This is a genomic window from Cupriavidus sp. FW305-F7, from assembly GCF_058782875.1.
In genome coordinates this window covers 1-104842 of sequence record NZ_JBYSYC010000031.1, presented here as the reverse complement: position 1 = coordinate 104842, position 104842 = coordinate 1, and the positions used below count along the sequence as shown (strand labels likewise).

102 protein-coding genes, 2 tRNA genes and 2 pseudogenes are annotated in these 104842 nt (G+C 65.4%); 77 read left to right on the top strand and 29 right to left on the bottom strand.

Annotated features, from left to right (window positions below; genetic code table 11):
• Positions 1-125: 125 nt before the first annotated feature.
• The 3 genes from AC3WL8_RS26055 to AC3WL8_RS26045 form a co-directional block, all read right to left on the bottom strand.
• Entirely contained in the window at positions 126-638 is a 513-nt protein-coding gene (locus AC3WL8_RS26055; protein WP_249221343.1) for an autotransporter outer membrane beta-barrel domain-containing protein, read from the bottom strand.
• Positions 639-1467: 829 nt separating this feature from the next.
• Entirely contained in the window at positions 1468-1776 is a 309-nt protein-coding gene (locus AC3WL8_RS26050) for a hypothetical protein (protein ID WP_492379081.1), read from the bottom strand.
• Positions 1777-1966: 190 nt separating this feature from the next.
• Positions 1967-2830, bottom strand: coding sequence for a sterol desaturase family protein (locus AC3WL8_RS26045; protein ID WP_211979858.1), 864 nt, complete (start codon positions 2828-2830; stop codon positions 1967-1969).
• Positions 2831-3069: 239 nt separating this feature from the next.
• Here AC3WL8_RS26045 and AC3WL8_RS26040 point away from each other — a divergent pair.
• The 3 genes and pseudogenes from AC3WL8_RS26040 (at position 3070) to AC3WL8_RS26030 (ending at position 6508) form a co-directional block, all read left to right on the top strand.
• Positions 3070-4636, top strand: a pseudogene (locus AC3WL8_RS26040) (methyl-accepting chemotaxis protein).
• 93 nt (positions 4637-4729) lie between these two features.
• Positions 4730-5818 (top strand): enoyl-CoA hydratase/isomerase family protein, encoded by a 1089-nt coding sequence (locus tag AC3WL8_RS26035; RefSeq protein WP_211979856.1) that lies wholly within the window; start codon positions 4730-4732, stop codon positions 5816-5818.
• A 129-nt stretch (positions 5819-5947) separates the two neighbouring features.
• Positions 5948-6508, top strand: a complete 561-nt coding sequence (locus AC3WL8_RS26030) for an NADPH-dependent FMN reductase (RefSeq protein ID WP_013957150.1) — start codon at positions 5948-5950, stop codon at positions 6506-6508.
• A 1349-nt stretch (positions 6509-7857) separates the two neighbouring features.
• Here the strand turns inward: AC3WL8_RS26030 and AC3WL8_RS26025 are convergent.
• Positions 7858-8160, bottom strand: a complete 303-nt coding sequence (locus AC3WL8_RS26025) for a hypothetical protein (RefSeq protein WP_211979855.1) — start codon at positions 8158-8160, stop codon at positions 7858-7860.
• A gap of 349 nt (positions 8161-8509) precedes the next feature.
• Positions 8510-8734 carry a hypothetical protein gene (locus AC3WL8_RS26020; protein ID WP_492379082.1) on the bottom strand — a complete coding sequence of 75 codons (225 nt, stop codon included), beginning with the start codon at positions 8732-8734 and terminating at the stop codon, positions 8510-8512.
• An 87-nt stretch (positions 8735-8821) separates the two neighbouring features.
• On the opposite strand from AC3WL8_RS26020, the gene dusA reads away from it, so the two are divergent.
• The 4 genes from dusA (at position 8822) to AC3WL8_RS26000 (ending at position 11794) form a co-directional block, all read left to right on the top strand.
• Positions 8822-9886: a tRNA dihydrouridine(20/20a) synthase DusA gene (dusA, locus tag AC3WL8_RS26015; RefSeq protein WP_211982279.1), complete on the top strand. Its 1065-nt coding sequence runs from the start codon at positions 8822-8824 to the stop codon at positions 9884-9886.
• Positions 9887-10867: 981 nt separating this feature from the next.
• Positions 10868-11176, top strand: coding sequence for a hypothetical protein (locus tag AC3WL8_RS26010; RefSeq protein ID WP_153953610.1), 309 nt, complete (start codon positions 10868-10870; stop codon positions 11174-11176).
• A 106-nt stretch (positions 11177-11282) separates the two neighbouring features.
• A tRNA-His gene (locus tag AC3WL8_RS26005) sits at positions 11283-11358 on the top strand.
• Positions 11359-11416: 58 nt separating this feature from the next.
• On the top strand, positions 11417-11794 hold the full coding sequence (locus tag AC3WL8_RS26000; RefSeq protein WP_211979853.1) for a hypothetical protein: 378 nt from the start codon (positions 11417-11419) through the stop codon (positions 11792-11794).
• Between the two features lie 39 nt (positions 11795-11833).
• Here the strand turns inward: AC3WL8_RS26000 and AC3WL8_RS25995 are convergent, their stop codons facing one another.
• Together AC3WL8_RS25995 and lexA are read right to left on the bottom strand one after the other, a co-directional pair.
• On the bottom strand, positions 11834-12004 hold the full coding sequence (locus tag AC3WL8_RS25995) for a hypothetical protein (RefSeq protein WP_010809510.1): 171 nt from the start codon (positions 12002-12004) through the stop codon (positions 11834-11836).
• A 110-nt stretch (positions 12005-12114) separates the two neighbouring features.
• Complete coding sequence (lexA, locus tag AC3WL8_RS25990; RefSeq protein WP_013957143.1) at positions 12115-12768, bottom strand: transcriptional repressor LexA; 654 nt, start codon at positions 12766-12768, stop codon at positions 12115-12117.
• Between the two features lie 258 nt (positions 12769-13026).
• Here lexA and AC3WL8_RS25985 point away from each other — a divergent pair, with 258 nt between their 5' ends.
• The 8 genes from AC3WL8_RS25985 (at position 13027) to AC3WL8_RS25950 (ending at position 19055) form a co-directional block, all read left to right on the top strand.
• The gene (locus tag AC3WL8_RS25985; RefSeq protein ID WP_013957141.1) at positions 13027-14019 is read left to right on the top strand and encodes an asparaginase; all 993 of its coding nucleotides are present in this window, start codon (positions 13027-13029) and stop codon (positions 14017-14019) included.
• Positions 14020-14137: 118 nt separating this feature from the next.
• Positions 14138-14512, top strand: coding sequence for a 30S ribosomal protein S6 (rpsF, locus tag AC3WL8_RS25980; RefSeq protein WP_010809513.1), 375 nt, complete (start codon positions 14138-14140; stop codon positions 14510-14512).
• Positions 14513-14589: 77 nt separating this feature from the next.
• On the top strand, positions 14590-14889 hold the full coding sequence (gene priB / locus AC3WL8_RS25975; protein ID WP_013957140.1) for a primosomal replication protein N: 300 nt from the start codon (positions 14590-14592) through the stop codon (positions 14887-14889).
• 3 nt (positions 14890-14892) lie between these two features.
• The gene (gene rpsR / locus AC3WL8_RS25970) at positions 14893-15171 is read left to right on the top strand and encodes a 30S ribosomal protein S18 (protein ID WP_006163606.1); all 279 of its coding nucleotides are present in this window, start codon (positions 14893-14895) and stop codon (positions 15169-15171) included.
• A gap of 32 nt (positions 15172-15203) precedes the next feature.
• Positions 15204-15656 (top strand): 50S ribosomal protein L9, encoded by a 453-nt coding sequence (gene rplI / locus AC3WL8_RS25965; RefSeq protein ID WP_013957139.1) that lies wholly within the window; start codon positions 15204-15206, stop codon positions 15654-15656.
• 168 nt (positions 15657-15824) lie between these two features.
• Positions 15825-17216 carry a replicative DNA helicase gene (locus AC3WL8_RS25960; protein ID WP_013957138.1) on the top strand — a complete coding sequence of 464 codons (1392 nt, stop codon included), beginning with the start codon at positions 15825-15827 and terminating at the stop codon, positions 17214-17216.
• Positions 17217-17407: 191 nt separating this feature from the next.
• Positions 17408-18034 (top strand): DUF47 domain-containing protein, encoded by a 627-nt coding sequence (locus tag AC3WL8_RS25955; RefSeq protein ID WP_010809517.1) that lies wholly within the window; start codon positions 17408-17410, stop codon positions 18032-18034.
• 13 nt (positions 18035-18047) lie between these two features.
• On the top strand, positions 18048-19055 hold the full coding sequence (locus AC3WL8_RS25950) for an inorganic phosphate transporter (RefSeq protein WP_013957137.1): 1008 nt from the start codon (positions 18048-18050) through the stop codon (positions 19053-19055).
• Between the two features lie 60 nt (positions 19056-19115).
• On the opposite strand, the gene AC3WL8_RS25945 is transcribed toward AC3WL8_RS25950, so the two are convergent.
• From AC3WL8_RS25945 to AC3WL8_RS25925, 5 genes are all read right to left on the bottom strand, one after another.
• Positions 19116-19793 carry a C40 family peptidase gene (locus tag AC3WL8_RS25945; RefSeq protein WP_211979852.1) on the bottom strand — a complete coding sequence of 226 codons (678 nt, stop codon included), beginning with the start codon at positions 19791-19793 and terminating at the stop codon, positions 19116-19118.
• A gap of 47 nt (positions 19794-19840) precedes the next feature.
• A complete protein-coding gene (locus AC3WL8_RS25940) occupies positions 19841-20302 on the bottom strand; it encodes a hypothetical protein (RefSeq protein ID WP_013957135.1) in 462 nt (153 codons plus the stop codon).
• Positions 20303-20437: 135 nt separating this feature from the next.
• Positions 20438-22141 carry a PhoH family protein gene (locus tag AC3WL8_RS25935; RefSeq protein WP_211979851.1) on the bottom strand — a complete coding sequence of 568 codons (1704 nt, stop codon included), beginning with the start codon at positions 22139-22141 and terminating at the stop codon, positions 20438-20440.
• 428 nt (positions 22142-22569) lie between these two features.
• The gene (locus AC3WL8_RS25930) at positions 22570-23034 is read right to left on the bottom strand and encodes a peroxiredoxin (protein WP_013957133.1); all 465 of its coding nucleotides are present in this window, start codon (positions 23032-23034) and stop codon (positions 22570-22572) included.
• A gap of 127 nt (positions 23035-23161) precedes the next feature.
• Entirely contained in the window at positions 23162-23545 is a 384-nt protein-coding gene (locus tag AC3WL8_RS25925) for an Mth938-like domain-containing protein (protein WP_211979850.1), read from the bottom strand.
• 344 nt (positions 23546-23889) lie between these two features.
• Between AC3WL8_RS25925 and AC3WL8_RS25920 the strand changes: the two genes are divergently transcribed.
• From AC3WL8_RS25920 to crcB, 7 genes are all read left to right on the top strand, one after another.
• On the top strand, positions 23890-25125 hold the full coding sequence (locus tag AC3WL8_RS25920) for a pyridoxal phosphate-dependent aminotransferase (protein WP_211979849.1): 1236 nt from the start codon (positions 23890-23892) through the stop codon (positions 25123-25125).
• Between the two features lie 50 nt (positions 25126-25175).
• A complete protein-coding gene (locus AC3WL8_RS25915) occupies positions 25176-26486 on the top strand; it encodes a homoserine dehydrogenase (RefSeq protein ID WP_013957130.1) in 1311 nt (436 codons plus the stop codon).
• Between the two features lie 21 nt (positions 26487-26507).
• The gene (gene thrC, locus AC3WL8_RS25910; protein ID WP_013957129.1) at positions 26508-27953 is read left to right on the top strand and encodes a threonine synthase; all 1446 of its coding nucleotides are present in this window, start codon (positions 26508-26510) and stop codon (positions 27951-27953) included.
• A gap of 173 nt (positions 27954-28126) precedes the next feature.
• Positions 28127-29365 (top strand): molybdopterin molybdotransferase MoeA, encoded by a 1239-nt coding sequence (locus AC3WL8_RS25905; protein WP_211979848.1) that lies wholly within the window; start codon positions 28127-28129, stop codon positions 29363-29365.
• Between the two features lie 30 nt (positions 29366-29395).
• Positions 29396-29653, top strand: coding sequence for a molybdopterin converting factor subunit 1 (gene moaD / locus AC3WL8_RS25900; RefSeq protein ID WP_013957127.1), 258 nt, complete (start codon positions 29396-29398; stop codon positions 29651-29653).
• Between the two features lies 1 nt (position 29654).
• The gene (locus AC3WL8_RS25895; RefSeq protein ID WP_011615581.1) at positions 29655-30173 is read left to right on the top strand and encodes a molybdenum cofactor biosynthesis protein MoaE; all 519 of its coding nucleotides are present in this window, start codon (positions 29655-29657) and stop codon (positions 30171-30173) included.
• Positions 30173-30553, top strand: coding sequence for a fluoride efflux transporter CrcB (gene crcB, locus AC3WL8_RS25890; RefSeq protein WP_013957125.1), 381 nt, complete (start codon positions 30173-30175; stop codon positions 30551-30553). Before AC3WL8_RS25895 ends, crcB begins: the two co-directional genes overlap by 1 nt.
• On the opposite strand, the gene AC3WL8_RS25885 is transcribed toward crcB, so the two are convergent.
• Positions 30503-31411 carry an alpha/beta fold hydrolase gene (locus AC3WL8_RS25885; protein WP_013957124.1) on the bottom strand — a complete coding sequence of 303 codons (909 nt, stop codon included), beginning with the start codon at positions 31409-31411 and terminating at the stop codon, positions 30503-30505. The two genes, crcB and AC3WL8_RS25885, sit on opposite strands and share 51 nt — an antisense overlap.
• Before the next feature lie 241 nt (positions 31412-31652).
• Between AC3WL8_RS25885 and AC3WL8_RS25880 the strand changes: the two genes are divergently transcribed.
• From AC3WL8_RS25880 to loiP, 35 genes are all read left to right on the top strand, one after another.
• A complete protein-coding gene (locus AC3WL8_RS25880) occupies positions 31653-32306 on the top strand; it encodes a TetR/AcrR family transcriptional regulator (protein WP_114134230.1) in 654 nt (217 codons plus the stop codon).
• Positions 32303-33085 carry an enoyl-CoA hydratase/isomerase family protein gene (locus AC3WL8_RS25875; protein ID WP_211979847.1) on the top strand — a complete coding sequence of 261 codons (783 nt, stop codon included), beginning with the start codon at positions 32303-32305 and terminating at the stop codon, positions 33083-33085. The genes AC3WL8_RS25880 and AC3WL8_RS25875 overlap by 4 nt, the downstream gene beginning before the upstream one ends.
• Positions 33086-33162: 77 nt before the next feature.
• Entirely contained in the window at positions 33163-34350 is a 1188-nt protein-coding gene (locus tag AC3WL8_RS25870) for a substrate-binding domain-containing protein (RefSeq protein WP_013957121.1), read from the top strand.
• Positions 34351-34442: 92 nt separating this feature from the next.
• A complete protein-coding gene (locus tag AC3WL8_RS25865; protein WP_041227982.1) occupies positions 34443-35204 on the top strand; it encodes an ABC transporter ATP-binding protein in 762 nt (253 codons plus the stop codon).
• Positions 35197-35937, top strand: coding sequence for an ABC transporter ATP-binding protein (locus AC3WL8_RS25860; RefSeq protein ID WP_211979845.1), 741 nt, complete (start codon positions 35197-35199; stop codon positions 35935-35937). Before AC3WL8_RS25865 ends, AC3WL8_RS25860 begins: the two co-directional genes overlap by 8 nt.
• A 15-nt stretch (positions 35938-35952) precedes the next feature.
• Complete coding sequence (locus AC3WL8_RS25855) at positions 35953-36978, top strand: branched-chain amino acid ABC transporter permease (RefSeq protein ID WP_013957118.1); 1026 nt, start codon at positions 35953-35955, stop codon at positions 36976-36978.
• An 11-nt stretch (positions 36979-36989) separates the two neighbouring features.
• Positions 36990-38066: a branched-chain amino acid ABC transporter permease gene (locus AC3WL8_RS25850; RefSeq protein WP_013957117.1), complete on the top strand. Its 1077-nt coding sequence runs from the start codon at positions 36990-36992 to the stop codon at positions 38064-38066.
• Positions 38067-38080: 14 nt separating this feature from the next.
• On the top strand, positions 38081-39625 hold the full coding sequence (locus tag AC3WL8_RS25845; protein ID WP_013957116.1) for an acyl-CoA synthetase: 1545 nt from the start codon (positions 38081-38083) through the stop codon (positions 39623-39625).
• Positions 39626-39747: 122 nt separating this feature from the next.
• Positions 39748-41904, top strand: coding sequence for a D-(-)-3-hydroxybutyrate oligomer hydrolase (phaZ2, locus tag AC3WL8_RS25840; protein WP_211979844.1), 2157 nt, complete (start codon positions 39748-39750; stop codon positions 41902-41904).
• On the top strand, positions 41904-42785 hold the full coding sequence (locus tag AC3WL8_RS25835; protein WP_013957114.1) for a MaoC/PaaZ C-terminal domain-containing protein: 882 nt from the start codon (positions 41904-41906) through the stop codon (positions 42783-42785). The genes phaZ2 and AC3WL8_RS25835 overlap by 1 nt, the downstream gene beginning before the upstream one ends.
• A 223-nt stretch (positions 42786-43008) precedes the next feature.
• Entirely contained in the window at positions 43009-45597 is a 2589-nt protein-coding gene (gene clpB, locus AC3WL8_RS25830; RefSeq protein ID WP_211979843.1) for an ATP-dependent chaperone ClpB, read from the top strand.
• A 279-nt stretch (positions 45598-45876) separates the two neighbouring features.
• Positions 45877-46419, top strand: a complete 543-nt coding sequence (locus AC3WL8_RS25825; RefSeq protein WP_013957112.1) for a ferritin-like domain-containing protein — start codon at positions 45877-45879, stop codon at positions 46417-46419.
• A 399-nt stretch (positions 46420-46818) separates the two neighbouring features.
• Complete coding sequence (locus tag AC3WL8_RS25820; RefSeq protein ID WP_013957111.1) at positions 46819-47823, top strand: sulfate ABC transporter substrate-binding protein; 1005 nt, start codon at positions 46819-46821, stop codon at positions 47821-47823.
• 73 nt (positions 47824-47896) lie between these two features.
• Positions 47897-48520 carry an NADPH-dependent FMN reductase gene (gene ssuE / locus AC3WL8_RS25815; RefSeq protein ID WP_211979842.1) on the top strand — a complete coding sequence of 208 codons (624 nt, stop codon included), beginning with the start codon at positions 47897-47899 and terminating at the stop codon, positions 48518-48520.
• 158 nt (positions 48521-48678) lie between these two features.
• Positions 48679-49707: a sulfonate ABC transporter substrate-binding protein gene (locus AC3WL8_RS25810; RefSeq protein WP_211979841.1), complete on the top strand. Its 1029-nt coding sequence runs from the start codon at positions 48679-48681 to the stop codon at positions 49705-49707.
• A gap of 35 nt (positions 49708-49742) precedes the next feature.
• Positions 49743-50906: an FMNH2-dependent alkanesulfonate monooxygenase gene (gene ssuD, locus AC3WL8_RS25805; protein WP_011615572.1), complete on the top strand. Its 1164-nt coding sequence runs from the start codon at positions 49743-49745 to the stop codon at positions 50904-50906.
• 13 nt (positions 50907-50919) lie between these two features.
• Entirely contained in the window at positions 50920-51723 is an 804-nt protein-coding gene (gene ssuC / locus AC3WL8_RS25800; RefSeq protein WP_153953598.1) for an aliphatic sulfonate ABC transporter permease SsuC, read from the top strand.
• A gap of 35 nt (positions 51724-51758) precedes the next feature.
• Positions 51759-52676, top strand: a complete 918-nt coding sequence (locus AC3WL8_RS25795) for an ATP-binding cassette domain-containing protein (protein WP_211979840.1) — start codon at positions 51759-51761, stop codon at positions 52674-52676.
• Positions 52677-52863: 187 nt separating this feature from the next.
• Positions 52864-53715 (top strand): EAL domain-containing protein, encoded by an 852-nt coding sequence (locus AC3WL8_RS25790; protein ID WP_013957106.1) that lies wholly within the window; start codon positions 52864-52866, stop codon positions 53713-53715.
• A complete protein-coding gene (locus tag AC3WL8_RS25785; protein ID WP_211979839.1) occupies positions 53712-54383 on the top strand; it encodes an RBBP9/YdeN family alpha/beta hydrolase in 672 nt (223 codons plus the stop codon). Before AC3WL8_RS25790 ends, AC3WL8_RS25785 begins: the two co-directional genes overlap by 4 nt.
• Before the next feature lie 158 nt (positions 54384-54541).
• Positions 54542-55504 carry a sulfate ABC transporter permease subunit CysT gene (cysT, locus tag AC3WL8_RS25780; protein WP_211979838.1) on the top strand — a complete coding sequence of 321 codons (963 nt, stop codon included), beginning with the start codon at positions 54542-54544 and terminating at the stop codon, positions 55502-55504.
• 1 nt (position 55505) lies between these two features.
• Complete coding sequence (cysW, locus tag AC3WL8_RS25775; RefSeq protein WP_013957103.1) at positions 55506-56435, top strand: sulfate ABC transporter permease subunit CysW; 930 nt, start codon at positions 55506-55508, stop codon at positions 56433-56435.
• Positions 56432-57541: a sulfate/molybdate ABC transporter ATP-binding protein gene (locus AC3WL8_RS25770; protein ID WP_013957102.1), complete on the top strand. Its 1110-nt coding sequence runs from the start codon at positions 56432-56434 to the stop codon at positions 57539-57541. Before cysW ends, AC3WL8_RS25770 begins: the two co-directional genes overlap by 4 nt.
• Positions 57538-58482 carry a CysB family HTH-type transcriptional regulator gene (locus AC3WL8_RS25765; protein ID WP_013957101.1) on the top strand — a complete coding sequence of 315 codons (945 nt, stop codon included), beginning with the start codon at positions 57538-57540 and terminating at the stop codon, positions 58480-58482. The genes AC3WL8_RS25770 and AC3WL8_RS25765 overlap by 4 nt, the downstream gene beginning before the upstream one ends.
• Before the next feature lie 267 nt (positions 58483-58749).
• Entirely contained in the window at positions 58750-59118 is a 369-nt protein-coding gene (locus AC3WL8_RS25760) for a DUF962 domain-containing protein (protein WP_153953593.1), read from the top strand.
• Between the two features lie 62 nt (positions 59119-59180).
• A complete protein-coding gene (locus tag AC3WL8_RS25755) occupies positions 59181-60356 on the top strand; it encodes a sensor histidine kinase (protein ID WP_492379080.1) in 1176 nt (391 codons plus the stop codon).
• A gap of 99 nt (positions 60357-60455) precedes the next feature.
• Positions 60456-61280: a LytR/AlgR family response regulator transcription factor gene (locus tag AC3WL8_RS25750; RefSeq protein WP_013957098.1), complete on the top strand. Its 825-nt coding sequence runs from the start codon at positions 60456-60458 to the stop codon at positions 61278-61280.
• Between the two features lie 133 nt (positions 61281-61413).
• Complete coding sequence (locus tag AC3WL8_RS25745) at positions 61414-62673, top strand: MFS transporter (RefSeq protein ID WP_041227981.1); 1260 nt, start codon at positions 61414-61416, stop codon at positions 62671-62673.
• A 52-nt stretch (positions 62674-62725) separates the two neighbouring features.
• Positions 62726-64465: a thiamine pyrophosphate-binding protein gene (locus AC3WL8_RS25740; protein WP_013957096.1), complete on the top strand. Its 1740-nt coding sequence runs from the start codon at positions 62726-62728 to the stop codon at positions 64463-64465.
• A 48-nt stretch (positions 64466-64513) separates the two neighbouring features.
• Entirely contained in the window at positions 64514-65011 is a 498-nt protein-coding gene (gene rraA, locus AC3WL8_RS25735; RefSeq protein WP_211979837.1) for a ribonuclease E activity regulator RraA, read from the top strand.
• 2 nt (positions 65012-65013) lie between these two features.
• Entirely contained in the window at positions 65014-65430 is a 417-nt protein-coding gene (locus AC3WL8_RS25730; protein ID WP_013957094.1) for a gamma-glutamylcyclotransferase family protein, read from the top strand.
• 97 nt (positions 65431-65527) lie between these two features.
• Positions 65528-66481 (top strand): alpha/beta fold hydrolase, encoded by a 954-nt coding sequence (locus AC3WL8_RS25725; protein WP_228772356.1) that lies wholly within the window; start codon positions 65528-65530, stop codon positions 66479-66481.
• Between the two features lie 335 nt (positions 66482-66816).
• The gene (aceA, locus tag AC3WL8_RS25720) at positions 66817-68112 is read left to right on the top strand and encodes an isocitrate lyase (RefSeq protein WP_211979836.1); all 1296 of its coding nucleotides are present in this window, start codon (positions 66817-66819) and stop codon (positions 68110-68112) included.
• Between the two features lie 273 nt (positions 68113-68385).
• Positions 68386-68461 (top strand) — tRNA-Met (locus AC3WL8_RS25715).
• Between the two features lie 245 nt (positions 68462-68706).
• Positions 68707-69468, top strand: coding sequence for a metalloprotease LoiP (gene loiP / locus AC3WL8_RS25710; protein ID WP_114134201.1), 762 nt, complete (start codon positions 68707-68709; stop codon positions 69466-69468).
• A gap of 82 nt (positions 69469-69550) precedes the next feature.
• Here loiP and AC3WL8_RS25705 read toward each other — a convergent pair whose 3' ends face one another.
• Both AC3WL8_RS25705 and AC3WL8_RS25700 read right to left on the bottom strand, forming a co-directional pair.
• Complete coding sequence (locus AC3WL8_RS25705; RefSeq protein WP_013957090.1) at positions 69551-69985, bottom strand: universal stress protein; 435 nt, start codon at positions 69983-69985, stop codon at positions 69551-69553.
• Between the two features lie 171 nt (positions 69986-70156).
• Positions 70157-71107, bottom strand: coding sequence for a substrate binding domain-containing protein (locus AC3WL8_RS25700; protein ID WP_492379079.1), 951 nt, complete (start codon positions 71105-71107; stop codon positions 70157-70159).
• Between the two features lie 272 nt (positions 71108-71379).
• Here AC3WL8_RS25700 and AC3WL8_RS25695 point away from each other — a divergent pair, with 272 nt between their 5' ends.
• From AC3WL8_RS25695 to AC3WL8_RS25680, 4 genes are all read left to right on the top strand, one after another.
• On the top strand, positions 71380-72081 hold the full coding sequence (locus tag AC3WL8_RS25695) for a haloacid dehalogenase type II (protein WP_013957088.1): 702 nt from the start codon (positions 71380-71382) through the stop codon (positions 72079-72081).
• A 50-nt stretch (positions 72082-72131) separates the two neighbouring features.
• Positions 72132-73718: a malate synthase A gene (gene aceB / locus AC3WL8_RS25690; RefSeq protein ID WP_013957087.1), complete on the top strand. Its 1587-nt coding sequence runs from the start codon at positions 72132-72134 to the stop codon at positions 73716-73718.
• A 270-nt stretch (positions 73719-73988) separates the two neighbouring features.
• Entirely contained in the window at positions 73989-74981 is a 993-nt protein-coding gene (locus tag AC3WL8_RS25685) for a Bug family tripartite tricarboxylate transporter substrate binding protein (protein ID WP_211979834.1), read from the top strand.
• Positions 74982-74985: 4 nt separating this feature from the next.
• Positions 74986-76488, top strand: coding sequence for a M20/M25/M40 family metallo-hydrolase (locus tag AC3WL8_RS25680; protein ID WP_211979833.1), 1503 nt, complete (start codon positions 74986-74988; stop codon positions 76486-76488).
• Here the strand turns inward: AC3WL8_RS25680 and AC3WL8_RS25675 are convergent.
• Entirely contained in the window at positions 76485-77435 is a 951-nt protein-coding gene (locus AC3WL8_RS25675; protein WP_211979832.1) for a LysR family transcriptional regulator, read from the bottom strand. The genes AC3WL8_RS25680 and AC3WL8_RS25675 overlap by 4 nt on opposite strands.
• 454 nt (positions 77436-77889) lie before the next feature.
• Here AC3WL8_RS25675 and AC3WL8_RS25670 point away from each other — a divergent pair, with 454 nt between their 5' ends.
• Complete coding sequence (locus AC3WL8_RS25670; protein WP_013957083.1) at positions 77890-78135, top strand: DUF1484 family protein; 246 nt, start codon at positions 77890-77892, stop codon at positions 78133-78135.
• Between the two features lie 333 nt (positions 78136-78468).
• Here the strand turns inward: AC3WL8_RS25670 and AC3WL8_RS25665 are convergent, their stop codons facing one another.
• From AC3WL8_RS25665 to AC3WL8_RS25655, 3 genes and pseudogenes are all read right to left on the bottom strand, one after another.
• Entirely contained in the window at positions 78469-79164 is a 696-nt protein-coding gene (locus AC3WL8_RS25665) for a dienelactone hydrolase family protein (RefSeq protein ID WP_211982277.1), read from the bottom strand.
• A gap of 64 nt (positions 79165-79228) precedes the next feature.
• Positions 79229-79669 (bottom strand): annotated as a pseudogene (locus AC3WL8_RS25660) (cysteine hydrolase family protein).
• A gap of 231 nt (positions 79670-79900) precedes the next feature.
• Positions 79901-80722, bottom strand: a complete 822-nt coding sequence (locus AC3WL8_RS25655; RefSeq protein ID WP_211979831.1) for an alpha/beta fold hydrolase — start codon at positions 80720-80722, stop codon at positions 79901-79903.
• 261 nt (positions 80723-80983) lie between these two features.
• Between AC3WL8_RS25655 and AC3WL8_RS25650 the strand changes: the two genes are divergently transcribed.
• A complete protein-coding gene (locus AC3WL8_RS25650; RefSeq protein ID WP_211979830.1) occupies positions 80984-81940 on the top strand; it encodes a helix-turn-helix domain-containing protein in 957 nt (318 codons plus the stop codon).
• 393 nt (positions 81941-82333) lie between these two features.
• Complete coding sequence (locus AC3WL8_RS25645) at positions 82334-83914, top strand: isocitrate lyase (protein WP_211979829.1); 1581 nt, start codon at positions 82334-82336, stop codon at positions 83912-83914.
• 174 nt (positions 83915-84088) lie between these two features.
• Here AC3WL8_RS25645 and AC3WL8_RS25640 read toward each other — a convergent pair whose 3' ends face one another.
• A complete protein-coding gene (locus AC3WL8_RS25640; RefSeq protein WP_211979828.1) occupies positions 84089-84526 on the bottom strand; it encodes a universal stress protein in 438 nt (145 codons plus the stop codon).
• Between the two features lie 330 nt (positions 84527-84856).
• Here AC3WL8_RS25640 and AC3WL8_RS25635 point away from each other — a divergent pair, with 330 nt between their 5' ends.
• The 3 genes from AC3WL8_RS25635 (at position 84857) to AC3WL8_RS25625 (ending at position 86733) form a co-directional block, all read left to right on the top strand.
• On the top strand, positions 84857-85435 hold the full coding sequence (locus tag AC3WL8_RS25635) for an elongation factor P (RefSeq protein ID WP_013957074.1): 579 nt from the start codon (positions 84857-84859) through the stop codon (positions 85433-85435).
• Positions 85436-85762: 327 nt separating this feature from the next.
• Complete coding sequence (locus AC3WL8_RS25630; protein ID WP_153953580.1) at positions 85763-86095, top strand: glycine zipper domain-containing protein; 333 nt, start codon at positions 85763-85765, stop codon at positions 86093-86095.
• Positions 86096-86331: 236 nt separating this feature from the next.
• Entirely contained in the window at positions 86332-86733 is a 402-nt protein-coding gene (locus tag AC3WL8_RS25625; RefSeq protein WP_211979827.1) for a TraR/DksA family transcriptional regulator, read from the top strand.
• Between the two features lies 1 nt (position 86734).
• Here AC3WL8_RS25625 and AC3WL8_RS25620 read toward each other — a convergent pair whose 3' ends face one another.
• Entirely contained in the window at positions 86735-87013 is a 279-nt protein-coding gene (locus AC3WL8_RS25620) for a hypothetical protein (RefSeq protein WP_238552994.1), read from the bottom strand.
• 272 nt (positions 87014-87285) lie between these two features.
• Here AC3WL8_RS25620 and AC3WL8_RS25615 point away from each other — a divergent pair, with 272 nt between their 5' ends.
• The gene (locus tag AC3WL8_RS25615) at positions 87286-87612 is read left to right on the top strand and encodes a hypothetical protein (protein WP_010810552.1); all 327 of its coding nucleotides are present in this window, start codon (positions 87286-87288) and stop codon (positions 87610-87612) included.
• Between the two features lie 73 nt (positions 87613-87685).
• On the opposite strand, the gene AC3WL8_RS25610 is transcribed toward AC3WL8_RS25615, so the two are convergent.
• A complete protein-coding gene (locus tag AC3WL8_RS25610) occupies positions 87686-88273 on the bottom strand; it encodes an isochorismatase family protein (protein WP_013957070.1) in 588 nt (195 codons plus the stop codon).
• Between the two features lie 41 nt (positions 88274-88314).
• Positions 88315-89385, bottom strand: a complete 1071-nt coding sequence (locus tag AC3WL8_RS25605; protein WP_153954647.1) for an alkene reductase — start codon at positions 89383-89385, stop codon at positions 88315-88317.
• 127 nt (positions 89386-89512) lie between these two features.
• Between AC3WL8_RS25605 and AC3WL8_RS25600 the strand changes: the two genes are divergently transcribed.
• Positions 89513-90391: a LysR family transcriptional regulator gene (locus AC3WL8_RS25600; RefSeq protein WP_211979826.1), complete on the top strand. Its 879-nt coding sequence runs from the start codon at positions 89513-89515 to the stop codon at positions 90389-90391.
• A 78-nt stretch (positions 90392-90469) separates the two neighbouring features.
• Here the strand turns inward: AC3WL8_RS25600 and AC3WL8_RS25595 are convergent, their stop codons facing one another.
• The 5 genes from AC3WL8_RS25595 to AC3WL8_RS25575 form a co-directional block, all read right to left on the bottom strand.
• Positions 90470-90808, bottom strand: coding sequence for a copper-binding protein (locus AC3WL8_RS25595; protein ID WP_013957068.1), 339 nt, complete (start codon positions 90806-90808; stop codon positions 90470-90472).
• On the bottom strand, positions 90805-93975 hold the full coding sequence (locus tag AC3WL8_RS25590; RefSeq protein WP_211979825.1) for an efflux RND transporter permease subunit: 3171 nt from the start codon (positions 93973-93975) through the stop codon (positions 90805-90807). Before AC3WL8_RS25590 ends, AC3WL8_RS25595 begins: the two co-directional genes overlap by 4 nt.
• Entirely contained in the window at positions 93972-95516 is a 1545-nt protein-coding gene (locus AC3WL8_RS25585; protein WP_211979824.1) for an efflux RND transporter periplasmic adaptor subunit, read from the bottom strand. The genes AC3WL8_RS25590 and AC3WL8_RS25585 overlap by 4 nt, the downstream gene beginning before the upstream one ends.
• Complete coding sequence (locus tag AC3WL8_RS25580; protein WP_211979823.1) at positions 95513-96814, bottom strand: TolC family protein; 1302 nt, start codon at positions 96812-96814, stop codon at positions 95513-95515. Before AC3WL8_RS25580 ends, AC3WL8_RS25585 begins: the two co-directional genes overlap by 4 nt.
• 66 nt (positions 96815-96880) lie before the next feature.
• Positions 96881-97279, bottom strand: a complete 399-nt coding sequence (locus AC3WL8_RS25575; RefSeq protein ID WP_211982275.1) for a hypothetical protein — start codon at positions 97277-97279, stop codon at positions 96881-96883.
• Positions 97280-97521: 242 nt separating this feature from the next.
• Here AC3WL8_RS25575 and AC3WL8_RS25570 point away from each other — a divergent pair, with 242 nt between their 5' ends.
• The 7 genes from AC3WL8_RS25570 (at position 97522) to arsB (ending at position 103713) form a co-directional block, all read left to right on the top strand.
• On the top strand, positions 97522-98973 hold the full coding sequence (locus AC3WL8_RS25570; RefSeq protein WP_211979822.1) for an alkaline phosphatase: 1452 nt from the start codon (positions 97522-97524) through the stop codon (positions 98971-98973).
• A 26-nt stretch (positions 98974-98999) separates the two neighbouring features.
• Positions 99000-100385, top strand: a complete 1386-nt coding sequence (locus tag AC3WL8_RS25565; protein ID WP_013957062.1) for an alkaline phosphatase — start codon at positions 99000-99002, stop codon at positions 100383-100385.
• Positions 100386-100486: 101 nt separating this feature from the next.
• Positions 100487-101182: a hypothetical protein gene (locus tag AC3WL8_RS25560; protein WP_211979821.1), complete on the top strand. Its 696-nt coding sequence runs from the start codon at positions 100487-100489 to the stop codon at positions 101180-101182.
• Between the two features lie 118 nt (positions 101183-101300).
• Positions 101301-101615 carry an ArsR/SmtB family transcription factor gene (locus AC3WL8_RS25555; RefSeq protein WP_013957060.1) on the top strand — a complete coding sequence of 105 codons (315 nt, stop codon included), beginning with the start codon at positions 101301-101303 and terminating at the stop codon, positions 101613-101615.
• A 13-nt stretch (positions 101616-101628) separates the two neighbouring features.
• Entirely contained in the window at positions 101629-102111 is a 483-nt protein-coding gene (locus tag AC3WL8_RS25550; RefSeq protein ID WP_211979820.1) for an ArsI/CadI family heavy metal resistance metalloenzyme, read from the top strand.
• Between the two features lie 14 nt (positions 102112-102125).
• Positions 102126-102620, top strand: a complete 495-nt coding sequence (locus AC3WL8_RS25545; RefSeq protein WP_013957058.1) for an arsenate reductase ArsC — start codon at positions 102126-102128, stop codon at positions 102618-102620.
• Between the two features lie 16 nt (positions 102621-102636).
• A complete protein-coding gene (gene arsB / locus AC3WL8_RS25540) occupies positions 102637-103713 on the top strand; it encodes an ACR3 family arsenite efflux transporter (protein ID WP_211979819.1) in 1077 nt (358 codons plus the stop codon).
• A 40-nt stretch (positions 103714-103753) separates the two neighbouring features.
• On the opposite strand, the gene AC3WL8_RS25535 is transcribed toward arsB, so the two are convergent.
• Positions 103754-104119 (bottom strand): ArsR/SmtB family transcription factor, encoded by a 366-nt coding sequence (locus AC3WL8_RS25535; protein ID WP_013957056.1) that lies wholly within the window; start codon positions 104117-104119, stop codon positions 103754-103756.
• 152 nt (positions 104120-104271) lie between these two features.
• Between AC3WL8_RS25535 and AC3WL8_RS25530 the strand changes: the two genes are divergently transcribed.
• Positions 104272-104709 carry a YciI family protein gene (locus AC3WL8_RS25530; RefSeq protein WP_211979818.1) on the top strand — a complete coding sequence of 146 codons (438 nt, stop codon included), beginning with the start codon at positions 104272-104274 and terminating at the stop codon, positions 104707-104709.
• Positions 104710-104842: the final 133 nt, after the last annotated feature.

Genomic DNA, 104842 nt, shown 5'->3' with positions numbered 1-104842 from the left:
GGCAAGTTAACAGCTCGACACCTTGTTTACAACCCCTGCAAAGAAAAATGCCGTTCAGACTTAACTGAACGGCATTAGCCCGTGAGCGCGGTTTTTTGTTGGCGGTGGGGTAATGAGGCACCTGCTTACCATGCGTACTTCACCCCGGCACGCAGCGCGTATTGATAGAAACTTTGTGCCCCCCACGCGCCGGCCACATTGGCCCAGCCGCTCCAGCGCTTGCCGATGTCGGCGTTGATGCCGAGCTTGAGCTCAAAGCGGTTGGACGTGTACAGGCTGCCGAGCGGCAAGCGGTTGAACGAGATATTGCTGTCGATGCCGGCGTGCCACCAGTTCAGCGTCGCGTATGGCTGTATCTTGCGGCCGTCGACACGCAGGAAAGTGCGGTGCAGGGGCGCACCCACGCGCGTGACCGCGCCGCTGGAGTCGGCGCCGGTGATGCGCGTGCCGTTGGGCTCGCTGACGTCATCGGCGCCGTACTTCACGTAGACGAGCTGGGCCTGCGGCTCCGCCACCCATCCACCACGCAACGGGAACGCATAACCGGTCTCGCCGGAGATGGCCCAGCCGTTGGCGCCATAGCCGACCGTCGGCAGGCCGTCGCCTTCCACCTTGTTGTCGAACCAGCCGTACTGCAGCCACGTGTCGACATAAGCGCCGAGCTTGTGCTCGTCGTTCTGGTACCAGGTGCCTTAGGCGCCGATGCTCCAGCCCTGCACGCTGCCCTTGGCGCGCTTGCACCGCATTGGGCGCGCCCTCGATGGTGGCGTGGCTGTCGATGATGGCGCCGCCGGCGGCCTGCACGCCGCTGCCGCGCTGCGCCACGATCTGGCCGCCCAGGTGTTCCTGCGTGCCGCCGTTGGCCAGCGCTATGCCGGCAGTGGTGCCGCCACGCACGATGCCGCGGTTGATGACCGTGCCGCCGCTTTCCAGCCGGATGCCGTCTTTCAGGCCGTCGATGGTGCCACGGTTGTCGACCGTGCCGGACGCGCCGGCTATCATGACGCCTGCATTGCCGTTACCCCTTATCGTGCTGCCTGCATAGTTGACCACGTTGCCGCCGCTGCCGCCGATCCACAGCCCGTACGTGCCGCCGGAGATCTCCGCACCGGTGGCGACGGTGGCGCCGCCGTCCGTCGAGCCATTGGCCACGTTGCCGCCGCTGTCCAGCAGAACGCCGATCAGCCCCCCCGAGATCGCACCCGCATTGGCGACGCTGCCGCCATCGTTCACGACGCTGATGCCGTGCCCGCTGCTGGCGCCAATCACCGAGCCGGCCAGGTTCGTCACCGTGCCGCCGCGCTCCAGCAGCACGCCGGTGGTGCCGCCGTGGATGGCGCCGCCCTGGTTTCGCACTACTCCCGCCATGCCGCGGATACGGATGCCATCGCCAGTGCTGTCGCTTTCGACCAGGCCGGTATTGACCACCGTGCTGCCCGCGTCGGCGGAGCCGAGCAAGACCCCCGCTCACTTGGTGCCACTGGTGCGGATCGTGCCGCGATTACGGAACACATAGGACCTGGCGGAACCGCCGTCGGTGACCGCATCGGTATCCGCAACGAAGGCGCTGCCGATAAATGCCACGTCCGTGGAGGCCGGGTCTCCGGTGACGGTATAGGTGCTGAACGACGCAGGCTGCCGCAGGTCGATCTGTGCGATGCCATCGCCTGAGATGGCCTTCTGCGCATAGGCAGGGCAGGGCAGGGCAGCAAATGAGCGGCGGCGGCCACCGCGAGCGGGTCCGTCGTTACGGCGGTGAATCTCGACCATGCGCACGCCATTGCCGCGATCTCCACATCGCGTGCTTTGCCTGCCCCTGTCGAGGATCGCTACGATGCGCAGCAACGCGCTGCATCGGCACGGGCACCGGATGGAAGTAAATGCCGGTGCCGGCGGCGGGTCAATTTCGTATTTTCTGCGCAGAAATCAACAGTCTGGTTCCTTCGGAAACTTGTGAAGGCGATGGCTATTGCGCGCCAGGCACGACTTCGAGCGCCGGTGCGCGCGGGCTGCGCCACTCGGGCGGCTTCCACAGGTAGCGCGGGTCGCGGTCGCGCCAGGCATCGGTGAACATGTCGCGCCATTCGTGGAAAGTCAGCGTCAGCGGGTTATGGGTGCGCACCTGGCGCGTGATGCCGTACACCGGTGCCTCATGCTCGGGGACGAAGGTGCCGAACAGGCGGTCCCAGATCGTCAGCACACCGGCGTAGTTGCGGTCGATGTACTGCGGGTTCTTCGCATGGTGGACGCGATGAACCGATGGCGTATTCAGCAGCGACTCGATCAGCGGCCTGCGTTGCCCCAGCCGCGTATGCACGAAGAACTGGAAGGTCAGGTTCAGGCCTACTGCCAGGATCACCCAGTCCGGCGTGAAGCCGATCCACGCCAGCGGAATCCAGAACAGCCACATGCCTGAGAGCGGATACGTCAGGCTCTGCCGGAACGCTGTCGAGAAATTCATGCCTTCCGACGAATGGTGCGTCACGTGCGAAGCCCACAGCCAGCGCACGCGATGGCTGGCGCGGTGGAACCAGTAATAGAGAAAGTCCTGCAGCAGCAACAACAGCGCGAATGACCACATGGTCTCCGGCATGGCGTGCAGCCCGTGCTGGTAGCACCACGTGTAGACCGTGCGGATCATCAGCCAGAGGAAGAACGCATCCGACGCCTGGTGCATCAGCGCCAGTGCCGCGTTGGATACGGTGTCGCGCAGGCTGTAGGCGGTCGGGTCGCGGCGGGCCCAGTACCGGGCCTCGGCGCCAATGGTCAGCAGGAACACTGGCGCAAAGGCCAGCAGCACGAGTCCGGGATCGAGCGATTCAGTGTTCATCTCGCCAGTTTGCATATTCCGCATGGAATTGCTACGAGGGGTTCCTCCAAACGGCGCCGCGCGGGGGTTTCGCGGCGCATCCGCCACATGGTGGATTGCCGTACTGCCACGCAATTCTGTCACGCGTGTGAAGGCGGTGAATACCGGTAAAGGACGCAGCCAGCGCGCCGTAGTTGAACAGGGCGGCAGCGCGGCGCGCGCTCCCGATTTCCCCGATTCCCCTTTCCCCCGGAGCCTTCATGTTCAAGAACACTACCATCGGAGCCAGATTGTGGTTCCTCACTATCGTCACGAACTTGTTGTTGTTGATTGTCGGCGCAGTGGGCTGGTTCGGCATGTCGCGCAGCAACGAGGCGACGCACCAGATCTATGGGCAGCACCTGTCGGCCGCGGTCAACCTGGCCGAAGCGCGTTCGAACCAGTTGCTGGTGCGCGTACTGCTGGACCAGGCGACCTTCGCCACGGACCCCACCGATGCCAAGGCGCGCACCGCGACCGCGGAAGGCTTTGCGCGCGATTCCGAGAGAGCCTGGCAGGCCTATCTCGCCTTGCCGCGCTCAGCTGACGAAGCCAGGGCGGTGGAGGATGTCACCGCCAAGCGCGATGCGCTCTTCAAGCAGGGCGTCACGCCCATGATCGCCGCGCTGCACGCCGGCGACCGCGATGGCATGATGAAGGCCGTGCTCGAAACCATCCCGCGGCTCGACATCGCCTTCACCGCCGTCAATACCGAACTGAACAAGCTGCAGGTCGCCAGCGCGAAGCAGGTCTACGAGGCGTCGCAGCAACGCTACCGCAACCTGTTCACGCTGTCGGCATGTGTGCTGGCCGTGGGCCTGGCCTTCAGCACCGTGGTGGCATGGCGCCTGCGCGGTTCGATCGTCCAGCCCCTGGATACGGCGATCGGGCGTTTCGAGAAGATCGCGGGTGGCGACCTGAGCGTCGCAGCCTCCGGCGGCGAGGTGCTGGCCGACGAGTCAGCGCGCAACGAGACCGCGCGCATGCTCGGCATGCTGGGCCGGATGCAGGCCAGCCATGGTGGCCATGGTGGGCGACGTGCGCGGCGGCGCGGACGCGATCGCCTCGGCCAGCAAGCAGATCGCCAGCGGCAACGCCGACTTGTCGCAGCGCACCGAGCAGCAGGCGGCTTCGCTGGAAGAGACCGCCTCGAGCATGGAGGAACTGACCAGTACCGTGCGCCAGAATGCCGACAGCGCGCGCGAGGCCCGCGGGCTGGCAACGGATGCCGCGACCCTGGCCGAGCGCGGCAGCGAGGCCGTGTTGCGCGTGGTCAACACCATGCAATCGATCGATGCCAGCTCGGGCAAGATCGTCGACATCATCGACGTGATCGAGAAGGTTGCGTTCCAGACCAATATCCTGGCGCTGAATGCGGCAGTGGAAGCCGCGCGTGCCGGCGAGCACGGCCGCGGGTTTGCCGTGGTGGCCGGCGATGTGCGCGACCTGGCGCAGCGCTGCGCCGGCGCATCGAAGGAGATCCGCGCGCTGATCGGCGCCTCGGTGGCCAATGTGCGTGAAGGCTCGGGGCTGGTCGATGACGCCGGCCGGGCGATGCAGGACATCGTCGATGCGGTGCAGCGCGTCAGCGCCATCATCGGCGATATCAGCGCTGCCTCGGACGAGCAGTCCAATGGCATCGAGCAGGTCAACGTTGCAGTGTCGCAGATGGACAGCATGACGCAGCAGAATGCGGCGCTGGTGGAGCAGGCGGCAGCGGCGGCGGCGGCGCTCGAAGACCAGGCGCAGCGCCTGACCTCGCTGGTGGCGACGTTCCGGCTGGCCTGATGGTGCAGGGCGCATGCGCCGCAAGCTGCCCGCAGGGGTGCGCTTGCCAATGCGACTGGCGTAAAATCGCGAGTTGCATTGGAGGAGTACGACATGACTGAATTCGTCACGACAGAGGTACGCGGTGGCATCGGATACCTGACGCTGAACCGCCCGCAGGCGCTCAACGCCCTGTCGCTCGACATGATCCGCGCCATCACCCAGGCGCTGCAGACCTGGGCCGCCGCGCCCGAGGTGGTGGCAGTGGTGGTCGCCGGTGCCGGCGGCAAGGCCTTCTGCGCCGGTGGCGATATCCGCTATTTCCACAAGGCTGTGCACGAAGGCGATCCGCTGCTCGATCAGTTCTTTGTCGAGGAATACGCGCTGAACTTTCTGATCCACCGCTACGCCAAGCCCTATATCGCACTGATGGACGGCGTGGTGATGGGCGGCGGCATGGGTATCTCGCAAGGGGCGCGGCTGCGCCTGGTCACCGATCGCACCAAGATGGCGATGCCGGAAACCAATATCGGACTGTTCCCGGATGTGGGCGGCGGCTGGTTCCTGGCGCGCACGCCGGGCCGCATCGGCGAGTACCTGGGGCTGACCGGCACCGTGATCCATGCCGCCGACGCGCTCTACGCCGGGCTGGCCGACGCCTATCTGCCGGGCAACCGGCTGGCCGAACTGGTCGATTCGCTGCGCACACAGCAGTTTGCCAGCGGCGACGCCGTGCTGGCGCACATCGAAGGCTTTACCGCTGCGCACCGCGATGACTGCGTGCCGGCGCAAAGCACGCTGGGCGGGTTGTCGGCGCAGATCGACAGCCTGTTCGCGGGCAACACCATGCCGGACATCCTTGCCGCCGTCAGCGACGCCGCGGGTGACTGGGCCGCGCAAACCGCCGCCATGCTGCGCAGCCGCTCGCCGCTGATGCTGTGCGTGACGCTGGAGCAGATCCGCCGTGCGCGCAGCATGTCGCTCGAAGACGAGCTGCGCATGGAACTGGACATGATGTACTACGTGTTCCGTAAGGGCGATGGTGTCGAGGGTATCCGCGCGCTCGCCGTCGACAAGGATCACAAGCCGCACTGGCAACACGCCCGGCTTGATGATGTCGGCCGAGAGAAGGTGCTGTCGTTCTTCGAAAGCCCGTGGCGCGCCGGGGAGCATCCGCTGGCGTCGCTGGGCATCGCTGCCTGACGATTCCTGCGCAGGACACGCCGGCGCCGACTCGGGTAGAGTTGCGGCTGGACCGGCGCACAGGGCCAGGCCAACCCTGGTCGCGTGCGCCGTCCGCGTCATTCCGTTCGCACAGTCAAAGGAGTCGCAATGAGCAATCCTCGTGATGTCGTTGTACTGGTGGGAAGCCTGCGCAAGGAGTCATACAACCGTAAGCTGGCCAAGGCGCTGATCGCGCTGGCGCCGCCGCAGCTCAGGCTGGAGATTGTCGAGATCGGCGAGCTGCAGTTGTACAACCAGGACCTGGACGACAAACCTACCCAGGCCTGGACCACGTTCCGCGACCGCGTCCGCCGCGCCGACGCCGTGTTGTTCGTGACCCCGGAATACAACCGCTCCGTGCCCGCGCCGCTGAAGAACGCCATCGACGTGGGCTCGCGGCCCTACGGCAGCAGCGTTTGGGACGGCAAGCCTGGCGCCGTCATCAGCGCTTCGCCCGGCGCTATCGGTGGCTTCGGTGCCAACCAGCACCTGCGCCAGTCGATGGTGTTCCTCAATGTCCCGATGCTGCAGCAGCCTGAGGCGTATATCAGCGGCGTCGACAAGCTGCTTGACGAGCAGGGCGCGATCGCCAATGAATCGACCAAGGGCTTTCTCGGCAAATTTCTGACGACGTTTGCAGGCTGGATCGAGCGGACTGCGCCGCGCTGATACTGCCGGGGCGGGGCGCTGCGAACCTCGACGCGGTAGCCTGTAACTCCCGTGGGCGTGCCAGGTTACGAAGGCGTGCGCATCCGCCCCGGTTCCGTGCATTTGTGGTACTGCTGCTAGTCATTGTTTGCCCGACCAAATTATTCGAAGAGTCGTAGGCAAAGATGCCAACGTTGACCGGGCCGCTTGAATCTCTCCGGCGGCACCGCCCCCCCCGTCGCCTAATCTCCAGGTGGGATGCGGCCAGTCTCCGCGCGGCGAACGGGGGCGGGTATCAGGTGCCGTTCGACCAAAGAAAAGCCCTCGGCCAGGGTTGGCGAGGGCGGAAAGTGGAAGCGCGTGAGTCGCATCCGCGCGCTTCCGTCAGCATGACGCTATCCCTCATTCTGGACATCCCTCTAATTAGGGGGGCGCTGCCCCCCGGCTGCGCCGGTTGGTTCTGTTGTCTTGCGAACAGTTCTACCCTCCAAAGGGATGTTTCTCAATTGAAACTTAAGTCGACACTACTGCGACTACGAGGACACGGTCATGCGCCCATATGCCTCAGGATTGACCACTTATGTCTTGCTGTCCCTAATGCTGACCCCTGAACTATGGGTCCCATGGCTGCTGCGGGTGCCATTATTTAGGGAGTTGATCGCCTTTGGGGTACTGGCCAAGTGCATGCCGGCGGTCTTCGCATTTTTTGCGCTGGCCACCCGAGTAGGGCGATGAGGCATGCATTCCATAATGCGCGCCCTAGCCGAAAATCGGTTGCAACACGCTGGGCCGGCATTCAGGCGGGTTGGGCAATCGACCAAGGTTAGGCTGTGAGTACAACCGAAGCCGTACCTTGCTTGCTATGCACCGCGTTGGCGCGACGCTGGCTCGACCGACAAGATCCCCTGCATGGCAGCCGCATTTACCGTTGCGCTGCCTGTGGCGGGCGATTCGCAGTCGCTGGCGATGCGCTGGGCGCCATCGAACAGGGGCGTTGGGATGTTGCTGAGCTGAAAGCCGCGGTTAGGCAGAGCATTGCTTCGGGCATCCTTCCACGCATCGACGACACTAAAGGACGCCCGAGCGTGATCGCGGTCGGCCGTCAGGCATCCTGAGCTCTGTCGGATGAACGAGTAAGCCTGATGGGCTGAGCCCAACTAACTCTTTGGCATGCTGCACATAGTGCCGCTACCGGGCCGGCAGCCAGCTTCACACGCTGCTACTCCATTTGAGTCAAATCCGGCGGCACCACCGGAAGTTGTGGAGCACTGGACAACGCCCCTCGCATCAACAATGCACTGGCCGAGTACGCCACCGCTACCCGGATTGCGGAAGCGTGCTTGCGAGCGGGTTTCCCGGGGGTAGTTGGCCTAGCCGTGCTGTTGCTCTTCAGCTGGCTCAGCCCGATAGGCCGACCAGTAGTAGTGGCTGTGTCGGTTGTGGCGGGCCAGCTCCTTCTCGATGAAAAGCCGGACGGTGCCGAGGTGCCCAGCCTCGACCAGGACCTCATGGTGGCTGGGCCCGTCGTGCGTGGCACGAGGCAGCGTCTGCAGGCCAGCGGCAATGTAGTGCCCCTGAACTCGACCGAGGATGCCGTTTGCGCCGGGAGCGGGGAACGGCTTGGGGGGTGTGGCCGGAAGATGGCAGCCTGCCGCGCGTTTGCTGTTGCCCATGCTCAGCTCCGACCGGCGACGACGCGCACGCCGTCCCGAGAAACCTCGATCTGCGGCTGGTGGCCATAAGCCCGCAACAGCCGGACATTTTCCCGGGTGGAACTCGGAATGTCCTTCCTACGGACTAGTGCGCTGTTGGTGATGAGAAAGGCGCCACAGCTCGGGCAATGGTAGAGGTAGCCATGAGATGGGGCGCGAGTGCGCTCAGCGGCAGCGCCGCAGATGGGGCAGTTTGCAGGTTCGGGCGACATGGCGGGGGCATGGATGAGTACTGTATGGATATACAGTATAGCGCGCTGACCGGAATCGCCATCGGTCATTTTCTTCAGGGTGGCTATCCCTGCGTGGCTTATTGTCGTTTCGACCGACTGATGCCTCCAAGCTTGCCGAGCACCTTGCATGCATCCGCCATGGCTTGCTCGTTGAGCGGGTACCCCCATGCCGGCTGGGCGATAGAGAAGACCGGGCTCAGGTGCGCCATGTTGAACACGACGGCGCTGCCTTGGCTCAGGCGAACCTGCGCGGTGTACCCTATACTTCCGTCCTTTCGCACGCGCTGCGTGATCGTCCCCATATTCTCGGCGCTACAAAAGTTGAGATGGTGCTAAATCGTAGCGCTTGGGACGGAAAAATTGGACGAAATAGGCGGAATCGGCAGGAAATGGAACGCACTCACGGCACCCCGGAAACTGAGGCTACAGGCGGGAAACAAGGAAATATAAGGGCTCGCAGAATATCTGTAGCCCCGATGATGGACTGGACCGACCGCCACTGCCGCATGTTCCACCGCCAGCTCAGCCGCCACACCTGGCTGTACACCGAGATGGTGACCACCGGCGCGCTGCTGCATGGCGACGTCCCGCGCCATCTGGATTTCGATGCGGCCGAACACCCGGTCGCGCTGCAGTTGGGCGGCAGCGAGCCGGCCGATCTTGCCATGGCGGCCAAGCTGGGCCAGCAATGGGGCTATGCGGAAGTCAACCTGAACTGCGGCTGCCCATCCGAGCGCGTGCAGCGCGGGGCCTTCGGCGCCTGCCTGATGGCAGAGCCGCAACTGGTGGCCGACTGCGTCAAGGCGATGCGCGAAGCGGTGGACATCCCGGTCACCGTCAAGCATCGCATCGGCATCGACAAGATCGAGCACTACGATTTCGTTCGTGATTTCGTCGGCCGGGTGGCCGAGGCGGGTTGCGGCACGTTTATCGTCCACGCGCGCAATGCGATCCTGAAGGGCCTGAGCCCGAAAGAAAACCGTGAGATTCCGCCGCTGCGCTATGAGGTGGCGTACCAGCTGAAGCAGGAGTTTCCGGGCCTTGAGATCCTGATCAACGGCGGCATCGTCAGCTATGACGAGATGGCGGCCCACCTCGAGCACGTCGATGGCGTGATGATCGGTCGCGAGGCATACCATCAGCCCTATGTATTGGCCGAAATGGATGCGCGCTTCTATGGCGATGCGAGTGCGCCGACGCCGTCGCGGCTCGACGTCGAACTGGCGATGCAGCGCTATATCGGCGACCTGGTGGAGCGGGGTGGATATATGGGTGCGGTCACGCGCCACATGCTCGGCCTGCATCGTGGAATTGCGGGCGGGCGCGGCTGGCGCCGCGTGCTGTCGGATGCCAAGCGCATGAATGCGGCACGCACGCGTGCCGATGTGAATGCATTGTTCGAAGAGGCGCGCGCGCACTTGCGGCCGCAGACACAAGAGCCACTTGCCGCGTAAGCGAGCGTGGCCCGCGCGCGCACTGCCGAGGCCGCGTTCTAACTTCAAATCGTGAAAATGTGCATGGCTGCGCGGGGGTACCGCGCGCCGCACTTGCAATGCCTGATCGCCCGGAAACCGGCGCCAGGAAAGGGATTCCCCTAATTCGCTGAGGCAGGGCACTTCCATACACTGTGCCTGCCCTCGAATACAGGGCTTTCTTCAACTGATTATTAGCCCGCTTCGGCGGGCTTTTTTTTGTCGGCGCTTTCTTGCTGCTACGCCAGGCTTGTTGCTCTTCGTTTACCCGTATGGTGCATTGCCGGGATGACAGTTACAGTGCAACCGCCTTCAGGGCATTTGAGATCGCTAAATTTAAGAGTCCGCGCTGCGGACTCTTTTTTTGCGCGCTCGCATTGCATGCGCCAGACGAGGGAATTAGACGGTCGCCCTCGTAAAGAGTTCCATCGGTCACGCTGGCAGGCTAGCGCGTATGGCTGATGCCTACGTCCAGCGTGCCGTATGTCGTGATGCTGGATTCCCTGCCGTCGACCCCGCCGCCAGCACATCCGCCGAGCAAGGCCGCCAATACTGTCAGCGCAAGAATTCGCGCAGGCCATCTACACTTGATTTGCATTCCCGTTCCCTGCGTTCGTTGACGTGTCGATTTTGTCGATGACGTCGATTGGGCTCGCATACGCTCGCGAGGTTCCATCGCCAGGTGCTGGCGCCACGGCAATGAGCGGGCAGGGTGGCCAAAAAGAGGCAGGCGGCCCGATGGGGCGGGCCGCCTGACGGGAAGGTCGAGGGGGGTCAATGTCCCTCAGGCACAAGTATCGCTTCGCGCATTTGCGGCATGAACCCTGCAGAGGTAGGGGCTGTGCACAGCATATTTCCGCGAGCGATCGACGGCATGCGCGAAGGTGCCAGCCGGGCCGGGCGCCCTGGTCGGCGGCCGTGATACGATCCCTCGCATTTGCCCCAGGCGAGACAAGGCATGGCATGCGGACCGATGCCGGCAGGGGGGGCAGCGTGGAAAGAGCAAACGTGGAAAACGAAGCGCCGTTCGGTGTTGTCTATGAAGACTTCAGGGTGGTCTGGGTTGCCGAGCAACTGCAGGACGGCAAATGGACGGCACGCTACTGCTGGCACCCCGGCACTTCGGAAGCCGCGGGCAAGGCGTTGCAGGAAGCCGTGCTGAACGGCAAGTCGCGCCGCCTGTTGGGGCAGTTCGATACCGAAGCCGAGACCGTCGAGGCCATCAAGCAGGCAGTGCTGCTTGAGGCAAAGTGGAGCCCGTCCCGAACCTGAGCTTTTATCTAAAAAAAATTGTGCCGGATACTAGCCATTCCGGAAAACTGTTTGTATAATCTTGGTTTTCGTCGATCAGCAACGTAACGCGCTGATGACTTCTACGGTGGCTGTAGCTCAGTTGGTAGAGTCCAGGATTGTGATTCCTGTCGTCGTGGGTTCGAGTCCCATCAGCCACCCCAAAGCATTTTCCAGAACGGCGCCTCGCGAGGGCGCCGTTTTGCATTCCCCGGGGATGGTATGTCTGTTCGAGCGGCAGTGATTGGCGTAGCGATGGCAGCCATGGTGGCAGGGTGTGCCACCGGTACTTCTGAAAAGGACATTCGCGCGCGTGCGCCCATGCGCTTGTTCACGCCAGCAACGATGGGCGATGTTGCGAAATGCCTGCGCAACAATCTGGGCGATGACGCCGCGGTCATCAACTATCCGGCGAAGAACCAGACTGAGATCCGCATCGGCCAGACCACGTCTGGGGGTGAATACCGATACGCCTATCTGATTTCGCTGACGGCGAAGCCGGATGGTACGGCTCTGGAACTGCGCAAGAGCGATACGTGGTTCCCGCAGCTGACGCCGCAGGAGCTGGAAGCCGAAGCCAAGGCGTGTGTGCGTAGCTGAGGGCGGGGCCCACGGCTACGCGGGCTGCGCCCGCAGGGTTCAGGCAGCCAGCTTTTCGGCGGTTTCGAGTTCAAGCATGCGGCAGATCGCCGCCATGCTGCCGACCATGGTGCGGCGCTGCGTACCCTGGTAGACGCGTACGCCCTTGCTCTGGCGGAACGGCACGGGCTTGACCGGGCGACGGGCGGCGACTTGGTGGATTTGCGGCATGGTGGCACCTCTTTTGGGCAAAGCGGGGTCAACACCCGGCAAGCCGGGTGGCGTCTGCAAAGCAATGGAAGCGGGTGGGCCCGCGCAGGCTCGCTGCCTGCGGTGCCCGGCTAGAAGCCGGAAGATCGGATCAGACCGACGGCGATGCCTTCCAGCGAGAACTCCTCGCCAGGCTCCACGATGATGTTGGTGAAGTCCGGGTTTTCTGCGATCAGTTCGATATGGCCACCGCGCCGCTGCAGGCGCTTGACGGTCACGTCATCACCCAGGCGCGCCACCACGATCTTGCCGTTGGCGGCTTCGCTGGCGCGGCGCACGGCCAGCAGGTCGCCATCGAGGATGCCGGCATCGCGCATGCTCAGGCCGCGCACGCGCAGCAGGTAATCGGGGCGTTCGTCGAAGACCGAGGCGTCGACCTGGTACTGGCGGTCGATATGCTCGGCGGCGAGTATCGGGCTGCCGGCAGCAACGCGGCCCACCAGCGGCAGCGTCAGCTGCATCACGCCGGCCATCGGCAACGAAAACTGGTCAGGCATTTCCGAATCGCTGCGTGCCACCTTCAGGCGGATGCCGCGTGAGGCGCCCGGGGTCAATTCGATCACGCCCTTGCGTGCCAGCGCCCTCAGGTGTTCTTCTGCGGCATTGGGCGATGAGAAGCCGAATTCTGCGGCGATTTCGGCGCGCGTGGGCGGAAAGCCGGTGCGGCGGATCGTGTTGCGGATCAGATCGAAAATCTGCTGCTGCCGGGGTGTCAGGGTCGCCATGGGATCGCCATTCCGTGCGGGGCCGCGGGGATTCCGGGTAAGGGATCGGTCGATCCTTTATCCTGCATCCGGCTGGCCAGGCACTGTATGTTTAAACAGTATGCTGTGATTTTATACAGTATCGGCCTGAGCGCAAGCAGAATTTTTGGGGCGTGTCGCATGGATGGATTTGTGGATCGCCAGCGCGGGCCCGCGGCGAGGCGGGGCGCGCCCGTTACAATCGGCATTCCTGTTTTCCCACTTTCTTTGCACGCCTCCATGACCCAATTGCCTCGCATCGTCGTACTTGCCACCGGCGGCACCATCGCTGGCGCGGCCGGCAACTCCGCCAGCAGCGCTCGCTACCAGGCGGCGACCGTGCCGGTGTCGTCGTTGCTGGCAGCGGTGCCCGCGCTGCAGTCGGCGGCCCGCATCGAAGCCGAGCAGGTGGCCCAGGTCGACAGCAAAGACATGACCTTCATGCTCTGGCAAACGCTGGCGGCGCGGGTTGAGCACTGGTCCGCGCAGCCCGACGTGGCCGGCATCGTGATCACGCACGGCACCGATACACTGGAAGAAACCGCGATGGCGCTGCACCTGACGCAATCGTGTCCGGTGCCCGTGGTGATGACGGCGGCAATGCGGCCATCGACGTCGCTGTCGGCCGATGGCCCGCTGAACCTGCTGGATGCGGTGCGCGTGGCCGCTCATCCCGATGCGCGCGGCAAGGGTGTGCTGGTGGTGCTGAACCAGCAGATCCACGCTGCGCGGGATGTGGCCAAGGCCCACACGTCGGCGGTCGATGCCTTTGTCTCGGCCTGCGGGCCGCTGGGTTTCGTGCAGGATGACTACGTGCGCTTCGCGCGCGCGCCGCGCGCGGCCTGGGTGATTGGGCCGATGCCGACGGCGTGGCCGGTGGTGGAGATCGTGGCCAGCTACGCCCAGCCGGGCAGGGTGGCTGTGGATGCGCTGGTCCGCGCGGGCGTCGCCGGACTGGTGGTGGCTGCCGCTGGCAATGGCTCGGTGCATGAGGTGCTGGCCGAGGCGCTGGCCGATGCCGCTGCCGCGGGTGTGGCCGTGGTGCGCAGTTCCCGCACCGGGGCCGGCCATGTGGCGATTCCGCCCCAGCTCAGCCCGGCGGATGGGGCTTTTGTTTCCGCAACGGACCTCAATCCCTATAAGGCGCGCGTGCTGCTGGCCATGGCGCTAGCAGCCGACGCAGGGCTGGCGCGGGATCCGGCGAGGCTGCAGGCCTTGATTGCCAACGCCTGATTTGCCTGTGTAAACAGCGGCTTGCGCACTTGCCGATACGCGCGCTATAATGTAAGGCTATTCAACCTTGCCACACCGGACTCGTGACGCCCGGGTGGCTAATCCAAAAGGAGCGTCAATGCGTCATTACGAAATCGTCTTCATCGTCCACCCGGACCAGAGCGAACAAGTGCCGGCCATGATCGAGCGCTACAAGCAGCTCGTGACCTCGCAGAACGGCAACGTTCACCGCGTGGAAGACTGGGGCCGTCGCCAGATGGCTTACATGATCCAGAAGCTGGCCAAGGCTCACTACGTTTGCCTGAACATCGAATGCGGCAAGGAAACGCTGGCTGAACTGGAACACGCGTTCAAGTTCAACGACGCCGTCCTGCGCCACCTGATCGTGCAGACCAAGAAGGCCGAGACTGCACCTTCGCCGATGATGAAGGAAGTGCAGCGCGAAGAAGCCCGCAAGGCCGCGCAAACGACCACCGAAGGCCAGGCCGCCTGAGTGCGGACTGCGGTGCGTGCCATGGCTGACAGCGTCAGCCATGGCAGCATGGATTGCAACCAGCAAGAGGCCCCGCGTTGAACCAGCTTCGGCTTGCCGCCACCCTGGCGGAACGCGATGCCCTGCGCTATACCCCGGCCGGGGTCCCCGTCGTGAACTGCATCCTGCAGTACAGCGGCGAGGCCGTCGAGGCGCAAACGCCGCGGCAGGTCGAGTTTGCAATCGCAGCGATGGGGATCGGACAGGTTGGCCAGCGTCTGGAGCGGTTGCCGCTCGGCACGCTGCTCGACTGTGAAGGATTCCTGGCCCGCAGGCACCGCAACAGCAAGGCTCTCGTCTTTCACATCACTGGATGTAAAGCATTCGAAAAGGATTGAATCATGGCATTCGTCAAACGTGACAACAAGAACAAGAAGCGCTTCCAGCAACAGAACCCGCTGTTCAAGCGCAAGCGCTTCTGCCGCTTCACCGTGGCTGGCGTGGAACAGATCGACTACAAGGATCTGGACACCCTGAAGGACTTCATCGGCGACAACGGCAAGATCACGCCGGCCCGCCTGACCGGTACTAAGGCTCACTATCAGCGTCAGCTGGATACGGCCATCAAGCGTGCGCGTTTCCTCGCGCTGATGCCGTACACCGACCTGCACAAGAACTGATCAGGCCCTAGGTCCGTTAAGGAGAGAATGCGATGCAAATTATTCTGCTGGAAAAAGTCGTCAACCTGGGCAACCTGGGTGACATCGTCAAGGTGAAGGACGGTTACGCCCGTAACTTCCTGATCCCGGGCAAGAAGGCCCGCCGCGCTACGCAAACCGCGATCGCCGAATTCGAAGTCAAGCGCGCCGAGCTGGAAAAGGCCGCTGCCGAGAAGCTGGCCGCCGCGCAAGCCGAAGGCGAGAAGCTGAACGGCCTGACGGTACAGATCAGCCAGAAGTCGGGTGTGGACGGCCGCCTGTTCGGTTCCGTGACCAACGCCGACATCGCTGAAGCCCTGGCTGGCCAAGGCTTCAAGCTGGAAAAGGCCCAGGTTCGCATGCCGAACGGCCCGCTGAAGATGGTGGGCGACCACCCGGTCAGCGTCGCGCTGCACACGGACGTCGTGGTCGACGTGACCGTGTCGGTCGTGGGCGAGAGCGTCTAAGGACGTGCCGCCTCGCCGGCGCGCTGCGCCGGCTGAAGCACCGCAAGCACTGCAAGCAAGAAAGGCAGGAGCCCTGGCTCCTGCCTTTTTTGTTGTTCGCTTGTCATTGCAGGCCCGGTCGCCAAATGTACGGCGAAGTGCGTCCACCCGCCGGTATAATCCCTCCCCATGAACGCGCCTGTCGCCGACCCCCAACTCGAGAACCTCAAGGTCCCGCCGCATTCCATCGAAGCCGAGCAATCGGTGCTGGGTGGCCTGCTGCTGGACAACGCCGCCTGGGACCGCATTGCGGACTTCATCTCCGAGGCGGATTTCTACCGTTTTGACCACCGGATGATCTTCCAGAGCATCGCCCGGTTGATCTCGGCCACCAAGCCGGCCGACGTGATCACGGTCTATGAAATGCTGCAGGTGGCTGGCAAGGCCGAGGAGGTGGGCGGGCTGGCCTACCTGAATTCGCTGGCGCAGAACACGCCCAGCGCGGCCAATATCCGCCGCTACGCCGAGATCGTGCGTGAGCGCTCGGTGCTGCGCAAGCTGGTGACGGCGGCCGACGATATCGCCTCGGCCGCGTTTGCGCCCAAGGGCCGCGAGGTGCGCGAACTGCTGGATGAGGCCGAATCCAAGGTCTTTGCGATTGCCGAAGAAGGCTCGCGCGGCCAGAAGGGTTTCCAGGAAATCCAGCCGCTGCTGACCCAGGTGGTCGAGCGCATCGACGAGCTGTATCACCGCGATTCCACCACCGACGTCACCGGCGTCCCGACCGGCTTCATCGACCTGGACAAGATGACCAGCGGCATGCAGCCGGGCGACCTGGTCATCGTGGCCGGCCGCCCGTCGATGGGCAAGACCGCGTTCTCGCTGAACATCGGCGAGCACGTGGCGGTGGAGCAGGGCTTGCCGGTGGCAGTGTTCTCGATGGAAATGGCGGGCACCCAGCTGGCCATGCGTATGCTCGGCTCGGTCGGCCGCCTCGACCAGCACCGGCTGCGCACGGGCCGCCTGCTGGATGAAGACTGGCCGCGGCTGACGCATGCGATCCAGCGCATGAACGACACCCAGCTGTTCATCGACGAAACGCCGGCGCTGAACCCGATGGAGCTGCGTGCCCGTTCGCGGCGCCTGGCGCGCCAGTGCGGGCAGCTTGGCCTGATCATCATCGATTACCTTCAGCTGATGTCAGGTTCCGGCGGCGGCGAGAACCGCGCCACGGAAATTTCCGAAATTTCCCGTTCGCTCAAGGGCCTGGCCAAGGAACTCAACTGCCCGGTGATTGCACTGTCGCAGCTGAACCGAAGCCTGGAACAGCGCCCCAACAAGCGTCCGGTGATGTCCGACCTGCGCGAATCCGGCGCTATCGAACAGGATGCCGACGTGATCCTGTTCATCTACCGCGACGAGGTCTATAACGCGGACTCCCAGGACAAGGGCACGGCCGAGATCATTATCGGCAAGCAGCGTAACGGCCCGATCGGCACGGTGCGCCTGACCTTCCTGGGCCAGTTCACGAAGTTCGACAACTTCAGCGGCGGCCCGGCTTTCTTCGACAACGACACCTGACGAAGTCAAGCCAGCCTGCAATCGTCTGTGCGGCGCCGTCTTGTTTGCGCCAAATTCGCGGGCAATGTCCCTGTAACCCTGTAAAATATTGCGCTTTGATGACAGTCACCACCCGCGACTGTCATGCAACGCGCCCGCTCAATCCTGCAACACAATCAGCAGCGTCACCACGCTGCCACAAGGAACATTCCATGTTCGGCCGATTCATGCCCACGGAGGGCAAGTTCTTCGAATATTTCAACCAGCATGCCGACTGCGCGGTGACCGCCGCCCATGAGCTCCAGGCACTGGTCAACGACTTGCCCAACGCCGAGGCCCATGCGCGCCGCGTCCAGGCCACCGAAAAGAAGGCCGACCGGATCACGCACGACACCATCGACCTGCTGCACAAGACCTTCATCACGCCGCTGGACCGCGACGAGATCCACAAGCTCATCACGACCATGGACGACATCCTGGACCTGATGGAAGACGTGGCCGAGACCATCTCGCTGTACGACGTGACCAACCTGACCGACGAGGCGCTGCGCCTGGCGGCCATCTGCGTGCAGTGCTGCGACCAGGTCAAGATCGCGGTGGGCCTGCTTGAGGACATGGGCAACGCCAGCACCATCCTGAAGACCGCGCAGCAGATCGACCAGCTCGAGTCTGAAGCCGACCGCGTGATGCGCTCGGCGATGTCCAAGCTGTTCCGTGACGAGACCGACGTCAAGCGCCTGATCAAGCTGAAGGCCATCTACGAACAGCTCGAGACGATCACCGACAAGTGCGAGGACGTCGCCAACATCATCGAAGGCATCGTCCTGGAAAACGCCTGAGGCGGCAATCGGCATGCAGACCATACAAATGAGCCTGTGGGTGATCGCCTTGCTGGTGGCGCTCGCGCTGCTGTTCGACTTCATGAACGGCTTCCACGACGCGGCCAACTCGATCGCCACCGTGGTTTCCACGGGCGTGCTCAAGCCGCACCACGCGGTGGCGATGGCGGCGATGTGCAACGTCGTCGCGATCTTTATCTTCCATCTGAAGGTGGCCGCCACGGTGGGCACCGGCACGATCGATGTCAGTATCGTCGACCATTACGTCGTGTTCGGGGCGCTGGTCGGGGCGATCGCCTGGAACGTCATCACCTGGTACTACGGCATCCCTTCGTCGTCGTCGCACGCGCTGATCGGCGGACTGGTGGGCGCGGCGGTGGCCAAGGCCGGCACCGGTGCGCTGGTGGGCAGCGGCCTGCTGAAAACCGTGGCCTTTATCCTGATCTCGCCGCTGCTGGGTTTTATCCTCGGTTCGCTGATGATGGTGATTGTGGGCTGGACCTTCTTTCGCACGCCGCCGTCGCGCGTGGACCGCTGGTTCCGCCGCCTGCAGCTGGTGTCGGCATCGATGTACAGCCTGGGCCATGGGGGCAATGACGCGCAGAAGACCATCGGCATCATCTGGATGCTGCTGATCGCCAGCGGCCATGTGGTGGCCGGCGGCCAGCCGCCGACCTGGGTGATCGTCAGCTGCTACGTGGCCATCGGCATGGGCACGCTGTTCGGCGGCTGGCGGATCGTGCGCACCATGGGCCAGAAGATCACCAAGCTCAAGCCGGTCGGCGGCTTCTGCGCCGAGACGGGCGGGGCGATCACGCTGTTCTTTGCCTCGGCGCTGGGCGTGCCGGTATCGACCACGCATACCATCACCGGCGCCATCGTCGGCGTCGGCTCTGCGCAGAAGATGTCGGCGGTGCGCTGGGGCGTGGCCGGCAATATCGTCTGGGCCTGGGTGCTGACGATTCCGGCATCGGCCTTCATGGCGGCGATCGCATGGTGGATCGGGCGGCATATCCTGTAAGGCAGGGGCCGCCGTACCAGCAAAAAGCCAGGCTGATGCCTGGCTTTTTGTTTGGGCGTTTCACTGGTTGGCGAAGGCCGCGATGGGATCGTCGTCGACCGGAAGCGGTGCGGGGGCCGGCGCGGGCTCAGGCAGCGGTGGCGCTGCCGGGGGTGCCACCGACGCGGGTGGCTGGTTGGCCGCCGCCACCACGCGGCGCGCGCCGTTGTAGCGCGAGGCCCAGTAGGGCTTGCCCATGTCCTCCAGCCGGACCGTGCCGCCGGAAGACGGCGCATGGACAAAGCGGTTCTGTCCGACGTAGATGCCCACGTGCGAATTGGCGCGGCCGGTGGTGTTGAAGAACACCAGGTCGCCGGATGCCACCTCGCTGCGGTCCAGCGAGCTGCCGCGGGCGCCCATTGCCTCGGTCGTGCGCGGCAGGTTCACATTGGCCGCGCGCGACACCACGTAGCGCACCAGCCCGCTGCAGTCGAAGCCGGAGTCTGGCGTATTGCCGCCGTAGCGATAGGGTGTGCCGACCAGCGACATCGCCTGGATCGAAATCTCTTCCAGTCCGGCGCTGGGATCGATCATGGGCTTGCCCGGCGTGCGCGGCAGGCCGGCATGGCGCGAAGGCGGGGAACTTGCGCAGGCCGCCAGCAACAGGGCGGTGGCGCAGAGCAGCGGCAGCCGGACCTGGGCAAGCAGGCCCTGCGCACGCAATGGATGGGAAGAGATTCGGGTACGGCGCAATGGCATCCTGGGTTTCTGGTCGCCGGCCTGCCGGCGCACCGGAAGCCTTGCCGCTACCAGCGTAGCTGGGCGTTGCGCGTACCGGTGCTGACCTTGATGGACTTGGCCTGGCCCTTGTAACTGGCCTCGATATTGTAGCTGCCTTCGGGCGCACGTATCAGGCAGCGCGGGCCGGCGGCGTTGAAGCTGGCGACTTCCTGCTCGTCGCGCACCAGCCTGACCGCCACGTCCGACAGGAATTCACCGTTTGCACCCTGGATGAACAGGATGCCTATATTGAAGTCCTTTTCCTTCGCGGCCAGCGCCTGGCGCTCGTCCTCGGCGACACCGCCGCAGACGTAGCTGACCGGGCCCATGGTGCGGATCACCATTTCTTCTTCGGCGGCATGGGCCGGGCGCCAGCTCGCGGCCAGCGCGATGCCGGCGGCAGCCAGCACGGCCAGCGCAAGGCGCTGCCTGTGCTGGCTGCGGGCGATGGCAGGCACATGCCTGCGGGGCAGATGCTGGATATTCATCGACGCCTCCAGTGGGGATGCGGGGCAACGGCAAACATGGGCCATCATAGCCCCAAAGTGCTTGTCGTTGACGGCGGCGCTCAGGCACTGCGGGCGCGCCCCGCCACCGGCAGGGCGCGCCGCAGGCTGCCAGTGTCAGAGCACGTCGCCGGCGTGATCGGCCAGGCGCGAGCGTTCGCCGCGCGCCAGCGTGATATGGCCGCTGTGGCTCCAGCCCTTGAAGCGGTCGACTACATAGGTCAGGCCCGACGAACCCTCGGTCAGGTACGGCGTGTCGATCTGCGCGATATTGCCCAGGCAGATGATCTTGGTACCCGGGCCGGCGCGCGTCACCAGCGTCTTCATCTGCTTGGGCGTCAGGTTCTGAGCCTCGTCGATGATGACGAACTTGTTGACGAAGGTGCGCCCGCGCATGAAGTTCATGCTCTTGACCTTGATGCGCGAGCGGATCAGCTCCTGCGTGGCGGCGCGGCCCCAGTCGCCGGCGCTGTCGTCGCTCTTCTGCAGCACCTCGAGGTTGTCGTCGAACGCGCCCATCCACGGCTGCATCTTCTCTTCCTCGGTGCCGGGCAGGAAGCCGATGTCTTCGCCCACCGGCACCGTGGCGCGCGTGACGATGATCTCGTTGTACTGCTTCTGGTCCAGCACCTGTTCCAGGCCGGCAGCCAGCGCCAGCAGGGTCTTGCCGGTGCCGGCCTGCCCAAGCAGCGTGACGAAGTCGATGTCCGGGTTCATCAGCAGGTTGAGCGCGAAGTTCTGCTCGCGGTTGCGGGCGGTCACGCTCCACACATTGTTCTTGTGGTGCGTGTAGTCCTTGAGCGTCTGCAGCAGCGCGGTCTTGCCATTGATCTCCTTGACCTGCGCGTACAGCGGCAGGCTGCCGTCGACCGGTTCCAGGTAGACGAACTGGTTGACCAGGAACGACGGCACCAGCGGGCCGGTGAGCCGGTAGAACATGGCGCCGGACTTCGGATCCTGCCAGCTTTCCACGCCCTTGCCGTGCCGGGTCCAGAAGTCGCCGGGCAGCTGCAGTACGCCGGCGTAGAGCAGGTCCTTGTCTTCCAGGACCTGGTCGTTGAAGTAGTCTTCGGCCGGCAGGCCCAGCGCGCGTGCCTTGATGCGCATGTTGATGTCTTTCGACACCAGCACGACCTGGCGCTCGGGGTACTGCTGCTGCAGCGCGCTGACCACGCCCAGGATCTGGTTGTCGGCCTTGCCCTGCGGCAGGCCTTCAGGCAGCTTGATGTCGTTCAGGCGCGTCTGGAAGAACAGCTTGCCCTGCGCGTCGCGGTTACCCAGCTTGGCCAGCGGCAGGCCTTCGTCGAGCACGCCGTCGGTGCCGCCCACCAGCGAATCGAGCGTGCGGCTGACCATGCGCGCGTTGCGCGCGACTTCGCTCATGCCCTTCTTGTGGTTGTCCAGTTCTTCGAGCGTCATCATCGGCAGATAGATGTCGTGTTCCTCGAAGCGAAAGAGCGAGGCCGGGTCGTGCATCAGCACGTTGGTGTCGAGCACGAACAGCTTGCTCGGGCCTTCGGACTTGCGGGCGCGGCGCGTGGGGCCGGAGGACGGCTTGACCAGGCTGACTGGCGCGGCAGTGACGGCAGGCGTCGACACGGCCGGGGCCTCGGTGCTGCGGGCGCGGGTGCCACCGGCGGCGCGGGCCTGGACCTCAGGCACCTCGGTGTCGCCGGTTTCCAGCAATGCCACACGCTCGAGCGCCGGCACAGGTTTCTTGCCCTGTGTGGCGGCTTTGGCCTTGGGCACCGCGGAGACCGGAGCAAACTCGCTCGGATCCAGCAATTGGGCAGGCTTGGCGGGCATGGTAGGCAGCGGCATGCTTGGCTTTCCTTTCAGGGGGACAAGAAGGGGGCGAGGGTGTCCGCGCCGCGACGCCGCGATACGTCGGAGACGGCGTGGCGGCCGATGGCCGGGGCATGCATGCGCGAGGCTCCCGGTGCGGACAGGCATGAGGACAGACGCGGCTGCAAACAAAAAAGCCGCCATGCCTGCTGAACAGGGTTGGCGGCTGGGATCCGGCAGCTTCTTTGGTGGACTGCCGACACGGCAGGTCCGCTACCGGCCTGTGGCGCGAACCGCCTGGGCCGGGGAGTCGAAACAGCGTGGCATCCGGAATCTGAACTCATTACGGGCCAATGTATCCGAAGGTTTTGGGTTTGGCAATTGGGTTTGCCATCGGCTTGTTGCGACACAGCACGTCCGGCTTGGCGTCCGTGTCGAGGCAAGGTCGATACCGACGCGATACCTCAGAGCCCGCGCACGATTTCCAGGACTTCGTCAACATGGTTCGGCACCTTGATGCCGCGCAGCTCGTGGCGCAGCATGCCCTTGCCGTCGATGATGAAGGTGCTGCGCTCGATGCCCCGGTGCTCCTTGCCATAAAGCTTTTTCATCTTGATGACATCGAACAACGTGCACACGGCTTCGTCGGCATCCGAGATCAGCTCGAAGGGCAGTTCAAGCTTGGCCTTGAAGTTCTCGTGCGAGCGGATGCTGTCGCGCGAGATGCCGAACACCTGCACGCCGGCCTTCTGGAAATCCTCGTACTGGTCGCGGAAGTTCATGGCCTCCGTGGTGCAACCCGGCGTGTTGTCCTTCGGGTAGAAGTACAGCACCACCGTCTTGCCGCGGTAGTCGGCAAGGCGGAAGGTGGCGTCGCCGGTCATCGGCGCGCTGAAGTCGGGTACGGCCTTGTTCAGACTGACGGTCATGCTTGTGGCTCCTGGGGGAGGGGGCAGGGGATCGGGAGAATCGGGTGAGGGGGCTGCCACCTTGGCGGGGCAGATTGGGGCGCCCTGCCGGACTTCAAGCGTGGCGCCGGCTCAACTTTTGCAAAGGTCAGGCGGCTTCGGGTTCGAGCAACAGCACCGCCGCCACCTTGCGCCCTTCTGCCATCAGGATGTTGTAGGTGCGGCAGGCGGCCTGCAGGTCCATGGCGTCCACCCCGACATGACGGCGCGACAGCGATGCGGTCAGGCGCGGGTGCGGGAAGCGCAGCCGCAAGCCGGTGCCGAGCAGCACCACTTCGGGGCCGAGTTCCACCAGTTGCTCGAAATGCGCGGGCTCCAGGTCTTCGAAGCGGCTGACCGGCCAGGGCCGTACTTCGCCCTCGGGCATGACCAGGACCGAGTTGGTGTGACGGACGAGGTTGATCTCGATGTATCCCGGCCCGTAGGCCGTGACGGTATTGAGCGACTGGGGCTGGTCGGCGTGGAGTTTCACTTGGAGGCCTCTGCGGCGGCCGCCACGGGCTGGCGGGCCGGCCCGTGGGGCGGATGGCCGGCACCCCGGGCGGGTACGGTGTGGACGACAAGATGGACGACAGTGCGCAGGCGCCTGGCGTACGCGCGGCAAGCGCACGCTGCAATGCAAGAATCCCTGCCGAAGTCTGTCATAATCCGATAAATTATAGCTTTTGCCTCCCTGTCTGCCACGTTCGCGTTGCATTGCAGCGGACGGCGCCTCGGCGCGGGGCTTCCGCACGGGGCTTCGGCATTAATTCAGATTCGCCCAGATTCCCAGTCCGGTGCCGCCTGCGCGGCACGCTACGCTTGCCCGACATCGCCGTGAAACCCATCCAGAAATCCAACAAACTCAATAACGTTTGCTACGACATCCGCGGACCGGTGCTGGAAAAGGCCAAGCAGATGGAGGAAGAAGGGCACAAGATCATCAAGCTGAATATCGGCAACCTGGCCGTGTTCGGCTTTGATGCGCCGGAAGAGATTCAGCAGGACATGATGCGAAACCTGCCAAATTCGGCAGGTTATTCTGATTCCAAGGGTATTTTCGCCGCACGCAAGGCGATCATGCACTATACCCAGCAAAAAAATATCGAAGGCGTTGGCCTGGACGATATTTATGTGGGCAATGGTGCCTCCGAACTGATCGTGATGGCCGTCAACGCGCTGCTCAATGCCGGCGACGAAGTGCTGGTGCCGGCGCCGGACTACCCGCTATGGACCGCTGCGGTGAGCCTCTCGGGCGGCACGCCGGTGCACTATATCTGCGACGAGTCCAACGACTGGATGCCCGATCCGGCCGATATCCGCGCCCGCATCACGCCGCATACTAAGGCCATCGTCATCATCAACCCGAACAACCCCACCGGGGCGCTGTATTCGGACGAACTGCTGCTCGAGATCGTCGCCATCGCGCGCGAGCACGGCCTGATCATCTATGCCGACGAGATCTACGACAAGGTCCTGTACGACGGCTACACCCACACCTCGATCGCCTCGCTCTCGACCGATGTGCTGACCGTGACCTTCAACGGCCTGTCGAAGAACTACCGCTCGTGCGGCTACCGTGCCGGCTGGATGGTGGTGTCGGGCGACAAGCGCCCGGCCATCGACTATATCGAAGGCCTGAACATGCTGTCGTCGATGCGCCTGTGCGCTAACGTGCCGGGCCAGTGGGCGATCCAGACCGCCCTGGGCGGCTACCAGAGCATCAACGACCTGGTCAACGAAGGCGGGCGCCTGCGCCGCCAGCGCGACCTGGCCTACGAGCTGATCACCGCGATTCCGGGCGTGACCTGCGTCAAGCCCAAGGCGGCGCTGTACCTGTTCCCCAAGCTCGACCTGTCGATGTACCCGGTGCAGGACGACCAGGAGTTCATCTACGAACTGCTGCAGGAGTCCAAGGTGCTGCTGGTGCAGGGCTCGGGCTTCAACTGGGCCAAGCCCGACCATTTCCGCATCGTGTTCCTGCCGCACGAGGAAGACCTGCGCGAGGCCATCAGCCGCATCGCGCGCTTCCTCGAGGCGTACCGAAAACGCCACGGCAAGGCAGCGGCCTGATTTTCGCGGGCCGCGCCGCAATTCATCCTTAGCAACTCAGAAGATTGTCCATGAACCCCATCAAAGTTGGCCTGCTCGGCATCGGTACCGTCGGTAGCGGCACGTTCAACGTGCTCAAGCGCAATCAGGAAGAAATTCGTCGCCGCGCCGGCCGCGGCATCGAGATTGCCGTGGTGGCCGATCTCAACACCGAACGCGCGCGCGAATTGACCAACGGAGAAGTGGAGATCGTCAGCGACGCCAACGAGGTGGTCAGCCGCCCCGACATCGACATTGTCATCGAACTGATCGGCGGCTATGGCATCGCGCGCGAGCTGGTGCTCAAGGCGATCGAGAACGGCAAGCACGTGGTCACCGCCAACAAGGCGCTGCTGGCCGTGCACGGCAACGAGATCTTCGAAGCCGCGCGCAAGAAGGGCGTGATCGTCGCCTTCGAAGCCGCGGTGGCCGGCGGCATCCCCATCATCAAGGCGCTGCGCGAAGGCCTGACCGCCAACCGCATCCAGTGGATCGCCGGCATCATCAACGGCACCACCAACTTCATCCTGTCCGAGATGCGCGACAAGGGCCTCGATTTCGACGTGGTCCTGAAGGAAGCGCAGCAGCTGGGCTATGCCGAAGCCGACCCGACCTTCGACATCGAAGGCGTCGACGCCGCGCACAAGGTCACGCTGATGAGCGCGATCGCCTTCGGCATGCCGGTGCAGTTCGACAAGGCCCACGTGGAAGGCATCACCAAGCTCTCGGCCGTCGACATCAAGTACGCCGAGGAACTGGGCTACCGCATCAAGCTGCTGGGCATCACCCGCCGCCGCGACGACGGTGTCGAGCTGCGCGTGCATCCGACGCTGGTGCCGGCCTCGCGCCTGATCGCCAATGTGGAAGGCGCGATGAACGCCGTGCTGGTGCAGGGCGACGCCGTGGGCGCGACGCTCTACTACGGCAAGGGCGCCGGCGCCGAGCCGACCGCCTCGGCCGTGATCGCCGACCTGGTCGACGTGACCCGCCTGCATACCGCCGACCCTAACCACCGCGTGCCGCACCTGGCGTTCCAGCCGGATGAGCTGTCGAGCGTGCCGGTGCTGCCGATCGAAGAGATCAACAGCTCGTACTACCTGCGCATGCGCGTGGCCGACGAGACCGGCGTGCTGGCCGAGATCACCCGCATCCTGGCCGAAGGCGGTATCTCGATCGACGCCATGCTGCAGAAGGAATCGCGCGAAGGCGAGCCGCAGACCGACATCATCATCCTGACCCACATCACGCGCGAGAAGCACGTCAACGCGGCGATCGCCAAGATCGAGGCGCTGCAGACCGTGCTGTCCGACGTGACGCGCCTGCGCATGGAAGAACTGAACTAAGGGCCGGACCGGCAGATTCAGATGAAATACCAGTCGACCCGCGGCCATGAGCTGCCGCAAACCTTCTCCGAGATCCTGCTGGGCGGCCTGGCGCCGGACGGCGGGCTGTACCTGCCCACCGAGTACCCGCAAGTCACGGCCGATGAGCTCGAATCCTGGCGCAAGCTGTCGTATGCCGACCTGGCCTACGAGATCCTGCGCAAGTTCAGCGACGATATTCCCGCCGAGGACCTGCGCGCGCTGACGCGCAAGACCTATACCGCCGAGGTGTACTGCAACGCACGCGAGGGCGACAACACCGCCGACATCACACCCCTGCGCACGCTGGGCGAGGAAGGCGGCACCAAGCTGCAACTGCTGGGCCTGTCCAACGGCCCGACGCTGGCCTTCAAGGACATGGCGATGCAGCTGCTCGGCAACCTGTTCGAGTACGCGCTGGGCCGCGCCGGGCAGGAGCTGAACATCCTGGGCGCGACCTCGGGCGATACCGGCAGCGCCGCCGAGTACGCGATGCGCGGCAAGCGCGGTATCCGCGTGTTCATGCTGAGCCCGCACCGCAAGATGAGCGCGTTCCAGACCGCGCAGATGTTCAGCCTGCAGGATGCCAACATCTTCAACTTGGCGGTCGAAGGCGTGTTCGACGACTGCCAGGACATCGTCAAGGCGGTCTCCAACGACCTCGACTACAAGGCGCGCCAGAAGATCGGCACGGTCAACTCGATCAACTGGGCGCGCGTGGTGGCCCAGGTGGTGTACTACTTCAAGGGCTGGCTGCTGGCTACCAGCGGCCCGGGCCAGAAGGTCTCGTTCTGCGTGCCGTCCGGCAACTTCGGCAACGTCTGCGCCGGCCATATCGCGCGCATGATGGGCCTGCCGATCGACAAGCTGGTGGTCGCCACCAACGAGAACGACGTGCTCGACGAGTTCTTCCGCACCGGCGCCTACCGCGTGCGCAAGTCGGCCGAGACGTACCACACGTCGAGCCCGAGCATGGATATCTCCAAGGCCTCGAACTTCGAGCGCTTCGTGTTCGACCTGCTGGGCCAGGACGCCGGCAAGCTGGCGGCGCTGTTCCGTGACGTGGAAGAGAAGGGCGGCTTCGACCTGTCGGGCACGCCGGAATTCGACCGTATCCGCCAGTTTGGCTTTGTCTCGGGCCGCAGCACGCACCAGGACCGGCTGGCCACCATCCGCGACCTGTCGTCGCGCTACGGCATCACCATCGATACCCACACCGCCGATGGCGTCAAGGTGGCGCGCGAGCATCTCAGCGCCGGTGTGCCGATGGTGGTGCTGGAAACCGCGCTGCCCGCCAAGTTCGCCGACACCATCCGCGAAGCGCTCGGCCACGAGCCGGAGCGCCCGGCCAGGTTCGAGGGCATCGAGAGGCTGCCGCAGCGCTTTGAAGTGATGCCCGCCGACGCCGCGCAGGTCAAGGCCTACATCGCCGGCCACACCGGCCTGTAAGCGCGCGGGTGCGTGTAGCCCGCTGCGGCGCTGCCGCATGCCGGGCCCGCGCCAACTCGCTACAATCAGGCTGCGGGCCCGATCTTCGGCCCCCGGATTGCCTGCCCCAATCAAGTGGGTGCCGGCAATGCGCGGGCCGTTTTTCGTGGGCCAACTCTTTCCCACATCGCACCATGACCCAAGCCGCAGCACCTTCCCGCCCCCCGATGCTGACCATGGCCCAGGCGCTCGACGCGCTGCTCGGCGCCGCCCGTCCGCTGGCGCAGGTTGAATCCATCGATACGCTCGACGCCAACGGCCGCGTGCTGGCCGCGCCCGTGACCAGCACGCTGCGCGTGCCGCCGGCCGACAACACCTCGATGGACGGCTACGCCATGCGCGCGGCCGATGTGCCCGCTGCCGGCACGCGGCTGCGCGTATCGCAACGGATTCCCGCCGGCCATGTCGGCACCGCGCTGGAACCCGGCACCGCCGCGCGCATCTTCACCGGTGGGCTGATTCCGCGGGGCGCCGACGCCGTGGTGATGCAGGAGCAATGCACCGTCGAGGGCGAGGACGTGATCGTCAACCACGTGCCGCAACCCGGCGAATGGGTGCGGCGCGCGGGCGAGGATATCGAAGCCGGCAGCGTGATCCTGCCGGCCGGCACGCGGCTGACGCCGCAGGCGCTGGGGTTGGCCGCATCGGTCGGCCAGGCGAAGCTGGACGTGGTGCGGCGCGTGCGCGTGGCGGTGTTCTTTACCGGTGACGAACTGGCGATGCCGGGCGAGCCGCTCAAGCCGGGCGCCATCTACAACTCCAACCGCTTCACACTGCGCGGCCTGCTGGAAAACCTGGGCTGCGAGGTCAGCGACTTCGGCATCGTGCCCGACACGCTGGCCGCCACGCGCGAGACGCTGCGCCGCGCGGCGCAGGGACACGACCTGATCATCACCTCGGGCGGCGTTTCGGTCGGCGAGGAAGACCATATCAAGCCCGCGGTCGAGGCTGAAGGGCGGCTCGACATGTGGCAGATCGCGATCAAGCCGGGCAAGCCGCTGGCGTTCGGGCAGGTCAACAACGATGCCGAGCCGGCGTTCTTCCTGGGTTTGCCTGGCAACCCGGTGTCCAGCTTCGTGACCTTCCTGCTGTTCGTGCGCCCGTTCATCCTGCGCCTGCAGGGCGTGGCCGGCGTGACGCCGCGGCGCCTGCCGCTGCGCGCGGATTTCGAACTGAACAAGGGCGACCGCCGCAATGAGTTCCTTCGCGCGCGCATCAATGCCGAGGGCGGCCTGGACCTGTTCCCCAACCAGAGCTCGGGCGTGCTGACCTCGACCGTCTGGGGCGACGGCCTGATCGACAATCCGCCCAACCAGGCGATCGCGCGCGGCGATACCGTGCAGTTCATTCCGTTTGACGGCCTGCTCGCGTAGCCGGCCAGCACGACCAGGACAGAAGCAGTGATGATCATTGAACTCCGATTCTTTGCCAGCGTGCGCGAGCAGCTGGGCGTGACCGAAGAGCGCGCCGAGGTGCCGGCCGACGTGCGCACCGTGGGCGAGCTGCGCCAGTGGCTGCGCCAGCGCGGCGGCGCCTGGGCCGAGACCCTGGCTGAAGGGCGCGCGCTGCGCATGGCTGTCGACCATGCGGTGGCGCGCCCCGATACGGCGATTGCCGACGGCTGCGAAGTCGCCTTTTTCCCACCAGTGACCGGAGGCTGAGATGAGCGTCAGGGTGCAGCGTGAGGATTTCGATCTTGGCGCGGAAGTCGCGGCGCTGCGAGCCGGCAATCCGGCGGTCGGCGCGGTGGCCAGCTTTATCGGCACCGTGCGCGATGTCAGCGACGGCAGCGCGGTCAGCGCGATGGAGCTGGAGCACTATCCGGGTATGACCGAGAAGGCGCTGGCGCAGATCGAGGCGGCTGCGTGCGCGCGCTGGGCGCTGCTGGGCGTGACCATCATCCACCGCGTGGGCCCGATGCAGCCGCTGGACCAGATCGTGATGGTCGCGGTGGCGTCGGCGCATCGCGGCAATGCCTTTGCCGCGTGCGAGTTCATCATGGACTACCTCAAGTCCGAAGCGCCGTTCTGGAAGAAGGAAGACACCCCGGAAGGCGCGCGCTGGGTCGATGCCCGCGTGACTGACGAAGCCGCCCTCCAGCGCTGGGGGATCGCATCGTTCAATGCCAGCGGCGACGATGCTGGCGCACCACCGGAGAAGCAGGGCGGGAGCCAGCCCTGATGGGGCCGCTCGGCTTTGTCGCCGTGGGCGTGGGCGCCGCGGCCGGTGCGTGGCTGCGCTGGGGCTTCGCGGTGCTGTGGAACGCGATCAATCCCGCGCTACCCTATGGCACGCTGGCGGCCAACCTGCTGGGCGGCTACCTGATCGGCCTGGCGGTCGGATTCTTCGATACGCACGCGGGCCTGCCGCCGGAATGGCGCCTGCTGGCTATCACCGGCTTCCTTGGCGGGCTGACCACGTTCTCGACCTTTTCCAGCGAGGTGCTGGCGAACCTGATTGCCGGCGACTACGGCTGGGCGGCGCTGCACCTGCTGCTGCACCTGGGCGGCTCACTGCTGCTGACCGCGTTCGGCCTCTGGACTTACCGCTTGCTGGCCTGACGCGGCCCTGGCGATCAGGTCCAGCAGCGCGGCATTGAACGCCTGCGGCCGCTCCATGTGGGGGCTATGACCGGCGCCGGCCACCACGCTGAATCCCGCCTCGGGCCGCAGTGCGAGCGTGGCGGCACCCACCGCGGGCGCATAGAGCCGGCTGGCTTCCCCGTACAAATGGAACAGCGGCCGCCCGGTGCCGCGCAGTGTCTCCCGGAAATCCTGGCGCGCCATGTCTTCCCATAGCGCGGCAAGCGCCGCCACATCGCACTGGTCCGCCATGTGCGCGATGCGCTGCATTGCGGTGCCTTCCGGGCGCCTTCCCGCCGACCACATTCCCAGTGCAACCGACGGCGCCAGCCGGGGCCAGTCGGCCCGGATGCGGGCCGCCATCTGCGCGGCGTGCGCAATCTCATAGTGGCCGTGCAGGCCATGCGGCCAGGCCGGATCGGTCACCAGCCTGGGTGTCATGTCGATGCTGCCGACCGCTGCCAGCGGAAGACCCGGATGGTCTCGCAGCAGCGCCCATGCCACCATCGCCCCCATCGACCAGCCAGCCACCACCACGTCTGTCAGCCCGAGGTGCGCAACCAGTCCGGCGACGTCGCGCGCCAGCGCCGTGATCGTGGTGCCGTCGCGTTCGCGCGACAGGCCGTGGCCGGCATGGTCGGGTGCGATCACGCGGAATCCCGCCAGTGCGAGCGCCCGCTGGCCGTCGAAGGCCTCGCCGGTGACCGACCAGCCGTGCAGCAGCAGCAGCGGCCGTCCCTGGCCGGTTTCGCGCCAGCCTGGCAAGGCGCCACGCGCCGGGTGGCTGGCGAAGGGCGGCGGAGTGGGGCCGGCAGGTGCCGAATCGGGAGCGTCCAACGATGGTTCTCTCCTGGCAGGAGGGTAAAGGGCAGCGGCCTGGATGCCACCGGGTGAGGGTGCCTCTCTATTGACATCCATGGTGGGCAATTTATACGATGAAACATGAATCAGCTATCAGGTTTTGCCTGAGTGGCGATTCCCGGCGCAGGCAGGCGCGGAGGAGGCGCCTGCCTGCGCCGGCATGGCAGGAAGCGGCTGGCATTCCAATGACAAGGCGCGCAGCGCCACCGGAGACAAGATGTCCCAGACCGACACGGGCGCACCGCCCGAAACCGGCGCAATCCGCGAACCCGGCCACGCCGGCGGCATCTGCCCGCCCAAGACCGCGCGCGGGCAGAAGACGCGCGAGGCGCTGCTGCGCGCGGCCGAGAAGGTGTTCGGTGAGAAAGGCTATTACGCTGCGTCGATCTCCGAGATCACGCAGGAAGCCAAGGTCGCGATGGGCACCTTCTACCTGTATTTCAAGGACAAGGAAGATATCTTCCGCGCACTGGTCGCGCACATGCTGGAACTGGTGCGCGCCCACCTGCGCAAGCACGTTGCCGCCGCGGCCACCCAGATGGAAGCCGAGCGCCTGGGCCTGAAGGCATTTCTCTCATTCGTGTCGCGCCACAAGAACCTGTACCGGATCGTGCTGGATTCGTACTCGGTGGACGAGACCATCTACAGCAGCTATTTCCAGGTGTTTGCCGAGCTTTACAGCCGGCGCCTGACGCGCGCCGAAGAGCAGGGCGAGATCGTGCCCGGCGACGCCGAGGTGCGCGCCTGGTGCCTGATTGGCATCAGCAACTTCCTGGGCATGCGCTATGCGCGCTGGAAGCGCCCGCCTTCGATGGAGAAGGTGGTCGACACCGCCTTCGACCTGATCTCGCACGGCCTGCAGCCGCGATGAACGCCCACGCAGAACCCCTGGTGCAGTGGGAGCGCGCCGATGGCGTGGCATTGCTGCGCCTGAACCGGCCGCAGCGGCACAACAGCCTGGTGCCCGAGTTGCTGGAAGCGCTGCTGGCCGCGCTGGACGAGATTGAAGTCGACCCCGCGATCCATGCCGTGGTGCTGACGCATGCCGGAAAAAATTTCTCCACCGGCGGCGACGTCGCGGCATTCGCTGCGCAGGGCGACGCGATAGCCAGCTACGCCGACCGGCTGCTGGCACTGCTGAACCGCTCGATCCTGCGACTGGCAGCGCTGCGCTGCCCGGTGGTGGCGGCGGTGGAGGGCTGGCTGACGGGCGGCTCGCTGGGCCTGGTGCTGGCGTGCGACATGGCGGTGCTGGCGCGGGATGCGCGCATCGCGCCGTACTACACGGTGGTTGGCTTCAGCCCGGACGGCGGCTGGACCGCGATGCTGCCGCAGCTGGTCGGCACGCCGCAGGCGCGCGCCTGGCAGCTGAACAATACGATCGTCGCCGCGCCGAAGGCAGAGGCACTTGGCCTGGCCACCGCGCTGGCCGCGCCGGGTTCGGCCGAGGCCGATGCCGTGACGCTGGCGCGCGGCGTCATGCGCAAGGTGCCGGGCAGCGTGGCCCGCACGCGCGCGCTGTTGCGCTGGGACGCCGACACCCTGGCGGCCGGCCTTGAGCGAGAGCGCGCGGCCTTTGTCGCCCAGATCGCCAGTGCCGAGACCGCCGACGGCATGCGGTGCTTCCTGGCAGGACGCACGCGCGAATAGTCCGTACAGCATTCCAAAGCAGTTGCAGCAGGTTTCATCCAGACAAACACAAACGAGACCGAACACAGGAGACAGCAATGCAACGCAACCCACTCGCCGTACGTGCCCTGGTCATGGCCGCCGGCCTGCTTGCCGCCGGCACCGCGCTGGCCAAGGACATCCGCATCGCGCACGTCTATGACAAGACCGGCGCGCTCGAGGCCTACGCCAAGCAGACCCAGACCGGCCTGATGATGGGCCTGGAGTACGCCACCAACGGCACCATGACCGTCAACGGCAACAAGCTGGTGGTGATCGAGAAAGACACCCAGGGCAAGCCGGACGTGGCCAAGGCCCAGCTGGCCGCTGCCTACAGCGACGACCGCGCCGATATCGCGGTCGGCCCCACCTCTTCCGGCACCGCGCTGGCGATGCTGCCGGTGGCAGAGGAATACAAGAAGGTGCTGCTGGTCGAGCCCGCGGTGGCTGACTCGATCACCGGCGACAAGTGGAACCGCTATATCTTCCGCACCGGCCGCAATTCGTCGCAGGACGCAATTTCCAACGCCGTGGCGCTGGACAAGCCGGGCGTGCAGATCGCCACGCTGGCGCAGGACTACGCTTTTGGCCGCGACGGCGTCAAGGCCTTCAAGGGCGCGCTGAAGAACGCCAAGATCGTGCATGAGGAATACCTGCCGACCAGCACCACGGACTTCACCGCCGGCGCGCAGCGGCTGTTTGATTCGCTCAAGGACAAGCCGGGCCGCAAGGTGATCTTCATCATCTGGGCCGGTGCCGGCAACCCGTTCAAGATCGCCGATCTCGATCCCAAGCGCTACGGCATCGAGATTGCCACCGGCGGCAACATCCTGCCGGCGATGGCCAGCTACAAGAACTTCCCGGGCATGGAAGGGGCCACGTACTACTACTTCGGCATCCCCAAGAACAAGGCCAATGAGTGGCTGGTGTCCAACCACTACAGCAAGTTCAAGGCGCCGCCCGATTTCTTCACGGCCGGCGGCATGACTGCGGGCATCGCGCTGGTCGAGGCGCTGAAGAAGACCAGCGGCGAGACCGGCACCGAGAAGCTGATCACGGCGATGGAGGGCATGTCGTTCGACACGCCCAAGGGCAAGATGACCTTCCGCAAGGAAGACCACCAGGCCATGCAGTCAATGTACCACTTCAAGATCAAGGTGGATCCGGCCTTCGCCTGGGGCGTGCCTGAACTCGTGCGCGAGATCAAGCCCGAAGAGATGGCCGTGCCCGTGCGCAACCACCGCTGATGAACGCGCCAGCCTCTTTCGCCCGGTCCGCGCCGGCGCCGTCGCAGCCGGCCGCCGGGCACGCCGGCGCGACTGCCGCCGGGGCGCAGCCGCTGCTGGAAACGCGCGGCCTGACCATCCGCTTTGGCGGCCACGTGGCCGTCAATGCGGTGTCGTGCGCGTTCCGGCCCGGCGAGCTGACCTGCATCGTCGGCCCCAACGGCGCCGGCAAGACCACGTATTTCAACCTGGTCTCGGGCCAGTTGCCGCCCACGGCGGGGCAGATCCTGCTGGATGGCGAGGACGTGACGCGCCTGCCGGTGTCGCAGAAGACGCGCCGCGGCATTGGCCGCGCCTTCCAGCTGACCAGCCTGTTTCCGCAGCTGTCGGTGCTGGAGAACGTGCGGCTGGCGGTGCAGGCGCGCCAGCAGCGCGGCATCGATCTGTTCTCGATGTGGACCAGCCACCGCGACGTGCAGGCCCAGGCCATGGCGATCCTGGAGCGCGTGGCGCTGGCCGGCAAGCGCCAGTTGACAGTGGCCTCGTTGCCGCACGGCGACCAGCGCAAGCTGGAGGTCGGCATCCTGCTGGCGCTGCAGCCGCGCGTGTTCATGTTTGATGAGCCCACCGCGGGCATGAGCGTGGATGAAGTGCCGGTGATCCTTGACCTGATCCGCGAGATCCGCCAGGACCGCAGCAAGACCGTGCTGCTTGTCGAACACAAGATGGACGTGGTGCGCTCGCTGGCCGACCGCATCATCGTGCTGCACAACGGCACCCTGGTGGCCGACGGCGACCCGGCCGAGGTGATCGCCTCGCCGGTGGTGCAGCAGGCTTACCTGGGCATGCCGGAAGAGGAGGGCAGCCATGGCTGACGCACAAGCAACCGGGCCGATCCTGCGGCTGCAGGGCGTGCAGACCCATATCGGCCCGTACCACATCCTGCACGGCGTGAGCTTCGAGGTGCCGCGCGGCGGCGTGACCATGCTGCTGGGGCGCAACGGCGCCGGCAAGACCACCGCGCTGCGCACCATCATGGGCCTGTGGCAGGCCAGCGCGGGCACGGTGACCTTTGACGGCACCGACATCACGCGCCACAGCACGCCCGCGATCGCGCAGGCCGGCATTGCCTACGTGCCGGAGAACATGAGCGTGTTCTCTGACCTGACCGTGGCCGAGAACATGCGCCTGGCAGCGCGCACCGGCGCCATCGATGAGCGCCGGCTGGACTGGGTGTTCCGCATGTTCCCGGCGCTGAAGACCTTCTGGCAGCAGCGTGCCGGCGTGCTGTCGGGCGGGCAGAAGCAGATGCTGTCGGTGGCGCGCGCCATCATCGAGCCGCGCCAGCTGCTGATCGTCGACGAGCCCACCAAGGGCCTGGCGCCGGCCATCATCCAGAACATGATCCATGTGTTCCGCGAGCTCAAGCAGACCGAGGTGTCGATCCTGCTGGTGGAGCAGAACTTCCATATGGCGAAGTCGGTGGGGGATACGGTGGCGGTGATGGACGATGGCCGCACGGTACACACGGGCACGATGGCGGCGCTGGCTGGAGACGACTTGCTGCAGCAGAAGCTGCTGGGGCTGTCGCTGGCGGCGCACCAGTAACGCGGGACAACACACATGACCACTTCAACGACATTGCCGGCCGCCGCACCGACGGACCTGCCCAAGGTCCGGCTCGACTGGACCCCGCTGGCGCTGGCGCCGCTGCTGATGCTGCTGGCCTATCCGCTGGTCGGCAGCCCGTCGACCTGGCTGACGCTGACCATTGCCGGCCTGGCGATGGGCATGATCATCTTCGTCGTCTCGTCCGGCCTGACGCTGGTGTTCGGCCTGATGGATGTGCTCAACTTCGGCCACGGCGCCTTCATCGCGCTGGGTGCTTATGTGGCCGCCTCGGTCCTGCTGCCACTGGCAGGCTGGGTCGAGGCCGACAGCCTGGCGTTGAACCTGTCGGTGTTTGCACTGGCGATCGTAGCCGCGATGGTCGCAGCCGGCGCGGTCGGGCTGTTCTTCGAGCGCGTGGTGGTGCGCCCGGTCTACGGCCAGCACCTGAAGCAGATCCTGATCACGATGGGCGGCATGATCGTGGCCGAGCAGCTGATCAAGGCGATCTGGGGTCCTGAGACCATTGCGCTGCAGGTGCCCACCACCTTCCGCGGCGCGGTGCTGCTGGGCGATGCCGCCATCGAGAAATACCGGCTGATCGCGATGGCACTGGGGCTGGTGATCTTTATCGCGATGCTACTGCTGCTCAACCGCACCCGCATCGGCCTGCTGATCCGCGCCGGCGTGGAGAACCGCGAGATGGTCGAGGCGCTTGGCTACCGCGTGCGGCGCCTGTTTATCAGCGTGTTCGTCGCGGGCGCGGCGCTCGCGGGGCTGGGCGGGGTGCTGTGGGGGCTGTACCAGCAGAACATCACCGCGGCGATCGGCGCGCAGGTGAATGTGCTGATCTTTATCGTCATCATCATCGGCGGGCTGGGATCGACTACCGGCTGCTTTGTCGGCGCGTTGCTGGTGGGGCTGATGGCCAACTACACCGGTTTCCTGTTCCCCAAGGTGGCTCTGTTCTCCAACATCCTGCTGATGATGCTGGTGCTGCTGTGGCGCCCGCAGGGGCTGTTTCCGGTGGCGCGGCGCTGAGGGCAACGATCATGATCCGACTTCTCTCCGGCGACCTGCCGCGCAGCCGCGTGCTGACCGTGATCCTGCTGCTGATCCTGGTGGCCCTGGCGTGCGCCCCATTCGCCTTCCCCGGCGCGCGTGCGCTCAACATGGCGGCCAAGATCTGCATCTTCGTGGTGCTGGTGGCCAGCTATGACCTGCTGCTGGGCTATACCGGCATCGTTTCCTTCGCCCACACCATGTTCTTCGGCATTGGCGGCTATGGCGTGGCCATCGCCATGTCGCGCATGGAACCAGGCTGGGGGGCGCTGCTGGTGGGCACTGTCGGCGCGCTGGCGGTGTCGGCGCTGCTGGCTTTCCTGATCGGGCTGTTCTCGCTGCGGGTGCGGGCCATCTTCTTTGCCATGATCACGCTGGCGGTGGCGACCGCCTTCGCCACGCTGGTGTCGCAACTGTCGGAATGGACCGGTGGCGAAGACGGGCTGACCTTCAAGGTGCCGGAGGTGCTGCGTCCCGGCTTTACGCTGGGCGAGGCCGAATGGCTGGGCGTGCCGCTGAGCGGCAAGCTGCTCAGCTACTACCTGGTGTTCGCCGGCGCGGTGGTGCTGTTTCTGGTGCTGCTGCGCATCGTCAACTCGCCCTTTGGCCGGGTGCTGCAGGCGATCCGAGAGAACGATTTCCGTGCCGAGGCGATCGGCTACCGCACCGTGGTGTACCGTACCGTGTCGACGGTGCTGTCGGCGATGTTCGCCACGCTGGCCGGCGTGCTGATGGCGATCTGGCTGCGCTATAACGGGCCCGATACCTCGCTGTCGTTCGAGATCATGGTCGACATCCTGCTGATCGTGGTGATCGGCGGCATGGGCACGCTCTATGGCGCGGTGATCGGCACGGTGCTGTTCCTGGTGGCGCAGACCTACCTGCAGGACGTGATGAAACTGGCCAGCGACACCACCGCCGCGCTGCCGCTGCTGTCGTCGCTGCTGCATCCGGACCGGTGGCTGCTGTGGCTGGGTTTGCTGTTTATCCTGAGCGTCTATTATTTCCCGCAGGGCGTGGTGGGGCGGCTGCGCGGCACCGGGCCCGTGCAGGATGTGGCAAGCTGAGCGGAGGCTAGCGCATGTACGTCATCGACTGGCTGCACAAGAACGCGCAGCATTTCCCCGACAAGGTCGCGCTGGTAGACGTGGAGAGCGGCCGCCAGGTGACCTATCGCCACTTCAACGAACGCGCCAGCCGCTTCGCGGAATACCTGCGTGACCACCTGCAACTGGCGCCGGGCACGCGCGTGGCGGTGCTGGCGCACAACAGCTCGGACTATTTCGAGATGCTGTATGGCTGCGCCAAGGCCGGCATGGTGATGGTGTGCCTGAACTGGCGCCTGCCGGCGGCAGAGTTGCTGCCGATCCTGCAGGACTGCACGCCCGAGGTGCTGGTGGCCGGCGACGGCTTCCTGGCCGTGGCCGCCGAGCTGGCGCGCGCGATCCCGCTGCGCGCGGTGCTGCACCTCGCCGACGACGAGGCCGCCGACGTTCCCGGTGGCTGGACCGAGTACGAGGCGGTGCTCGACGCCGCCTCCGGCCGCATCATCGAGATGCCGTGCCGCGATGAGTCCGAGGTCTGGCACCTGCTCTATACCTCCGGCACCACCGGCAAGCCAAAGGGCGTGATCCAGACCTATGGCATGGTCTACTTCAACGCCGTCAACGCGATGCTGGCCAACAAGATCACGCGCGACGACGTGTTCCTCAACGTGCTGCCGTTCTTCCACACCGGCGGACTGAACCTGTATGCCAACCCGGTGCTGCACGCGGGCGGCACGGTGCACATCATGCGGCAGTTCGAGCCGCAGGTGGTGCTGGGCAAGCTCGACCGCGCCAGCGGCGAGGGCATCACCATGTTCTTCGCGGTGCCGGCGGTGTACCTGTTCCTGAGCCAGCACCCGCGCTTCGCGCAGGCGGACTTCGCCGGCGTGCGCAATATGTCGGCGGGGGGCTCGCCGGTGCCCAGGCCGCTGCTGGAGGCCTACCTGGCCAAGGGCGTGACCATCTGCTTCGGCTTCGGCATGACCGAGACCGGCCCCACGGTCTTTGTCTGCGACGAAGATACCGCGCGCCGCAAGATCGGCACCATCGGCAAGCCGGTGGGGTCGATGCTGACGCGCATCGTCGATGCGGTTGGGGCGGACGTAGGCCCGGGCGAGCGTGGCGAACTGCTGATCAAGGGCCCCGGCGTGACGCCAGGCTACTGGAACCTGCCCGAGGCCACCGCGGCCGCGATCCGCGACGGCTGGCTCCATTCCGGCGATATCGCCTACCGCGACGAGGACGGCGACTACTACATCGTCGACCGGGCCAAGGACATGTTTATCTCCGGCGGCGAGAACGTCTATCCGGCCGAAGTCGAGAGCGTGCTGTTCCAGCTGCCGGGCGTGGCCGAGGCCGCCGTGATCGGCGCGCCGGATGCGCGCTGGGGCGAGGTCGGCATGGCGCTGGTGGTGCTGCGCCCGGGCGCAGCCCTGGAGGCCGATGCCGTGATCGCCCACTGCAAGGCGCAGCTGGCCGGCTACAAGGTGCCGCGCCATGTACGCTTTCTCGATGCGCTGCCGCGCACGCCGTCCGGCAAGGTGGAAAAGCACAAGCTGCGCGCAAAGTTTTCTGGCTGAGGTGCATGGCCGCGCCAGCCGTTGCCGTGTTTTTGATTTCCGCAGTTCGCAGTCTCCGCAGTCCTCGATCTGAAGACAACTCGACAGCCCCGGCCATCCGGGTGCGCCAGGAGGAGGTTGACATGCATTCCACGCAGATCCCGCCGCAGCAGAAACAGAGACGCCGTCTCAGGCTCAAGGTGCTGGCGGCCGCCGCATCGATGCTGGCCGCCGCCTGCGGTTCGGGCGATGACAACAACAACGGCAACGGCAGCAACCCCAATACCAAGCCGGCGAATATCGGCACGGTCACCATCAACAGCTACAACGGCACCACCGACGACCTGCTGACCGCGGGCCTGGGCAAGGACGGCCTGGCCAGCGCCGCCGCGCCGCTGCCGGCCAACCCCACCGCGCCGACCGCGGCGGAGTTGCGGCGCTATGCGATCCATACCAACTATCGTGCCATTGTCGACACCACCGCCAGCGGCGGCTACGGCTCGCTCTACGGCCCCAATGTCGACGCGCAGGGCAATGTCACCGGCTCCGAAGGCAAGGTGGCCGGCGTGGAGTACCTGGCCTTTTCGGACGATGGCTCGGGCCAGCAGAACGTGACCATGCTGGTGCAGATCCCCGCGTCGTTCAACACGTCGAAGCCGTGCATGATCACCGCCACCTCATCCGGTTCGCGTGGCGTCTATGGCGCCATCGCCACTGGCGAGTGGGGCCTGAAGCGCGGCTGCGCGGTGGCCTATACCGACAAGGGTACCGGCGCCGCGCCGCATGACCTGGATACCGACACCGTGCCGCTGATCGACGGCACCCGCGCCACGCGCGCGGCGGCCGGCAAGAACGCGGAGTTTGCCGCGCCGGCGGGGGCCACCTCGCTGGCGGAATTTACCGCTGCCAACCCGCACCGGCTGGCGTTCAAGCATGCGCATTCGCAGCGCAACCCGGAGAAGGACTGGGGCAAGTTCACGCTGCAGGCGGTGGAATTTGCGATCTGGGCGATCAATGACCGCTTTGGCGCCGTGTCGGCCAACGGCACCCGCCAGCGCACCCTGGGCAAGGACAGGATCGTGGTGATCGCCTCCAGCGTGTCCAACGGCGGCGGTGCCGCGGTAGCGGCGGCCGAGCAGGATGCCGGCGGGCTGATCGACGGCGTGGCGGTGGGCGAGCCCAACCTGAACATGCCGCCAAATACCGGCATCGTGGTGCAACGCGGCGCAACGCCGGTGGCGGCTTCGGGCCGCACGCTGTACGACTACACCACCACGGCCAACCTGCTGCAGCACTGCGCCGCGCGGGCCACCGCGCTGACCCAGGCGCCGTTCTACACCAACCCCGCCACGGCGACGTTCTTTGCCAACCGCTGCCAGACGCTGGCGGAAAAGGGCCTGGTGAGCGGCACGAACACGGACGAACAGAGCGCCAGCGCGCTGCAGGCGCTGCGTGCCGCTGGCTGGGAAGCGGAATCGGACGATCTGCACCCGTCGCTGGCCGTGTTTGACGTCGCCGCCGCGATCTCGGTCAACTATGCCAACGCGTATGCGCAGGCCAGCGTCACCGACCGGCTGTGCGGCTACAGCTTTGCCAGCACGCTGACCGACCTGAAGCCCGCGGCAATCGCGCCCGCGGCGCTGGCGTCGATGTTCGCCACCGGCAACGGCGTGCCGCCGCAGCCGCCGGTCCAGTTGATCAATGACCTCGATCCGCAGCATGGCCCGTACCTGAACCTGGCGTCGGTTTCACCGTTGACGCTGCGGGCAGACCTGAATTACGACGGCGCCAACTGCCTGCGCAGCCTGCTGGCCGGCTCCGACGCCGCGGCACGCGCATTGCAAGCCGGCCAGGCGCTGACGCTGCGCAACGGCAACCTGCGCGGCAAGCCGGCGGTGATCGTGCACGGGCGTAGCGACGGGCTGCTGCCGGTCAACCATACCTCGCGCCCGTATCTCGGGCTGAACCGGCAACAGGAGGGGGTGACCAGCAAGCTGTCATACGTGGAGGTCGAGAACGCCCAGCACTTCGATGCCTTCATCGGCCTGGTGCCGGGCTACAGCAACCGCTATGTGCCGCTGCACGTCTACCTGAACCGGGCCCTGGATGCGGTCTACGACAACCTCACCGCGGGCAAGGCGCTGCCGCCGTCGCAGGTGGTGCGCACCACGCCGCGCGGGGGCACCCTCAATACGCCGGCGCCGACGCTGCTGCCGTCCAACGTGCCGCCGTTCGCCGCATCGCCTGCGGCCGGCAACGCGATTACCGTCAACGCTAATACCGTACAGGTGCCTGACTGATGAACGATGCCCTGCCGCGCGTGCTGTCGCAGCGCGACTTTGACCGCTTCGCCGCCTTGTCGCACGACGACAACCCGATCCACTGCGATCCGTCCTTTGCCCGTGGCACGCATTTCGGCGCCACCGTGGCGCACGGCATGTTCCTGTTTTCGCTGCTGTGCGCCCACACCTGGCGGCAGGTGCCCGGGCCGGCGTTGCCGGTCGGGCAGACGCTGATGTTCCCGACGCCGGCCTTCGTTGGCGATACGGTGCAGATCGCGCTGGCGCCGCAGCACGCGCCAGCCGGACTGGCGCGCTACGGCACCACCGTTGGCAGCGCGGGTGGGCCGGGCGAGGCGCCGCGCGTTACGGCCGTGGGCGAATCGCTCTGGCTGCCGGATGCCGGGCCGGACGCACTGGCCTGGCTGCCCGGCGAGACGGCACAGGCGCCAGAGGCGGGCGACGCCATCCTTTACGGCCTGCGCCCTGGTCAGGAAGCCCGTGCGACGCGCGCCTTCGCCCAGGCAGACCTGGACGAATACATCACCCTGACCGGCGACGCCAACCCGTATCACGCCGATCCGGCCTTTGCCCGCGCGCGCGGGTTTGGCGGGCCGGTGGTGCCGCTGCCGCTGCTGGCCGGCATGTTCTCGGACCTGCTCGGCACGCAACTGCCCGGACGGGGCACGGGGTGGATGAAGCAGTCGCTGCGCCTCGCTTCAGCCGCGCGGCTGGATGAGCCGCTGACGGCATGCGTGCGCATCGTGCGGCTGCGCGCCGGCAAGGACTTGGTCAACCTGGCCAGCGTGGTCACGGGCGCGGACGGGCGCGTGGTGGTGCAGGGCGAATCACTCGTGCTGGTGCGCAACCTGGCGGACAAGGGCGCCTGCCGCGCCGCCTAGCCGCGTGTCGCTTGCGGCACTTGCGAGCGTGGGAGCCGGGGTTGCCGACATAGCGGCGGATCGGGGTCATTGCGTACCGGCGCGGCCTTGAAATGTCGCGACAAAGCCTTATCTTTCGGAAAGACATCCAGTGTCCGGCAGGGCATACGGGCGCTCCGGCAACGAAGACCGGCGCCGAGGCCCCCGCATCAGGACACGACCTTATCCGAGAGAGGGAATCCTTATGCGTCTTGACAAGCTGACCACCCGGTTCCAGGAAGCGCTGGCTGATGCGCAAAGCCTGGCACTGGGCAACGACAACCAATACATCGAACCGCAGCACCTGCTGCGCGCGCTGCTGGCGCAGGACGACGGCGCCGCCAAGGCGCTGCTGGCGCGCGCCGGCGTCAACGTGCAGGGCCTGCAGAGCGCGCTAGACGCCGCCATCAAGCGCCTGCCGCAAGTGCAGGGCACCAGCGAGGTCCAGATCGGCCGCGACCTGGTGAACCTGCTCAACGCCACTGAGAAGGAAGCCATCAAGCGCGGCGACCAGTTCATCGCCAGCGAGCTGTTCCTGCTGGCCGTCGCCGACGACAAGGGCGACGCCGGCCGCATCGCGCGTGAAAACGGCTTGAACCGCAAGTCGCTCGAGTCGGCCATCCAGGCCGTGCGCGGCGGCGATTCGGTCAACAGCGCAGAGGCCGAGGGCCAGCGCGAGGCACTGAAGAAGTACACCATCGACCTGACCGAGCGCGCCCGCATCGGCAAGCTCGACCCCGTGATCGGCCGTGACGACGAGATCCGCCGCGCGATCCAGATCCTGCAGCGCCGCACCAAGAACAACCCGGTGCTGATCGGCGAGCCGGGCGTGGGCAAGACCGCGATCGTCGAAGGCCTGGCGCAGCGTATCGTCAACGGCGAAGTGCCCGAGAGCCTGAAGAACAAGCGCGTGCTGGTGCTGGACATGGCCGGCCTGCTGGCCGGCGCCAAGTACCGCGGCGAGTTCGAGGAACGTCTGAAGGCGGTGCTGAACGACGTCGCCAAGGACGAGGGCCAGACCATCGTCTTCATCGACGAGATCCACACCATGGTCGGCGCCGGCAAGGCCGAGGGCGCGATCGACGCGGGCAACATGCTCAAGCCCGCGCTCGCGCGCGGCGAGCTGCATTGCATCGGCGCCACCACGCTGGACGAGTACCGCAAGTACATCGAGAAGGACGCCGCGCTGGAGCGCCGCTTCCAGAAAGTGCTAGTGGATGAGCCGAGCGTTGAGGCCACCATTGCCATCCTGCGCGGGCTGCAGGAAAAGTATGAGCTGCACCACGGCGTGGAGATCACCGACCCGGCCATCGTCGCCGCGGCGGAGCTGTCGCATCGCTATATCACTGACCGCTTCCTGCCCGACAAGGCGATCGACCTGATCGACGAGGCGGCCGCGCGCATCAAGATGGAAATCGATTCCAAGCCGGAGTCGATGGACAAGCTCGAGCGCCGCACCATCCAGCTGAAGATCGAGCGCGAGGCGGTCAAGAAAGAGACCGATGAGGCGTCGATGAAGCGCCTGGAGCTGATCGAGCAGGAAATCGCGCGCCTGGAGAAGGAGTACGCCGACCTGGACGAGATCTGGAAGGCCGAGAAGGGCGCCGCGCAGGGCACGGCCGCGCTCAAGGAAGAGATCGAGAAGGTCAAGCTGGAGATCGCCAAGCTGCAGCGCGAAGGCAAGCTGGACAAGGTGGCCGAGCTGCAATACGGCAAGCTGCCGGGCCTGGAAGGCAAGCTCAAGGCCGCGACCGACGCCGAGGCCAGCGAGCAGAAGCAGCCCAACAAGCTGCTGCGCACCCAGGTGGGCGCCGAGGAAATCGCCGAAGTGGTGAGCCGCGCGACCGGCATCCCGGTATCGAAGATGATGCAGGGCGAGCGCGAGAAGCTGCTGAAGATGGAAGACCGCCTGCATGCGCGCGTGGTGGGCCAGGACGAAGCCGTGCGGCTGGTGTCCGACGCCATCCGCCGTTCGCGTGCCGGCCTGGCGGACGAGAACCGGCCCTATGGCTCGTTCCTGTTCCTGGGCCCGACCGGTGTAGGCAAGACCGAGTTGTGCAAGGCCCTGGCCGAGTTCATGTTCGATTCGGAAGAGCACCTGATCCGCATCGACATGAGCGAGTTCATGGAGAAGCACAGCGTCAGCCGCCTGATCGGCGCGCCGCCGGGATACGTGGGCTACGAGGAAGGCGGCTACCTGACCGAGGCCGTGCGCCGCAAGCCGTACAGCGTGGTGCTGCTCGATGAAGTCGAAAAGGCCCACCCGGACGTCTTCAACGTGCTGCTGCAGGTGCTGGACGACGGCCGCCTGACCGATGGCCAGGGCCGCACGGTGGACTTCAAGAACACGGTGATCGTGATGACGTCCAACCTCGGGTCGCAGATCATCCAGTCGATGACCGGCGAGCCGCAGGAAGCGATCAAGGGCGCGGTCTGGCAGGAAGTGCGCACGCATTTCCGGCCGGAGTTCCTGAACCGGATCGATGAAGTCGTGGTGTTCCACGCGCTGGACCAGAAGCATATCGAGTCGATCGCACGCATCCAGCTGCATCGCCTGCAGGCCCGCCTGGCCCGCATGGATATGACGCTGGAGGTGAGCGAGACGGCGCTGGAGAAGATCGCCAGCGCGGGCTACGACCCGGTGTTTGGCGCGCGCCCGCTCAAGCGTGCGATCCAGCAGCAGATCGAGAACCCGGTGGCACGGGCCATCCTGGAGGGCAAGTTCGCCGCCAAGGATGTGGTGCCGGTGGATTATGTCGATGGCGAGTTCACGTTCGGGCGGAAGCTGGACTAAGGCTACCCATGGCTCGATAGACTGCCGGAGCACACAAGCAGTCGATCATAGCCAGGCCCCTGCGATACCACGCAGGGGTTTTTTTTTGTCTTGCCATCGCGCATTGCGTGTAAGGCGGTCCCGCCCCGTGCAATTTTTTCACGCCACGATGCCACGGGTCGTCGCCAGACGCGCCGTTCCGCGCTATCCGCCGAGTGGCACACTTCTCGCGTTGCACAAGGGTTGAGTTTCCCTACAAGGCGCTGCGCTGACGCAGCCGCATCCCCAAGGAGCCCTTCAATGACCGACAAGCCTTTCCTCTCAGACGTCAAGACATTGCGCGAGCGCGCCCGCAAGCACATCGATGATGGCGCCGTGACCGCGGGCTATGCCGCGGATCGCGATACCGTGCTGAAGCTGCTCAACGCTGCGCTGGCCACCGAAATCGTCTGCGTGCTGCGCTATCGCCGACACTACTACATGGCCAAGGGTCCGAACTCGAAAAGCGTGGCGGATGAATTCCTGGCCCATTCCAACGAGGAACAAGGTCATGCTGACCAGATTGCCGAGCGCATCGTCCAGCTGGGCGGCGAGCCCGACTTTGCCCCGGACGGCCTCACCAGCCGATCGCACGCGGAATATGTGGCGGGCACCTCGCTGACCGAAATGATCAAGGAAGACCTGGTTGCCGAGCGTATCGCCATTGACAGCTACCGGGAAATCATCCGGTTCCTGGGCGAGCGCGACCCGACCTCGCGCCGGATGATGGAGGGCATCCTCGCCGTCGAAGAGGAGCATGCCGACGAGATGGCCGACCTGCTGAGCCGGCAGTCCGGCGGCTGACCGGATCGCCACGCACTTGATATTGGTCAAGCCGCGCCAGCGGCCTGCCCGATAAGATTCGTCCTGTCATGGAGATGCGGGGGCGCTCTTCATGACTTGTCTACCCGTTTCCAGAATGGAAACTTCGCCCGCACCGGCTTGCCGGTGCGGGCGTTTTCTTTTGTGCGTGCCGATTGCGCCACCTGCGTGCGCCACCTGCGCCCGCCGCGCCTGCGCCCGCAGGCATGCCCATATTTCCGTCCGATCTTATGCAAAAAACAGCGAAGCATCGGCGAAACCATTCGTTCCGTTCAGATAGGCCCCTCGGTAGTCTTGCTCCTGACACAAGTCCGCCACCCAAGGCGGGCAAGGCAAGAGGCGCCTCGCGCCCATTCACGACACTGACGGGAGCAATACAAGATGATCCGCAAACTGGCCATCAGCCTGGCCGTACTTGGCGCCCTGAGCGCGGCGCAGACCGCAGCGGCCGCCAACCTGCTGAACGTTTCCTACGATCCGACGCGCGAGCTGTATGTCGACGTCAATGCCGCCTTTGCCAAGGCCTGGAAGGCGCAAGGCGGCGACGCCGTGACCGTGCGCCAGTCGCACGGCGGCTCGGGCAAGCAGGCGCGCTCGGTGATCGACGGGCTGGACGCCGACGTGGTCACGCTGGCGCTGGGCTATGACATCGACGCCATCGCGGACAAGGGCCTGATCAAGCCGGACTGGCAGAAGCGCCTGCCGCACAACGCCTCGCCGTACACCTCGACCATCGTGTTCCTGGTGCGCAAGGGCAACCCCAAGGGCATCAAGGACTGGGGCGACCTGGTCAAGCCGGGCGTGCAGGTGATCACGCCCAACCCCAAGACCAGCGGCGGCGCGCGTTGGAACTACCTGGCGGCGTGGGGCTATGCGCAGCGCCAGCCGGGCGGCAATGACGTCAAGGCGCGCGAGTTTGTCGGCGAGTTGCTCAAGCATGTGCCGGTGCTGGATTCCGGCGCGCGCGGCGCCACCACCACCTTTGTCGAGCGCGGCCTGGGCGATGTGCTGATCGCGTGGGAGAACGAAGCCATCCTGGCCATCAAGGAACTGGGCCCGGACAAGTTCGATATCGTCGCGCCGTCGGTGTCGATCCTGGCCGAGCCGCCGGTGGCCGTGGTCGACAAGGTGGTCGACAAGAAGGGCACGCGCAAGGCGGCCGAGGCCTACCTGCAGTTCCTGTACACCGAAGAAGGCCAGGAGATCGCGGCGAAGAACTACTACCGCCCGATCTCGGAGAAGGTGGCGGCCAAGTACGCGGCCAACTTCCCGAAGGTGAAGCTGTTCACCATCGATGAAGCCTTCGGCGGATGGCAGAAAGCCCAGAAGACCCACTTTGCCGATGGCGGCACGTTCGACCAGATCTACCAGCCCGGCAAGAAATAAACCACGAGGCCGGCGCGCCGGGCCGCGTGGGGCGGCCGCGGCGCCGACCGGTCCATCAGAATAAGGAAGCCCGATGTCCATCCTGACGCTCTCCGGCAGCCCGTCGGTCCAGTCCCGCTCCGGCTTAGTGCTGGCGCACCTGCGTGCCACGCTTGAGGCTGCCGGCGAACGCACCCGCCACCTCGACCTGCGCGACCTGCCCGCAGGCCCGCTGCTGGCGGCACGCGTGGACGACCCCGTCATCGCCGCCGCCACGCATGCCGTGTCCGAGGCGCAGGTGGTGGTACTGGCCACGCCGGTCTACAAGGCCGCCTACAGCGGCCTGCTCAAGGCCTTCCTGGACCTGCTGCCGCAGACCGGCCTGCGCGACAAGATCGTGCTGCCGATCGCCACCGGCGGCAGCCTGGCCCATGCGCTGGCGATCGACTACGCGCTGCGCCCGGTGCTGTCCGCGCTGGGCTCGCGCCAGATCCTGCCCGGCATCTTTGCCGTGGACCAGCAGATCGAATCCTTTGAAGCCGCCGGCGTGCGCCAGGCGCGCTTCGATGCCGCGCTGTCGGCACGCCTGGACGAGGGCGTGCTGCGCGTGCGCGATGCGCTGGCGCATTCGCGCATCGAGGTGCCGCTCGATGTGGTGCCCGGCGCCCTGGTCCAACGCGCCGCCGCGATCGCGGTGGCCGAGCGATGTTCCGCCTGAACTGACTGATTGACTGAAGTGGCGCCGGCCTGCCCGGCGCGACGGCAGCGACGCCATGCCACCCGCCACGCGGGGCCGGCAGGGATGCGTGCTGCCGCCACCATCCTGGACATCAATCCGGCCAGCAGGGCATTGCCCCGGGCCATGGAGGACATCGCATGACACTGACCAACCCGTTGCGCGCGGCCAGCCAGCGCCGCCGCCTGATTACCGCCGCGCTGGTGCTTGCCACCGGCCTGGCCTACGGACTATTGCCCGGCCGCGCCGAAGCGCAGTCGAAGAACATCGACCCCAAGGTGCTGCGCATCGGTTACCAGAAATACGGCACGCTGACGCTGCTGAAGGCGCGCGGCTCGCTGGAAAAACGCCTGGCGCCGCAAGGCATCACCGTCAAATGGACCGAGTTCCCCGCCGGGCCGCAACTGCTTGAGGGGCTGAACGTCGGTGCCGTCGATTTCGGCACCGTCGGCGAGGCGCCGCCGATCTTTGCGCAGGCCGCGGGGGCGCAGCTGGTCTACGTCGGCAATGAGCCGCCGGCGCCGGTGGCCGAGGCCATCGTCGTGCCCAAGGGCTCGGCGCTCCGTTCGGTGGCGGAACTGCGCGGCAAGCGCGTGGCGCTGAACAAGGGCTCGAACGTGCATTACCTGCTGGTGCGCCAGCTGGAGAAGGCCGGCATCCCGTACAGCGAGATCCAGCCGGTCTACCTGCCGCCGGCGGATGCGCGTGCCGCCTTCGAGCGCGGGGCGGTCGATGCCTGGGTGATCTGGGACCCGTTCCTCGCCGCAGCCGAGAAGCAACTGGGCGCGCGCGTGCTCGCCGATGGCCGCGGCGCGGATGGCAAGAACGTGGTCAGCAACCACCAGTTCTACCTGGCCTCGCGCCCCTATGCACAAGCAAAGCCGGAGATCGTCAGCCTGATCCTGGACGAACTGGCCACGCTGGGCACCTGGGCGCAAAAGAACCCCAAGGAGGCCACCACGGTGCTGACCGGCGAAACCGGGCTGCCGGCCGACGTGCTTGAGCTTGCCGTCTCGCGCTTCTCCTACGGCGCACGCCCGGTCAGCGCCGAGGTAATGGCCGAGCAGCAACGCATCGCCGACGCCTTCCACTCGCTCAAGCTGATCCCCAAGCCGGTCAAGGTGGCCGATGCGCGCTGGGACGTGCCGCAGCAGCAGGCGAAGCGATAGCCACCTCCATCGCCAGGAACAAAAAGGACAACGACATGCAGGTATTCTGGTTCATCCCCACCCACGGCGACAGCCGCTACCTCGGCACTTCGGAAGGCGCGCGCGAGGTTAGCTTCGATTACCTGAAGCAGGTTGCCGTGGCCGCCGATACGCTGGGCTACGAAGGCGTGCTGATCCCGACCGGGCGCTCGTGCGAAGACCCATGGGTGGCGGCATCGGCGCTGGCGGCCGTCACGCAGCGCCTGAAATTCCTGGTCGCGGTGCGCCCCGGCCTGATGGCGCCGACGCTGGCCGCACGGATGGCGGCAACCTTCGACCGCATCTCCAACGGCCGGCTGCTGATCAACCTGGTCACCGGCGGCGATACCGCCGAGCTGGAAGGCGACGGCCTGTTCCTGGACCACACCGCGCGCTACGAGGCCTCGGCCGAGTTCCTGCGCATCTGGCGCCAGGTGCTGGCGGCCAGCCATGACGGGGACAAGGTGGACTACGAGGGCAAGCACCTGAGCGTGAAAGGTGCCACCGTCCTCTATCCGCCGCTGCAGCAGCCGCATCCGCCGGTGTACTTCGGCGGTTCGTCGGCGCCGGCGCATGCGCTGGCCGGCGAGCAGGTCGATACCTACCTGACCTGGGGCGAGCCACCCGCTGACGTGGCGCAGAAGCTCGACGACGTACGCCGCCAGGCCGCGCGCCATGGCCGCACGGTGAAGTTCGGCATCCGCCTGCATGTGATCGTGCGCGAGACCGAAGCCGCCGCCTGGGCTGCGGCCGATGATCTGATCAGCCGGCTCGATGACGAGACCGTGGCGCGTGCGCAAGCCGTGTTCGCCAAGATGGATTCCGAAGGGCAGCGCCGCATGGCCGCGCTGCACGCGGGCGGCGCGCGCCGCACGCGCGAGGCGCTGGAGATCAGCCCCAACCTGTGGGCTGGCGTTGGCCTGGTGCGCGGCGGTGCCGGCACCGCGCTGGTGGGCGATCCGCACACCGTGGCCGAGCGCATGCGCGAATACGCCGAGCTGGGCATCGACACCTTCGTGCTGTCCGGCTACCCGCACCTGGAAGAGGCCTACCGCTTTGCCGAACTGGTGTTCCCGCTGCTGCCGCGCTCGGTGCGCGACAAGCTGCCGGGCAAGGTGCTGTCGGGTCCGTTCGGTGAAGTCATGGCGACAGGCATCGTGCCGCGCGCCGCGCAGAGTTGAGGGGAGGGCAACCATGAACGCTCCTCTATCGCAGCCGCCGCGTCAGGCACCTCAGGCACTGGCGCGCGCGCTGGCTCCGTGGATCGTGCCGGTGCTGCTGATCGTGGTCTGGCAGCTGGCCTCGCAGAACGGCTGGCTCTCCAGCCGCGTGCTGCCGGCCCCGCTGGCCGTGGTGCAGGCTGCCTGGGAACTGGCGCGCTCGGGCGAGCTGTGGAAGCACGTAGGGGTCAGCACCTGGCGCGCGCTGGTGGGGTTTGCCATCGGCGGCGGGCTGGGCCTGCTGCTGGGGCTGCTGACCGGCACCTTCCGCACCGCGGCCACGCTGCTCGACAGCACGCTGCAGATGGTGCGCAATATCCCGGCGCTGGCGCTGATTCCGCTGGTGATCCTGTGGTTCGGCATCGACGAGACTGCCAAGCTGTTCCTGGTGTCGCTGGGCGTGTTCTTCCCGGTCTACCTGAACACGTATCACGGCATCCGCTCGGTCGATACGGGACTGGTGGAGATGGCACGCAGCTACGGCCTGTCTGGCTGGCAGCTGTACCGCGAGGTCATCCTGCCCGGCGCGCTGCCGGGCATCCTGGTGGGCGTGCGTTTCGCGCTGGGGTTGATGTGGGTGGTGCTGATCGTGGCGGAGACCATCTCCGCGCAATCGGGCATCGGCTACATGACCATGAACGCGCGTGAGTTCTTGCAAACCGACGTGGTGCTGGTGGGCATCCTGCTCTATGCGCTGCTGGGCAAGCTGGCCGACTGGTTGTCGCGCGGGCTTGAGCGCTACTGGCTGCGCTGGCATCCGGGCTACGCCGCGGCCTGAGCGGCCCGTCGCCCCAATCAAGCAAGGAGATCGAGATGCAGATGTATCCGGTGGAACAAGCGGCTTTGGCCGAACTGGAAGCCGGCCTGGCGCGCCGCGAGGCGGCCCGTCCGGTGGCCGAGGTGCCGCGCACGGCGGGTGGTGTGGCGTTGCACGTGCGCCAGGTGGTCAAGCGCTATGACGGCCGCGAAGTGCTGCACAACGTGGCGCTGGACGTGGCGCCGGGCGAGTTCCTGGCGATCGTCGGGCGCAGCGGCTGCGGCAAGAGCACGCTGCTGCGGCTGGTGGCGGGGCTGGAAGCGGCCGATGGCGGAAGCATCACCGTCGACGGTGAATCCGCGGCGAAAGGCCGCGCGCGGCACGCCGACGTGCGCGTGATGTTCCAGGACGCAAGGCTGCTGCCGTGGAAGCGCGTGCTGGACAACGTCGCGCTGGGCCTGCCGCGCGCACGCCGCAGTGAAGCCGCCAATGTGCTGGCGCAGGTGGGCCTGGCCGACCGCGCGCAGGCCTGGCCCGCACGGCTGTCCGGTGGCCAGCGCCAGCGCGTGGCCCTGGCGCGTGCGCTGGTCCACCACCCGCAGCTGTTGCTGCTGGACGAGCCGCTGGGCGCGCTGGATGCGCTCACGCGCATCGAGATGCAGGGGCTGATTGAGTCGCTGTGGCGCCGCCTTGGCTTCACGGCGCTGCTGGTCACGCACGACGTGTCCGAAGCGGTGGCGCTGGCCGACCGCATCGTGCTGATCGAGGAGGGCCGCATCGCCATGGATGAGCGCGTGGCGCTGGCGCGCCCGCGCGAACGCGGCGCGGCTGGCTTTGCGCGACTGGAGGCGAAGGTGCTGCAGCGGGTGATGCGGCAAGCGCCGCAGGCGCAGGGGCAGGTACCGTCGCATGCCGGTGCGCATGCCGAACCTGGCGCCACGACCGCGCAGCTGAACGTGAGCTGGGCAACTTGAGCGTGCCACCTGCGGCAATGTGCGCCGCGCATATCGACAGGCCGTAATCTTCATTCGCTCGCGCCCGCTGACCTCCTATCATGAGCAGGCAGGCCGATGCGGTGCGACAGCACAGAGGGCGCATGGAGCGCCCGTCATCACTAATCCGACCACGAGGCCGAGGGGCCCGGTCAACCGAAGGAATGCCATGCCAGGCGTGCATGAACCCGCGGGCGCAGTGCCTGCGCTCCAACGTTATCTGGAATCGCTGCCGCGCCAGCCGCTGGCTGACCGGCAATTGTGGCGCGACGCGCGCGGGCAGGTGCAGGGCCAGTTCTTCAACTGCTCGCTGACCAGCGCGTTCGAGCCGCTGGTGACGCTGGCAGACCGGCAGGTGGTGGCACATGAGGGTTCGATCCACACGTACGCAGAGGACGGCGTGGGCCTGGCGGCATGGAAGCTGTTTGCGATGGCGGCCGACGACAACACCCTGGTGTCGCTGGACCGGCTTTCGCGCCTGCTGCATGCCATCAACTACTTTGCCGCCGAGGGCGAGCACAAGCTGGTGCTGAACGTGCATAACCGGCTGCTGGCCGCGGTCACCGACGACCACGGCGCTGCCTTCCGGCGCGCATTGCAATCGCTGGGCCTGCCGCTGGAGCGCTTTGTGATCCAGGTGCCGGCCAGCGCCAATGACGACCTGTCACTGCTGTTGCATGTCGTTGGCAACTATCGGCGCAACGGTTTCGCGGTAAGCCTGCAGGCGTCGGATCCGGCGGAAGCCGGTGCACTGATGGCGCACGCGTTGCCGGACTGGCTCAAGCTGGACATGCGCCGCACCTGGACCGACCGCCAGCTGTCGGGCCTGCGTGCCAGCGCGGCCAGTGCCGGCGTAACGCTGATCGGGCGGCGCCTGCAGAACGCCGAAAGCATCGAGCGCCTGCAGGCCGCGGGCATCGGCCTGGGGCAGGGCGCCTTCGCCGGCGCGCCGGTCAGTGCGGCAGGGCTGCGCGCAGGCCTGGCGAGCGCCGCGCATGCATTGGACAAGGAGGTGGTATGACGCAAGCGAACCGGCTTTCCGGCGCTCATGGCACGCGCCTGGACATCCCGCGGCACCTGCAGGTGCTGACCGTGCCGGGGCTGCATGGCAGCGGCCCGGGACACTGGCAGAGCCGCTGGGAGCAGCGCTTCCCGGACTGGCAGCGGGTGGAGCAGCACGACTGGTCGCGCCCCAGCCTGCCGCTGTGGGCCGAGCGTGTCTCCGAAGGCGTGATGCGCGCCCAGCGCGTGGCCGCGCGCGGCGCGGTGCTGGTGGCGCACAGCTTTGGCTGCCTGGCGTCGCTGCGCCAGGCGGCGCTGGATCCGGTCGGCATTGCCGGCGCATTGCTGGTGGCGCCGGCCGATCCGGACAAATTTGGCGTGGCGGCGCTGCTGCCGGCCTACCGGCTGCCGTTCCCGACCATCATGGTAGCCAGCTGCAACGATCCCTGGATGCCGCAGCGCACCGCTTTCAGCTGGGGCACGCTGTGGGGCAGTGAGCTGGTCGATGCGGGCAGCCTGGGCCACATCAATGCCGATTCCGCACTGGGTGAGTGGCCTGAAGGCCTCGCGCTGCTCGATACCCTGGTCCAGCGCATCGCGCAGGCAGGCGATGCCGGCTCCATAAGTGAGTCATCCGCCGCCTGGGAGTCTGGCATCGAGGTTGTGTCTACCGTCCCTTATATCTAAACCGTCTAAGAAAATTCATAAAGATTCGTTCTGTTTATAAGGGCGACTCTGCAGAATCTGTCTCGTAGGCCGGCGCAATATGCGCTGGCGTCATAAAGAACGGCCCGCCGGGACCAGCCATCAGGGTCCGGCGGCGCACCGCTCACAGACGAGACGACATGCCTCCATCCATTTCCCTGGCGGACAATCCGCCGCCAGCCGCTCCCCGTGCCCCTGACTCCAGCGCCACGCGCGCGCCGCGCAACCCGTCCAGGCAGCGCTTTACCGTGCTGCCCGGCTTCGGCCTGTCGCTCGGCTTCACGCTGTTCTACCTGACGCTGATTGTCCTGATCCCGCTGTCGGCCACGTTCCTGAAGACGTTCACGATGACGTGGGACGCGTTCTGGACCTCGGTCACGGCGCCGCGCGTGGTGGCGTCGCTGCAGCTGAGCTTTGGCGCGTCGCTGGTGGCGGCCATCGTCAATACGGTGTTCGGGCTGGTGGTGGCCTGGGTGCTGGTGCGCTACCGCTTCCCGGGCAAGCGCCTGATCGACGCGCTGGTGGACCTGCCGTTCGCGCTGCCCACGGCGGTGGCCGGTATTGCGCTGACGGCGCTGTTCGCCGGCAATGGCTGGATTGGCCGCTATCTTGAGCCGCTCGGCATCAAGGTCGCGTTCACGCCGCTGGGCGTGGTGGTGGCGCTGACCTTTATCGGCCTGCCGTTCGTGGTGCGCACGGTGCAGCCGGTGCTGGAGGACGTTGAGCAGGAGCTGGAAGAAGCGGCCGCGAGCCTGGGCGCCAACCGCCTGCAGACCTTCCAGCGCGTGATCCTGCCCGCCATCCTGCCGGCGCTGCTGACCGGGTTTGCCCTGTCGTTCGCGCGCGCCACCGGCGAGTACGGCTCGGTGGTCTTTATCTCCGGCAACATGCCGATGGTGTCCGAGATCGCGCCGCTGATGATCTATTCCAAGCTGGAGCAATACGACTATGCCGGCGCCACCGCGGTGGCGGTGGTGATGCTGGTGATTTCCTTCGGTCTGCTGCTGCTGATCAACCTGCTGCAGGCCTGGACGCGCCGCCATCAATCCGGTGTGCGCGCCGCGCTGGCACCCGAAGCGCCCGCCACGGGCAAGGAGTTCTGACATGGCCGGCGCAGTTGCGGGACGCTTGGGCGGGCAAGCCAACGCCCAGGCCCATCACAGGTTTGACGCCACTGGCGAAGCGCCGTGGGTGCGCTACACGCTGATCACGGTGGCAGTGCTGTTCCTCACGCTGTTCCTGTTCGTGCCGCTGGCCTCGGTGTTCTATGAAGCCTTGCGCAAGGGCGTGCAGACCTACTGGGAAGCGTTGATCGAACCCGACGCACTCGCCGCGATCCAGCTCACGCTGACGGTGGCGGCGATCGCGGTGCCGCTGAACGTGGTGTTCGGCGTGGCGGCGGCGTGGGCCATTGCCAAGTTCGACTTCCGCGGCAAGAACCTGCTGATCACGCTGATCGACCTGCCGTTCTCGGTGTCGCCGGTGATCTCCGGCCTGGTCTACGTGCTGCTGTTCGGCGCGCAGGGCTGGCTGGGGCCGTGGCTGGAAGCGCACGACATCAAGATCATGTTCGCGGTGCCGGGCATCGTGCTGGCGACCATCTTCGTGACCTTCCCCTTTGTTGCGCGCGAGCTGATCCCGTTGATGCAGGCGCAGGGCAGTGAAGAAGAAGAGGCCGCGATCGTGCTGGGCGCCTCGGGCTGGCAGACCTTCCGCCATATCACGCTGCCCAATATCCGCTGGGGCCTGCTGTACGGCGTGATCCTGTGCAATGCACGGGCGATGGGCGAGTTCGGCGCGGTGTCGGTGGTGTCGGGCCATATCCGCGGGCTGACCAACACCATGCCGCTGCATGTGGAGATCCTCTACAACGAGTACAACTTCGCGGCGGCCTTTGCGGTGGCCTCGCTGCTGACACTGCTGGCACTGGTCACCCTCGGCATCAAGACGCTGGTGGAATTCCGCGCCCGCAAGGAAACCGAAGAGGCTGCACCCGAGCGGCCGCTGGCAAGTTTGCAAGGACAAGCATCATGAGCATCCAGGTCAAGAACGTAGAGAAGCGCTTTGGCGACTTTGTCGCGCTGGACAACGTCTCGCTCGATTTCGACGAGGGCGAGCTGACCGCGCTGCTGGGGCCGTCCGGCTGCGGCAAGACCACGCTGCTGCGCATCATCGCCGGCCTGGAGCGCGCCGACGCGGGCCAGATCGTGCTGGCCGGGCGCGATGCCTCGGACCAGCATGTGCGCCAGCGCCAGGTGGGCTTCGTGTTCCAGCACTATGCGCTGTTCAAGCATATGAGCGTGTTCGAGAACGTGGCCTTCGGCCTGCGCGTCAAGCCGCGCGCCGAGCGCCCGAGCGAAGCGCAGATCCGCGACAAGGTGCGTTCGCTGCTGGAGTTGGTGCAGCTCGACTGGCTGGCCGACCGCTACCCGTCGCAGCTCTCCGGCGGCCAGCGCCAGCGTATCGCGCTGGCCCGCGCGCTGGCGGTGGAGCCGCGCGTGCTGCTGCTGGATGAACCCTTCGGCGCGCTTGACGCCAAGGTGCGCAAGGAGCTGCGCCGCTGGCTGCGCCGCCTGCACGATGAACTGCACGTGACCAGCGTGTTCGTCACCCATGACCAGGAAGAGGCGCTGGAAGTGGCCGACCAGGTGGTGCTGATGAACCGCGGCCACGTGGAGCAGTACGGCTCGCCCGAGGCGGTCTACAACCATCCGGCCACGCCCTTCGTGTTCGGCTTCCTCGGCAACGTGAACCTGTTCCACGGCCGGCTGGAGGTGGGCGAGAGCGGCGGCCTGCTGCATACCGGCGAAGCGGTGCTGCCGGTGGTCGGCAGCGGCCATGAGACCGCCGGCGACGCGGTGGCCTATGTGCGCCCGCATGACCTGGACCTGGAGCGCTACGCGCCCGGCGCCGACGGCATCGCCGTGACGCTGCGCCGCGCGCTGACGCTGGGCCCAGTCGCGCAGCTTGAGCTCGAACGCGAAGACAATCAGGACGTGATCGAAGTCGCGCTTCCGCTTGAGCGCTTCCGCCACGCGGGCTTCCGCGAAGGCGAACTGCTCGCGGTGCGCCCGCGCCAGCTGCGTGTGTTCACGCAACCGCGTACCACGTCCACCCAACAAGAAAAGGCGACGACATGAACTTCCAGCAACTCCGATCGATCCGCGAGGCGGTGCGCCGCCAGTTCAACCTGACCGAAGTCGCCAATGCGCTCTACACCTCGCAGCCCGGCGTGTCGCGCCAGATCCGCGAGCTGGAAGAAGAACTGGGCGTGGAGATCTTCGAGCGCTACGGCAAGCGCCTGACCGGGCTGACCGAGCCGGGGCGCGAGATCGTGCGCATCGTCGAACGCCTGCTGCTTGAGGCCGAGAACCTGCGCCAGGCCGGCGACGAATACGCCGGCCGCCATACCGGCCGCCTGACCGTTGCCACCACCCACACCCAGGCGCGCTATGCACTGCCGCGCGTGGTGCAGGCATTCCGCCGCGAATACCCGCATGTGACGCTGGCACTGCAGGAGGCGTCTCCCACGCATATCGTTGAGCTGCTGCTGACGGGGCAGGCCGATATCGGCATCGCCACCGAGGCCCTGGCCACCGAGGCCGGGCTGACCTCGTTCGAGGCCTACAGCTGGCGGCACGTGCTGGTGGTCTCGCCCGGCCATCCGCTCACGCGCCTGCCCGAGCCGACGCTCGAAGACGTGGCCGGCTTCCAGCTCATCACCTACGACGCCGGCTTCACCGGCCGCCGCAAGATCGACAGCGCCTTTGCCGAGGCCGGCCTGCAGCCGGAGATCGTGCTGACCGCGCTGGACGCCGACGTGATCAAGACCTACGCCGAACTGGACCTGGGCGTGGGCATCATTGCCTCGATGGCCTATGACGAGCGCAAGGATTCCGGCCTGGTGCGGATCTCGGCCGACCACCTGTTCGCGCCCAACACCACCAGCGTGGCGGTGCGGCGGGGCGCTTACCTGCGCGGCTATGCGCACGCCTTTATCAACATGTTCGCGCCGCACCTGTCGCCCGACACCGTCAGCAGCGCGCTCTCAGAGCAAGAGCGCCAAGCCCTGGCGGCCTGATTCCGGCCTGACCGCGGGTGGCGGCCAGGCGGCGCAGGGGGCACCCGAGCGCCGCCGGCCTGCGCCATCCGCTCCGGCACGGTGCCGTTCGCGCCCCGTGCCCGCCGTTCGTCGCAAGAGACTTTCTTCGTGCCCGGGTGAGGGGTACATTCCTTGCACGTGCCCGCGGCTTGCCGTCCGGCGAGCGTCGCACGTGTACCGCAGCGCAACAAAGCTTGCGCGCGGCCGCCGGTCTGCAAAGGCCGGGCAAGGGAGAGAGAGACGATCATGCGCGAAGACGAACCGCTGCTGCGCTGGCAGTGGCGCGGCTATGCCCGCAACCACCAGCATCCCCGCAACCTGCTGCTGCATATCGTGGCCGTGCCGATGTTCATGGCCGGCACCGTGCTGGGCCTCTACGGCCTGCTGCACCTGAGCCTGCCAGCGGTGGCGCTGGGGCTGGTGTGCATGGGTATGTCGATGGCGCTGCAGGGCCGCGGACACCGGCTGGAAGCCCATGCACCGGAACCCTTTGCCGGGCCGGCGGACATCGCGGGCCGCATCCTGGCCGAGCAGTGGATCACATTCCCCCGCTATGTGCTGTCCGGGCAATGGTGGCGCGCGCTGGCCGGCCGGCGTGCCGGGCAGGGTGGCTGAGGTGGCCCGCGCTGCCCGCCTCATCACATTCCCGCATTGCGCCAGGCTCAGTCCGCGCTAACATGACCGCCATGGACCGCTGCTTCTCCAACGTCGCCACCGCCATCCCCTCCCGGCTCAATATCCTCGGGCGCGACCTGCTGTTCGTGCTGTGCATGAACTCGGTGATCGCCATCAGCCTGAACTACGGCTTCCAGACCGGCGGCAGCCTGTGGCACAACTTTGTCTACAGCCAGCTGATCGGCCTGTCGATCTGGGTGCTGATCGACATTCCGCGCGTGGTGATCTGGTGGAACGACCGGCCGCGCCGCTGGCCCTTCCTGCTGCTGGCCGCCGCCGCGGTGCCCGCAGGCGTGGTGTTCGGCAGTTGGGCCACGCGCGTGGTGCTGGACCTGCCGCCCAAATCGGCGGACGAAGCCGGCGGCATGCTGCGCATGTGCCTGGTGGTGGGCATGCTGGCCGCGGCCTCGATGATCTATTTCTACTGGTCGCGCGAGAAGCTGGCCTCGCTGGAGCGTCAAGCCGCGCTGGACGCCCTGCAGCGCGAGGAAGCTGAAAAGCAACTGGTGCGCGCACAGCTGATGGCGCTGCAGGCGCAGATCGAGCCGCATTTCCTGTTCAACTCGCTGGCCAACCTCGACGGGTTGATCGCCACCGACCCGCCCGCCGCGCGCCAGCTGCTGCAGCGCCTGATCGGTTTCCTGCGCATGTCGCTGGCACATACCCGCGCCGAGCAATGCACGCTGCGGCAGGAGTTCGAGCTGCTGCGCAGCTACCTGGACATCCAGGGTATGCGCTTCGGCCAGCGGCTCTCGTTCGACATTGACCTGCCGCGGGAACTGGCGAAGGTAGAGATCCCGCCCATGCTGATCCAGCCGCTGGTGGAAAACGCGGTCACGCACGGCATCGAGCCCTGCATGATCGGCGGCCATATCCAGTTGTCGGCGCGCGCGGCCGGCGACAATGCGGTGCAGGTCGTCATCGCCGATACCGGCGTCGGCTTCGGCCATGCCTCGGGCAAGGGCTCGGGCCTGGGCATCACCCATGTGCGCGAGCGGCTGGCGCGCATCTTTGGCGCGGCGGCCTCCATGCAGATGGAAGAGAACACCCCGCGCGGCGTGGTGGTGCGGCTGACGCTGCCGCTGGAGCGCCCGGCCGAAGCGCCCACCCTGACCCAGACAGTCACCAGCGTGCCGGAGGGCATGCCAGTATCGACCCCGGCCATGCAACGGCTCTGAGCGCCCGCCTGCCAGCACGCCTGACAAGAAGAACGGCTGGCACCGCCCGTGGCGGTGCCGCTGACAACGCCAGGACCCATCTACCACCCCAACGCCCCCATGACCCCGACCCTTCTGATCGCCGATGACGAAGCGCTGCTGGCGCGCGTGCTGGAATCCGAACTGACGTCGCTGTGGCCCGAGGCCCGTATCGTTTCCGTGGTCCACGATGGCGTGGCCGCGCTGGCGGCGGCGCGCGAGCACCAGCCGCGCGTGGCCTTCCTGGATATCCGCATGCCGGGCATGAGCGGCATGGACGTGGCGCGCGAATTGATCGAATTCGACACCCCGCCGCTGGTGGTCTTCGTGACCGCTTACGACCAGTTCGCGCTGGAGGCATTCGAGCGCGCCGCGGTGGACTATGTGCTCAAGCCGGTGCAGCGCGAACGGCTGGAGGCCACGGTGCAGCGCCTGAAGGACCGGTTGGCCGGTCCCGCTGACGATGAAGACACCGAGTCCGAAGCCTCGATCGCGGAGACGGACCGGCTCGGCCAGTTGCTGGCGCGCCTGGAATCGCTGGAGCACGCCACCCCGGGCCCGGGCGGTGCGCCGCAGCGGCAGTACCTGCGCTTTATCAAGGCGCTGGTGGGGCAGGAGGTGCGCATCATCCCCGTGGACGAAGTCATCTACCTGGAGGCCACCGACAAGTACGTCAACGTGGTTTCCGGCGCCGGCGAAGCGCTGATCCGCACCAGCCTGCGCGAGCTGACCCAGCAGCTGGACCCGGAGCGCTTCTGGCAGGTGCATCGCGGCACGGTGGTCAACATCACCTGCGTGGCCAGCGCGGTCAACCAGTCGCTGGGACGGCTGTCGCTGCGGCTGCGCGACCGTCCTGAACTGCTGCCGGTGGCGCGCCAGTACGCGCACCTGTTCAAGCAGATGTAAGCGCGGTCGGCGGGCAGCGTGGCCGCCACCTGGCTGCAGAGGGCAGGGGTTTTCCTCTATGATGCGGGCTTCGGCCCGTATTTTTTTGGGCTGCCGCCTTCCGTCCTGCCGCATAGCCCCTGCCACCAGCGCCATGTCCACTGCCGCACTCGATCCCACGCGCAATCCCCTTCGTCATGATGCCCAGGTGATCGGGCTGGTCGGCCTGGCCCACGGGGTCTCCCACTTCTACCACCTGTTGCTGGCCCCGCTGTTCCCATGGATCAAGGCGGAATTCGGCCTGAGCTATGCCGAGCTGGGCCTGCTGATGACGGTGTTCTTCGCGGTATCGGCGGTGGTGCAGACCGCGTCAGGCTTTGTGGTCGACCGCTTCGGCGCGCGGCCGGTGCTGTTTGCCGGGCTGGCCTTCCTGGGCGCCGCGGCCTTGCTGCTGTCGACCAGTTCCGGCTACGCCGCGCTGCTGTTCGGTGCGGCCGTGGCGGGGCTGGGCAATGGCGTGTTCCACCCGGCCGACTTCACGCTGCTAAACAAGCATGTGTCGCAACCCCGGCTGGGCCACGCGTTCTCGGTGCACGGCATTTCCGGCAACCTGGGCTGGGCGGCGGCGCCGCTGTTCCTGGTGGCGATTGCCAACCTGGCCAGCTGGCGCGTGGCACTGGCGGCGGCCTCGGCGGTGGCCTTTATCGTGCTGGCCGTGCTGGTGGCGCTGCGCCATGTGCTGGACCCGCGCGAAGTGCAGGGCGCCGTGGGCCGGCCCGCGGCCAAGGCTGCGGCGGGCGGAAGCGTGCTGGGCTTCCTGCGCCTGCCGCAGGTGTGGGTGTGCTGGGCCTTCTTCCTGCTGACCACGTTCTCCGCCGCCGGCATCCAGAGCTTTGCCCCGACCGCGCTGACCTACCTGTACGGCATGCCGTTCACGCTGGCGACCGCGTCCTACACCATCTACATGCTGTGCAGCGCCGGCGGCATGATCGTCGGCGGCTTTGCCGCCAGCCGCACCAGCAACCATGACCGGTTGATCGCGGTGAGCTTCACGGTGTCGGGGCTGATGGCGGTGCTGGTCGGGCTGGACCTGGTGCCGGCACTGCTGGTGCCGGTGCTGATGGGCGTGATCGGCTTTGGCGCCGGAACTGCCGGGCCGTCGCGCGACCTGCTGGTGCGCGCGGCCGCCCCCGCCGGTGCCACCGGGCGTGTCTATGGCGTGGTCTACTCGGGCCTGGATATCGGCCTGGCGTGCGGCCCGTTGTTCTTCGGTGCGCTAATGGATGCAAAGCTGCCGGCCTGGGTGTTTTTCATGATCGGCGGCTTCCAGTTGCTGTCGATCTTCACCGCGGTGACGGTGGGCAACGGCAACCGCTCGCGCCGCGGCGCGGCGGGCCAGGCGGAGGCCGCCTAGCCCGGGCCACCCAAGCACCGCCTTCCGAATTCGATTGCCTGAGGATGCTTTCATGTCAATGACGCCGGCCAATGCCACCCAGCCTGACGATTCCGAACACGGCACCCCGCTGCCGGGCGGCCATATCCTGGTCGATGCGCTGCTGGCGCACGGCGCCGAGCTGGCCTTCGGCGTGCCGGGCGAAAGCTACCTGGCCGTGCTGGACGGCTTCCACCGCCGCCGCGACCAGTTGCGCTTCATCATCTGCCGCCAGGAGGGCGGGGCCGCAGTCATGGCCGAGGCCTACGGCAAGCTGACCGGCCGCCCCGGGCTGGCCTTCTGCACGCGCGGGCCGGGCGCCACCAATGCCAGCATCGGCGTGCACACCGCCTTCCAGGACTCGACGCCGATGATCCTCTTCATCGGCCAGGTCGGCACCGACTTCATGGACCGCGAGGCCTTCCAGGAAATCGACTATCGCCGCATGTTCGGCCAGATGGCCAAGTGGGTGGCGCAAATCGACCGGGTCGAACGCATCCCCGAATACATTGCGCGCGCCTACCAGACCGCCACCTCGGGCCGTCCGGGCCCGGTGGTGCTGGCGCTGCCCGAGGACATGCTGGCGCAGACTGCCGCCGTGCCGCAGCTGCAGGCCTACCAGCGCGTCATGAGCTGGCCTGGCGAGGCCGACCTGGCGCGGCTGGCCGAGATGCTCAACGCCGCCGAGCGCCCATTCGTGCTGGCTGGCGGCAGCGGCTGGACGCCGCAGGCCTGCGCCGACCTGCAGGCCTTTGCCGAGCGCTTCGCGCTGCCGGTGGGCTGCGCCTTCCGCGGCCAGGACCTGTTCGACAACCGCCATCCCAACTACGCCGGCGATGTCGGCATCGGCATCAACCCGGCGCTGGCCGAGCGCGTCCGCAATGCCGACCTGGTGCTGGCCATTGGCCCGCGCCTGGGCGAGATGACCACCGGCGGCTACGCGCTGATCGCCGCGCCGCGGCCCGCGCAAAAACTGATCCACGTGCACGCCGGCGCCGAGGAACTGGGCAGCGTCTACCAGGCCGACCTGATGATCCAGGCATCGATGCCGGCCATTGCCGCGCGCCTGGCCGGTCTGCAGCCCGCCGCCGCGCCGCGCTGGCAGGCGTGGACTGCAGCCGCGCATGCCGACTATGAACGCTACCTGCAGCCGCCCGCGTTCACGGGTCAGGGCGTCGACATGGCCGAAGTCATCCGCACGCTGGACCAGCTGCTGCCGGCCGACGCGGTCGTGACCAATGGCGCCGGCAACTACGCTGGCTGGCTGCACCGCTATTTCCACTATCGCCCGTTCACCAGCGGCGGCCGCGGCCAGCTGGCCCCGACCAGTGGCGCGATGGGCTATGGCGTGCCGGCGGCGGTCGGTGCCAAGATCGCGTTCCCACAGCGCACCGTGGTGGCGCTGGCCGGCGATGGCTGCTTCCTGATGAATGGCCAGGAACTCGCTACGTCGATGCAATACCAGGCGCCGGTGATCTTCATCGTCGTCAATAACGGCATGTACGGCACCATCCGGATGCACCAGGAACGCGAATACCCGACCCATGTCTCGGGCACCGAGCTGCACAACCCCGACTTTGCCGCGCTGGCACGCGCATATGGTGCGCGCGGCGCAACCGTAACCACGACCGAAGCCTTTGCCCCGGCATTGCGCGAGGCATTGGCCGCGCCGGTCTCGACGCTGATCGAGATCCAGGTGGACCCGGATGTGATCACGCCGCGCACCACGCTGAGCGCGATCCGCGCGCAGGCGCTGGCCAGTCAGAAGCCATGAGCCGGTGCGGCCCGAGCGGATTCTTTCTTACCTATCAGGAGACCATCGATGAAGCCCGTCACCACCGACCTGTGCGACGCGCATGAAGACCGCCTTGCCGACGGCACCCTGCGCGTGATGGCGCCGGTGTTCCGAGTCTTCGGCAAGCAGGGCGCCTTTGCCGGCCCCGCGGCCACGCTCAAGGTGTTCGAAGACAACTCGCTGGTGCGCGCCGCGCTGGAAGCGCCGGGGCAGGGCCGCGTGCTGGTGATCGACGGCGGCGGCTCGCTGCGCTGCGCGCTGGTGGGTGGCAACCTTGGCCTGCTGGCCGAGAAGAACGGCTGGGTCGGCATCGTCGTCAACGGCTGCATCCGCGATACCGCCGAGCTGGACGTGTGCGACATCGGCATCCGCGCGCTGGCCGTGCATCCGCAGAAAAGCCAGAAGCGCAACGTCGGCGAAAGCGACGTCGCGGTGCAGATGCCCGGCGCCGTGGTGCGCCCGGGCAACTGGATCTACGTCGACGCCGACGGCGTGCTGGTCTCGGACGAAAAGCTGGGGAACTGAGCATGCCGCGCGTCTTTGTCTACGGCACGCTGCGTGCCGGCGAGGTCAACGACCTGAACGCCGCCGCCCAGCGCCACGGCATTGCCGCGCCCACGCTGCTGGGCACGGGTACGGTGGCCGGCAGGCTCTATGACTTCGGCACCTATCCCGGCCTGGTGCTGGACGCCGGTGGCGGGCCGGTCGTGGGCGATCTCTACGAGATTGCCGACGCGCTGTTGCCAGTGCTCGACGAGATCGAAGAGGTTTATCCCGGCCAGGCCACGCTGTTCGTGCGCGAGGAACGGGCCGTGTTGCAGGATGGGCAGCCGGTTGCCTGCCTGCTCTATCCAGTGGCCGAGTCGGCCGTGGCCACGCTGCCGCGCATCGTCAGCGGCGACTGGGTGGCCTATCGCCGCGCACGCGATACGGCCGAGGCCTGAGCCCCGGCTCGTTTCAAACAAACGGCGCCGATTCGCGGCGCCGTTTGCTTTTGCGTAGCATGGCCGTCGATGACATCGACCAATGGAATCGACGGCCATGAACGCTCCGCAATCCCTGCAGCCGCAGGTCTTCCCCCAGCAGTTCTTTATCCACGCCGGCGACGTGCGGCTGTCCGCCACCAGTTGGGGTGAGCCCGGGCCAGGGCGGCCCACCATCGTCCTGGTGCACGGCTATCCCGACAGCAGCGAGGTCTGGCACGGCGTGGCGGCGCAGTTGGCGGGGCGCTTCCATGTGGTGGCCTATGACGTGCGCGGGGCAGGGCGCTCAACCACGCCGCGTGCGACAGACGCTTACAGGCTGCAGAAGCTTGCCGATGACTTCATCGCAGTCATCGATGAGGTCTCGCCGCAGCGCCCGGTGCACCTGGTGGGCCACGACTGGGGTTCGATCCAGAGCTGGGAGTTCGTCACCGATGCACGCCTGCAAGGGCGCATCGCCTCATTTACCTCCTGCTCCGGCCCATGCCTGGACCACGCGGCAATCGGCCTGCGCGAACTACGCGGGCAGCGGTCGCTGGCTGCGTTGGGCAAGACATTGAGGCAGCTGGCGGCATCCTGGTATATCGGCGCCTTCCACCTGCCGTGGCTGCCTGAACTGACCTGGCGGCTGTGGCTGGGCCGTGCGTGGCCGCACTACCTGCGCCTGACCGAGGACCTGCGCACGGCGCCCAGTCCCACACAAACTGCCGACGGCTGCCACGGCGTGCGCTTGTACCGCGCCAACTTCCTGCCCGTGCTGCGTGCCCCGCGCCAGCGTCATGCCCATGCGCCGGTGCAGGTGATCGTGCCGTTGCATGACCGGTATGTGAAGCCGGCGCTGACCGAAGACCTGCACCGCTGGACCACGCAACTCTGGCGCCGCACCGTGCCCGCGCACCATTGGCTGCCGCTGGCCGACGCCCAGGGGTTTGCCGCCATGGTGCGGGAATTTGTCGAGCATATGGAAGGGGAGCCTGCCTCACCGGAGCTGTTTGCCGCGCGCATCCGCTAGCGGAGGCAGCGCATTCTGCGCATTTTTCACAATGTGGAAAGATGTTTTGGACCGCAAAAATACATGGTTTGCGTAGCACAACACCATTTCTCATGATGGAAGATCATGTCCCGTATTGTGAAATAAAATCGCTAAGTCATTGAATTATTGAGATAAAAAACTAAGCGACAATCGCAGATCAAGGTTGTTGCAACGCGGGAGGGTTTTCTACACTCTTATATAAGACCTATGACCTGAGGCGCGAAAAACAGCGACCCACGCAGCAGCACCGCGATCAGCCCAGGCCAGGTGGTCAAGAGATTCTCAGCCATCCCCGCATCATCAGGAGAGTGACCATGACCCGCCAAGAACAGATCCAGGCCCTGCAGAAAGACTGGGATACCAATCCCCGCTGGAAGGGTATCAAGCGCAACTTCACCGCCGAAGACGTGGTGCGCCTGCGTGGTTCGGTTCAGGTCGAACACACTCTGGCACGCCGCGGCTCCGAGAAGCTGTGGAACCTGTTGCACACCGAGCCGTTCGTCAACTCGCTGGGCGCGCTGACCGGCAACCAGGCCATGCAGCAAGTGAAGGCCGGCCTGAAGGCCATCTACCTGTCGGGGTGGCAAGTCGCAGGCGACGCCAACCTGGCCGGTGAAATGTACCCCGACCAGTCGCTGTACCCGGCCAACTCGGTGCCGCAAGTCGTCAAGCGCATCAACAACACCTTCCAGCGCGCCGACCAGATCCAGTGGAGCGAAGGCAAGGGCGACACCGACTTCTTCGCCCCGATCGTGGCGGATGCTGAAGCCGGCTTCGGCGGCGTGCTGAATGCGTTCGAACTGATGAAGTCGATGATCGAAGCGGGCGCCGCCGGCGTGCACTTCGAAGACCAACTCGCTTCGGTGAAGAAGTGCGGCCACATGGGCGGCAAGGTGCTGGTGCCGACCCGCGAAGCCGTCGCCAAGCTGACCGCTGCCCGCCTGGCCGCCGACGTCTCGGGCGTGCCGACCCTGGTGATCGCCCGTACCGACGCCGAGGCCGCCGACCTGCTGACCTCGGACGTAGACGAGAACGACAAGCCGTTCTGCACCGGCGAGCGCACCGTGGAAGGTTTCTACCGCGTGCGCAACGGCCTGGAGCAGTCGATCTCGCGCGCCCTGGCCTACGCTGAAGTGGCTGACCTGGTGTGGTGCGAAACCGGCAAGCCGGACCTCGAGTTCGCCAAGAAGTTTGCCGAAGCCGTGCACGCCAAGTTCCCAGGCAAGATGCTGGCCTACAACTGCTCGCCGTCGTTCAACTGGAAGAAGAACCTGGACGACGCCACCATCGCCAAGTTCCAGAGGGAACTGGGCGCTATGGGCTACAAGTTCCAGTTCATCACCCTGGCCGGCTTCCACTCGCTGAACTACTCGATGTTCAACCTGGCCTACGGCTACGCCCGCAACCAGATGAGCGCGTTCGTGGAACTGCAGGAAGCCGAGTTTAAGGCAGCCGAGAAGGGCTTCACCGCGGTCAAGCACCAGCGCGAAGTCGGCACCGGCTACTTCGACGCCGTGACCCAGACCATCGAAGGCGGCCAGTCGTCGACGACCGCCCTGAAAGGTTCGACCGAAAACGAACAGTTCTTCGAAGACAAGAAAGTGGCCTGACTCTCCTGGTCACCCCCGCCGGAACGTGGGTCCGGCGGTTAAAGAAGGCGTGCGACCATCACGCTTTCTGATTTAGGCGCCGCGCCGTTCTCTCTCAGGGACGGCGCGTTTTTTTATTTTCCGACGCGGGGAGGGTTGGCGGGTTGCCGTTCAACGGGTGTTCAAGACTCAAAGCTATGCAGAGTTGCCTCCCAAGCCTGGCCAGGTTCACGCCGGAGCGGCTTTTCTCATTCAAGGGTATCCAGATGCTGCCAACTCGCGTATATTGCGCCCCGCGGGGTGGAGCAGTTGGCAGCTCGTCGGGCTCATAACCCGAAGGTCGCAGGTTCAAGTCCTGCCCCCGCAACCAGATTCGAAAGCCCGCCCGGTTCGCGCCGCGCGGGTTTTTTTGTATTGGCGACCTGGTCGAAGAGATGCATTGCCGTGAGCCGGCATCGAAGCGCTGGGCTTGCGGCGGGCGCGAATCTGCTGGAATGCAATAAATTGTCATTTTTGGCGACTTGCAGCATTTGGGTGATTCCCGCCGTAAGAAGGATGGCTTAAAGTGCCGGGGCCTTTATCGGCACTTCCGAGCTACTCACCAAGAACAACATCATGAAAGCATCTCTCTCGCTCGCTTCCTGCGCCGTCGCGGCGGCACTGCTGGCCGGCTGTTCCGGCGGCATGCCCACCAATCTCGATGGCGTGATGAGCGCCGGCACGTCGCTGGCCAAGGCCGCCACGCTGTCTGACGCCGACGTCAAGAGCCTGTCCGACCAAGCTTGCGCTGAATCGGACAAGACCAACAAGATCGCTGCTGCCAACACCACCTACAGCAAGCGCCTGGTCAAGATCATGAGCGGGCTGAAGAACAGCGATGTGCCCAACGTCAACGCCAAGGTCTACATGACCAAGGACGTCAACGCCTGGGCCATGGCCAACGGCTGCGTGCGCGTCTACAGCGGCCTGATGGACATGATGACCGACGACGAAGTGCGTGGCGTGCTGGGCCATGAGCTGGGCCACGTGGCGCTGGGCCACACCAAGAAGGCCATGCAGGTTGCGTACACGGCCACGGCCGCACGCGGCGCAGCAGCAGCTGCCGGCAACAGTGCGGTGGCGGCGCTGTCGCAGTCGCAACTGGGCGAACTGGGCGAGCAGCTGATCAATGCGCAGTTCTCGCAGTCGCAGGAAAGCGCGGCGGATGACTATTCCTTCGACCTGCTGACCAAGAACAAGGCCAACACGCGTGGCCTGGTGACGGCGTTCCAGAAGCTGGCCAAGCTGGACGGCGGCAAGTCCAGCATGTTCTCGTCGCACCCGGGCTCGGAAGACCGCGCCAAGCATATCGAGCAGCGCATCAGCAAGGCTTCGTAAGCGGACTGCGCAAGCAAAAAACCGCCCGCACCGATCATGCCGGTGCGGGCGGTTTTGCTTTGCTGGCGCTATGCGCCGGGGGTCAGCGGTAGACGATCACGGGGATGTCGGTATGCGTCAGCACCTTCTGCGTCTCGCTGCCCAGCAACAGGCCGGACAAGCCGCGCCGGCCGTGCGACGCCATGAAGATCACATCGCAGCCATGGCGCTCGGCAGCGTCGATGATGCCCAGGTAGGGCACGGCAAAGGTCGACATATCGGCATCGAAGGTCACGCCCGCCGCCGTGGCCAGGTTCTCGACCTCTTTCAGGTATAGCTTGGCCTGGTTCTCGATGCGGTCCTTGAAGGACTGCGGGGCCTCGACCACGATTTCGCTGAACGGCGTGTAGGGGTACTCCTCCAGGCAGACATAGGCTGTGATGCGCGCGCCGATGGCCTTGGCGAGCTCCAGTCCGCCGTTGATGGCTTTCTTGGAGAGTTCCGAGCCGTCGGTGGGTAGCAGGATATGTTGGAACATGCGGGGCTCCTTTTCTGACTAGGGGATCGGGGCAGGGCAGCCAGCTCGGTGGTTGCCGGGGCGACGGGAAGCGCCTGTCACGAATCCATTGTAGTCAGTGTGCCGAGAAGGGCATTGCGCGGAATCAATTGCAATGAAAGTGTCTCAGTACACCCGCATGCGCCCCATTCCTCAGTCCGCCAGGACCTCCGCAACCGGCATGGCCGCGGCCTGTTCGGCACGGCGCCAGTAGGACGGGTTGCCGTAGGTGTTCTTCAGGTGATCGATAAACAGCCGCACCCGCAGCGGCAGGTGCTTGCGCTGCGGAAACACCGCGTGGATGCCGATCGGCGGCGCCTGGAACTCATCCAGTACCGTCACCAGCCGCCCGCTGCCGATCTCGCTGCCCACCTCCCACCAGGAGCGCCACGCCAGCCCGTTGCCTTGCAGGCACCACTCATGCAGCACCGCGCCGTCGCTGCATTCCATGGTGCCGCCCACCTTGACCGTGACCGCGCGGCCTTCCTCCTGGAACACCCAGCCACGCTGCACATTGGCGCTGGCGCCAAAGGCAAGGCAGTTGTGGCGCTGCAGGTCTTCCGGCGCGCCGGGACGCCCGGCGCGCGCCAGGTACTCGGGCGAGGCCACCACCACGCGGCGCGTTTCCGCCAGCCGGATCGATACCAGGCTGGAGTCGGGCAGGTCGCCCAGGCGGATGGCGCAGTCGAAGCCTTCATTGATCAGGTCGACCACGCGGTCAGACAGGTCCAGCGTGATCGAAACGTCCGGGTGCGACTCAATAAACAGCGGCACCAGCGGCGCCACGTGCTTGCGGCCATAGCCCGCCGGGGCGGTCACGCGCAGGTGCCCGCTGGCCTTGACCCCGCCGGCAGAGACGCTGGCCTCGGCGTTGTGCAGGTCGTTCAGGATGCGCTGGCAGTCTTCCAGGAAGGCAGAGCCTTCAAAGGTCAGGCTGATCTTGCGCGTGGTCCGTACCAGCAGTTTGACGCCCAGGCGCTCCTCCAGCGCGTCGATGCGCCGCCCGATGATGGCCGGCGCCACGCCTTCGGCCGCCGCCGCTGCGGAAAGGCTGCCGCGCGACGCGACGGATACAAAGGTCTCCAGTTGTTTGAAATGGTCCACAAATGTTTGCCTGCTGTGTGCCGGCATGGGCACACAATCGGTGGCGTTGCGTCCATATGGCCGGCAGTGAGGAGAATTTGGTGCGGAGTTTTGTTTTAGTCAGCCAAGATTAGTGGCCTAAAAGTAAAAGATCAAGTGACCCGCGACCACTTTGCCGCACTGCAGCGTCTCCCTACAATTCGATGCATTCAATGGTGTACAGAGCCACGCAGCTGTGGTCTGCTCGTCCATCCACCCAGTCGCCCGTACCGTTGCAGGTTGCCCAGGCCCTCATGAACAAGATCCGCGCAGTCGTCTTCGATGCCTATGGCACGCTGTTCGACGTGTATTCCGTCACCGCGCGCGCGGAACAACTGTTCCCGGGCCGCGGCGAGGCGCTGGCGCTGCTGTGGCGGGACCGGCAGATCGACTACACGCGCATCCGCACCATGGCCGCCCCCGATGGCTCGCGCTACAAGCCGTTCTGGGCGATCACCGTGGACGCGCTGCGCTACGCAGCCGAGCGCCTGAGCCTGACGCTGGACGAAGCCGCCGAAGCGCAGCTGCTCAAGGAATATGCGTGCCTGTCCGCGTTCCCGGAGAACCTGGGAGCGCTCAAGCGCCTGCGCCGCGCCAGGCTGCCGCTGGGCATCCTGTCCAACGGCAATGCCGAGATGCTGGACATCTCGGTCAAGAGCTCCGGCATGCATGGCCTGTTCGACCACGTGCTGTCGGTGGACGCCGTGCGCCAGTACAAGACCGCGCCGGCCACCTACGCGCTGGGGCCGCAAGCCTTCAGCCTGCCCGCGGAAGAGATGCTCTTTGTCTCATCCAACGGCTGGGACGCCTGCGGCGCCACCTGGTTCGGCTACACCACGTTCTGGATCAACCGTGCCGGCCATCCGGCGGAGCGGCTCGACGTAGCCCCCTCCGGCACCGGGCACGACATGAACGACCTGCTGGAATTCGTCCGCGCCCGTGGCGTGGCGGTGTAGCAGGGTCCCTTCAACCAAGCCTTATCGCTATCGAACACAGGAGAAGACTGATGGCTATCACGCTGCCCGCGGGCATGAAGATTACCGGCGAGATCCTGCCGGCCTACGAAGATATCCTCACGCCGGAAGCCCTGGCCCTGGTAGACAAGCTGCACCGCGCCTTTGAGCCGCGCCGTCAGGAACTGCTGGCCGCGCGCGTGGAACGCGCCAAGCGCCTGGACGCCGGTGAGATCCCTGACTTCCTGCCGGAAACCAAGAGCATCCGTGAAGGCGACTGGAAAGTTGCCCCGATCCCCCAGGCCCTGGAATGCCGCCGCGTGGAAATCACCGGCCCGGTCGAGGCCAAGATGGTCATCAACGCCTTCAACTCGGGCGCTGACAGCTACATGACCGACTTCGAGGATTCCAACACCCCCAACTGGCACAACCAGCTGCAGGGCCAGGTCAACCTGAAGGCCGCCGTGCGCCGCACGCTGACCCTGGAATCCAAGGGCAAGCAATACAAGCTGAACGACAAGATCGCCACCCTGCAAGTGCGTCCGCGCGGCTGGCACCTGGACGAGAAGCACGTCACCATCGACGGCAAGCGCATTTCGGGCGGCATCTTCGACTTCGCGCTGTTCCTGTTCCACAACGCCAAGGAGCAGATCGCCCGCGGCGCCGGCCCGTTCTTCTACCTGCCCAAGATGGAAAGCCATCTGGAAGCACGCCTGTGGAACGACATCTTCGTGATGGCGCAGAACGAAATCAGCCTACCGCAAGGCACCATCAAGGCCACCGTCCTGATCGAAACGATCCTGGCGGCGTTCGAGATGGACGAAATCCTGTATGAACTGCGCGAGCACAGCGCGGGCCTGAACGCCGGCCGCTGGGACTACATCTTCTCGTGCATCAAGAAGTTCAAGAACGACAAGGACTTCTGCCTGGCCGACCGCGCCAAGGTCACCATGACCGCGCCGTTCATGCGCGCCTACGCGCTGCTGCTGCTCAAGACCTGCCACCACCGTGGCGCTCCCGCCATGGGCGGCATGAGCGCGCTGATCCCGATCAAGAACGATCCGGAGAAGAACGCCATCGCCATGGAAGGCATCATCAGCGACAAGCGCCGCGACGCCACCGACGGCTACGACGGCGGCTGGGTGGCCCATCCGGGCCTAGTCGAGCCGGCCATGAAGGAATTCGTGGCAGTGCTGGGCGACAAGCCCAACCAGTTCGGCAAGCAACGCCCGGACGTGCAAGTGAAGGGCGCCGACCTGCTCGACTTCAAGCCAGAAACGCCGATCACCGAGCACGGCCTGCGCATGAACATCAACGTCGGCATCCACTACCTGGGCGCCTGGCTGGACGGTAACGGCTGCGTGCCGATCCACAACCTGATGGAAGATGCTGCTACCGCCGAGATCTCGCGCTCGCAGGTGTGGCAGTGGATCCGCTCGCCGAAGGGCAAGCTGGAAGACGGCACCAAGGTGACCGCTGAGCTGGTGCGCAAGCTGATTCCGGAAGAGCTGGCGAAGGTGAAGGCACTGGTGGGTGGCGATACCAAGACGTATGACCGGGCTGCCGAGATTTTTGAGCAGATGTCTACGTCGGAGGATTTTGCTGAGTTCCTGACGCTGCCGCTGTATGAGGAAGTTTGAGCGGGTAGGGCTCTAGCAGGATGAAAAACCGCAGCTTTGGCTGCGGTTTTTTCTTTTGGGAGTCTCCCTCCATGTCAGGATTGTTGCGGGCCCATGCGGTCGTCGGCCTGTCAGACGAATGACGAATGGTCAAATACTGGCAACTAGACGTGTTAGGGCGCAGATTTTCGATCTGAAAAACAAATAGTTTGACCTGAACAATCGATTTCACAGCTCAGTTGCGGAAACGTAGAGTGCATGCAAGACAGATCCCCCCCACGAGTTCCCGTCATGCTTGTTGCCCCCCTGCGTCGACGCCTTGGCGTTGCGCTTCTGATCTCTCTGTCAGGCGTCCCGCTTGCCGCCATCGCCTCTGATGCCGACCCTTATCCCCAGCGTCCGGTCAGGATCGTCGTACCGTTCGGTGCGGGCGGTACGACCGACATCGCGGCGCGAGCGCTGGCCTCCAAGCTCCAGGCTCGCCTGGGCCAACCCGTGATCGTCGAAAACCGTGCCGGTGCGGTGACGGCGATTGGCAGCGAATTCGTCGCCAAGGCTGCGCGGGATGGGCTGACGTTGCTGTATTCGGGTTCGACCACTTTCTCCGTGCTGCCGGCGCTGCGGCAGGACCTGCCGCTGAATCCCGACACGACCTGGACGCCGATCGGCATAGTGGCGCAGACCGCCGTGGTGGTATCGACGCGCGCCGCTGGCAAGATCCATAGCTTCGCCGATATCGCCAGGCAGGCCAATGCCGGAGGCGCTGGCGTGACCTACGGCACCTTCGGTCCCGGCTCCGCACCCCACCTGGTGGGCGCGATGATCGCCCGCAGCATCAAGGCGGACATGACGGCGGTGCCGTACAAGGGCAGCGCGCAGGTCTTAACCGATGTCATCGGCGGGCAGATCGACCTGAGTATCGATCCGGTGGCGGTCGTGCAGGGGAATATCAATGCCGGCAAGCTGCGTCCGCTGGCGATTAGTTCGGCCACGCGTTCACCATTGCTACCCAACGTGCCGACATTCGCCGAGGTGGGCGTCGCCAGTGGCGGAGCCTCGTTCTGGTATGGGCTGGTCGCGCCCAAGGGCACCCCGGCGCCGATCGTAGATCGGCTGCAGGCGGAGTTGCGTGCGATCGTGCAGGACGCAGAGTATCGCGAAGTCCTGGCCAAGCAGGGCCTGGAAACGCTGTCTGGCGGCGCGGAGGAGTTCCGGCGCAGGACGCGCGCAGAGATCACGCAGTTCCGCCAGTTGGCGCGGGATGCAAACATCCGCATGGAGTGACGCGATGCCGGCTCAATCCACTATGCGCGCCGCGCCGGACTATGCGACTGAAGATGTGCGCGCCGTACAGGCCGCGCGCGCGAGCTGGCGCGAGTTTCTCGCGCTCCTGAGGCTGCCGAATGTGACAGCCGATGCCGCGGACGTATGCAAGACGGCCGACTGGCTGTCGCAGGCATTCGCGCGCCGCGGCTTCGCGGTGACGTCGCTATCAAACGGCGAACGTCCCATGCTGCTGGCCGGGCGCCGCTGCCCGGATCCGGCAGCGCCAACCATCCTCTGCTACATGCATATGGATGCGCAGCCCGTGGCCAACCAGCCATGGAGCCAGCCCAGCCCGTGGCAGCCAACGCTGCGCCCCTCTTGGTCGATGCCGGATGTCGCATACATCGATCCTTCCGATGCGCTTGTCGGCGACGAGATCGATCGCGATGCGCGGCTCGTGGCGCGCGCGGTGGCGGATGACAAGGGGCCCATCATGATGCTGCTGGCTGCGTTGGACAGCCTGGCCGAAGAGGCGCGCGGCACGTCGGTGCATCTCAAGGTGCTGCTCGACAGCGAAGAGGAGATCGGCGCGCCCAACCTCGGGACGGTGGTGTCGGCCAACCGCGAGGCCCTGAAGGCTGACGCGATGCTGGTGCTCGACGGCTCGATGCACGCCAGCAATCGCCCCACCATGATCCTCGGCAATCGCGGCGCGTTCATGACCACGCTGACCGTATTTGGCCCCCGCCGCGACCTGCATAGCGGCCAGTTCGGCAACTACGCGGCGAACCCTGTGTTCCGCCTGGCAATGTTGCTGGCGTCGATGAAAGACGACGATGGCAAGGTGCGGGTGGACGGGTTCTACGACGGCATTGCGTTGACCGACGACTACCGCCGCCAGCTCGAAAGCGTGCCGGACGACGACGGTGTCTTGCGCGCGCGTGCCGGCATTGCGCAGCCGGAGCGCGTGGGCGGGACATACCAAGAAGCGCTGCAGTACCCGACGCTCAACGTGGTGGGCATCGCTGCCGCTCAGGTCGGCGCAGCGGCGCGCACGATCATTCCCGCGCAAGCCACGGCAACATTCGATGTCCGCACCGTGCCGGAGACAGACCCGGAACGGCTGTTCGGGCTGCTGCGCGCGCACGTCCTGGCGCAGGGCTTCCACCTGATCGAGGGCGAGCCCACCGAGGATGATCGCCGACGGTACCCAAAACTGGCGCGCCTGGTGCAGCCACGCTTCAACGGTATGGCCCATGCGGTGCGTACCCCGGCCGACGAGCCCGTGTGCCGCTGGGTGGAAGGAGCACTGGTCGCGGCGCATGGCGAAGCGCCGGTGTGCATCCGCATGATGGGCGGCTCGGTTCCCACCGGCATTGCGGTGCGCGAACTCGGCGTCCCGTGCGTGCTGCTGCCGCTGGTCAACGCTGACAACAACCAGCACAGCCACGACGAGAACCTGCGTCTGGGCAACTACATCGACGGCATCCGCACGCTGCGCCGATTGCTGACCCATCCGTTCTAGCACTTACGCGTGCGCGGCGCCGTGTCGGGCGGATGATCCTGGATGAAGTCGAACAGCGCCGCCGCCGCGGCAGAGAAATTGGGCGGCTCGCGCGTGACCAGGTAGATGTCCCGCGTCAGGCTGCGGTCTAGCGGAATCGCAACCTGATCACGCAGCGCGAGTGCCTGCAGCGCCAGGTTGGGAGCGACGCTGATGCCCACGCCAGCACGCACCATGCCCAGCATCGTGTGCAGGTGCTCGACTTCGTGCACGACATTCAGCCGCGCAGGCGCGATCCTGGCGACAAGCCGCGCCATGGCGACGCTGCCGCGCGGTGCGGCAATGAAGGGATAGGGCAACAGGTCCCTTGGCTTGAGCGTGCGGCGCGTGGCGAGGGGATGTCCCTTGGGGCAGATCACCGAGAAACGGTCCGCGTGGAAATGAGCGAGCCGCATGCCGGGCATCATGGGCTCTGCCGGTGTCGCGATGGCGAAGTCCGCGTCGCCGTCGCGCGCGGCGGCGATCGCTTCGTGCGAGAACTCGTCTCGCAGCAGCACGCTGACGTTCGGGTGCAGGCGCGCGAATGACTGCAGGATGTCCGGAAACCAGCCGCCGGCAAGGCTCGGTATCACGGCAACCGTGGTCCGGCCGCGCTTGAGCGAAGCATGGTCGCGCACGCTGCCGACCGCATCGTTGATCTCAGCCAGCAGCCGGGCCGCGTGTTCGGCAAAGAGCTTGCCTTCCGGTGTCAGCGTGATGGTACGCGTGGAGCGGTCGAACAGCTTCGCACCTACGTGGTTTTCCAGGGCCGCGATCAGGGCGCTGAAGGCCGGCTGCGAGAGCGCCAACACACTGGCGGCGCGCGTGAAGTTGCGCGCTTCGATCAAGGCCAGGAAGGCGCGTAGGTCGCGCGTGGAGATGTCCATGTCGAGGGGGCGGTAAGCAAAGTCCTGTGTCGCGTTCAGCAATGGGCTGCTGTCACGTCGGACAGGCGACGAGTATGTCCTGTTCGCCGCTGAAGCGCGCCTCTTGCAACAGCGGTGTAGACACTATGGCGGATGCCAGTTCAATGGCCATCGTACAGCATGAAGTACGCGTGCCGATGTCTAGTGCTGACGAAGAACCATCGGGACGATTGCGAATCCTCTTATCGCCACAGACACAAGGGACGGCAACACTAGACCCGTCGCCGAAACAACGGCGACCGGGCGTAGCAACCTGAACAGCTCCAAGGGATCGCCGTTTCATACGGCCTCGTCTCCGCGCATGTGCTGGCTCTCTTTCAACGGCGGGCCGGGCGGGGCAGCCGAAAGGCTGGCCGGGCTCCCTTGGATTGCCGGTATTGCTACCCCCGCTGTCAGACCCGCCACCCTCCAACTGAGTGCATCAGGCGGGTCCTCCAACCTTCCCTAGGAGCTCGCAATGCAAGACCAAACCGCTTCGAAACAAGACATCATCCTGGCCGCCATTCCAGACTGCCTGTACTCGCTTGGACGCGTCAGCGCCGGCCTGGGCTGCGTCCTGTCCCTGCTGGAAGTTGAAAGCGAACGGTCAGAGGTGTGCCACGGCGTGCATTGTCTGGTGGCGATGCTCAAAGCGCAGCTTGATCAGACTGCGGAGGAGCTTCTCCGGACGAGTGAGTTGGGTTCTGATGTTGCCGGTGGATGAGAAATGCTCTGGCCGGATGGAAGGCCGCAGCTTAGGCGGCGGTCTTTCCCTCTGGCTATTCGCGAACAACAGTGGGTCTGTTTGCAAAGCGGCTGACCGACTCCGGCTGTGGAATCAACCGGTCGATGCAACAGATTGATGAAATCGTTCCGCCGGTGTATCGAAGTCTAGTGTCTTGCGCGGACGTTCATTGAGCCGCCTGGCTACGGCGTTGCGTTTTTGATCCATTCACGCAAGCCTCATCCGGCGAAGCTGACTTGACGATCCAAGGGAGCATTGGGTTCAACGGCGCCGTCCCCGGTCCCGCCGGACGTAGCGTGGTTGCGGCGCAGGCTATGGCATTGCCTGGAAGAACGAAAGCGTCTGGGCATTGGCCCGTTTGGCGGCGTCGGCGACATAGTGGACGCCCTGGTTTCGCGCGAAGGCGTGCATGCAGCCGGGATACGTGTGTATCTCGACATTGGGCTTGTCCGACAGCACCGCGACGATCCGCGCCCGCGCTTCCGGCGGCACGAATTCATCTTCCTCGGCGATATGCATCAGCAGCGGCGTGGTGAACGTCGCGGCCTCGCCGAGATGCTTGTCGATGCCGACGCCGTAGTAGGAGACAGCCGCTTCGGCGTTGGTGCGGACTGCGGTCAGGAATGCCAGCAGTCCGCCAAGGCAGTAGCCGACCGTGCCCACGCCGCCGGTAACGCCGTCCAGCCGCCGCGTGAACTGGATGGTCGCATCCAGGTCGCCCACGCCCGCATCGACATCGAAGGCCTGGTAGAGCGCCAGGGCCTTCTGCCATTCCGCATCGCTCTTGTCGGTGAGTTCGACGTTCGGCTCCTGGCGCCAGTAGAGATCCGGGCAGATGGCGGTGAAACCGTGTTGCGCGAAATGATCGCAAATGGCGCGCATGTCGTCGTTGATGCCGAAGATCTCCTGGATCACCACTATGGCCTTGCCGCTTGCCGCTGATGTCGGCCTGGCAAGGTAGGCCCGGAAGTTGCCGTCCGGAACGTCGATCGATGTGTACTCGCCCATGATGCCTCCTGTTATGCGGGGGTTTTGCCCATGCGGGCAGCCATCAATGTAGCGCAATTCCCCGTCAGCGCGCGCCCAGCGCGGCGAGCAATTCGGCGGTGGTCAGGATGGCATGCGCGAACGTGGGCCCGTTGATCTCATGCGCGGCATGCAAGGCTTCCGGCGAGAATGCCGCGGTCGCGTTCCGCACCAGGGTCACATGGTAGCCAAGTTCCGCCGCGAACCGCCCCATGGCTTCGATGCAGGTGTTTGCCAGCTAGCCCATCAGGATGACCTGCCGGATGTCGTGCTGCTTGAGCTGGAAATCCAGGTCCGTGTTGGCGAAGCCGCTGCCGCCCCAGTGCTCATGGACAATCACGTTGCCGGCCATGGGGCGGAAATCAGGATGCCAGTCCCCGCCCCAGGTGCCTTCGGCAAAGACCTGCGCGCGGCTGGGACCGAGCTGGTAGGGGCTGGCGCGCTGCCAGCCGAGATGCTCGTCCGGGCGGGCGCGATGGTGCGGCACGTAGAATACCTGTATGCCGCGCTAACGCGCCGCGCTGGTCACCGCACGCAGATTTGCCAGCGTCCCGAGTTTGTCCGACCACCTGCTTGGCCAGGCCGTTCAGCTTGCCGCCTTCGCGCAGGAAAGCGTTGTACGGATCCACCAGCAGAAGCCCGGTGGACTCGCTGGTGTAGGCGGGTCCTGTCATGATCGTCCTCCCCGGCACTGGCAATCGTGCCTCTGCGACACTGGTCAGCGTTGCACGAACGCCAGCAGATCGTTGTTGATGAGATCCGGATGGGTCGTGCACATGCCATGCGCCAGGCCCTTGTAGACCTTCAGGGTGCCGTTGCGCAGCAGCTCCGCGCTCAACAGGGCCGAGGCCCCGATGGGCACGATCTGGTCGTCGTCGCCGTGCATGACTAGCACCGGCACGTCGATGGCCTTCAGGTCTTCGGTGAAGTCAGTTTCCGAGAACGCCTTGATGCAATCGTATTGGGCCTTGACCCCGCCCATCATGCCCTGTCGCCACCAGTTGTCCTTCACGCCTTCCGAGACCTTCGCGCCGTCGCGGTTGTAGCCATAGAAGGGCACCGGCACTTCCTTGTAGAACTGGGCGCGGTCGATCGCTACCCGCTCGCGGAAGCCGTCAAACACCTCCACCGGCAAGCCCCCCGGATTGGCGTCCGTCTTGACCATGATCGGCGGTACGGCACCGATCAGGACCGCCTTGGCCACGCGCCCGGCGCCATGCTTCGCGACATAGCGCGCCACTTCGCCGCCGCCAGTCGAGTGGCCGACATGGACAGCGTCCTTCAGATCGAGGTGCCCAACGAGCGCGGCTACGTCGGCGGCGTAGGTGTCCATCTCATTGCCGATGGCGGTCTGCGTGGAGCGGCCGTGGCCGCGGCGATCGTGCGCAATGACCCGGAACCCCCTGGCCAGGAAGAAGTGAAGCTGGGCATCCCAGTCGTCGGCGGTCAGGGGCCAGCCGTGATGAAAGACGATTGGTTGCCCCGCGCCCCAGTCCTTGAGGTAGATCTCGGTCCCGTCCCTGGTTGTAATCGTTCCCATGGCTTGCTCCGTCTGAAGGGGATTGGAAAGCCCGCGGCGGCTCGAGGACCCGATGTGTGCGATCGTCGCCAGCCTGTGCGCTGTCGACATGGCAGCCTGCTTCACGGTCGGCAACCATCGCGGTGACGGAATTATTCTCCTGGACTCTGGCCAGTCGCTACGTAAAATCGGCAAATCGGATGGCGCCTTGCCGAGCCTTCGCCAGGTGTCAGCCATCCCGCCGCAGGGCACTCCAATCCACTTGAGCGCAAGAGGGTGACGATGACCAAGGCCAGCTATGCGGAGTTCGATGAATTCGAAGCGTCACTGTATGGCGTAAACGGCCGGTACATGCTGCGCTCGGCGCAGCGACGGGACTGGCGCCTGCGTGTGCTCGAACTGAATGGCGTTGCCTTGATGGCCGGACAGGAAGGCGCCGCGACGATCTACAGTGGCGCAGGCATGCCGGGATGCTTCAACCTGTTCCTGCCGCTGAGCGGACATGAATGCACGGTGGTTGACGGGCGCCGGTTCGACCGCCACGCAATCGGCTGGATGGCGCCGGACCGCATGTTCCATATAGATGCCAGCCGCCCGGCAAGCTGGATGACAATCTCCATGTCATGCGAGCTCGTCTGCCGGTGGATGGCGGCACATGCCGACAGTGCCGACTTGTCATGTCTCGCCCGCAATCTTGTCTTGACCGGCGGTCCAAGCCTGGGCGCCTTGCTTGCGCTGACCCGGCGCCTGCTCTTCATCGATGATTGCCAGTCTACCCAGTTGCATCACCCGGCTGGCGAGCAGACCGCGCGCAGCGAACTCCTCCGGCACGCGTTCAACACCCTGCTGCCGCTGGCAGCGCGCAGTACCGACACTGCCAGGCACCAGAATCACCGTCGCATCCTGAGCCAGGCCATGGATTTCCTGGCAGCGGCGCGGCACACGCCCATCCTGCTTGAAGACCTATGCGCGGCCACCAGTGCCTCGGAACGTACCATTCGCAACGTGTTCAACCGGTACGTCGGCATCAGCCCCCACCGGTATCTGGTGCTCCACCGCTTGCACCGCGCGCGCCAGGCGCTGTTGCATGCCAAAGCAGGCGAGACGGTCACGAGCATCTGCATGCGCTTCGGGGTCTGGGACATCGGCCGGTTCGCCATGCAGTACCGCCGGCTGTTCGGCGTACTGCCCAGCCAGACGCTGCGCGCGTCGCATCTCGGCATGCAGGCGCCGCACTAGGCCGATGCCCGGCCTGGGCACCTACTTGAAGAACGGCTAGAAGACCTGCGTGCGTAACCACTGGATGGCCGGATCGCGATGGTAGCGCGCATGCCGACAGATGCAAACCAACCGTCCGTGCTCGCCCCTGCCTCCGACAGCTGAAAGCGCGTTTCACATTGTGGAATTTACGCCGTGTTTCCCCCGGCGCTATTTTTCGTTCTCTGAAAAAGTGTTCCACATTGCGAAATTTGCAATCTATCTCATTGAAAAATAAGGGAAAATCAACTCTTATGTCTTATATAAGACTTTGCCGCCACGCATCAAGAACGCCCTACAATGAACCCACGCTGCTTGCCTCGACATCCGCCAGCACACTCAACTTTTTTCTCAATTTCTTCTTAGGAAATTCCCATGGCCCAGTATCAAGACGACATCAAGGCAGTTGCTGGTTTGAAAGAGAACCACGGCAGCGCGTGGAATGCCATCAATCCCGAGTATGCCGCCCGCATGCGTGCCCAGAACAAGTTCAAAACGGGCCTGGACATCGCCAAATACACCGCCAAGATCATGCGCGCCGACATGGCCGCCTACGATGCCGACTCGTCGAAGTACACCCAGTCGCTGGGCTGCTGGCACGGCTTCATCGGCCAGCAGAAGATGATCTCCATCAAGAAGCACTTCAACAGCACCGAGCGCCGCTACCTTTACCTGTCCGGCTGGATGGTGGCTGCGCTGCGCTCCGAGTTCGGCCCGCTGCCGGACCAGTCGATGCACGAAAAAACCTCCGTCAGCGCGCTGATCCGCGAGCTGTACACCTTCCTGCGCCAGGCTGACGCCCGTGAACTGGGCGGCCTGTTCCGCGAGCTGGACGCTGCCCAAGGCCCTGCCAAGGCCGCCATCCAGGCGAAGATCGACAACCACGTCACCCACGTCGTGCCCATCATCGCGGACATCGACGCGGGTTTTGGCAACGCCGAAGCAACGTACCTGCTGGCCAAGCAGTTCATCGAAGCGGGCGCATGCTGCATTCAGATCGAAAACCAGGTGTCCGACGAGAAGCAGTGCGGCCACCAGGATGGCAAGGTCACCGTGCCGCATGAGGACTTCCTGGCCAAGATCCGCGCCATCCGCTACGCCTTCCTGGAACTGGGCGTGGACGACGGCATCATCGTGGCCCGTACCGACTCGCTGGGTGCCGGCCTGACCAAGCAGATCGCCGTGACCCACACGCCGGGCGACCTGGGCGACCAATACAATTCCTTCCTCGATTGCGAAGAATTGTCGGCCGACGCACTGGGTAATGGTGACGTCATCATCAAGCGCGACGGCAAGCTGCTGCGTCCCAAGCGCCTGCCTAGCAACCTGTTCCAGTTCCGCGCCGGCACGGGCGAAGCGCGCTGCGTACTGGATTGCGTCACCGCACTGCAAAACGGCGCTGACCTGCTCTGGATCGAAACCGAAAAACCGCATATCGCCCAGATCGGCGGCATGGTCAGCGAGATTCGCAAGGTCATCCCGAACGCCAAGCTGGTGTACAACAACAGCCCGTCATTCAACTGGACCCTGAACTTCCGCCAGCAGGCGTATGACGCGCTGAAAGCCGCGGGCAAGGATGTGTCGGCATATGACCGCGCCCAGCTGATGAGCGTTGAATACGACCAGACCGAACTGGCGAAGCTCGCCGACGAAAAGATCCGGACCTTCCAGGCCGACGCGTCGCGCGAAGCAGGAATCTTCCACCACCTGATTACGCTGCCGACCTACCACACCGCCGCACTGTCGACCGACAACCTGGCCAAGGAATACTTCGGCGACCAGGGCATGCTGGGTTATGTGGCTGGCGTGCAGCGCAAGGAAATCCGCCAGGGCATCGCCTGCGTGAAGCACCAGAACATGTCCGGCTCGGACATCGGCGACGACCACAAGGAGTATTTCAGCGGCGAAGCGGCCCTGAAAGCGGCGGGTAAAGACAACACCATGAACCAGTTCTGATACCGGTAATACCCCAAGCAAAACGCCAACCCATACGGGTTGGCGTTTTTTTGGTCCGGCGAGATAGCTCGCGGGGTTCTCATCAAACATTTTCTTGTGCCAAGGCTCAGGTCAAGGGGCCGAGTCGGGTTGACGCTCGCCACTGCGCCGCGTGCGGTTGGTCTGCAGTATTGATTAGCGAAACACGAAGATCGGGATCCGGCAATGCGTCAGGACCTTCTGGGTTTCGCTGCCGATCAGCAGCCCCTGCAGGCCGGCTCGGCCATGCGACGCCATGACAATGAGGTCACAGTTACGTTCCTCCCCGGTCAGGATGATCGCCTCATAGGGGTGGTTGTGGGTAACGCTGAGCGTCTCGCATGCCACCTCCCCTTCCTTTGCCGCTTGTGCGACCACCGCCAGGTATCGCTCCGCATGCATTTCGGCAAGTTGTGCGTAGCGCTCCTGGGCATCTTCCAGCATGTCAGCCCGATGCGTGAGGACATGGAATTCCGGGATGACGTGCAATCCAGTGATCCTCGCCTCAAATGCCTTGGCGAGTTTCACCGCCATGCGCGCGGCAGCGTCGGAGAGTGCCGATCCATCGGTGGGTACCAGGATATGCTGAAACATGTTGGCCTCCTTGTGGCCGGCGGGACCATCCGCCTCGGCCCGCTGGCACGCTCTACGAACTTGATGGTATGACAATCATTCCTGCTCTGGTGTGACGCGCTTCTCGATTCCCTGATCAGGGGCAGGGCGACCCGTGGCGGTCTGGCCCCCTATCAGCCTTGTGCATTCGGCGCTGCAACATCCCGCTGTCGCAGGTGCGCAATCTTCCCAATGCGGTCGGCGCCGTCGAGTTTCTCGTTCAGCGTACCGCTGTCGCCGCCGGCCCTTTGTTGAAGGGGCGCTGCGGTGCTAGGCTGAAGGCGAAATCTTGCCGCCCAGGCGGAGACACCAATGGTCGAAGCTTCCGAACTGAAGTCGGGCATGGTCATCATGCTTGAAGGTGAACTTCATAGCGTTACCAGCGCCGGGTACCACGCCGGCGGCGGCCAACAGGGGAGCGCAGTTTTCGCCAAGTTCAAGAGCCTTAAGACTGGTCACATCAAGGAGTTGCGGTTGCACCCGAGCAACAAGCTCGAAGAGGTCGCGCTTGATCACCAGGAGATGGAATATCTGTACACCGATGGTGACGCCTTTTTCTTCATGAATCCCGACACCTTCGAACAGATCAGTTTTCCTGCGGAAACCATGGGCGCATACCAGAAATTTCTTCGCCCCAATATGCGAATCCCGGTGCAGCTTTATGAGGGCGAGCCAGTCACCATCGCATTCCCCGCTGCCGTCGAGGTAACCATCATGTCCACGCCGCCGGGCCTGCACGAGCATGAAACCTCTACCTTCAAGACTGCCACGCTGGATAACGGCATGGAAGTTCTCGTTCCTCAGTTCGTCAAGGAAGGGGACACGGTGCGAATCGAGGTCGCTTCAGGAAAATATTTGGAGCGGATAAGGCGAGGGACGCGAAAGTCGTGACGCCAGTGCCGCGCCATCGCTCCCTGCATGCGCGGCGCCGCGTACAGTCCCGCCGGGACGGGGCCGGCAGCGTCGGCAGTACCGTATCCGGCACCTGTCCTTCACTTTGCGCCTCGTGTATGCATCCTATGCAAGTATGGGCATGCCATGCGTGACGCATGACCATCGTCGTCGCTCAGGAGTGCCACGGTCCTCTTGCCCCCTTCCGCGCCGCTTCGTCGTGGCTTGCTGTTTGTCATGCCGGGCGGTCAACCCAATCCTATATTTGACACAGTGCCAATCGTGCTGCGCGACGCACCGCGATGATTTCGCTAACAGGAGGGCAAGATGAACGACATCCAATCCGATTTCTCTATGCGCAAGGACGCATTGGCCCGCGACGTCGATACGCTGATGGCCGACGTTCAGGCACTTCTTCATGATGTCAAAGCCGAAACCGGCGTAGGGACCAGCCTTGAGCGCCATGCACTCAAGGCCCGGCAGCGCGCGCTGCAGGAGCGCATCGTTACGTTGCGCGAAGAAGGTCGCGCCAAAGTCTCCGAGTGGGCGACAACGACTGATCGCTACGTTCATGAGCATCCATGGCAAAGCATGGGTACCGTGGCCGCCATCGCGGCAACGACAGGCGCTATCGTCGCGCTGGCTGCCAGCCACCGTTAGGCATTCGTGACTGCGGCGCCGGCACGGCTGTGACACGTGCCGGTCCCGCAAGGGACACGTGGTTTTTTGCCATGCCGGCAAATGGCTACGGCGCCTTGCGGGAGCCTCGATCTGAGTGGCAACACATCTGAGCGGCAATACAGCAACTGTGCCCGCCAAGTGCGATTGCCCAGGCGCGCTACGCTGGAGGGTCTGCTTACGTGCGACCCGCAGGATGCTCATCCAGGAGGCCAGTCATGGAAGGGCTGACAAAGGAAGAATTGGCGAAGTTGGTGGCCCAAATGGACGCTGAGGAGTTGCGCATCCGTGCCGTCGCCGGAACCGCGGATTCGCCTGTCGTGGCGCCAACACAACGTGAACAGCTTGATGATGGTGAAATGGCGGACGAAAAGACTGTGCAGCGCCAGGGCGACGCGATGCTGAAACACTATCGCATGCAACTGGCCGACATTGAAGCAGCCCGGTCACGGATGAGGAGTGGCCAGTATGGCGTCTGTATTGACTGCCAGCAGGCCATGCAGGCGTACCCGACCGCCATGCGCTGCACGGCATGCCAGAATCTCCACGAACACAGCCATCCCCGCCAGGCGCAGGAGACGCGCCGACCGGCTTCCGCAGATCTTTCGTCGCCGAACTGACTTACTCGTTCCTGAGATCAATGCCGAAGCCGCCAGCCAGTTCACAATCGATGATCCCGGCGGCGTAGGCGAAAAGCCAGTCCTCTGCCTCCTGCAGCGTTGCGGGCGGGTGGGGCCAGTCCGGCGTAAAGCGGATGCCCATGTCCTCATTGCGCGTGGAGATCTGGACTCGCCCGCCTGGCTTGCCTGGCTCAATCACCTCCGGCACGAACAGGGCAACGTGGAATCCCTTGTAAGACCGCTTTCTTTCCAACATTTCAGCCTCCGGCAATTTACGCATGTCCGTAGCTCAGCCCGAGCGCCGGACTGTCTTGAGTTCAAGATATAGCGAGGCGCGGCTAATGCCTAGTAATGCCGCGGAACCTCGGGGATCACATCGGAGCGTGCGGTTGAATTTGACCTAGACTGAAAAAGTGCCCTTCGCGCGCTTCGAGGCTGCGCAATGGAGCTTCATCGGCAGCCAACTGATGCGGGCGAATGACAATGGCACAGGCAACACACAATCATCTGCTGCCTGAACTCATGTGGATTGGTGTTCACGAAGGGGGCATCATGTTGCAAGCCAGTGAAATGCAGCAACGTTTTAGTCATCTGCAGCAAACCATCAGCGAGACATCACGGACTTGTCATGCCGATACGGGGATTCCACAAGACTTGATGAACTGGGTGGATGAGCTCGACAAGGAGTGCAAATCGGCATCGAAGGTCGTGTCTTCCAAGGATGAGGATCGGATCCGGCAGTGGGTCGATGATCTCGAACGGATCGGTGATCGTGCAGACCGCGCTTGCCAGCAGGCCGGCAGTCTCGATGCAAAGGTCAAGGATGCAGTCAGTTCGATGCATTCGGAACTTGCTGACCTGAAGCGCCAACTGCACTAACTAATCTGACAGCCCCGGTCCAACCAGCCGGGGCTGATTGCATCCTGCCCCCAGCCCACATAGGCGCCCCCCATCAGCCCTGCAAAGCCCCCATTATCACCTCCTGCACAATGCGGCTGCCTTCGGGCGTAGCCCAACTCCCGGCCAGTTCCGCAATCAACTGGTTGGTGCTGGTCAGCGTGACACCATTCTTCTCCATGCGCCGCAAGGCAATATCGTCAGCCATCTTGCTCGGCGATCCGCCGGCATCCGCGACGACTTGCACTTCATAACCTTGCGACACCAGGCTCAACGCCGGATACACCGTGCACACGTCATTGGTCACGCCAGCGATGATCAATTTCCTGCGTCCGGTAGCCTTCACCGCCGCCGCGAAGTTCTCATCGTCCATGGCATTCACAACACCAACGCGCTTGATGCGCGCAGCGAACTCAGCCGGAAAAATGTCCGCCAGCTCGCTGATCAGCGGTCCCTGGGCGTACTCCTCCATGCTGGAGGTCATCACGACAGGGACTTTCAGGATGGCCGCGGTCTTGGCCACCATCAGCGCGTTGCGCTTCATTTCGTCAAAGGGAATGGACTTCACCCAGCCCATGGTGCCTACCTGATGGTCGATCAGGAGCAGGGCGGCGGTGTCTGCAGTGAATCGTTCGAACTTCATGATGCATTCCTTGATGGTGAATGGGGCAAACGCCCCTTGCTTCAAGCCGCTTCGGCTTCAGCCAGCGCCGGATAGTCGATGTATCCCTGGGCCGTCGGCGGCGCAAAGAACATGTTGCGGTCCGGCGCGTTGAGCGCGGCGCCCTGGCGGAAGCGCTCCGGCAGGTCGGGATTCGCGAGGAAGGCGCTGCCGAAGACGGTGGCGTCGGCCTTGCCATCGGCCAGCAGGGCTGCGGCGCTGTCCTGCGTCAACCCGCCTCCAATCAGGTAGGTGCCGTCGAAGCGCGGGCGCAGCAGGGTGTGGTAGTCGACCGTGGCACCGAACAGCGCGACATGCAGATAGGCCAGGCCCTGGCCGCGAAGCTTGTCGACGAGGTAGGTGTAGGTCTCCTGGGGCGTGGCATCGGTGATGCTGTTGTAGTTCATCTCCGGCGAGATCTTGATGCCGACCCGGTCGGCGCCGACCTCGGCCACCATCGCGGCCAGCACTTCCAGCACAAAGCGAGCGCGGCCTTCGACCGAGCCGCCGTATTGGTCTTGCCGGTGGTTGCTGCCAGACGAAAGGAACTGCTCGGGCAGGTAGCCGGAGGCCGCATGCAGTTCGACGCCGTCGAAGCCCGCGTCGATGGCGCGGCGGGTGGCCTGGCGATATTCGTCAATGACGCCGGCGATCTCGGCCAGGCTGAGTTCGCGGGGCGTGACGAAGTCGACTTGGCCGGCAGGCGTCCACGCCTGTCCCTCGGGCTTGATGGCCGACGGTGCCACGGGCGTTGCGCCATCAAGCAGCGACGGATGCGAGATCCGGCCGCAATGCATCAGCTGCATGAAAATACGGCCGCCGCGGGCGTGCACGGCTTCAGTCACCTTTTTCCAGCCGGCAACCTGGGCCTCGGTTTCGATACCGGGCGTATTCACGTAGCCCTTGCCCATGGCGGACGGAAACACGCCTTCGGTGATGATCAGGCCGGCGCTGGCGCGCTGGGCGTAGTAGGTGACGGTCATGTCGCCGGGGACGCCGTCGGCGTCGGCGCGGGAGCGGGTCATCGGCGCCATGACGAGGCGGTTCGGCGCGATGTGGCGGCCGATGTGGACGGGGGTGAACAGTTGGCTCATGGTCAATTCCTGTACGGGTTGGGGCGAAGGCGGCGAAGGGAAGCCCATGGACGTATGCTCGATTAATTCATTGACGAGATAAAGATGATAGATTGGCAATCATTGATCCAAAAATGGCGCAATCCAGATGGAACTGCTCAATGACATGGCCTTGTTTGTGGAGGTCGCCCAGACGCGGAGCTTTCGTGGCGCGGCCGCTGCCACCGGTGTGCCGAACTCCACACTGTCCAGGCGGATCAGCGCGCTGGAGAAGGCCATCGGCCTGCGGCTGCTGCATCGCACGACGCGCAAGGTCGAGCTGACCGAGGCTGGGCAGATCTACTACGAGCGCTGCAAGCGCATCGTCGACGAAGCGCGGATTGCACACGAGCAACTGGGGGAGATGCTGGCGCAGCCGAGCGGCGTGCTGCGCGCGTCGCTGCCGGTCGACTTCGCCATGATCTACATGGCGCCCCTGATTGCGGAGTTCGCTGCCCGCTACCCGGACATCACCTTTGATTTCGACCTCACGCCCCGCCGTGTCGACCTGGTGGCCGAGCCCTTCGATGTGGCCATCCGCATGGGCGAGCTGACGGACTCGAACCTGATCGCCCGCCTGCTTGCGCGCCTTTCGGTGCAGGTCTATGCCTCACCGGGCTACCTGGAACGCGCTGGCGAGCCGACCCATCCCACGGACCTGGTACGGCATCAGTGCATCGGTTTTCCCAAGGCAGGCAAGTGGGCGCTGCATCGCGGTGAGGAGACCGTCGAGGTGGAGGTGGGGGGAAGGTTCTACGTCAATAGCGTTGGCATGTTCCGACGCCTGGCAACGCTGGACCTGGGCGTGATATTGCTGGCCGAGGAGGTCGCGGCAGAGGATGTGGCGGCCGGCCGCCTGCGCCGGATATTGCCTGACTGGCAGACCAGGCCGACGCCGGTCTATGCCCTGACCGAGACACGCTTGCTGCCGGCAAAGACACAGCGCTTTATCGAGTTCCTGAAGGAGCGCTTGGGCACCAAAGCGTGAGCTCGGCAAATGTCGGTCGCTTGGGGAGCCGCAGTGATTGTGCATCTAGCGCGCAACCACCTTCGGTGACGGTCAACCTCACTTGCGCCGCATTTCCACGACCGTAGGTTTGCCATCAACGTTGTCGAATGTCACGGATACCGCCTCGCCCTCCTTGAATTCCTTCAGCGATGCGCGATCCCTGACGGGGAACGCCATGGTCATCGGGCCCATGCCCAGGTTGGCGATCGGTCCGTGCTTGAGCGTGACCTTGCCGGCCTGCACATCGATCTTCCTGATTTCGGCCGCCACGGGCTGTGGCACCTGTTGCGAGGGTGCGGACGGCTTCATGTTCATGCCGTCCATCGAGCCCGCTGCGAATGCGCCCGGCGTGATGGTCAAGGCAAGGGCGAGGGCGAGCGTCTTGATGGATTTCATTGGGGTTCCTTTTGCAGTGATGGGTGGACGGAAACAGGTTGAGGTCTGGTCTGGCGCCGGCGCATCAGCAAATACACCGCCGGCACCACGAAGAGCGAAAGCAATGGCGCGGTGAGCATGCCGCCCACCATCGGCGCGGCAATGCGCTGCATGACCTCGGAGCCGGTGCCATGCGACCACATGATCGGCACCAGGCCGGCAAGGATGACGGCGACGGTCATTGCCTTGGGGCGTACGCGCAGCACCGCGCCTTCCTGGATGGCTTCAAGCAGCGCGGACGGGCTGGCATCGCCCTGGTTCGCGCGCGCGGTCCATGCCTGCTTCAGGTAGAGCAGCATGATCACGCCGAATTCCGCCGCCACGCCCGCCAGCGCGATGAAGCCGACCACGCCGGCAACCGACAGGTTGTAGCCCAGCAGGTAAAGCAGCCAGAAGCCGCCGATCAGCGCCAGCGGCAGCGTGCCCATGATGAGCAGGGCTTCATCGAGGCGGCCGAACACCAGGTACAGCAGCACGAAGATGATCAGCAGCGTGAACGGCACCACCACCTTCAGCTTTGCGGCGGCCCGCTCCAGGTATTCGAACTGCCCCGACCAGCTTAGGGAATAGCCAGCCGGCATCGGCACCGCTTTCGCGACGGCGGCCTGCATGTCCCGGACAGCCGAGCGCAGGTCACGCCCGCGGATGTCGACATACACCCAGCCCGACAGTCGCGCGTTTTCGCTGCGCAGCATCGGGGCTCCCTGCACCACCTGGATGCGCGCCACGTCGGACAGCACGATATGCTGGCCCTTGTCAGTGACGATGGGCAGGCTGCGCAGTTTCTCCACGGAGTCGCGGTAATCGCGCGGGTAGCGGACGTTGATCGGGAAGCGCGCCAGCCCGTCGACGACCTCGCCCACATTGTCGCCGCCGATGGCGGACGACACCACGCTCTGCACATCCGCGATGTTCAGCCCGTAGCGGCCGGCCGCCACGCGGTCGATATCGATATCGACATAGCGCCCGCCGGTCAGCCGCTCGGCCAGCGCCGATGTCACCCCCGGCACTGTCCTGACGGTTTCCTCGATGCGCGTCGCCAGGCGATCGATTTCCTTCAGGTCCGCGCCCGCCACCTTGATGCCGACCGGGCTCTTGATCCCGGTGGCAAGCATGTCGATGCGGTTGCGGATCGGCGGCACCCAGATGTTGGACAGTCCCGGCACCGTGACTACGCGATCGAGTTCTTCCACCAGCTTGTCGGGGGTCATGCCGGCACGCCACTGGTCGCGCGGCTTGAACTGGATGGTGGTCTCGAACATCTCGAGGGGCGCCGGATCGGTCGCGGTATCGGCGCGGCCGGCCTTGCCGAACACGGTCGCCACCTCGGGCACGGTCCTGATCAGGCGGTCGGTCTGTTGCAGCAGCTGCGCCGCCTTGCCGGCGGAAAGGCCCGGCAAGGCCGACGGCATATAGAGCAGGTCGCCCTCGTCAAGCGGCGGCATGAACTCGGCGCCGGTACGCATCATCGGCCACGCTGTCGCGGCCAGCAGCACCGCGGCGATCGCGAGGGTGGTCTTCGGGTAGGCCAGCACCCGTGCAAGCACCGGCCGATAGGCGCGGATCAGCCATCGGTTCAAGGGGTTGGACTGCTCCGAAGGAATCCTGCCGCGGATCAGGTAGCCCATCAGCACCGGCACCAGCGTCACCGACAGGCCCGCCGCCGCGGCCATGGAATAGGTCTTGGTAAAGGCCAGCGGCGAGAACAGCCGGCCCTCCTGCGCCTCCAGCGTAAAGACCGGGATAAACGACAGCGTGATGATCAGCAGCGAGAAGAACAGCGCCGGCCCGACCTCGGTGGCGGCCCGGCCGATCACGCCCCAGCGCTCGTCCCCTGTCAGCGCCCGGCCGGGATGGTCCGTATGCCAGTGCTCCAGTTGCTTGTGCGCGTTCTCGATCATCACGACCGCGGCATCGACCATGGCGCCGATGGCAATGGCAATGCCGCCCAGCGACATGATGTTGGCATTGATGCCCTGGTAGCGCATCACCAGGAAGGCGGCCAGCACGCCCAGCGGCAGCGAGACGATAGCCACCAGCGCGGAACGCAGGTGGAACAGGAACAGCAGGCACACCAGCGCGACCACGGCGAACTCTTCGACCAGCTTGTGCGTCAGGTTTTCCACCGCGCGCTTGATCAGCGTGGAGCGGTCGTAGGTGGTGACGATCTGCACGCCGGCAGGCAGGCTCTTCTGCAGCGTGGCGAGCTTCGCCTTGACCGCCTCGATGGTTTCCAGCGCGTTCTTGCCTGAGCGCATCACGATGACGCCGCCGGCCACCTCGCCCAGGCCGTCAAGTTCGGCGATGCCGCGCCGCATCTCCGGGCCAAGCTGAACGACGGCGACATCGCCCAGCCGCACCGGAATGCCGGCATCGCTGGTCACCAGCGGGATCTGCCGGAAATCGTCGAGCGTCTTCAGGTAGCCGCTGGCGCGGACCATATACTCTGCCTCGCCCATTTCCAGCACCGACCCGCCGGCCTCCTGGTTGGCGCCCTTGAGCGCCGCCAGCACCTTGCCCTGCGACAGGTTGTAGGCGCGCATCCGGTCCGGCATCAGCACCACCTGGTACTGCTTCACCATGCCGCCCAGCGAAGCGACCTCGGCCACATTGGGCAGCGATTTCAGTTCGAAGCGCAGGAACCAGTCCTGCAGTGCACGCAACTGGCCAAGGTCATGCTGGCCGGTCTTGTCCACCAGCGCGTACTCGTAGATCCAGCCGACGCCGGTGGCATCCGGCCCCAGCGCCGGCCTGGCCGCGGCGGGCAGGCGGGACTGCACCTGGTTCAGGTATTCCAGCACCCGCGAGCGCGCCCAGTACAGGTCGGTGCCATCCTCGAACAGCACATAGACGAACGAATCGCCGAAGAAGGAGTAACCCCGTACCGTTCTGGCGCCGGGTACCGACAGCATGGTGGTGGTCAGCGGATACGTGACCTGGTTCTCGACGATCTGCGGCGCCTGGCCGGGGAAGGGCGTGCGGATGATCACCTGTACATCGGACAGGTCGGGCAGGGCGTCGAGCGGCGTGCTCCGCACCGCCCACAGGCCCCATGCGGTCAGCATCACCGTGGCCAGCAGGACCAGGAAGCGGTGGCGGATCGAGGCCAGGATAAGGCGCGCGATCATGGCCTGGCTCCCTGGGCGGTGCCGGCGGGCTCGACCGACGACAGCGTGGCCGCACCATCGCGGTCCAGGTGGAAGCGGAAGCGGATGCGGTCGCCAGGCTTCAGTCCCTTGGGCAGGCCAGTTGGCGGTGCGGCGAAGTCCATGGTCATCGCGCCCCACTGTGCCGACGGGATCGGGCCGTGCGAGATGGTCAGGCTCTCGCTGCCGTTCACGGCTTCGATGCGGCCGGTGCCCTCATGCTCTGCGGCCGGCGCGGCAGGTGCAGACGCTGCTGGTGTGGCCGTCATCCGTTCCGCGCTGCCGCGCAGGCTGGCTTCCGAGTCGATCAGGAACTGGCCGGACGTGACCACTTTCTGCCCCGGCGCCAGTCCGTCCAGCACCTCGACCATGCCATCGGCCTCGCGGCCGGTCTTGATATCGGTGGCAACGAACCCTGCCTGGCCGGCATCGACCATGACGATATTGCGCTGACCGGTGCGGATGACCGACTCCGACGGGATCAGCAACGCCTCCTGCTGTGCGCCACTGTCGAAGCTGACCCTGACAAACATGCCCGGCAGCAGGCGCCTGCCGGGGTTGGGCAGGTCGATGCGGGCCTTGACGGTGCGGGTCGCCGGGTTGACGTCGGGAAGGATGGCGTCGATCTTGCCGGCAAGGGGGCCGGCCGTGCCGCCCTGCAGTACCGTCGCAGCCGCGCCGGCCCGGATAGTGCCGGCCTGGCCCTCTGGTACCTCGGCAATCACCCAGACCTGGCTGAGATCAGCCAGGCGGAACAGCGTCATGCCCGGCGACACGGTCATGCCCTCGCGCACCGCCACCTCGGTCACGAGGCCATCGACCGGGCTGGCGATGGCAATACCGGACTGCAATTTTCCGGATCTCTCGACCGCACTGACCTGGCCCGGCGTCATGCCCGCCTGCAGCATGCGAGCCCGCGCCGCGCCGCGCAGGTCGCCCAGGTGTTCACTTCCTGCCATGCGCGACACGGCCAGGTATTCCTCTTGCGCCGCGACCCAGTCGGGCGAGTACAGGGTGACCAGCGCCTGGCCACGCCGGACCGGGTCAAGGGTCGCCCGGACCGCGACGTGCTGCACAAAGGCGTTGGTGCGCGCCTGGATGATCTGCACGCTGCGTTCGTCGATGGCGACATTGCCTGGCACCTGCAGCATCGCGGTCAGCCGTCCAGGCTTTGCCTCGGCGGTGCGAATGCCAAGGTTTTGTGCGACATGGCTGTCGACGGTGACACCGCTGCCACCGCCATCGCCGTCCGCGTAGACCGGCACCAGTTGCATCTCCATGAAGGGCGACTTGCCCGGCTTGTCGAAGCGCTGGCCCGGCACCATGGGATCGTGCCAGTACAGGATTTTCCTGCCGGTCTTGGGATCGATGTCGCCGGCCTTGAGTACGGTGGATTCCGCGCCAGGCGTGCCCGACGGTTGCGCAGTTTGCGTGCCGCGCGTGAACCCGAAGTGGTAAGCGCCGTAGAGGGCGATGCAGGCGACGACCAGCCCGGCGGCTGCTGCAATGGCGTGCTTCTTCATTTTGCCTCCTTCGCTGCGGCTTCGGTCTGGACGGTAGGCAACGGCACCAGGTAGTTCAGGTCCGCCCACAGCTTTGCGGTCTTTGCCTCAAGCAGCAGGCGATCCATGGCGGTGTCGATGGCGCGATGGTTGGCTTCGGCGACCGCCACCAAGGTGCCCGTGTTGGCGCGGTAGGCCGTCAGTGCCGCATCCGCCTGTGCCCGGGCGAGCGGCAAGGTCTTGTCGTCGTAGCGCCGCAGCCGGTCAAGGTTGCGCTGCAGCTCGGCCAGCCTGGCGCCGACCATGGCCTGGGTATTGCGCCGGACCATTTCCAGCCTGGCCCGCGCGTCATTGGCCTGCGCCAGCCGCGCACTGATTTCGCGGTCCTGGCGGTTGCCCCGGTCCCACGGTAATGGGAAGCTGACATTGAGCGAGCCCATGTTCGAGTAGGCCGAGCCGCGCTGGCTGTACATCAGCTCGACCGTCACGTCCGGCTTGCGGGCTTCCGTTGCTACCTGGATCTCCGATTCGGCCAGTGCCACGTCGCGCTGCGCAGCCGACAGTTCGGGCACGGCCTCGAACTCGCCCCTGGCGAGTTGCCGGGCGCCTGGCGGCACTTCAAGCGGTGGCCGATCCGACAGCGGGCGCCCTGCAGCGGCGCCGACCCAGCGCTCCAGGTTCAGCGTGGCGGTCGCCAGCGCGGCGCGGTTCTCGTCCTCGCGGTCGTGCAGCTTCTGGATTTCCAGCTCCATCGCCAGTACGTCCGCACGCGAGCCGCGCCCGCTGCGGTAGGCCGCGGTGGCGGCCTGCAGTGCCAGTTCAAGTGGATGGCTGTGATGGCCGAGCAGCACGCCGGCCTGCTCCGCATACCACCGGTCGAGCCAGGCATTGACCGCATTGCGCTGCACGCCTGCCAGCCCCACCGCACGCTGCGCGTCGGCAGCGGCGGCTTCGGCTTCGAAGCGCGCGGCCCTGGCGCGGCGCTTGTCCGCACGCGTGAATTCCTGCATCACTGAGATCGAGCGCATGGTCATGGAATCCCGGCTCAGCGAGAACGCGTCCGAGCCGTTGACGGGCACGTTGTTGACGCCGAGCTTGAGCACGGGATCCGGCAGGCGGCCGGCGGCTACCGCCATTTGCCCGGCGGCCTCCACGGCGCTGCGCGACGATTCAGCGTCGCCGGCATGGGCGCTTGCGATCGCGACGGCTTCCTCAAGGGAGAGGGAAGGGGCGGATTGCCCGGGCGCGCCTTGCGGCGCAGCCAGGCCCACTGCGGGCGCGCTGAGCAGCGCCACGGTCAGGTGACGTAGATAAAGCATAAAGCCTCCAGGAACGACGACTGCTGCCCGCATGGCGGGCAGCACCAGGTGACGTCGAACCGGAGGCTAAGTCTGGAAACTGCAGTGAAGGATGGTGAGGGGTGGTGGACCGCGCGCCTCTGCCTCGGCGCGCAGCGCAACGCGAACCTCCGCCAGGACCACGCGCGTTGGCTCAATCACGCGCATCAGCACCGGCATGAAGGCCGGAAGCTGCGGCGAAGCATGGTCGGCGTTCTTGGCATCGGCCTGGCAATGCGCGAGGCAAAGCCCGCTCTGGTCGATACCTTGCTGGCTGTCGCTGGCGGCCATCTCGGCACAGGACTCGGTCATCGCCGCCATCGTGCCGCTGTGTTCCGCCTGGTGGCGGCTGCCGGTACAAGCGTACGCCGCCGCTGCCAGCTGGGCTGCCAGGAAGACAACGAGGAGGAAGCCGGCGAACCATGGCCGGCGATGCGATTTACCCACGAGAGCGGTGCCTGTTTTGGCGACAATATAGCAGTGTTCAGCGTCACCAGGCAGCTTCACTACTGCGGCAGCTCGCCGCACAGGTGGGCCGTTCGCCTTCAACAGGCCGATCATGGCGAGCTGCCTGATGCTGCACTTTCCGATGTTTGACTGCAGTGACAACGTTGCCGTCTATATGTGACGCGTCACGGTGCCGAAATATTCGTCGTGCATCCTCCCGCCAAAACCAACGGGGAGGAAATATGAGGCGTCTTTCAATACTGGCGGCACCGCTGCTGGCGCTGGCCGTGGCGTCGTGCGGCAGCGATGATGACAGCAATGCGTCGGTCACGCAGCCGCCGGCTGGCGGCAGCGCCGCGCCCACGAAGAACGTCGTGTTCTTCCTTGGCGACGGCATGGGCATGGCGACGATGACTGCGGCGCGGATCTACAAGGTCGGCGAGGATGGTGAGCTGACCATGGACACGCTCCCCGAGAGCGGGTTTATCCGGACCTATTCGAACAACGCGCAGGTGACCGACAGCGCGCCGTCGATGGCGGCCTACATGACCGGCGTCAAGATGAACAACGAAGTCATCTCGATGACGCCGGAGACCAGTGCCTTTGATGCCAGCGGCAAGGACTATCTGTCCGGCGCGGACAGCACCTGCCCGGCTTCCGGCAACGGCCAGAGCGTGCCGACGCTGCTCGAGCAGATGAAGACGGCAGGCTATGGCACCGGCGTGGTCACCACCACGCGCATCACGCACGCGACTCCCGCCACGACCTACGCGCACGTCTGCCACCGCGATGCCGAGAACACCATCGCCGCGCAACTGGTGCCGAACGGCGCCGGCTACAACAGCGCGCTAGGCGACGGCGTCGATGTGATCTTCGGCGGCGGCCGCAAGCACTTCCAGAGCAAGGCCGCGGGTGGCGCCCGCACCGACGGCCGCGACCTGGTTGGCGAGCTGACGAAGGCCGGCTATACCTACGCGTCCAGCAAGGCCGAGTTCGACAAGATCGACGCCGCCAGCGCCAAGAAGGTGGCAGGCCTGTTCACGTCCAGCCATATGGCCTACGACCTGGACCGCGTTCCCGGCGACGAGCCGAGCCTGGCGGAGATGACCAGCAAGGCCATCGACGTGCTTGCCGCGAAGAAGAAGGGTTTCTTCCTGATGGTGGAAGGCGGCCGCATCGACCACGCCTTGCATGAAACCACCGCGCGCAAGGCGCTACAGGACACCGTGGCCTTCGACACCGCGATCAAGACCGCCATCGACAAGCTCAACGTGATCGACCCGGGCCTGAAGAACACGCTGATCGTCGTCACCGCCGACCATGACCACACGCTGGTACTCAATGGCTACGCCAAGCGCACCGGCCCCACCAGCGACAGCAACCCCGGCGTGCTGGGCCTGCTGAAGAACTACGTGACCGGCGCACTGTCCACGGACTCCGGCGGCAATCCCTTCACCATCATCGGTTTCGGCAACGGCGAAAACCGCCCGGCCACGCGCACCGCGCTGACCGATGCACAGGTCTACGACAAGAGCTATCACCAGGAAGCCGCGATCCCGATGGCGGCAGGTGGCGAGACCCATGGCGGCACCGATGTCTTTATCGGCGCACTGGGCAATGGTGCCGAATCCTTCACCGGTGTGATGAACAACACCGAGGTGTTCGGCCTGATCAAGACGGCCATCGACCTCTAAGCCACTATCGCTGACGGAATAACGCCATGAAACTCATCATTCGAACCGGCCTGTCCGCAGTTGCGGCTGCCTGCGCCTGCATTGCCCTCCCTGCGCAAGCCGCGGGCGAGGCCAAGAATGTCATCTTCTTCCTGGGCGACGGCATGGGCCCGACCACCGTCACCGCTTCGCGCATCTACAAGTATGGCGAGACGGGCAAGCTCAACATGGAGTCGCTCAAGCGCACCGCGCGCGTGAAGACGTATTCGAACGACGCGCAGACCACCGACAGCGCGCCGTCGATGGCGGCCTACATGACCGGCGTGAAGATGAACAACGAAGTCATCTCCATGTCGGCTGATACCAAGGCCAGCGACGGCACCGGCAAGTCCTATGTGACCAGCGCCGGTGACAGCACCTGTCCCAGCGGCAACGGCTCGCCGGTCGTGACCGTGCTGGAACTGGCCAAGGCCGCCGGCAAGTCGGTCGGCGCGGTGACCACTACGCGCGTGACGCACGCGACGCCGGCGGCCACCTTCTCGCACGTCTGCCACCGCGACGGCGAGAACAACATCGCCGCACAGGCAACGCCCGGCAACGCCGGCTACAACACGGCGCTCAAGGACGGCCTGGACGTGCTGCTTGGCGGCGGCCGCCGCCAGTTCCTGCCCAGTGCCGCGGGTGGCAAGCGCACGGATGGCGTCGACCTGACCACGCAGTTCCCGGGCTACACCTATGTGACCACCGGCACCGCGTTCAAAGCCGTGGATCCGGCATCCACCAACAAGCTGCTCGGCCTGTTCAACATGGACCACCTCAACTACGAGCTGGACCGCGTCAAGAACAATGTCGACGAGCCTAGCCTGGCCGACATGACCGAGAAGGCCATCCGCATCCTGCAGAAGAACGGCAGCGGCTATTTCCTCATGGTGGAGGGCGGCCGGATCGACCATGCGCTGCACGGCACCAACGCCAAGCGCGCGCTGGAAGACACGATCGCGTTTGACGATGCCATCAAGCGTGCGCTGTCGATGGTGGACCTGTCGAACACGATGATCGTCGTCACCGCCGACCACGACCACACGATGACGATCAACGGCTACTCGCATCGCGGCAACCCGATCCTGGGCACGGTGACGGACATCAAGACCAAGCAGCCGGCCACGGCGGCCGACGGCCTGCCTTACACCACGCTGGTGTTTGGCAACGGCGGTGGTCCGCGCAAGTCCCCGCGCGACAATCCCGCGCTGGTGGACACCACGGCCGACGGCTACCTGCAGGAAGTCGGCGTGAACCTCGGCTCGCCGGGCTCGGAAACCCACGGCGGCGGCGATGTGATGCTGTTCTCGACGGGGCCGGGCAATGCCGCGCTCAAGGGCACCATCGATAACACCAAGGTCTTCAGCGTCGTGAAGTCCGCGCTGGGCCTCTGATGGCGGCCGCGGCCTTGCTGCACGACTGAGCACAGTGTCTTTTGATGCCATGCGCGCGCCGGTTTGCCGGCGTGCGCATTTTCGCTTTCTGAACGGATTTCATGAAAACCAAGCAAGCCACTCCAGTCCTCGCACTGCTGCTGGTCTCGGCAGCCTTCACCGCCGTGGCGGCAGAGCCGGCCAAGGCCACCGGCCCCCTGGCGCTGCGCGTGCAGCATGAGTTGTCGGCGATCGGGGCCGACGGTGTGCGTCGCGACATCTACTTCACCGAACGTGTCTACCGCGAGGGCGGCACGGTCTGGATCGAGCGCGAGATCCCGCAAGGGGCGCATGACGAAGCCGAGCACGCCAAGGCAGACAAGGGCCATAAGCACATGGACATGTCGGCCGCCGCGCGCTGGATCGAGCGGCAGCCGTCCGGCAAGCTGTCGGTGCGGCTGGTCAGCGACGCCATGCGCAAGACCTTCGAAGTCAGCCCGGCCGAGTATGGCAACGTCGGCTTCGACGGCTCGTGGGCGACCGCCTACCACCTGCTGGATCCGGCAGCGCTCAAGACCATGAGCGCAAGCGGCCCTGCGCGCGGCGGTGTGCAGGAGTACCGCGCAAAGCGCGGCGATGAACAGGTGACGGTCCAGTGGGACGTGGCTGGCCAGTATCCGCGACTGGTCCAGTCGCGCAATGCCAGCGGCACGCAGAAGAAGATCACGCGGGTGACCGCCGCTGCCTTGCCGCAACCCGCTCCGTGGAACCGCACAAGGCCCTATGCGAAAGGTGAGTACACGGATCTGATGGACTAGGACGCGGGCATCGCGGGCCAGGTTGTCCCAGGAACGACGCGGACGGCGGGCAGGGCGCCCGCAGCGCTTCGCCGGATCGGGTATTGCATCAATCCCACATTTCCAGTATTGTAGAAATATGGAAGAGAATGATGTTGTCCGCTCCCTTGCGGCACTGGCCCACGGGCTGCGCCTCCAGGTCTTTCGGATGCTGGTCGTCGCCGGCCCGGGTGGCATGACACCCGGCGCGATGGTCGAGCGGCTGGGCGTGCCTGCGGCCACCTTGTCGTTCCACCTGAAGGAACTGGCGCACGCCGGCCTGGTGACGCAGGAGCGGGACGGACGCAACCTGATCTATCGCGCCGCTTTCGCGCATATGAATGCGTTGCTCGGCTACCTGACCGCCAATTGCTGCGAAGGCGTCGAGGAAGCGGCGGTTTCCTGTCACTGCTGATGGAGATGTCCAGATGAAGCGCTTTCACGTTCACGTCCATGTCGACGACCTTGGCAAGAGCATTGCCTTCTATTCGAAGCTCTTTGCCTCTGAACCGACGCGAGTCGAGAGCGACTACGCCAAATGGATGCTCGAGGATCCGCGCATCAACTTCGCAATCTCCACGCGCGGCCAGGGGGCGGGCGTCGACCATCTCGGTTTCCAGACTGATGACGCCGCCGAGCTTGCTGAACTGAAAGCGCGCGCCGAGGCGGCCGATATGGCGCTGCTGGACCAGGGTGAAACCACCTGCTGCTATGCCCGCAGCGAAAAGCACTGGGTTACCGATCCACAGGGCATTGCATGGGAGCACTTCCATACGCTGGGCAACGTACCTGTATTTGGTGAAAGCAAGTCTGAACCGACGTCCGCCGAAGGCTCCGCCTGCTGTGCCCCGCGTGCCCCGCGCGGCAAGCCGATCGGGATTGCGGTGAACTCCAACTCGTCGTGCTGCTGAGCACACCTTCTCCCATGACCACCAACGTTCTGATCCTGTGCACCCATAACTCCGCCCGCAGTGTGCTGAGCGAAGGGATGCTCAACCATTGGGCCAGGAAGCTCGGCAAGGATGTGCGCGCCTTCAGCGCCGGCAGCGCACCGAGCGGGCGCCTGAACCCGTTCGCACTGGAGGCGCTGACCAATGCCGGTGTCGACGTGACCGGCTACCGCAGCAAGAGCTGGGACGAATTCGTCGGCGACAACGCGCCGGAAATGCGGATCGTGATCACGGTCTGCGACAGCGCCGCGGCGGAGCAGTGCCCCTATTGGCCTGGCAGCCCGGTCAAGGTGCACTGGGGCTATGCCGATCCGTCCAACGCCCTGGGCGGCGACGAAGGCAAGCGCCTGGCATTCGAGCTGACGCGCGAGGCCATTGGCTACCGCATGCTGCAACTGCTGGCGTTGCCGCTGGAAGGCATGAGCAATGCGCAGCTGCAGGACGCACTCAACGCGATCGCGAAGAACTGAAGGCGCCGGAACTCCAATGAATCAGCACGCAACCACCCACGCCCCCATTTCGACGAAGCCCGCCATTGGCTTCTTTGAACGCTACCTGACCATCTGGGTTGCCCTGTGCATCATCGTCGGGATTGCGCTGGGGCAGGCGATGCCGGGCGCGTTCCAGGCGATCGGCAGCATGGAGTACGCGCAGGTGAACCTGCCGGTCGGCATCCTTATCTGGATCATGATTATCCCGATGCTGCTGAAGATCGACTTCGGCGCACTGGGCCAGGTGAAATCTCACTGGCGCGGCATCGGTGTGACGCTGTTCATCAACTGGGCGGTCAAGCCGTTCTCGATGGCGCTGCTGGGCTGGCTGTTCGTGCGGCACCTGTTTGCGCCCATGCTGCCCGCCGAGCAGCTCGACAGCTATATCGCCGGGCTGATCCTGCTGGCTGCGGCACCGTGCACGGCGATGGTGTTCGTTTGGAGCCAGCTCTGCAAGGGCGACCCGTATTTCACGCTGTCGCAGGTGGCGCTGAACGATGCCATCATGGTGGTGGCGTTCGCGCCGGTGGTGGCACTGCTGCTTGGCCTGTCGTCGATCACGGTGCCGTGGGATACGCTGCTGACGTCGGTTGCGCTGTATATCGTGGTGCCGGTGGCGATTTCGCAGGTGCTGCGCAAGCTGCTGCTGAGCAAGGGCGTGGCGCATTTCCAGCGGGTCGTGGGCAAGCTCGGACCGTATTCCATCGCCGCGCTGCTGTTGACGCTGGTGCTGCTGTTCGCCTTCCAGGGCCAGGCCATCATCGAGCAACCGCTGGTGATCGCGCTGCTGGCGGTGCCCATCCTGATCCAGGTGTTCCTGAATTCCGGCCTGGCGTATCTGCTGAACCGGAAGCTGGGTGTGGCGCATTGCGTGGCGGGCCCGTCCTCGCTGATCGGCGCCAGCAATTTCTTCGAGCTGGCGGTGGCGACGGCGATCAGCCTGTTCGGCTTCAAGTCAGGGGCGGCGCTGGCAACCGTGGTCGGGGTGCTGATTGAAGTGCCGGTCATGCTGCTGGTGGTCGGCATCGTCAATCGGACCCAAGGCTGGTATGAAGCGGGGCGCAAGGCCTGACGCTCGCCCCAGGGCGCTCTGATCTCGACGACCGTGATGCTCAGGCCGGTTCGGTCGAGACGCCGCCGCGTTTAGTGGCCGCCGGCTTGCATGCTACATCCGGCACGCCGCAGCCTTGCGGATTGCCTTCGCAGCAATGTTCCGTCAGGAAGGCAATGAGCGCGTTCATCGTCTCGAATTGGGCTCGATAGATCACGAACTTGCCTTCCTGTGTGTTTTTGATGAGGCCGGCGTGAACCAGTTCTTTCAGATGGAAGGACAGCGTCGCGGGTGCCACACCCAGCGCTTCGCGGATCCGGCCCGCGCTGACGCCGTCCGGGCCGGCCTGGACCAGCAAGCGGAAGATCGCCAATCGGGAATCCTGGGCAAGTGCAGCGAGCGCTGCTACGGCAGTTTCATTCTTCATCGGTCGAACTGTAGAGGCACTGGCGCGGTCCGCGCAAGTCAGGTGCTGTCGAATTCAACTATTCTGATTGGATCCTGGTTCCGGCGCTCACTGCCGCAGCGGCTCCGCTTCGGTATTTTGTGGCGCCAACGATTCCGTCTAGGAGGAACACAATGCGTGTCATAGTGATGGTGAAGGCCACGAGCGAATCAGAAAGCGGCAAGATGCCAAGCACGGAGTTGCTTGCGGCAATGGGCAAGTTCAATGAAGAGCTCGTCAAGGCAGGCGTCATGCTTGCGGGCGAGGGCTTGCACCCGAGCGCCAGGGGAAAGCGGGTGCGCTTTTCGGGCGACCAGCGGACTGTGACGGATGGGCCGTTTCCGCAAACCAACGAACTCGTTGCCGGATTCTGGTTGTGGCAGGTCGAGTCAATGGATGAGGCTGTCGAATGGGTCAGGCGCTGCCCCAACCCCATGGAAAGCGAGTCCGAAATCGAGATTCGCCCGCTGTTTGAGGTCGAGGACTTCGGTGCTGAATTCACGCCAGAACTGCGGGAGCAGGAAGAGCGGTTGCGCGCTGAAGTAGAAGCGCTTGCGAACAAGGCGCGCTGACGGGAGCCCCAAACGCACAGGGCAAGGTGCCTCGCGCTTGTCTGCGAGGCGGGGGCGGGAGGTGTCAGGAATTCTGTGTGCTGAGGTCGGTTAAATAAATCTCAGCGTAGGGCGTTGGTGAAGCGGTCACCGA

Excerpts from the sequence above, each read along its gene's own strand:
- AC3WL8_RS25825 (WP_013957112.1), top strand. The coding sequence starts at position 45,877 with ATGACCGACAAGCCTTTCCTCTCAGACGTCAAGACATTGCGCGAGCGC.
- AC3WL8_RS26020 (WP_492379082.1), bottom strand. The coding sequence starts at position 8,734 with ATGGGGACGATCACGCAGCGCGTGCGAAAGGACGGAAGTATAGGGTAC.
- arsB (WP_211979819.1), top strand. The coding sequence starts at position 102,637 with ATGAATCAGCACGCAACCACCCACGCCCCCATTTCGACGAAGCCCGCC.
- AC3WL8_RS25945 (WP_211979852.1), bottom strand. The coding sequence starts at position 19,793 with ATGCCATTGCGCCGTACCCGAATCTCTTCCCATCCATTGCGTGCGCAG.
- AC3WL8_RS25615 (WP_010810552.1), top strand. The coding sequence starts at position 87,286 with ATGTTGCAAGCCAGTGAAATGCAGCAACGTTTTAGTCATCTGCAGCAA.
- aceB (WP_013957087.1), top strand. The coding sequence starts at position 72,132 with ATGGCTATCACGCTGCCCGCGGGCATGAAGATTACCGGCGAGATCCTG.
- AC3WL8_RS25785 (WP_211979839.1), top strand. The coding sequence starts at position 53,712 with ATGACGCAAGCGAACCGGCTTTCCGGCGCTCATGGCACGCGCCTGGAC.
- AC3WL8_RS25955 (WP_010809517.1), top strand. The coding sequence starts at position 17,408 with ATGTTCGGCCGATTCATGCCCACGGAGGGCAAGTTCTTCGAATATTTC.
- AC3WL8_RS25685 (WP_211979834.1), top strand. The coding sequence starts at position 73,989 with ATGCTTGTTGCCCCCCTGCGTCGACGCCTTGGCGTTGCGCTTCTGATC.
- AC3WL8_RS25565 (WP_013957062.1), top strand. The coding sequence starts at position 99,000 with ATGAAACTCATCATTCGAACCGGCCTGTCCGCAGTTGCGGCTGCCTGC.
- rraA (WP_211979837.1), top strand. The coding sequence starts at position 64,514 with ATGAAGCCCGTCACCACCGACCTGTGCGACGCGCATGAAGACCGCCTT.
- ssuD (WP_011615572.1), top strand. The coding sequence starts at position 49,743 with ATGCAGGTATTCTGGTTCATCCCCACCCACGGCGACAGCCGCTACCTC.
- AC3WL8_RS25795 (WP_211979840.1), top strand. The coding sequence starts at position 51,759 with ATGCAGATGTATCCGGTGGAACAAGCGGCTTTGGCCGAACTGGAAGCC.
- AC3WL8_RS25755 (WP_492379080.1), top strand. The coding sequence starts at position 59,181 with ATGACCGCCATGGACCGCTGCTTCTCCAACGTCGCCACCGCCATCCCC.
- AC3WL8_RS25960 (WP_013957138.1), top strand. The coding sequence starts at position 15,825 with ATGAACGCGCCTGTCGCCGACCCCCAACTCGAGAACCTCAAGGTCCCG.
- AC3WL8_RS25600 (WP_211979826.1), top strand. The coding sequence starts at position 89,513 with ATGGAACTGCTCAATGACATGGCCTTGTTTGTGGAGGTCGCCCAGACG.
- AC3WL8_RS26025 (WP_211979855.1), bottom strand. The coding sequence starts at position 8,160 with ATGGGCAACAGCAAACGCGCGGCAGGCTGCCATCTTCCGGCCACACCC.
- AC3WL8_RS25680 (WP_211979833.1), top strand. The coding sequence starts at position 74,986 with ATGCCGGCTCAATCCACTATGCGCGCCGCGCCGGACTATGCGACTGAA.
- rpsR (WP_006163606.1), top strand. The coding sequence starts at position 14,893 with ATGGCATTCGTCAAACGTGACAACAAGAACAAGAAGCGCTTCCAGCAA.
- AC3WL8_RS25640 (WP_211979828.1), bottom strand. The coding sequence starts at position 84,526 with ATGTTTCAGCATATCCTGGTACCCACCGATGGATCGGCACTCTCCGAC.
- AC3WL8_RS26045 (WP_211979858.1), bottom strand. The coding sequence starts at position 2,830 with ATGAACACTGAATCGCTCGATCCCGGACTCGTGCTGCTGGCCTTTGCG.
- AC3WL8_RS25995 (WP_010809510.1), bottom strand. The coding sequence starts at position 12,004 with ATGCCGCAAATCCACCAAGTCGCCGCCCGTCGCCCGGTCAAGCCCGTG.
- AC3WL8_RS25850 (WP_013957117.1), top strand. The coding sequence starts at position 36,990 with ATGATCCGACTTCTCTCCGGCGACCTGCCGCGCAGCCGCGTGCTGACC.
- AC3WL8_RS25530 (WP_211979818.1), top strand. The coding sequence starts at position 104,272 with ATGCGTGTCATAGTGATGGTGAAGGCCACGAGCGAATCAGAAAGCGGC.
- AC3WL8_RS25940 (WP_013957135.1), bottom strand. The coding sequence starts at position 20,302 with ATGAATATCCAGCATCTGCCCCGCAGGCATGTGCCTGCCATCGCCCGC.
- cysW (WP_013957103.1), top strand. The coding sequence starts at position 55,506 with ATGGCCGGCGCAGTTGCGGGACGCTTGGGCGGGCAAGCCAACGCCCAG.
- crcB (WP_013957125.1), top strand. The coding sequence starts at position 30,173 with ATGGGGCCGCTCGGCTTTGTCGCCGTGGGCGTGGGCGCCGCGGCCGGT.
- AC3WL8_RS25650 (WP_211979830.1), top strand. The coding sequence starts at position 80,984 with ATGACCAAGGCCAGCTATGCGGAGTTCGATGAATTCGAAGCGTCACTG.
- AC3WL8_RS25655 (WP_211979831.1), bottom strand. The coding sequence starts at position 80,722 with ATGGGAACGATTACAACCAGGGACGGGACCGAGATCTACCTCAAGGAC.
- phaZ2 (WP_211979844.1), top strand. The coding sequence starts at position 39,748 with ATGCATTCCACGCAGATCCCGCCGCAGCAGAAACAGAGACGCCGTCTC.
- clpB (WP_211979843.1), top strand. The coding sequence starts at position 43,009 with ATGCGTCTTGACAAGCTGACCACCCGGTTCCAGGAAGCGCTGGCTGAT.
- AC3WL8_RS25605 (WP_153954647.1), bottom strand. The coding sequence starts at position 89,385 with ATGAGCCAACTGTTCACCCCCGTCCACATCGGCCGCCACATCGCGCCG.
- AC3WL8_RS26000 (WP_211979853.1), top strand. The coding sequence starts at position 11,417 with ATGTCTGTTCGAGCGGCAGTGATTGGCGTAGCGATGGCAGCCATGGTG.
- AC3WL8_RS26010 (WP_153953610.1), top strand. The coding sequence starts at position 10,868 with ATGCGGACCGATGCCGGCAGGGGGGGCAGCGTGGAAAGAGCAAACGTG.
- AC3WL8_RS25535 (WP_013957056.1), bottom strand. The coding sequence starts at position 104,119 with ATGAAGAATGAAACTGCCGTAGCAGCGCTCGCTGCACTTGCCCAGGAT.
- AC3WL8_RS25875 (WP_211979847.1), top strand. The coding sequence starts at position 32,303 with ATGAACGCCCACGCAGAACCCCTGGTGCAGTGGGAGCGCGCCGATGGC.
- AC3WL8_RS25580 (WP_211979823.1), bottom strand. The coding sequence starts at position 96,814 with ATGCTTTATCTACGTCACCTGACCGTGGCGCTGCTCAGCGCGCCCGCA.
- AC3WL8_RS25585 (WP_211979824.1), bottom strand. The coding sequence starts at position 95,516 with ATGAAGAAGCACGCCATTGCAGCAGCCGCCGGGCTGGTCGTCGCCTGC.
- AC3WL8_RS25695 (WP_013957088.1), top strand. The coding sequence starts at position 71,380 with ATGAACAAGATCCGCGCAGTCGTCTTCGATGCCTATGGCACGCTGTTC.
- AC3WL8_RS25915 (WP_013957130.1), top strand. The coding sequence starts at position 25,176 with ATGAACCCCATCAAAGTTGGCCTGCTCGGCATCGGTACCGTCGGTAGC.
- AC3WL8_RS25630 (WP_153953580.1), top strand. The coding sequence starts at position 85,763 with ATGAACGACATCCAATCCGATTTCTCTATGCGCAAGGACGCATTGGCC.
- AC3WL8_RS26035 (WP_211979856.1), top strand. The coding sequence starts at position 4,730 with ATGACTGAATTCGTCACGACAGAGGTACGCGGTGGCATCGGATACCTG.
- AC3WL8_RS25870 (WP_013957121.1), top strand. The coding sequence starts at position 33,163 with ATGCAACGCAACCCACTCGCCGTACGTGCCCTGGTCATGGCCGCCGGC.
- AC3WL8_RS25760 (WP_153953593.1), top strand. The coding sequence starts at position 58,750 with ATGCGCGAAGACGAACCGCTGCTGCGCTGGCAGTGGCGCGGCTATGCC.
- AC3WL8_RS25610 (WP_013957070.1), bottom strand. The coding sequence starts at position 88,273 with ATGAAGTTCGAACGATTCACTGCAGACACCGCCGCCCTGCTCCTGATC.
- loiP (WP_114134201.1), top strand. The coding sequence starts at position 68,707 with ATGAAAGCATCTCTCTCGCTCGCTTCCTGCGCCGTCGCGGCGGCACTG.
- AC3WL8_RS25855 (WP_013957118.1), top strand. The coding sequence starts at position 35,953 with ATGACCACTTCAACGACATTGCCGGCCGCCGCACCGACGGACCTGCCC.
- AC3WL8_RS25860 (WP_211979845.1), top strand. The coding sequence starts at position 35,197 with ATGGCTGACGCACAAGCAACCGGGCCGATCCTGCGGCTGCAGGGCGTG.
- AC3WL8_RS25570 (WP_211979822.1), top strand. The coding sequence starts at position 97,522 with ATGAGGCGTCTTTCAATACTGGCGGCACCGCTGCTGGCGCTGGCCGTG.
- AC3WL8_RS25765 (WP_013957101.1), top strand. The coding sequence starts at position 57,538 with ATGAACTTCCAGCAACTCCGATCGATCCGCGAGGCGGTGCGCCGCCAG.
- AC3WL8_RS25560 (WP_211979821.1), top strand. The coding sequence starts at position 100,487 with ATGAAAACCAAGCAAGCCACTCCAGTCCTCGCACTGCTGCTGGTCTCG.
- AC3WL8_RS25950 (WP_013957137.1), top strand. The coding sequence starts at position 18,048 with ATGCAGACCATACAAATGAGCCTGTGGGTGATCGCCTTGCTGGTGGCG.
- cysT (WP_211979838.1), top strand. The coding sequence starts at position 54,542 with ATGCCTCCATCCATTTCCCTGGCGGACAATCCGCCGCCAGCCGCTCCC.
- AC3WL8_RS25880 (WP_114134230.1), top strand. The coding sequence starts at position 31,653 with ATGTCCCAGACCGACACGGGCGCACCGCCCGAAACCGGCGCAATCCGC.
- AC3WL8_RS25770 (WP_013957102.1), top strand. The coding sequence starts at position 56,432 with ATGAGCATCCAGGTCAAGAACGTAGAGAAGCGCTTTGGCGACTTTGTC.
- AC3WL8_RS25905 (WP_211979848.1), top strand. The coding sequence starts at position 28,127 with ATGACCCAAGCCGCAGCACCTTCCCGCCCCCCGATGCTGACCATGGCC.
- AC3WL8_RS25550 (WP_211979820.1), top strand. The coding sequence starts at position 101,629 with ATGAAGCGCTTTCACGTTCACGTCCATGTCGACGACCTTGGCAAGAGC.
- aceA (WP_211979836.1), top strand. The coding sequence starts at position 66,817 with ATGACCCGCCAAGAACAGATCCAGGCCCTGCAGAAAGACTGGGATACC.
- AC3WL8_RS25625 (WP_211979827.1), top strand. The coding sequence starts at position 86,332 with ATGGAAGGGCTGACAAAGGAAGAATTGGCGAAGTTGGTGGCCCAAATG.
- AC3WL8_RS25810 (WP_211979841.1), top strand. The coding sequence starts at position 48,679 with ATGACACTGACCAACCCGTTGCGCGCGGCCAGCCAGCGCCGCCGCCTG.
- AC3WL8_RS25670 (WP_013957083.1), top strand. The coding sequence starts at position 77,890 with ATGCAAGACCAAACCGCTTCGAAACAAGACATCATCCTGGCCGCCATT.
- AC3WL8_RS25645 (WP_211979829.1), top strand. The coding sequence starts at position 82,334 with ATGGCCCAGTATCAAGACGACATCAAGGCAGTTGCTGGTTTGAAAGAG.
- AC3WL8_RS25740 (WP_013957096.1), top strand. The coding sequence starts at position 62,726 with ATGTCAATGACGCCGGCCAATGCCACCCAGCCTGACGATTCCGAACAC.
- AC3WL8_RS25635 (WP_013957074.1), top strand. The coding sequence starts at position 84,857 with ATGGTCGAAGCTTCCGAACTGAAGTCGGGCATGGTCATCATGCTTGAA.
- AC3WL8_RS25790 (WP_013957106.1), top strand. The coding sequence starts at position 52,864 with ATGCCAGGCGTGCATGAACCCGCGGGCGCAGTGCCTGCGCTCCAACGT.
- AC3WL8_RS25930 (WP_013957133.1), bottom strand. The coding sequence starts at position 23,034 with ATGACCGTCAGTCTGAACAAGGCCGTACCCGACTTCAGCGCGCCGATG.
- AC3WL8_RS25705 (WP_013957090.1), bottom strand. The coding sequence starts at position 69,985 with ATGTTCCAACATATCCTGCTACCCACCGACGGCTCGGAACTCTCCAAG.
- AC3WL8_RS25620 (WP_238552994.1), bottom strand. The coding sequence starts at position 87,013 with ATGCGTAAATTGCCGGAGGCTGAAATGTTGGAAAGAAAGCGGTCTTAC.
- AC3WL8_RS25555 (WP_013957060.1), top strand. The coding sequence starts at position 101,301 with ATGGAAGAGAATGATGTTGTCCGCTCCCTTGCGGCACTGGCCCACGGG.
- AC3WL8_RS25750 (WP_013957098.1), top strand. The coding sequence starts at position 60,456 with ATGACCCCGACCCTTCTGATCGCCGATGACGAAGCGCTGCTGGCGCGC.
- AC3WL8_RS25745 (WP_041227981.1), top strand. The coding sequence starts at position 61,414 with ATGTCCACTGCCGCACTCGATCCCACGCGCAATCCCCTTCGTCATGAT.
- AC3WL8_RS25590 (WP_211979825.1), bottom strand. The coding sequence starts at position 93,975 with ATGATCGCGCGCCTTATCCTGGCCTCGATCCGCCACCGCTTCCTGGTC.
- AC3WL8_RS25935 (WP_211979851.1), bottom strand. The coding sequence starts at position 22,141 with ATGCCGCTGCCTACCATGCCCGCCAAGCCTGCCCAATTGCTGGATCCG.
- AC3WL8_RS25725 (WP_228772356.1), top strand. The coding sequence starts at position 65,528 with ATGAACGCTCCGCAATCCCTGCAGCCGCAGGTCTTCCCCCAGCAGTTC.
- AC3WL8_RS25895 (WP_011615581.1), top strand. The coding sequence starts at position 29,655 with ATGAGCGTCAGGGTGCAGCGTGAGGATTTCGATCTTGGCGCGGAAGTC.
- AC3WL8_RS25545 (WP_013957058.1), top strand. The coding sequence starts at position 102,126 with ATGACCACCAACGTTCTGATCCTGTGCACCCATAACTCCGCCCGCAGT.
- AC3WL8_RS25835 (WP_013957114.1), top strand. The coding sequence starts at position 41,904 with ATGAACGATGCCCTGCCGCGCGTGCTGTCGCAGCGCGACTTTGACCGC.
- ssuE (WP_211979842.1), top strand. The coding sequence starts at position 47,897 with ATGTCCATCCTGACGCTCTCCGGCAGCCCGTCGGTCCAGTCCCGCTCC.
- rplI (WP_013957139.1), top strand. The coding sequence starts at position 15,204 with ATGCAAATTATTCTGCTGGAAAAAGTCGTCAACCTGGGCAACCTGGGT.
- AC3WL8_RS25595 (WP_013957068.1), bottom strand. The coding sequence starts at position 90,808 with ATGAAATCCATCAAGACGCTCGCCCTCGCCCTTGCCTTGACCATCACG.
- lexA (WP_013957143.1), bottom strand. The coding sequence starts at position 12,768 with ATGGCGACCCTGACACCCCGGCAGCAGCAGATTTTCGATCTGATCCGC.
- AC3WL8_RS25730 (WP_013957094.1), top strand. The coding sequence starts at position 65,014 with ATGCCGCGCGTCTTTGTCTACGGCACGCTGCGTGCCGGCGAGGTCAAC.
- ssuC (WP_153953598.1), top strand. The coding sequence starts at position 50,920 with ATGAACGCTCCTCTATCGCAGCCGCCGCGTCAGGCACCTCAGGCACTG.
- AC3WL8_RS25985 (WP_013957141.1), top strand. The coding sequence starts at position 13,027 with ATGACCCAATTGCCTCGCATCGTCGTACTTGCCACCGGCGGCACCATC.
- thrC (WP_013957129.1), top strand. The coding sequence starts at position 26,508 with ATGAAATACCAGTCGACCCGCGGCCATGAGCTGCCGCAAACCTTCTCC.
- AC3WL8_RS25845 (WP_013957116.1), top strand. The coding sequence starts at position 38,081 with ATGTACGTCATCGACTGGCTGCACAAGAACGCGCAGCATTTCCCCGAC.
- AC3WL8_RS25665 (WP_211982277.1), bottom strand. The coding sequence starts at position 79,164 with ATGGGCGAGTACACATCGATCGACGTTCCGGACGGCAACTTCCGGGCC.
- AC3WL8_RS25820 (WP_013957111.1), top strand. The coding sequence starts at position 46,819 with ATGATCCGCAAACTGGCCATCAGCCTGGCCGTACTTGGCGCCCTGAGC.
- dusA (WP_211982279.1), top strand. The coding sequence starts at position 8,822 with ATGGAACGCACTCACGGCACCCCGGAAACTGAGGCTACAGGCGGGAAA.
- AC3WL8_RS26030 (WP_013957150.1), top strand. The coding sequence starts at position 5,948 with ATGAGCAATCCTCGTGATGTCGTTGTACTGGTGGGAAGCCTGCGCAAG.
- moaD (WP_013957127.1), top strand. The coding sequence starts at position 29,396 with ATGATCATTGAACTCCGATTCTTTGCCAGCGTGCGCGAGCAGCTGGGC.
- rpsF (WP_010809513.1), top strand. The coding sequence starts at position 14,138 with ATGCGTCATTACGAAATCGTCTTCATCGTCCACCCGGACCAGAGCGAA.